The sequence below is a fragment of the Pontibacter cellulosilyticus genome (assembly GCF_014306105.1).
Taxonomy (GTDB): domain Bacteria; phylum Bacteroidota; class Bacteroidia; order Cytophagales; family Hymenobacteraceae; genus Pontibacter; species Pontibacter cellulosilyticus.
Genome location: NZ_JACRVF010000006.1, coordinates 57,672 through 173,014 on the forward strand (window position 1 = coordinate 57,672; position 115,343 = coordinate 173,014).

100 protein-coding genes (2 of these 100 cut by a window edge) are annotated in these 115,343 nt (G+C 45.3%); 38 read left to right on the forward strand and 62 right to left on the reverse strand.

The genetic code is table 11. From position 1 onward, the window contains the following. Both gldE and gldD read left to right on the forward strand, forming a co-directional pair. Positions 1 to 1,338: the 3' portion of a gliding motility-associated protein GldE gene (gldE, locus tag H8S84_RS17895; RefSeq protein WP_230407251.1), read on the forward strand. It extends 33 nt beyond the left edge of the window; only the last 1,338 of its 1,371 coding nucleotides appear in the window; its start codon lies beyond the left edge, outside the window; the stop codon is at positions 1,336 to 1,338. Between the two features lie 37 nt (positions 1,339 to 1,375). Next, complete coding sequence (gene gldD / locus H8S84_RS17900; RefSeq protein ID WP_230407255.1) at positions 1,376 to 1,918, forward strand: gliding motility lipoprotein GldD; 543 nt, start codon at positions 1,376 to 1,378, stop codon at positions 1,916 to 1,918. A gap of 208 nt (positions 1,919 to 2,126) precedes the next feature. On the opposite strand, the gene H8S84_RS17905 is transcribed toward gldD, so the two are convergent. Then, positions 2,127 to 2,780, reverse strand: a complete 654-nt coding sequence (locus H8S84_RS17905; RefSeq protein WP_187068756.1) for a hypothetical protein — start codon at positions 2,778 to 2,780, stop codon at positions 2,127 to 2,129. Between the two features lie 162 nt (positions 2,781 to 2,942). Here H8S84_RS17905 and recG point away from each other — a divergent pair, with 162 nt between their 5' ends. Then, entirely contained in the window at positions 2,943 to 5,042 is a 2,100-nt protein-coding gene (gene recG, locus H8S84_RS17910; protein ID WP_187068757.1) for an ATP-dependent DNA helicase RecG, read from the forward strand. 191 nt (positions 5,043 to 5,233) lie between these two features. Here recG and H8S84_RS17915 read toward each other — a convergent pair whose 3' ends face one another. After that, positions 5,234 to 5,437, reverse strand: coding sequence for a hypothetical protein (locus H8S84_RS17915; RefSeq protein WP_187068758.1), 204 nt, complete (start codon positions 5,435 to 5,437; stop codon positions 5,234 to 5,236). 273 nt (positions 5,438 to 5,710) lie between these two features. Here H8S84_RS17915 and H8S84_RS17920 point away from each other — a divergent pair, with 273 nt between their 5' ends. Beyond that, positions 5,711 to 7,165 (forward strand): hypothetical protein, encoded by a 1,455-nt coding sequence (locus H8S84_RS17920; RefSeq protein ID WP_187068759.1) that lies wholly within the window; start codon positions 5,711 to 5,713, stop codon positions 7,163 to 7,165. A 1-nt stretch (position 7,166) separates the two neighbouring features. Here the strand turns inward: H8S84_RS17920 and H8S84_RS17925 are convergent, their stop codons facing one another. From H8S84_RS17925 to H8S84_RS17950, 6 genes are all read right to left on the reverse strand, one after another. Further along, a complete protein-coding gene (locus H8S84_RS17925) occupies positions 7,167 to 7,883 on the reverse strand; it encodes a glycosyltransferase family 2 protein (RefSeq protein WP_187068760.1) in 717 nt (238 codons plus the stop codon). Positions 7,884 to 8,065: 182 nt separating this feature from the next. After that, on the reverse strand, positions 8,066 to 9,856 hold the full coding sequence (locus H8S84_RS17930; protein WP_187068761.1) for an acyl-CoA dehydrogenase family protein: 1,791 nt from the start codon (positions 9,854 to 9,856) through the stop codon (positions 8,066 to 8,068). Between the two features lie 43 nt (positions 9,857 to 9,899). Then, the gene (locus H8S84_RS17935) at positions 9,900 to 11,078 is read right to left on the reverse strand and encodes a thiolase family protein (protein ID WP_187068762.1); all 1,179 of its coding nucleotides are present in this window, start codon (positions 11,076 to 11,078) and stop codon (positions 9,900 to 9,902) included. Positions 11,079 to 11,108: 30 nt separating this feature from the next. Further along, positions 11,109 to 13,511, reverse strand: a complete 2,403-nt coding sequence (locus tag H8S84_RS17940) for a 3-hydroxyacyl-CoA dehydrogenase/enoyl-CoA hydratase family protein (RefSeq protein WP_187068763.1) — start codon at positions 13,509 to 13,511, stop codon at positions 11,109 to 11,111. A gap of 24 nt (positions 13,512 to 13,535) precedes the next feature. Then, positions 13,536 to 13,970, reverse strand: a complete 435-nt coding sequence (locus tag H8S84_RS17945) for a MarR family winged helix-turn-helix transcriptional regulator (protein WP_187068764.1) — start codon at positions 13,968 to 13,970, stop codon at positions 13,536 to 13,538. Positions 13,971 to 14,251: 281 nt separating this feature from the next. Beyond that, positions 14,252 to 16,012 carry an AMP-dependent synthetase/ligase gene (locus H8S84_RS17950; protein WP_187068765.1) on the reverse strand — a complete coding sequence of 587 codons (1,761 nt, stop codon included), beginning with the start codon at positions 16,010 to 16,012 and terminating at the stop codon, positions 14,252 to 14,254. A gap of 225 nt (positions 16,013 to 16,237) precedes the next feature. Between H8S84_RS17950 and H8S84_RS17955 the strand changes: the two genes are divergently transcribed. Genes H8S84_RS17955 through murQ form a run of 4 tightly spaced genes read left to right on the forward strand, consistent with a single transcriptional unit; the run spans position 16,238 to position 19,458 of the window. After that, positions 16,238 to 17,404 (forward strand): formimidoylglutamase, encoded by a 1,167-nt coding sequence (locus H8S84_RS17955; protein WP_187068766.1) that lies wholly within the window; start codon positions 16,238 to 16,240, stop codon positions 17,402 to 17,404. 4 nt (positions 17,405 to 17,408) lie between these two features. Continuing rightward, a complete protein-coding gene (locus H8S84_RS17960; protein ID WP_187068767.1) occupies positions 17,409 to 17,669 on the forward strand; it encodes a cytochrome b5 domain-containing protein in 261 nt (86 codons plus the stop codon). A 47-nt stretch (positions 17,670 to 17,716) separates the two neighbouring features. Beyond that, positions 17,717 to 18,592, forward strand: coding sequence for a hypothetical protein (locus H8S84_RS17965; protein WP_187068768.1), 876 nt, complete (start codon positions 17,717 to 17,719; stop codon positions 18,590 to 18,592). Between the two features lie 41 nt (positions 18,593 to 18,633). Further along, the gene (gene murQ, locus H8S84_RS17970; RefSeq protein ID WP_187068769.1) at positions 18,634 to 19,458 is read left to right on the forward strand and encodes an N-acetylmuramic acid 6-phosphate etherase; all 825 of its coding nucleotides are present in this window, start codon (positions 18,634 to 18,636) and stop codon (positions 19,456 to 19,458) included. Positions 19,459 to 19,514: 56 nt separating this feature from the next. On the opposite strand, the gene H8S84_RS17975 is transcribed toward murQ, so the two are convergent. Further along, positions 19,515 to 20,579: a hypothetical protein gene (locus tag H8S84_RS17975; RefSeq protein ID WP_187068770.1), complete on the reverse strand. Its 1,065-nt coding sequence runs from the start codon at positions 20,577 to 20,579 to the stop codon at positions 19,515 to 19,517. Between the two features lie 200 nt (positions 20,580 to 20,779). Between H8S84_RS17975 and H8S84_RS17980 the strand changes: the two genes are divergently transcribed. Continuing rightward, entirely contained in the window at positions 20,780 to 21,349 is a 570-nt protein-coding gene (locus H8S84_RS17980; protein ID WP_187068771.1) for a hypothetical protein, read from the forward strand. A 191-nt stretch (positions 21,350 to 21,540) separates the two neighbouring features. Here H8S84_RS17980 and H8S84_RS17985 read toward each other — a convergent pair whose 3' ends face one another. The 5 genes from H8S84_RS17985 to era form a co-directional block, all read right to left on the reverse strand. Beyond that, complete coding sequence (locus tag H8S84_RS17985) at positions 21,541 to 21,777, reverse strand: hypothetical protein (RefSeq protein ID WP_187068772.1); 237 nt, start codon at positions 21,775 to 21,777, stop codon at positions 21,541 to 21,543. A 197-nt stretch (positions 21,778 to 21,974) separates the two neighbouring features. After that, positions 21,975 to 22,154, reverse strand: a complete 180-nt coding sequence (locus H8S84_RS17990; RefSeq protein ID WP_187068773.1) for a hypothetical protein — start codon at positions 22,152 to 22,154, stop codon at positions 21,975 to 21,977. Between the two features lie 185 nt (positions 22,155 to 22,339). Next, positions 22,340 to 22,519 (reverse strand): hypothetical protein, encoded by a 180-nt coding sequence (locus H8S84_RS17995; RefSeq protein WP_187068774.1) that lies wholly within the window; start codon positions 22,517 to 22,519, stop codon positions 22,340 to 22,342. Between the two features lie 68 nt (positions 22,520 to 22,587). After that, complete coding sequence (der, locus tag H8S84_RS18000; protein WP_187068775.1) at positions 22,588 to 23,901, reverse strand: ribosome biogenesis GTPase Der; 1,314 nt, start codon at positions 23,899 to 23,901, stop codon at positions 22,588 to 22,590. 62 nt (positions 23,902 to 23,963) lie between these two features. Beyond that, entirely contained in the window at positions 23,964 to 24,851 is an 888-nt protein-coding gene (era, locus tag H8S84_RS18005; protein WP_187068776.1) for a GTPase Era, read from the reverse strand. A 445-nt stretch (positions 24,852 to 25,296) separates the two neighbouring features. Here era and hemH point away from each other — a divergent pair, with 445 nt between their 5' ends. Beyond that, positions 25,297 to 26,325 carry a ferrochelatase gene (gene hemH / locus H8S84_RS18010; protein WP_187068777.1) on the forward strand — a complete coding sequence of 343 codons (1,029 nt, stop codon included), beginning with the start codon at positions 25,297 to 25,299 and terminating at the stop codon, positions 26,323 to 26,325. Positions 26,326 to 26,397: 72 nt separating this feature from the next. On the opposite strand, the gene H8S84_RS18015 is transcribed toward hemH, so the two are convergent. The 4 genes from H8S84_RS18015 to glmM all read right to left on the reverse strand — a co-directional run bounded on the left by H8S84_RS18015 (position 26,398) and on the right by glmM (position 30,266). Further along, positions 26,398 to 26,904, reverse strand: a complete 507-nt coding sequence (locus tag H8S84_RS18015; protein WP_187068778.1) for a hypothetical protein — start codon at positions 26,902 to 26,904, stop codon at positions 26,398 to 26,400. Between the two features lie 18 nt (positions 26,905 to 26,922). After that, positions 26,923 to 27,504, reverse strand: coding sequence for an LOG family protein (locus tag H8S84_RS18020; RefSeq protein ID WP_187068779.1), 582 nt, complete (start codon positions 27,502 to 27,504; stop codon positions 26,923 to 26,925). 92 nt (positions 27,505 to 27,596) lie between these two features. Continuing rightward, positions 27,597 to 28,739 (reverse strand): cysteine desulfurase family protein, encoded by a 1,143-nt coding sequence (locus tag H8S84_RS18025; RefSeq protein WP_187068780.1) that lies wholly within the window; start codon positions 28,737 to 28,739, stop codon positions 27,597 to 27,599. A gap of 135 nt (positions 28,740 to 28,874) precedes the next feature. Next, the gene (glmM, locus tag H8S84_RS18030) at positions 28,875 to 30,266 is read right to left on the reverse strand and encodes a phosphoglucosamine mutase (RefSeq protein WP_187068781.1); all 1,392 of its coding nucleotides are present in this window, start codon (positions 30,264 to 30,266) and stop codon (positions 28,875 to 28,877) included. 313 nt (positions 30,267 to 30,579) lie between these two features. Here glmM and mazG point away from each other — a divergent pair, with 313 nt between their 5' ends. From mazG to H8S84_RS18075, 9 genes are all read left to right on the forward strand, one after another. Next, positions 30,580 to 31,392, forward strand: coding sequence for a nucleoside triphosphate pyrophosphohydrolase (gene mazG, locus H8S84_RS18035; RefSeq protein WP_187068782.1), 813 nt, complete (start codon positions 30,580 to 30,582; stop codon positions 31,390 to 31,392). Positions 31,393 to 31,901: 509 nt separating this feature from the next. Beyond that, the gene (locus H8S84_RS18040) at positions 31,902 to 32,774 is read left to right on the forward strand and encodes a MotA/TolQ/ExbB proton channel family protein (RefSeq protein ID WP_187068783.1); all 873 of its coding nucleotides are present in this window, start codon (positions 31,902 to 31,904) and stop codon (positions 32,772 to 32,774) included. A gap of 20 nt (positions 32,775 to 32,794) precedes the next feature. Beyond that, a complete protein-coding gene (locus tag H8S84_RS18045) occupies positions 32,795 to 33,406 on the forward strand; it encodes an ExbD/TolR family protein (protein ID WP_187068784.1) in 612 nt (203 codons plus the stop codon). Between the two features lie 16 nt (positions 33,407 to 33,422). After that, a complete protein-coding gene (locus H8S84_RS18050; protein WP_187068785.1) occupies positions 33,423 to 33,950 on the forward strand; it encodes an ExbD/TolR family protein in 528 nt (175 codons plus the stop codon). Between the two features lie 3 nt (positions 33,951 to 33,953). Then, positions 33,954 to 34,775 carry an energy transducer TonB gene (locus H8S84_RS18055; protein ID WP_187068786.1) on the forward strand — a complete coding sequence of 274 codons (822 nt, stop codon included), beginning with the start codon at positions 33,954 to 33,956 and terminating at the stop codon, positions 34,773 to 34,775. A 294-nt stretch (positions 34,776 to 35,069) separates the two neighbouring features. Beyond that, on the forward strand, positions 35,070 to 35,897 hold the full coding sequence (locus tag H8S84_RS18060; protein ID WP_187068787.1) for an energy transducer TonB: 828 nt from the start codon (positions 35,070 to 35,072) through the stop codon (positions 35,895 to 35,897). A 192-nt stretch (positions 35,898 to 36,089) separates the two neighbouring features. Beyond that, the gene (locus H8S84_RS18065; protein ID WP_230407252.1) at positions 36,090 to 36,275 is read left to right on the forward strand and encodes a hypothetical protein; all 186 of its coding nucleotides are present in this window, start codon (positions 36,090 to 36,092) and stop codon (positions 36,273 to 36,275) included. Continuing rightward, the gene (locus H8S84_RS18070; protein ID WP_187068789.1) at positions 36,265 to 37,212 is read left to right on the forward strand and encodes a PstS family phosphate ABC transporter substrate-binding protein; all 948 of its coding nucleotides are present in this window, start codon (positions 36,265 to 36,267) and stop codon (positions 37,210 to 37,212) included. Before H8S84_RS18065 ends, H8S84_RS18070 begins: the two co-directional genes overlap by 11 nt. Before the next feature lie 47 nt (positions 37,213 to 37,259). After that, the gene (locus H8S84_RS18075) at positions 37,260 to 38,858 is read left to right on the forward strand and encodes a tetratricopeptide repeat protein (RefSeq protein WP_187068790.1); all 1,599 of its coding nucleotides are present in this window, start codon (positions 37,260 to 37,262) and stop codon (positions 38,856 to 38,858) included. 92 nt (positions 38,859 to 38,950) lie between these two features. Here the strand turns inward: H8S84_RS18075 and H8S84_RS18080 are convergent, their stop codons facing one another. The 15 genes from H8S84_RS18080 to H8S84_RS18150 form a co-directional block, all read right to left on the reverse strand. Next, entirely contained in the window at positions 38,951 to 39,982 is a 1,032-nt protein-coding gene (locus H8S84_RS18080) for an RluA family pseudouridine synthase (RefSeq protein ID WP_187068791.1), read from the reverse strand. Positions 39,983 to 40,075: 93 nt separating this feature from the next. Then, a complete protein-coding gene (locus H8S84_RS18085) occupies positions 40,076 to 40,690 on the reverse strand; it encodes an OmpH family outer membrane protein (RefSeq protein WP_187068792.1) in 615 nt (204 codons plus the stop codon). Between the two features lie 30 nt (positions 40,691 to 40,720). Continuing rightward, on the reverse strand, positions 40,721 to 41,374 hold the full coding sequence (locus H8S84_RS18090; RefSeq protein ID WP_187068793.1) for an OmpH family outer membrane protein: 654 nt from the start codon (positions 41,372 to 41,374) through the stop codon (positions 40,721 to 40,723). A 13-nt stretch (positions 41,375 to 41,387) separates the two neighbouring features. Beyond that, positions 41,388 to 43,865, reverse strand: coding sequence for an outer membrane protein assembly factor BamA (gene bamA, locus H8S84_RS18095; protein WP_187068794.1), 2,478 nt, complete (start codon positions 43,863 to 43,865; stop codon positions 41,388 to 41,390). 8 nt (positions 43,866 to 43,873) lie between these two features. Further along, positions 43,874 to 44,617 carry an isoprenyl transferase gene (locus H8S84_RS18100; RefSeq protein ID WP_187068795.1) on the reverse strand — a complete coding sequence of 248 codons (744 nt, stop codon included), beginning with the start codon at positions 44,615 to 44,617 and terminating at the stop codon, positions 43,874 to 43,876. A 60-nt stretch (positions 44,618 to 44,677) separates the two neighbouring features. After that, positions 44,678 to 45,448 carry a type IX secretion system protein PorG gene (gene porG / locus H8S84_RS18105; protein ID WP_187068796.1) on the reverse strand — a complete coding sequence of 257 codons (771 nt, stop codon included), beginning with the start codon at positions 45,446 to 45,448 and terminating at the stop codon, positions 44,678 to 44,680. Positions 45,449 to 45,496: 48 nt separating this feature from the next. Next, entirely contained in the window at positions 45,497 to 46,501 is a 1,005-nt protein-coding gene (locus tag H8S84_RS18110; protein ID WP_187068797.1) for a DUF6089 family protein, read from the reverse strand. A gap of 124 nt (positions 46,502 to 46,625) precedes the next feature. Then, positions 46,626 to 47,513, reverse strand: a complete 888-nt coding sequence (locus tag H8S84_RS18115; RefSeq protein ID WP_187068798.1) for an NAD kinase — start codon at positions 47,511 to 47,513, stop codon at positions 46,626 to 46,628. 10 nt (positions 47,514 to 47,523) lie between these two features. Next, the gene (locus H8S84_RS18120) at positions 47,524 to 48,915 is read right to left on the reverse strand and encodes a BamA/TamA family outer membrane protein (RefSeq protein ID WP_187068799.1); all 1,392 of its coding nucleotides are present in this window, start codon (positions 48,913 to 48,915) and stop codon (positions 47,524 to 47,526) included. An 11-nt stretch (positions 48,916 to 48,926) separates the two neighbouring features. Beyond that, on the reverse strand, positions 48,927 to 49,592 hold the full coding sequence (locus H8S84_RS18125; RefSeq protein WP_187068800.1) for a CBS domain-containing protein: 666 nt from the start codon (positions 49,590 to 49,592) through the stop codon (positions 48,927 to 48,929). Further along, on the reverse strand, positions 49,589 to 50,365 hold the full coding sequence (locus H8S84_RS18130; RefSeq protein ID WP_187068801.1) for an alpha/beta fold hydrolase: 777 nt from the start codon (positions 50,363 to 50,365) through the stop codon (positions 49,589 to 49,591). The genes H8S84_RS18125 and H8S84_RS18130 overlap by 4 nt, the downstream gene beginning before the upstream one ends. Before the next feature lie 49 nt (positions 50,366 to 50,414). Next, the gene (locus H8S84_RS18135) at positions 50,415 to 50,984 is read right to left on the reverse strand and encodes an anthranilate synthase component II (protein WP_187068802.1); all 570 of its coding nucleotides are present in this window, start codon (positions 50,982 to 50,984) and stop codon (positions 50,415 to 50,417) included. Between the two features lie 178 nt (positions 50,985 to 51,162). Further along, on the reverse strand, positions 51,163 to 51,681 hold the full coding sequence (locus H8S84_RS18140) for a CvpA family protein (RefSeq protein ID WP_187068803.1): 519 nt from the start codon (positions 51,679 to 51,681) through the stop codon (positions 51,163 to 51,165). A gap of 102 nt (positions 51,682 to 51,783) precedes the next feature. Further along, the gene (locus tag H8S84_RS18145) at positions 51,784 to 52,296 is read right to left on the reverse strand and encodes a nuclear transport factor 2 family protein (RefSeq protein WP_187068804.1); all 513 of its coding nucleotides are present in this window, start codon (positions 52,294 to 52,296) and stop codon (positions 51,784 to 51,786) included. A gap of 99 nt (positions 52,297 to 52,395) precedes the next feature. Next, positions 52,396 to 52,857, reverse strand: coding sequence for a GatB/YqeY domain-containing protein (locus H8S84_RS18150; RefSeq protein ID WP_187068805.1), 462 nt, complete (start codon positions 52,855 to 52,857; stop codon positions 52,396 to 52,398). Positions 52,858 to 53,034: 177 nt separating this feature from the next. On the opposite strand from H8S84_RS18150, the gene H8S84_RS18155 reads away from it, so the two are divergent. The 5 genes from H8S84_RS18155 to H8S84_RS18175 all read left to right on the forward strand — a co-directional run bounded on the left by H8S84_RS18155 (position 53,035) and on the right by H8S84_RS18175 (position 57,542). After that, a complete protein-coding gene (locus tag H8S84_RS18155; protein ID WP_187068806.1) occupies positions 53,035 to 53,748 on the forward strand; it encodes a pyridoxine 5'-phosphate synthase in 714 nt (237 codons plus the stop codon). A 2-nt stretch (positions 53,749 to 53,750) separates the two neighbouring features. Continuing rightward, positions 53,751 to 54,776 (forward strand): tRNA 2-selenouridine(34) synthase MnmH, encoded by a 1,026-nt coding sequence (gene mnmH, locus H8S84_RS18160; RefSeq protein WP_317175456.1) that lies wholly within the window; start codon positions 53,751 to 53,753, stop codon positions 54,774 to 54,776. Positions 54,777 to 54,780: 4 nt separating this feature from the next. Beyond that, positions 54,781 to 55,833 (forward strand): selenide, water dikinase SelD, encoded by a 1,053-nt coding sequence (gene selD / locus H8S84_RS18165; RefSeq protein ID WP_187068808.1) that lies wholly within the window; start codon positions 54,781 to 54,783, stop codon positions 55,831 to 55,833. A 22-nt stretch (positions 55,834 to 55,855) separates the two neighbouring features. Then, positions 55,856 to 56,626 (forward strand): alpha/beta fold hydrolase, encoded by a 771-nt coding sequence (locus H8S84_RS18170; protein WP_187068809.1) that lies wholly within the window; start codon positions 55,856 to 55,858, stop codon positions 56,624 to 56,626. Between the two features lie 199 nt (positions 56,627 to 56,825). Continuing rightward, positions 56,826 to 57,542, forward strand: coding sequence for an SAM-dependent methyltransferase (locus tag H8S84_RS18175; RefSeq protein ID WP_187068810.1), 717 nt, complete (start codon positions 56,826 to 56,828; stop codon positions 57,540 to 57,542). A gap of 7 nt (positions 57,543 to 57,549) precedes the next feature. On the opposite strand, the gene H8S84_RS18180 is transcribed toward H8S84_RS18175, so the two are convergent. The 11 genes from H8S84_RS18180 to H8S84_RS18230 form a co-directional block, all read right to left on the reverse strand. After that, positions 57,550 to 58,584, reverse strand: coding sequence for a DUF4249 domain-containing protein (locus tag H8S84_RS18180; RefSeq protein ID WP_187068811.1), 1,035 nt, complete (start codon positions 58,582 to 58,584; stop codon positions 57,550 to 57,552). Positions 58,585 to 58,590: 6 nt separating this feature from the next. Next, a complete protein-coding gene (locus tag H8S84_RS18185) occupies positions 58,591 to 60,948 on the reverse strand; it encodes a TonB-dependent receptor (protein ID WP_187068812.1) in 2,358 nt (785 codons plus the stop codon). A 243-nt stretch (positions 60,949 to 61,191) separates the two neighbouring features. Then, positions 61,192 to 62,643 (reverse strand): SusD/RagB family nutrient-binding outer membrane lipoprotein, encoded by a 1,452-nt coding sequence (locus H8S84_RS18190; RefSeq protein WP_187068813.1) that lies wholly within the window; start codon positions 62,641 to 62,643, stop codon positions 61,192 to 61,194. Positions 62,644 to 62,663: 20 nt separating this feature from the next. After that, entirely contained in the window at positions 62,664 to 65,933 is a 3,270-nt protein-coding gene (locus H8S84_RS18195) for a SusC/RagA family TonB-linked outer membrane protein (protein ID WP_187068814.1), read from the reverse strand. 698 nt (positions 65,934 to 66,631) lie between these two features. Then, entirely contained in the window at positions 66,632 to 68,098 is a 1,467-nt protein-coding gene (locus H8S84_RS18200) for a SusD/RagB family nutrient-binding outer membrane lipoprotein (RefSeq protein WP_187068815.1), read from the reverse strand. A 20-nt stretch (positions 68,099 to 68,118) separates the two neighbouring features. Then, a complete protein-coding gene (locus H8S84_RS18205) occupies positions 68,119 to 71,310 on the reverse strand; it encodes a SusC/RagA family TonB-linked outer membrane protein (RefSeq protein WP_187068816.1) in 3,192 nt (1,063 codons plus the stop codon). A 784-nt stretch (positions 71,311 to 72,094) separates the two neighbouring features. Next, entirely contained in the window at positions 72,095 to 73,618 is a 1,524-nt protein-coding gene (locus H8S84_RS18210; RefSeq protein WP_187068817.1) for a SusD/RagB family nutrient-binding outer membrane lipoprotein, read from the reverse strand. A gap of 28 nt (positions 73,619 to 73,646) precedes the next feature. Further along, on the reverse strand, positions 73,647 to 76,868 hold the full coding sequence (locus H8S84_RS18215) for a SusC/RagA family TonB-linked outer membrane protein (protein ID WP_187068818.1): 3,222 nt from the start codon (positions 76,866 to 76,868) through the stop codon (positions 73,647 to 73,649). 1,280 nt (positions 76,869 to 78,148) lie between these two features. After that, complete coding sequence (gene feoB / locus H8S84_RS18220) at positions 78,149 to 80,302, reverse strand: ferrous iron transport protein B (protein WP_187068819.1); 2,154 nt, start codon at positions 80,300 to 80,302, stop codon at positions 78,149 to 78,151. 8 nt (positions 80,303 to 80,310) lie between these two features. Continuing rightward, on the reverse strand, positions 80,311 to 80,565 hold the full coding sequence (locus H8S84_RS18225; RefSeq protein ID WP_187068820.1) for a FeoA family protein: 255 nt from the start codon (positions 80,563 to 80,565) through the stop codon (positions 80,311 to 80,313). A 187-nt stretch (positions 80,566 to 80,752) separates the two neighbouring features. Next, entirely contained in the window at positions 80,753 to 83,212 is a 2,460-nt protein-coding gene (locus H8S84_RS18230) for a bifunctional UDP-N-acetylmuramoyl-tripeptide:D-alanyl-D-alanine ligase/alanine racemase (protein ID WP_187068821.1), read from the reverse strand. 170 nt (positions 83,213 to 83,382) lie between these two features. Between H8S84_RS18230 and H8S84_RS18235 the strand changes: the two genes are divergently transcribed. Next, entirely contained in the window at positions 83,383 to 84,339 is a 957-nt protein-coding gene (locus H8S84_RS18235) for an EamA family transporter (protein WP_230407253.1), read from the forward strand. Between the two features lie 90 nt (positions 84,340 to 84,429). Here H8S84_RS18235 and H8S84_RS18240 read toward each other — a convergent pair whose 3' ends face one another. The 3 genes from H8S84_RS18240 to H8S84_RS18250 all read right to left on the reverse strand — a co-directional run bounded on the left by H8S84_RS18240 (position 84,430) and on the right by H8S84_RS18250 (position 88,524). Then, positions 84,430 to 84,732, reverse strand: a complete 303-nt coding sequence (locus H8S84_RS18240; protein WP_187068822.1) for a hypothetical protein — start codon at positions 84,730 to 84,732, stop codon at positions 84,430 to 84,432. A gap of 95 nt (positions 84,733 to 84,827) precedes the next feature. Beyond that, positions 84,828 to 87,428, reverse strand: coding sequence for a DUF5686 and carboxypeptidase regulatory-like domain-containing protein (locus H8S84_RS18245; protein WP_187068823.1), 2,601 nt, complete (start codon positions 87,426 to 87,428; stop codon positions 84,828 to 84,830). A 217-nt stretch (positions 87,429 to 87,645) separates the two neighbouring features. After that, positions 87,646 to 88,524 carry a DMT family transporter gene (locus H8S84_RS18250; protein WP_187068824.1) on the reverse strand — a complete coding sequence of 293 codons (879 nt, stop codon included), beginning with the start codon at positions 88,522 to 88,524 and terminating at the stop codon, positions 87,646 to 87,648. Between the two features lie 137 nt (positions 88,525 to 88,661). Here H8S84_RS18250 and H8S84_RS18255 point away from each other — a divergent pair, with 137 nt between their 5' ends. From H8S84_RS18255 to H8S84_RS18265, 3 genes are all read left to right on the forward strand, one after another. Beyond that, entirely contained in the window at positions 88,662 to 89,144 is a 483-nt protein-coding gene (locus H8S84_RS18255) for a regulatory protein RecX (RefSeq protein ID WP_187068825.1), read from the forward strand. Between the two features lie 85 nt (positions 89,145 to 89,229). Beyond that, positions 89,230 to 89,472 (forward strand): PLDc N-terminal domain-containing protein, encoded by a 243-nt coding sequence (locus H8S84_RS18260; protein WP_187068826.1) that lies wholly within the window; start codon positions 89,230 to 89,232, stop codon positions 89,470 to 89,472. A gap of 88 nt (positions 89,473 to 89,560) precedes the next feature. Next, complete coding sequence (locus H8S84_RS18265) at positions 89,561 to 90,106, forward strand: hypothetical protein (RefSeq protein WP_187068827.1); 546 nt, start codon at positions 89,561 to 89,563, stop codon at positions 90,104 to 90,106. 36 nt (positions 90,107 to 90,142) lie between these two features. On the opposite strand, the gene H8S84_RS18270 is transcribed toward H8S84_RS18265, so the two are convergent. Further along, positions 90,143 to 90,778 (reverse strand): DUF4230 domain-containing protein, encoded by a 636-nt coding sequence (locus H8S84_RS18270; RefSeq protein ID WP_187068828.1) that lies wholly within the window; start codon positions 90,776 to 90,778, stop codon positions 90,143 to 90,145. A 102-nt stretch (positions 90,779 to 90,880) separates the two neighbouring features. Here H8S84_RS18270 and H8S84_RS18275 point away from each other — a divergent pair, with 102 nt between their 5' ends. Genes H8S84_RS18275 through H8S84_RS18285 form a run of 3 tightly spaced genes read left to right on the forward strand, consistent with a single transcriptional unit; the run spans position 90,881 to position 94,366 of the window. Further along, entirely contained in the window at positions 90,881 to 92,026 is a 1,146-nt protein-coding gene (locus H8S84_RS18275; RefSeq protein ID WP_187068829.1) for a hypothetical protein, read from the forward strand. Then, positions 92,016 to 93,179, forward strand: a complete 1,164-nt coding sequence (locus tag H8S84_RS18280; RefSeq protein WP_187068830.1) for a glycosyltransferase family 39 protein — start codon at positions 92,016 to 92,018, stop codon at positions 93,177 to 93,179. The genes H8S84_RS18275 and H8S84_RS18280 overlap by 11 nt, the downstream gene beginning before the upstream one ends. Positions 93,180 to 93,187: 8 nt before the next feature. Next, positions 93,188 to 94,366 (forward strand): hypothetical protein, encoded by a 1,179-nt coding sequence (locus tag H8S84_RS18285; RefSeq protein ID WP_222621703.1) that lies wholly within the window; start codon positions 93,188 to 93,190, stop codon positions 94,364 to 94,366. Here the strand turns inward: H8S84_RS18285 and H8S84_RS18290 are convergent. From H8S84_RS18290 to carB, 5 genes are all read right to left on the reverse strand, one after another. Beyond that, positions 94,338 to 95,237 carry a 1-aminocyclopropane-1-carboxylate deaminase/D-cysteine desulfhydrase gene (locus H8S84_RS18290; protein WP_187068832.1) on the reverse strand — a complete coding sequence of 300 codons (900 nt, stop codon included), beginning with the start codon at positions 95,235 to 95,237 and terminating at the stop codon, positions 94,338 to 94,340. The genes H8S84_RS18285 and H8S84_RS18290 overlap by 29 nt on opposite strands. A gap of 121 nt (positions 95,238 to 95,358) precedes the next feature. Further along, positions 95,359 to 97,803 (reverse strand): YfhO family protein, encoded by a 2,445-nt coding sequence (locus H8S84_RS18295; protein ID WP_187068833.1) that lies wholly within the window; start codon positions 97,801 to 97,803, stop codon positions 95,359 to 95,361. 41 nt (positions 97,804 to 97,844) lie between these two features. Beyond that, positions 97,845 to 98,135 (reverse strand): DUF4834 family protein, encoded by a 291-nt coding sequence (locus H8S84_RS18300; protein ID WP_187068834.1) that lies wholly within the window; start codon positions 98,133 to 98,135, stop codon positions 97,845 to 97,847. A 784-nt stretch (positions 98,136 to 98,919) separates the two neighbouring features. Beyond that, positions 98,920 to 99,840, reverse strand: coding sequence for a hypothetical protein (locus H8S84_RS18305; RefSeq protein ID WP_187068835.1), 921 nt, complete (start codon positions 99,838 to 99,840; stop codon positions 98,920 to 98,922). A 280-nt stretch (positions 99,841 to 100,120) separates the two neighbouring features. Then, positions 100,121 to 102,934, reverse strand: coding sequence for a carbamoyl-phosphate synthase large subunit (carB, locus tag H8S84_RS18310; protein WP_187068836.1), 2,814 nt, complete (start codon positions 102,932 to 102,934; stop codon positions 100,121 to 100,123). 280 nt (positions 102,935 to 103,214) lie between these two features. Between carB and H8S84_RS18315 the strand changes: the two genes are divergently transcribed. The 5 genes from H8S84_RS18315 (at position 103,215) to H8S84_RS18335 (ending at position 106,260) form a co-directional block, all read left to right on the forward strand. Then, entirely contained in the window at positions 103,215 to 103,451 is a 237-nt protein-coding gene (locus H8S84_RS18315) for a hypothetical protein (protein ID WP_187068837.1), read from the forward strand. Between the two features lie 237 nt (positions 103,452 to 103,688). After that, positions 103,689 to 104,090 carry a hypothetical protein gene (locus tag H8S84_RS18320; protein ID WP_187068838.1) on the forward strand — a complete coding sequence of 134 codons (402 nt, stop codon included), beginning with the start codon at positions 103,689 to 103,691 and terminating at the stop codon, positions 104,088 to 104,090. Between the two features lie 197 nt (positions 104,091 to 104,287). Beyond that, positions 104,288 to 104,608: a zinc-binding metallopeptidase family protein gene (locus H8S84_RS18325; RefSeq protein WP_187068839.1), complete on the forward strand. Its 321-nt coding sequence runs from the start codon at positions 104,288 to 104,290 to the stop codon at positions 104,606 to 104,608. A 5-nt stretch (positions 104,609 to 104,613) separates the two neighbouring features. Then, entirely contained in the window at positions 104,614 to 105,975 is a 1,362-nt protein-coding gene (locus H8S84_RS18330) for a lysophospholipid acyltransferase family protein (protein WP_187068840.1), read from the forward strand. A gap of 54 nt (positions 105,976 to 106,029) precedes the next feature. Then, positions 106,030 to 106,260 carry a hypothetical protein gene (locus H8S84_RS18335; RefSeq protein ID WP_187068841.1) on the forward strand — a complete coding sequence of 77 codons (231 nt, stop codon included), beginning with the start codon at positions 106,030 to 106,032 and terminating at the stop codon, positions 106,258 to 106,260. Positions 106,261 to 106,315: 55 nt separating this feature from the next. Here the strand turns inward: H8S84_RS18335 and H8S84_RS18340 are convergent, their stop codons facing one another. The 5 genes from H8S84_RS18340 to H8S84_RS18360 all read right to left on the reverse strand — a co-directional run bounded on the left by H8S84_RS18340 (position 106,316) and on the right by H8S84_RS18360 (position 110,868). Next, complete coding sequence (locus tag H8S84_RS18340; RefSeq protein ID WP_187068842.1) at positions 106,316 to 106,765, reverse strand: hypothetical protein; 450 nt, start codon at positions 106,763 to 106,765, stop codon at positions 106,316 to 106,318. A 76-nt stretch (positions 106,766 to 106,841) separates the two neighbouring features. Further along, complete coding sequence (locus H8S84_RS18345) at positions 106,842 to 107,927, reverse strand: DUF3616 domain-containing protein (RefSeq protein WP_187068843.1); 1,086 nt, start codon at positions 107,925 to 107,927, stop codon at positions 106,842 to 106,844. Positions 107,928 to 108,066: 139 nt separating this feature from the next. After that, positions 108,067 to 108,540, reverse strand: a complete 474-nt coding sequence (locus tag H8S84_RS18350) for a hypothetical protein (protein ID WP_187068844.1) — start codon at positions 108,538 to 108,540, stop codon at positions 108,067 to 108,069. 233 nt (positions 108,541 to 108,773) lie between these two features. Next, on the reverse strand, positions 108,774 to 110,033 hold the full coding sequence (locus tag H8S84_RS18355; protein WP_187068845.1) for a zinc dependent phospholipase C family protein: 1,260 nt from the start codon (positions 110,031 to 110,033) through the stop codon (positions 108,774 to 108,776). A gap of 40 nt (positions 110,034 to 110,073) precedes the next feature. Next, entirely contained in the window at positions 110,074 to 110,868 is a 795-nt protein-coding gene (locus tag H8S84_RS18360; protein ID WP_187068846.1) for a phosphatase PAP2 family protein, read from the reverse strand. Positions 110,869 to 111,013: 145 nt separating this feature from the next. Between H8S84_RS18360 and H8S84_RS18365 the strand changes: the two genes are divergently transcribed. Then, positions 111,014 to 111,574: a DUF4864 domain-containing protein gene (locus H8S84_RS18365; RefSeq protein ID WP_187068847.1), complete on the forward strand. Its 561-nt coding sequence runs from the start codon at positions 111,014 to 111,016 to the stop codon at positions 111,572 to 111,574. 13 nt (positions 111,575 to 111,587) lie between these two features. Here the strand turns inward: H8S84_RS18365 and H8S84_RS18370 are convergent, their stop codons facing one another. Further along, positions 111,588 to 112,070: a GNAT family N-acetyltransferase gene (locus H8S84_RS18370; protein ID WP_187068848.1), complete on the reverse strand. Its 483-nt coding sequence runs from the start codon at positions 112,068 to 112,070 to the stop codon at positions 111,588 to 111,590. Between the two features lie 105 nt (positions 112,071 to 112,175). Here H8S84_RS18370 and H8S84_RS18375 point away from each other — a divergent pair, with 105 nt between their 5' ends. Then, positions 112,176 to 112,766: a membrane-associated protein gene (locus H8S84_RS18375; protein WP_187068849.1), complete on the forward strand. Its 591-nt coding sequence runs from the start codon at positions 112,176 to 112,178 to the stop codon at positions 112,764 to 112,766. 63 nt (positions 112,767 to 112,829) lie between these two features. Here H8S84_RS18375 and H8S84_RS18380 read toward each other — a convergent pair whose 3' ends face one another. The 3 genes from H8S84_RS18380 to H8S84_RS18390 form a co-directional block, all read right to left on the reverse strand. Continuing rightward, positions 112,830 to 113,924, reverse strand: coding sequence for an efflux RND transporter periplasmic adaptor subunit (locus H8S84_RS18380; RefSeq protein ID WP_187068850.1), 1,095 nt, complete (start codon positions 113,922 to 113,924; stop codon positions 112,830 to 112,832). Between the two features lie 40 nt (positions 113,925 to 113,964). Continuing rightward, positions 113,965 to 115,212, reverse strand: a complete 1,248-nt coding sequence (locus H8S84_RS18385; protein ID WP_187068851.1) for an ABC transporter permease — start codon at positions 115,210 to 115,212, stop codon at positions 113,965 to 113,967. Between the two features lie 120 nt (positions 115,213 to 115,332). Then, positions 115,333 to 115,343 carry the final stretch of an ABC transporter permease gene (locus tag H8S84_RS18390; protein WP_187068852.1) on the reverse strand. The gene runs 1,234 nt beyond the window's last position, so 11 of the gene's 1,245 nt are visible here — the last part of the coding sequence; its start codon lies off the right edge, out of view; it ends in the stop codon at positions 115,333 to 115,335.

Below are 115,343 nucleotides of genomic sequence, written 5' to 3' on the forward strand. Positions count from 1 at the left end.
TATAGCTTACTTCAGTTATTCCAGACTTCGTTTGACCAACTCAGATTTGAATACATAGCAGCAGTTTTTGCTGCTTTCATTCTTTTGCTGCTTTCTGCCCTTGTTTCAGGGGCAGAAGCAGCTTTTTTTTCTCTATCAGATCAGGAACTTGAAAAGTGCAGAACTAGCCCGGTTCAGTCCGAACGCACCATTCACCGCCTGCTGCAAAACCCCAGAAAGCTTCTTAACACCCTGCTAGTTTTCAATAACGGCATCAACGTAAGTATCATTACAATCTTTGCGTATGTTGCCTGGCAACTGTTTGGCACCAGGGCTCTACCTACAGTAACGCTGCTGGCCTCTCTGCTGTTTGCTACCTTCTTTATCGTATTTTTTGGAGAGTTGCTGCCTAAAGTATATGTTCAGACGCGCCAGTTGGCTATAGCCCGCCGCACAGTTCCGCTTATTGGCTACATGCAGGTGGTGGCAAAGCCTTTGTCCTGGGTGATGACCGGCATCAGCAATTACATTGATAAGAATTACATGATCCGTGGCTACAACCACACGATTGAAGAATTGCACCACAGCCTAGACGTAGCTCTGACAAATGAAGACACCTCACCGGAGGAGCGCAAGATTTTGCGTGGTGTAGTAAACTTCGGTTCTATTACTGTAAAGCAGATTATGCGGCCCCGCGTAGATGTTGTTGCTTTTAACTCCACCACTAAATTCACAGAATTACTGCCCCAGATCATTAAGTGGGGATATTCGCGGGTGCCTGTTTATACTCAAAGCACCGATAAGATAGAAGGTATACTTTACGTTAAAGACCTGCTGCCATACTTAGATCAAAGTGATGATTTCAACTGGCTGAAATTGATCAGGCCTCCATTTTTTGTACCTGAAAACACACGTATTGCCGACCTGTATCAAGAGTTTAAAGAAAAGCATGTGCACATGGCCATTGTGGTAAATGAGTATGGCGTAACTTCCGGCTTGCTAACCCTGGAGGATATAGTTGAAGAGATTGTAGGTGAGATCAATGATGAGTTCGATGACGACGATGATATTATCTACTCTCAATTAGATGAAAATACCTTTATCTTTGACGGTAAAACATCGCTGCACGATTTCTGTAAGATAGCAGAATTGCCTTTCGATGCATTTAACGAAGTGAAAGGCGAAAACGAAACAGTTGCCGGCCTGATGCTGGCGCTTTTCACAAGAATACCGCGTGTAGGCGAAGAAGCAGCATACGGGCGTTTCCATTTTACAGTGGAGTCGGCTGATGCCAAGCGTGTAAAACGAGTAAAGATCAATGTCAGAAACAAAAGAGAACACTACCATAAAGCTAGCTAAACTAAAAGTATTTTTATGGATAGGCTTAACAGCAAGTATGGTAGCCTGTGGTGTGGAGTATACTCCCAAGCCAAAAGGGTATAACCGCATCGACCTGCCAGCGCAAACATATCAGCAGCTACAGGAGGAGCACCCCTATACTTTCGAATACTCACAGCATGCTAAAATACGCCCCGACTCATCCAGCATTGCACAACCACACTGGATTAATGTGCTATACCCACGGTTAGGAGCTAACGTGCAGCTTACTTACAAAGACATCAACAACAACGACAAAATGTTGAACGACCTGATAGAAGATGCGCGTAAGCTAACTGGCAAACACCAAATTAAAGCATACTCTATTGAAGAAACAGAAGTAAGAACACCGTCTGGGGCTGTGGCCTCTATTTTTGAGCTCGAAGGTGAAGTACCCAGCCAGTTTCAGTTCTACGTTACCGACTCTACCCAGCATTTTCTGAGAGGTGCTTTATACTTCAGAACCGCAACCCAAAACGACTCACTGGCTCCTGTTATCGAGTTCGTGAAAAAGGACATCATCCATATGCTGAACACACTGAAGTGGACGGGAAAGAAGTAGTTAACGGTTGTTAGATACTTGAGAAGCAAGTATAAAAAGACTTCGCAGCGCACGCAGCTCCTGCGAGTATCTTGTTTCTTAGCAGAAAATAGCCGTTGTTGGTGTGTTCACCAACAACTTTAAATGTACCAAGTATAAAGCCCCGGCAGCATTTACACCTGTCGGGGCTTTTGTTTTATAAACCTCAAACCACTAATCTCTAATTCTACTAATCACTCCTTTTCCCATAGCATTTATACTCAAACTCCGTCACCAAAGAATCACCTGTATAAACTGAAACATAAGTAGGATAATGATTCAAAACAACCTCACTCCCATCTGCCGGTCTTGGGTAGTTATCATCAATAGCAATATATGAAAGTTCTCCATTGTCGTTGATGAAGATTGTAAAGGGAGTATTTGCCAACGAACCAAATTCAGCTAAGCTTTCTTTATTCGACCCTAACAGATAACATCGATAGTTCCTATAATCGCCCCATTTACCGGTTGCGCCAACGGCTTGACCTATCATTATCAAATAACTATTGCCTTTATACTCTAAGACATAGGCTTCTGTCTCTGTAGTATAATCGTAGAACTCTTCTACCTCAGGCCCTACTTTATACTTGCCTTGCGTTAACTGCGACCGCTCAACTTTTCTATAATGCGTTTCTTTGCTGGGCTTTAAAAGGTCTATATTCATCAAGCTGTCTAAAACCTCACCAAAACAATAGTTGTTGTCTCCAAAATTATAACCCTCATCTCTCTGTAAAGCCACATCTTTGATATTTTGTTTAGCTCTATTGCTTTGACATCCTGAGGAAAATCCTACAATAAGAACAAAGGTTAGGAGAATATGGATTTTGATTTTGAAATATACCATCTGCCTTTTTGATTTCTGGAGTTAAGATAATTGTATTTCCCACTTTTGTCGTTATTTCATTGAAGGCCCAAAGCAAAACCCTCTAACATTTACACCTCTCCAAGCTTTTGCTTATTTTTGTATTTATACTTACACTCGTAACAGCCAAGTATAGCCAAAGCGTTGAGCAACTTTTTCCATACAAAAATTGAGTTCCTGAAAGGCGTGGGGCCGATGCGGGCGGAGCTGCTGCAGAAAGAGCTGCAGATCTTCACCTACGGCGACCTCATTCAGCACTACCCTTTCCGCTACCTCGACCGCACCCAGTTTTACAAGGTGGCAGAGCTGGACGAAAGTATGCCTTATGTGCAGGTCCGCGGCCGTGTGCGTGGCAAAGAAGTAATTGGCGAAGGCCGAAAACAGCGCCTGGCAGCAACGTTGGTAGACGAGAACGGAGACCAACTGGAACTGGTGTGGTTTAAGGGTGTGAAGTGGATGCAGAAATCGCTGAAGAACCACACCGACTATATTGTATTTGGCAAGCCAACTGAGTTCAATGGCAAGTTTAGCATGGCTCACCCGGAATTGGAAGAGCTAGGTGAGGAGAAACAAACCAATGCCTTTCTGCAGCCGGTTTACAACACCACCGAAAAACTAAAGGCTCACCGCATCGACAGCAAAGTCATCAGTAAAATGATGGAGCATTTGCTAAAGTTAGCGGTACCCAACATACAGGAAACACTCTCTCCTGAATTGATTGACCATTATCGCCTTACCGATAAACGCACTGCGCTAATTAACATCCACTTTCCGCAGTCTACAGAGAAGTATAACGCGGCAAAGTTCAGGCTAAAATTTGAGGAGCTCTTTTATGTGCAGTTGCGACTGCTCCGGCAGAAGGTAGTTCGCAAAGCCGATTTAAAAGGCCAGATATTTAAGAACACCTCCACCCTTACCGATTTCTACAAAAACCACATGACCTTTGACCTGACCAATGCGCAGAAGCGGGTGGTGAAGGAGATTTACGGAGACTTAACGGCAGGCAAACAGATGAACCGCCTACTGCAGGGTGATGTGGGTTCGGGTAAAACTATTGTGGCTTTTATTACCATGCTGATCGCCGCTGATAATGGTGCACAGTCGGTATTAATGGCACCAACCGAAATCTTGGCAGACCAACATTACGTGGGGCTAAAAGCCTTTGCTGACAGACTAGGCATAAACTTGGGTAAGCTAACTGGCTCTACCAAAACAAAAGACCGAAGAATACTGCACGAGCAGCTGCGCTCCGGCGATATGAAGATGATTGTGGGCACACATGCTTTGCTCGAGGATGTAGTACAGTTTCAGAACCTGGGCCTGTGCATTGTAGACGAGCAACACCGTTTTGGCGTAGAGCAACGCTCTAAACTGTGGCGCAAGAACCCGCGCGTGATTCCACATGTGCTTGTTATGACAGCCACACCTATTCCCCGCACCCTAGCCATGACTTTGTATGGTGACTTGGATGTATCGGTGATTGATGAGTTACCTGCCGGCCGTAAAGAGATCGTTACCGTGCATCGCTTCGACTCGCACCGCCTGCGGGTGTTCCAGTTTGTGCGCGATCAGATAAAACTTGGCCGACAAGTATACATCGTGTATCCGCTTATAGAAGAGTCGGAGCAGATGGAGAATTACAAAGATCTGATGGATGGTTTTGAAAGCGTGCAGCGGGCATTTCCGGAGTATAAAGTAAGTATGGTGCACGGCAAAATGAAGCCGCAGGACAAGGACTACGAAATGCAGCGCTTTGTGCAGAACGAGACGCAGATCATGGTAGCCACCACAGTAATTGAGGTTGGAGTAAACGTACCGAATGCATCGGTAATGATCATTGAAAGTGCGGAGCGGTTTGGCTTATCGCAGCTACACCAGTTGCGCGGGCGTGTGGGCCGTGGCGCCGAACAGAGTTACTGTATACTTATGACAGGCTACAAACTGAGCAAAGACAGCAAAACCAGACTGGAAACAATGGTGCGCACTAACAACGGCTTCGAGATAGCTGACATAGACCTGAAGTTGCGCGGCCCCGGCGACCTGATGGGCACACAGCAAAGCGGCGTGCTGGACCTGTTAATCTCAGACCTAGCTAAGGATGCGCCTATACTTCAGGAGGCACGAGCCGCAGCACAACGCATATTAGAGCAAGACCCGCAGTTGGAGCAGTCGCAAAATGCCAATCTGCGCCGGCACATACAGTCGCTAAGCGCAAACACAGTTAACTGGAGCAGAATCAGCTAACACCTTCTTGATACAAGAACAGATGATACCTGCTCCTGCGATCTCCTTGCAGAAGATCGGTTTTTAAATAAGAAAACTTTTATAGCTTCAGATACAACCAGGCGCTATTGTGTACTACGCCCTGATGAAAACTTCCCCCCTTGTTGATTGGTCAAATGTAAAATTCTAATCTTCCCTACGTTCCTCCTTCTTTAGTAAACTACATCGGCGGCAGCCTCTATTTCTTTTTCCTTTTGCTCATCAAGCACATTGGCCTGCTGCTTAAGATTAATAAAAGAACTCTCCACTTTGCCGGTTTTCGTTGTTGCACTTGCTGTCGCTATCTCATTTTCTTTTGTGTACTTGCTCACGAGGATTATCCCCATAAACAAAAAGAGCTTGAGTATAGATTTCATAGTTTGTTTTGTATGTTATGGTGTACTGGCATAAACTAAGGTAAGTTGTATTAACATCAGTATATTGGGTGAACACCTTTATTTTTCCGCTATTCACCTGTAATTTGCTTGCCATCACACTACATTCACAGCTATATCTTTATATGTAGACAATACCATATCATCGGATAAATCTGTAAGTTCCACGCGAAACAATAGATAAAAAACTATACTTGCCCGGCTGCTGCATCGTTTATACTTTTACATAATAACTCAGGCTTAAATTATATACTTGTGAGAAAATTCGCTTTTTGTATACTCCTCCTGTTCTGCCTTATTTCGGCGGCACCTTTAGCGTTGGCACAGTCCAGAACAAAGGCATCTGCAGCATTTACATATTTTCCGGAAAAAGGCGAAGACCAGTATAACCAGCGGATCACAAATAAAACGATTCCTTTATCAGCTGATGAGTTTGTTATCCTGAGCCGACAGGCAATTGATAGCTACACTGTAGAGAAGTATAACACGGATCTGAAAAAAGCCTGGCAGGCAACCATACCTCTGAAAGAGACTGAAACCGTAGAGGCATTTTTTAAATCAGATGCTGCAGCCACTGTTATTACCCGACGAACAAACGAGACAACACAACAACTTTATGGCTATCACATCAATTTGCAGTCCGGGCAAATGCAGGAGGCTACGCTATTGTTAGATGCTCCATTAAAAGGACGCCGGGCAAGTATAGCCACCTCTGCAGACGGCTCTAAGTTGCTTGCCTATCGCTACCACACCGACAACGATCAACAAATTAAGGATATAAGCGGCACCTTGTACAATGGCAGTTTAAAGAAAGTAGCAGAAACAAAGTATAACCTGAGCGATGTGTTTGGCATACTTACCGCTGAAGTGAAAGTAAGCAACAGCGGAGAACAATATATCTGCCTGATTTCAGATAACATGAACCGCCTTACGGTGCGCCAATATTCCCCTGGCGTTAAATCTGCTAAAGTAATGAGCGTATTGGTGGGTGGTGTGTTTGATGGAATTAAAGTGTACATCACGGACTCTAAATTTGAACTGATGCCCAATAACACACTTTATGGTGCAGTACTTACAGCAGAGGAGGAATCCGGTAAATATTATAGTTTGAAGGCTGTAAGGTTCGATTTTGAAGCTGAAGACATGGTATTTGCAGAAGAATTCAGGTTTACACCGGCTTATGTGGAGAAGGTAACGGCACTTGACAAAAATGCTTCATCTAAACGCCTGGAAGATATTTACCTGTCGGATCTCCTGTTGACTGCAGATGGCAAACTGACGGTAATCGCAGAGAAGAAGTATACTTCAGGTGGCGAAAACGCACCATATTTCGCCGAAGAGTTGCACCTGTTTACTTACGACGAGTACATGGGTAGCGCATGGAGCTCTGTGCTACTAAAACAACAGCAAGCTCCGGCCGATGAAGCTTTCTCTGGAATCTCGTACCGGGCCAACGTAAGCAATAACACTATACACCTGTTAACCTTGGAAGACCTGAACGGCAAGTATGATTTATACTTACGCCAGATAGATACAAAAACCGGCAGAACCACAGTTCCCAAAGCAGTAGGCCTAAACGTGGCTAGCGATAAAAATGTAGCTTATGTAAAGGATTTTACTGCTTGGCTAACCGATAAGAACGTAATTACGGTGGTGCGGCCGAGCAAGAAAGCAGCCGGTTTAAGGTTAAGCCATATTCAATTAAAGTAGTTTATAAGTACAGCTGCTCCTGCCTTGCCCGCTTATAAGAGCTATAGTGCAGCTTTTTGGTGAAGGAGGCCAGCTGCAGACACATATGCGAAAACCCTACATAGTTTACGATGTCTACGTACATCATAAACTCTTTCATAGAGCCGTCTAAAACGCCTAGTTTATCTACTTTGTAGGTGTTCATAGCTGACCAAGGCATCCAACGCACTACTCTTTTATGGCGAAGCATATAACGGTTAATAGCAACCTCCAATTGATAACACTTTAGCTCCTCTTCCACAACGTGCTTTAGATCGGCTGTACGAAGTATGCGTTCGCCAGACAAGAGCACATCGCTGCGGTACCACTTTACAAACCATGGCGAATTGATGCGTCGCATGATAATCATGTCCAAATCAGAGTGTTCCTGGTAAGCATCCAGCGCTGTTTCTAATTCATCTCTCCTCAAACCCTGCAGATCGGCATCCATCATAAGCAGCGTATCGTGCTGCACATACTTTAGCCCATACTTTATGGCTGCTGTTTTTCCTATGTTACGTGGCAGGCGCAGCACTTCCACACCTGTCCATTCAGCCTCTATATAATCAGCAGTACCATCAGTAGAGCCATCGTCTACACAAATAACCTGACTAATATATCTAGTGCTAACAATTACGTTTAATACCTGGCCGATTCTATCACGCTCATTATGGCATGGTATAATACAGGTTACTTTCATAGTTTTTAGTTAGTACAATTTCGGATGCTTCTCTCAATACGTAAAACCCAATAATGTTTCTGCAATTATAAGTTACAAAATCCATTTATATAGCTGAAGGCGCCACATAAATGGATTTTACACTAAATAAAAAAGGCTTCCTCCTGAAGAGAAAGCCTTTCCAAATTATAAATGGTCAGAAATTAATAAACGTATTCGTTTGAATCTATTAGGGCGGCTGCTATGCGACGGCGAGCTTCTTTTGTGTTGTAAAGCTCTTTCTTCGTGAAGCGCTTGAGGCCCATAAACAGCAGACGCTGCTCGTCACCCTCTGCCATAGACGCGATCGCATCCTTTCCAGAGATGAAAGCGGCATCCACAGCATCATTCACCACCACGCGTACAATATCAATCTGGTTAGCCAGGGCTTCTTCGCCACGCTGTCCTACAAGCTTCTCTACGCGTAGCAGTGTTGATTCTGCCACATACGTTTTGATAGCCATGTCGGCAATGTTCATCAGGATTTCCTGCTCTTTTGCCAGCGAGTTCATGTACTTCTGAACGGCTGTGCCAGCCACCATAAGTATAGCTTTCTTCAGGTTACGGATGGCTTTGTGCTCTTTAGAGAACAGGTTCTCTTCTTCGCTGCTGAAATCAGGTATAGCCATCAACTCGTTCTGTACTGCCTGCGCGGGGCCCATTAGATCCAACTCACCGTTCATAGCCTTTTTTAGGATCATGTCCACGGTAAGCATGCGGTTGATCTCGTTAGTACCTTCAAAGATGCGGTTGATGCGGGAGTCGCGGTAAGCACGATCCATTGGGTAGTCTGCAGAGAAGCCATAGCCACCGTAGATCTGCACACCTTCGTCTACCACGAAATCCAGTACTTCAGAGCCCTCTACTTTTAGTATGGCACATTCAACGGCAAACTCACGGGCAGCACCAAGCAACGCCTCGTTCTCATCTTTACCAGCAGCCATCAGCTCCTGCTCTTTGCGGTAAATATCCATACCGGCACGGTACTGCGCCGACTCTACAGCGTAGATTCTAATTGCCTGCTCAGCCAGTTTATGACGGATGGCACCGAATTTAGAAATAGGCAGTTTAAATTGATGACGCTCATTGGCATACTTAATAGATAGATCGGCTACCTTTTTAGAGGCACCCAGCGTAGCCGCGCAAAGTTTAATACGGCCAATGTTCAGGATGTTGAAGGCGATCAGGTGGCCTTTGCCAATTTCACCCAACACGTTCTCTTTTGGCACTTCGCAATCAGAGAAGAATACCTGGCGTGTAGATGAACCTTTGATACCCATCTTATGCTCTTCGTTACCCAGACTCAGACCAGGATAATCCTTCTCCACGATAAAGCCTGTGAACTTATCACCATCTACCTGTGCGAACACAATGAACACATCGGCAAAGCCAGCGTTTGTGATCCACATTTTCTGGCCGTTCAGGATGTAGTGCGTACCCGCTTCGTTCAGTACTGCTTTTGTTTTAGCGGCAAGTGCATCCGAACCTGATCCTGGCTCAGTTAAGCAATATGCTGCAGTCCACTCACCTGTAGTTAGGTTAGGTAGATACTTCTGCTTCTGCTCTTCAGTACCGAAGTATAAAATTGGCAGCATGCCTATACCTGTGTGTGCCGCAAAAGCCACCGGGAACGAGTGGCCGCCACCTACCGACTCCGTTACCAGCAGCGACGTGTTAAAGTCCATGTTCAGGCCGCCGTACTGCTCTGGCATCGAAACAGCAAACAGACCTAGTTCACCCGCTTTTTTCATCAGGCTTTCCATCAGGCCTTCTTCGTGGTTATCTAGTCTGTCCAGCAACGGCGTTACTTCCTCGCGCACAAAGTCAAGGCAGGTTTGCGCCATCATGCGCTGCTCCTCACTAAATTCTTCTGGCGTGAAGACGTCCTGCGGATCAGTTTCCTTTATCAGGAACTCCCCTCCTTTTATAGCTGCGGTTTTATTTTGAGTTTCCATTGGAATTATGTTTTAAGATGTTGTAGATACAGTTTTAGGTTAGTTACTTCAGTAGTTCATAAATACCAGCCACACCTTGGCCACCGCCCACGCAGGCAGTTACCAAGCCATACTTTTTGCCTAAGCGGCGAAGTTCGTGGAACTGCTGGATACTTAGCTTAGCACCAGAGCAGCCCAGTGGGTGACCAAGCGCGATAGCTCCACCATTTATGTTCAGCTTATCCGGATCCATGTCCAGGTGGCGCATAACAGCAATAGATTGCGCGGCAAAGGCTTCGTTCATTTCAATCAGGTCGATATCGTTGAGTGTCATGCCGGCCATCTTCAATGCTTTTGGCACAGCAGCGATCGGTCCCATGCCCATAATGCGCGGGTCTACACCTCCTGTGGCATAGCTTACCAGACGCGCAATCGGCTCCAAGTTCAGTTCCTTTACCATCTTTTCGCTCATCACAATTACAAAGGCAGCACCATCTGATGTTTGAGAAGAGTTACCAGCCGTTACCGAGCCCCCTGCTGCAAACACTGGCTTCAGCTTTGCAAGTCTTTCCAAAGATGTATCAGCGCGTGGGCCTTCATCGGTGTCAACTACATAAGTTTTGGTCTTCTTTTTGCCATTCTCATCAAGGTAAGTCTCCTCTATTGTTATCGGCACAATTTGATCTTTGAAGTAACCTTTGTCTATGGCATTAAGCGCCTTCTGGTGCGACTTATAAGCAAACTCATCCTGGTCTTCGCGTGAAACATTGTAATCGTTGGCTACAGCCTCAGCCGTTAAGCCCATGCTCAGGTACCAGTCCGGGTTGTTTTTGGCAATTTTATAGTTCGGAACGGTTTTCCATCCAGCTGTCGGTACCAGCGACATAGACTCTGTACCACCTGCAATAATGCAGTCAGCCATACCTGCCTGAATGCGGTTAGCCGCAATGGCGATGGTTTCCAGGCCAGATCCGCAGTAGCGGTTCACCGTCATACCACTCACCGACATTGGCAAGGCCAGCAACGACACCATACGACCAATCTGAAGGCCTTGCTCCGCCTCCGGCACAGCGTTACCCACGATCAGGTCATCAACGCGCTCCGGGTCTAAGGCAGGCACAGATTGCATTAAATGTTTGATGACATCGGCAGCTAAGTCATCGGGTCTCATGAAACGGAAAACGCCACGGGGTGCCTTACCTACTGCGCTGCGAAATCCGGCTACGATATATGCATTGTTCATTTTGATGCTCTTTTAGATTATACTATAGACTTAGTTTCTCAGCGGCTTACCCGTTGTCAGGATGCTCTGGATACGCTCCAGCGTTTTGCGCTCGCCAGTCAATGATAAGAATGCCTCGCGCTCCAGGTCCAGCAGGTACTGCTCGCTTACCTCAGTTGGGGCAGATAAGTCGCCACCACACATTACATAAGCCAGTTTCTCTGAAATTTTCTTGTCGTGCTCTGAAATATAGCGGCCTGTATACATGGCATTGGCACCTGTCAGGAACATACCTAATGCGCCTTTACCCTGTACTTTCACGTTGGTGCGTTGTACCGGCTTTGTATAACCCGCTTCGGCCATAAGTATGGCCTGTGCCTTGGCGTCGGCTATCTGGCGGTTGCTGTTAATAGTGATGCTATCTGATTTACGCATGTACCCTAAGTCAATAGCTTCTTTCGCAGAAGTAGATACTTTAGCCATACCGATTGTCAAGAACACGTTCTTCAGATCGTTGTACTCAATGTCGCCATCAGCATACATATCGGCAGCGCGAAGCGTCATCTCTTTCGTACCGCCACCGCCTGGTATCAAACCAACACCAAACTCCACTAAGCCCATGTAAGTCTCAGCGGCGGCCTGCACGTGGTCGCAATGCAGGTTAAGCTCACAGCCACCGCCAAGCGTCAGGCCGTGTGGTGCACCCACAACAGGTATAGCCGAATAGCGCATGCGCATCATGGCATCCTGGAACTGCTTGATCATGAAATTGATCTCGTCATACTCCTGCTCCAGCGCATACATGTATACCAGGCCAAGGTTAGCTCCAGCAGAGAAGTTAGCTCCCTGATTACCAACCACCATGCCTCTGAAGTCTTTCTCTGCCAACTCCACACCTTTCATCAGGCCCTGAATTACATCTCCGCCCAGCGTGTTCATCTTCGAGTGGAACTCCACGTTCAGAATGCCATCGCCTAAGTCAAGTACTGTTGCGCCGCTGTTTTTCCAGATCACGTTGCTGCTGCGCAGGTTATCCAGTATGATAAAGTTCTCAGCGCCAGGTATGGCTTTGTATTCGTTGCTCTGGATGTCGTAGTAACGGCGGGTGCCATTCTGCACAATGTAGAAAGACTCTTTCTGATGCTCCAGCATTTGAACTACCCACGGCGCTGGCTCATACCCTGCCTCAATCATTCGCTGCACGCCTTCGCGGGCACCAATGGCATCCCAGTACTCGAACGGACCAAGCTCCCAGCCAAATCCGGCACGCATGGCGTCATCTATTCTGTATAGCTCATCAGAGATTTCCGGGATACGGTTGCTTACGTACTGGAACAGGCCGAATAATGACTCGTTGAAAAACTGTGCGGCTTTATCGTCCTGCTTCGAGAAAGTTTTGATGCGCTTTTTAAGGTCTTCGATTGGCTTTAGCACCTCCAGGCTCTGGAACTTAGGCCGCTGCTTTGGCCCGTACTCCATCGTGTTTAGGTCCAGCGTCAGGATCTCTGTTTTACCTTTAGCGTCTTTCGTCTTTTTGTAGAAGCCCTGACCGGTCTTATCGCCCAGCCACTTGTTTTCTACCATCTTTTGCAGGTAGTCCGGCAGCTTAAACAGCTCCCGCGACTCATCCTTTTCGCCAGTCTGGTAAAGGCCGTTAGCCACGTTAGCTAAAGTATCCAAACCAACCACATCCAATGTGCGGAAAGTAGCTGACTTCGGACGGCCGATGATTGGACCAGAGATTCTGTCTACTTCATCCACGTTTAGCCCAAGCTTGTTCATCACCTGCAGGCCTTGCATAATGGCATAGATACCTACACGGTTTGCGATAAAGGCAGGTGTGTCTTTGGCTAACACCGTGGTCTTTCCCAAGTATAAATCACCGTAATGCATCAGGAAATCAATTACACTCTGGTCTGTTTCCGGAGTAGGAATAATTTCGAGAAGCTTCAGGTAGCGCGGCGGGTTAAAGAAGTGCGTGCCGCAGAAGTGTTTTTTAAAATCGTCGGAGCGGCCATCCAGCATCATGTGGATCGGGATGCCCGATGTGTTGGATGAAATAAGTGTACCCGGCTTGCGGTGCTGCTCCACCTGGTCATACACCACTTTTTTAATTTTCAGGTTCTCCACTACCACTTCTATAGTCCAGTCGGCAGTGGCGATGTCCTTCATGTTATCTTCAAAGTTGCCGGTCTGGATCAGACTGGCATCAGACTTACGATACAGCGGCGACGGATTAGAAGCAATGGCTGACTGTAGTGAATTATTCACTATCCTGTTGCGAACTGCCTTATTTTCCAGCGTCAGGCCTTTTTTCTCTTCTTCCGGCGTCAGCTCCTTTGGAACGATGTCAAGCAGCAGCACCTGCACCCCGATATTGGCAAAGTGGCAGGCAATACGCGAGCCCATCACACCGGAGCCTAGTACGGCTACTTTTTTGATTATTCTCTTCATAGAATAGCTATAGTTGTCTATGGTTTAAAAGATATCTTTATTCTCGATCATGCCGAGTATGCGATTACACACTTCAAAAAACTTATCAAGGTCTTTTTGTGGTATCTCTTCCCGCACTTTATTATTGAAATGCTTCACAGTTTGCCGGGCCACCTCTTTCTTCTCCAGCCCTTTATCGGTAAGGAAAATGCGGACAAGGCGTTTATCTGTTGGGTCAGACACTTTGTAGATTAGCTGCTTCTCCTCCATACTTTTAAGGATGCGTGTAAGGCTGCGGGCTTCCAAACCTAACAAAGGGGCTATTTTAGTGGCAGGAGTGCCAGCTTCTTGGTCTATGTTTAACAGCACAAACCCTATAGATGTTGTGATGTCATTTTGGGCGGCCTCTGTGTTGTACATGCGCGAAATAGCATGCCAGCATACTTTAAAGTTGTAATCTACTGTTTCTTCTGGCTTCATAGGCAAACAATGGTATATACCAAATATATAAAAAAATGTTATGCTTGCATACTATTTTTAAGATTTTTAGAAAGATCGTCGTTAAGGTTTTAACGTTACGCCACAACTGTTATGTGTGCATACTACTTACGGGAATGATATAAAAAAAGCCCTCCCGAATAGGGTGGGCTTTAAACTTTTTTTGAAAAGCTTGCACAATTACCTTAAGTATTACATCTCAAACTGTTTCTTTAAAACCAGAGAGCCTTCTCATACTTAGGAAGGCTCTCTGGTTTTGTAGTTTAGAACATGCTATCAATAACATTTTTGTAGTTACCGTAAATTACCTTGCGCTTGATGCTTAGCTTCGCGGTAAGCTCTCCGGTTTCAATCGTCCACATCTGTGGCAGCAACCTGAATTTCTTAATTGTTTCGTACTGAGCAAGCGTTTCGTTCGCCTTTTCGATTTCACGCTGAAACTTATCGATTATTTCAGGCTTAGTGATCATTTCCTCGTCGGAAGTATACTTGATGCCTTTGTGCTGGCACCAGTCCTGCAGGCCGGCAAACGATGGCACTATCAGTGCCGCAGCATACTTCTGCCCTTCGCCTACTACCATGGCCTGTTCGATAACCACAGACTCTTTTAGTTTATTCTCGATTGCCTGCGGCGCCACATACTTACCACCTGATGTTTTGAACATCTCTTTTTTGCGGTCTGTAATTTTCAGGTATTTACCGTCTATCAATGTGCCGATATCGCCTGTATGGAACCAGCCGTCTTTATCGATTACCTCTGCCGTAAGGTCTGGCCGCTTATAGTAGCCTTTCATTACATGTGACCCACGGGTTAAGATCTCACCATCTTCCTCAGCGATTTTTACCTCTACTCCATCTATGGCCATACCTACTGTGCCTATCACGTTGTTTTCTGGCTCAAAGCGGTTTACAGAAATTACCGGGGATGTCTCTGTTAGGCCATAGCCTTCCATTACCCGAATATTAGCCGACCAGAAAACGCGCGCCAAGCGAGGCTGCAATGCCGCACCACCTGATACTATCACTTTCACATTACCACCTAAAGCCTCGCGCCACTTGCTAAATATAAGCTTGTTGGCCAGTTCCAGTTGTTTATTATACCACCAGCCTTGATTAGCTTGCGTGTCATACTTCAAACCTAGTTCAAGGGCCCAGAAGAACAGCTTACGCTTCGCACCAGTGAGCTCCATACCTTTGGCTACAATTTTATCATATACTTTTTCGAGCAGGCGCGGCACTGTGGTAAATACATGCGGCTGCACTTCCTTCAGGTTATCGGCTACCTTCTCTATACTTTCTGCATAGTAAATAGACACCCCGATGCGCATGTATAAGTATAGCAGCATGCGCTCAAAAATGTGGCAAAGTGGCAAAAAGCTTAATGCTCTGTGCTCCTTGCCAACCGGCACGTAAGGCATAGTGCCTTTCACGTTGCTGATAATGTTGTTATGCGTCAGCATTACACCTTTCGGACTACCGGTAGTGCCCGAAGTATAAATCAGCGTCAGGATGTCGTCTGGTTTTACAGCGGCCTTTAGCGGCTCCAGTTGTTGTACATCCTCACCTTCAGCCATGTTCAGCACTTCGCTCCAATGCTTGGCGCCTTCTATCTTGTCAAAAGTATAAATCTCCTTAACACTGTCTAAGCCTGCGGTTGCGGCACTCACTTTATTATACAGCGAGGCATCTGCCACAAACACCACCTTTACTTCTGCATCTTTAAAAATGTAGCTGTAGTCCTCAACTGTAATGGTTGGGTACATCGGTACGCTGATTGCACCGATCTGCTGGATACCAAAATCAGCAAATACCCACTCCGGGCGGTTAAAAGAAACAATAGCCACTTTATCCTCTTTCCCGATACCCAGTTTAAGCAAGCCAAGACTTACTTTATTGGCATAGTCTTGCACATCCTGAGTGCTATACTTTACCCAGTTGCCATTTTCTTTTGCAGCCAGACAGTCAGGCTGCGGATAATTAGCCAGCTGATAAGACAGCAAATCAATTGTACGGGTTATCTCCATGGTGTTTTAGGTTAGAGTCGGTTAAGAAGTTTAGTTCTAATGTAATAAATATAGCAAATATGGCTATGTACTACGCATTTTAGGTATTTTTTTTCAAATCTGCCACGCCGGCAAGTATAAATATTTGATAAAACTTATATTTTTAGGGTATAAAACCGACTTTTGATCTAAAGCAGCAGAAACGCTGCTTTTTTTATTATTTTTGGATTCTCCAGATGTCATCACATGAATCTATCTATCTTTTTTGAGCCGCTAAACGAAGATGTCTTTGTAAAGCTAAGCAAGCCAAGAACATTAGGCGCCTACATAAACCGCTTTGTAAGCAAGTTCCCTGACTGGCGCGGGGCCGATATTGCCATACTTGGCGTTCATGAAACGCGTGGCCTTACCGGAGAAGAAACTATGGCTACCAAGCCGTCGGCCTCGCCGGCCAGGGCTGTGCGTAAAAAGCTTTATAGCCTTCTAAAGGGCAACGGCCGCTGCCAAATAGTGGACTTGGGCAACCTAAGGCCCGGCATTACACTGGATGATACGTACCTGCGCCTGAAAGAGATAGTAGAAGTGCTTATTTCGCATAATACTATTCCTGTAATTATAGGCGGTACACACGACCTGGAATATGGGCAGTACCTTGGCTACGAACACTTGGACCGCGTGGTGAACATGGTAACCGTAGACAGCAGCGTGGACATGACCGAAGATGCAGAGGCTACGGCCAATAAAAAGCAACTGCGCCAGATCTTAATGCATGAACCCAATTATCTATTTAGTCTGGGACAAATAGGCTATCAGTCTTATTTAGTAGAGCCCGAAGTAATGGCAACGCTGGAGAAGCTGCATTTTGAATCTTACCGTGTTGGAGAAGTGCACCGAAGTGTACAAGAAATGGAGCCGGTAGTACGCGTGGCTGATTTGCTTACTTTTGATATATCAGCTATTCGGCACCAGGACGCTCCAGGTTATGAGCCGGCAAACCCATTTGGCCTGACAGCCGAAGAAGCCTGCCAAATCTGCTGGTATGCCGGCTTGAATGATCAGCTTACCTCGCTGGGAATTTATGAATACAACCCAGAGCTTGATAAGCGCGAACTAACCGCCATGACAGTTGCTACCATGATCTGGTACTTTATTGAAGGCTTCTACCATCGTAAAAATGAAATAGATTTTAACAGCAAGCAGTTTACGAAGTATGCCGTAGCTTTTTCTGAAGACAACCCGGACCGAATGATCTTTTACAAAAGCAAGCACAGCGAAAAATGGTGGCTGGAGGTGGAGGCACTGAGCAGCGACAAGGGCAACCGGATTGTGCCGTGCAGCTACGAAGATTATTTGCAGGCTATAAAAGGCGAGATACCTAACCGCTGGATACTTACACAAGCCAGAATCGGGTAGCAGGATGGATTTACCGGAGTATACTTTACAACAGCTGGCATCACGCAATGGCCAGGACCGCGACGAAGTGTGGATAGCCTACAAGGGTGTTATTTACGACGTCAGGAAATCTCGGCTTTGGCGCGAGGGTAACCATTATGAGCACTGGGCCGGGCAGGATTTGACAGAAGAGTTGAAAGATGCTCCGCATACTGAATATGTTTTTGATAAATTTGAGGCAATCGGGCTGGTAAAGAACTCCGTTTACCGTAAGGGAACAGCGTAGGCTTTGCCACACCATTATGATTGTTAGGGATACTTTTACTTTAAACCATGATTTTAATTGCAGATAGCGGCTCCACTAAAACCGACTGGCGTTTAGTTACAGCTACAGAAACTTTCGGGCAGGTACAAACCATCGGATTTAACCCGATGTACCAGGAATCACATGAAATTTACCAGGCCCTGCACGATTCACTGTTGCCACAACTACAGCAAAAGACCCCAAACGCCATATACTTTTACGGTGCCGGCTGCAGCTCTCCTGAGCGCAACAAACGTGTAGAAGATGCCCTTAAGATGCTCTTCCCAGCCTCTGAAGTACATGTAGACCACGACCTAATGGGAGCAGCGCGTTCTTTGTGCGGACATAAACCAGGTATTGCCTGTATACTTGGCACAGGTTCTAACTCCTGCCTCTACGACGGCAAAGACATCATAGACAATGTACCTTCGCTTGGCTTTTTGCTAGGCGACGAAGGCAGCGGGGCTTATATGGGCAAACTGCTGATCAGGGCATTCCTGTACCGTGAGTTGCCAGACGAGCTGGCTCAGTCGCTAAAGAATCGTTTTAACCTGACCAAGAACGGTATACTTGATGAGCTGTACGGAAGCGCAGTACCAAGCCGTTATATGGCGTCTTTTGCAAAGTTTATGCACGAAAAGCGCCAGAACCCTGTAATCAAAGCCATGGTTTACGAGAGCTTTTCAGAGTTCTTCGAGCACCACATTACCAAGTATGACAACTTTGCCACACTACCGGTGCACTTTGTAGGTTCCATTGCTTTCCACTTCTCCGATACCCTGAAGCAGGTGGCAAAAAAGTATGGCATAACCTTGGGCCAGATTTTAGGTACTCCAAGCGAAGGCATGATTCTTTACCACCAGGAGCTGCTCCAGGCTTTCGGCACGCCAAACAAAACAGAATAGCAGCATTACAACCCATTTTTATACTTTAGTTTAGCATATCCATGTCTACTACCGAGTCGGCTTCTAACTACGATAGCCTGGAGCAAATGAGCATCCGGGACCTATTGGTTAACATTAACCGCGAGGACAAAACAGTACCTTTAGCCACGGAAGCCGCTATTCCCCAGATCGAAAGGCTGGTAGAAGCTACTGTAGAAAGACTAAGCCTGGGTGGCAGACTGTTTTACATTGGTGCAGGTACAAGCGGGAGACTGGGTATAGTGGATGCCTCCGAATGCCCTCCTACTTATGGTGTGCCGCATGGTATGGTTATCGGAATAATTGCCGGCGGTGACTCAGCCATAAGAAAAGCTGTTGAGTTTGCAGAAGACGATGAAGCACAGGCATGGAAAGATCTGCTGCAACATGATATCACAGACAAAGACATTGTGGTGGGTATAGCCGCCTCTGGTCGCACTCCTTATGTGATTGGGGGGTTGGAGCAGTGCCGTGCACAAGGTATAGCCACCGGCTGTATTGTGTGCAACACAGGCAGTGCTGTAGCGGCCGCATCCGACTTTCCTGTTGAGGTAATTACAGGCCCTGAGTTTGTAACCGGCAGCACCCGCATGAAAGCTGGCACAGCACAGAAACTGGCACTGAACATGCTTACCACCTCAACCATGATAAAACTGGGCAGAGTGAAAGGCAACAAAATGGTGGACATGCAGCTGTCTAATGTGAAGCTGGTTGACCGCGGCACCCGCATGCTAATGGATGAACTTAAACTAAACAGGCCCGAGGCTGCTGCACTCCTGAAAAAGTTTGGCAGTGTACGCGCCGCCATGGAGGCTTATAAAAACGGGAGCAACAGCATAGGCTCATAAAAAAGCGGAAGTAGAGAATGTCTACTTCCGCTTTTTCATAGATTTATACTTCCTGTTTACTTAGTATCTGCAACAACGAAATTATCCATCATCACTTTAGCAGCCTCCTTGCTCGGCACCTGGTAATTTACCACCGACCAGGCATAGCCTAGTTTAAAGCGCCTGTCTTCTGTGTTGTACAGCACCTTCTTTTTATAGTCGTTAAATGGCTCCAGTCCCAACAGTTTTCGGTTAGCATCTATCGTTAGCAGTTCTTTTTCCGATCTTTTCTCTTCCAAGTAGCTATTCATACCATCCAGCGAGTTCTTTCCCTCACACGTACTGCAGCTAATTTTCACATACGCTTTAGAGCCATACTTGCTTCGGCCAACTTGCTGCTCTATCAGGTAAGCCGCTGCCTGTGGACTTAGCCGCCCCTGTTTTACTGCCTCAGCCAAAACTTTAGAAAAGTCGTGGCCATTGCGGGCCTTCGTCTGTCTTTGAATGATAATGCTAAAGCGAGGCAGTTGTTCCAGTGTATCGGCTACACCGATTAAAGACTCTCCCGGATATCCATACTGTTCTACCCACTGCAGAAACTGCTTTGTATTGGCTACTTCTATTTTGCGCAACGTATCGCCGTACACGCGCAGGCCACCTTCTGCCTGCCTGAAATATTGATCACGGGCATGTAACTCTTCAAGGTCGGCGCGCAGATCTAGGTTAACCTGCTTCTCGTACTGTTGCCTGTACTTAGGATATTTACGCTTAAATTTTCGCCACTGCTTTGTAGTTTGCAGCGAATCAAAAACAGGTTGCTTTGCCAGGTAATCTATACTTATACCCTTTGCGGCCAGCTTCTCCAGACAATCAAGCGACTCATTTTTCTCCTTTAAAAGCATTGCACAGACAGCCGCATTGTAATAGTCGCGGGCAAAAGGCGTGGGCACTGCTTTAAAAGCCTGCTGATAATGAGAAAGTGCTGCGGCATAATCCTTCTCAAGTATACTTATCTCTGCTTTATTGATAAGTGGGTGGTACGCTTTAGTATAATCGATATCGCCAGCCCTGGCGCTAGTTGCCAACAGCACAAAAAGCAATAGGACAAAAGAACGGGCAGCAGTTAAAAATTTGTTTCTCATGGTAAAATAAAGGGTTTAGAGAAGCATCTTGCTTAATTAAGGCATAGGTATAACGTCACTTATACGTCTTTGCTTATATTTTAAGGCAGTTTAAGTAAGATAAGTTTCATACTACAAATTTAGAGTTAAAGCTTCAACTTTGCCTGAGCCTTTATAGTACATTAACCAAATACCGGCCGCCCTTAGGTTACAAAGACATTATGCACGATATAGAACCATTTTACAACTGGATAGAAAAGTACGTGGCTTCTGAGGATCCTCGCTCTCCCTTGTTTGGCGCAGAAAACAGCCTTACTTACTATACCAACACTATCTACGGATATTATATCCATCCGCAATGGGACGACATTGAGTCTGAAACACTCTTCCTGAAAATACTATATGCAGACTACGACCTGGGCTTTACTGTTATAGAGTTCATTGGTGAATGGAACGATGCCCTGAACAATGACATCATGAGCTTGAAGCGCAATATTGTTGATCCTTTGGTATCTGAAGGTATAAAGTACTTTATACTTATCGGTGAAAATGTATTTAACTTTCACGGGTCCGATGACTCATATTACGAAGAGTGGTTTGAGGATATAGAAGAAGGATGGATAGCAGCTCTTGGCTTCCGAGACTTTGTATTAAGCGAAATGCGCAACTATAACCTTGACTCCTACATCAACTCTGGAGGCAACTTAGAAGATATTTACTGGCGCACTTTTACACCGAAACGCTTGTTTGCTTTGGTTAACAGCTTAATTCAAAAAAGGCTTGGGCAATAGCAAAATCTAAAACTGGCAGAGTGATTATAATTTGTAGCCGCCCTGCCAGCTTCACTGGTTTATTTGTTATCTATTTCTCAGTCAATCTCCTCTTCTGTTTACTCTGCGGTCTCCCCCCTCTTCTGCTCCTTCTGTTATTGATAGACTTGCAGCCATCAGAGTTTTCATGTTGTAATTTCATACTCTGGATCTTACTCTATTATTCTTGTAGTATCTAATTCTTCGGCCACTTCCTCGTTGTATTCTTGTACTTCCTCACCTAACTCTTCCCGTTCTTCTGCTATATCCTCTACATCTCCTTCTGCTCTCTCGTCGGCTAAGTCTTCAGCCTCTTCTACCACGTCTTCTCGCTCTTCGGATGGGGAGTCACAAGAGGTAGTAAAAGTAAATGCTGCGAGGGCAAAAAACATTAAAAACAACTTTTTCATGGTTTTATAGATTTAAGTTTCAAGATATATTGTCTTTATCCAAGGTAGTCTTATACAGCCTTCTGTATTAACGCACTTTAGCATAGATATGTTAAAGTGGACCGCAAGAGCATAAGCAATTTAGCCATCAGCTTATAAAAAGCAACAGCGGGCTAAACCAATGTCTAACCCGCTGCTGATTCAGAAAAATAATAGTACTACTCGATCACAGTAGTATCTTCTTCTATTTCTTCCATATCATCGGTCATATCTTCAGCCTCATCTTCCATTTCTTCTACGGCTTCTTCTCTTTCTTCTGCTCTTTCTTCGGCTGGTGAGTCGCAGGAGGCAAACGCGAACAGTGAGCAAAGAGCGAAAACATACATTCCCTTTTTCATACTTATATGTGTTTTAGTTATTGGTTTCAGGTGAGGCACATTAATCTCTGCCACCTATTTCCCTTTTTTAGGAAACACTACAAGTACGCTACCTATACAATATAGTTGTATGAAGATATAAAAGTAAAGGCCACCCTGTTTGGGTGGCCTTTACTGCCTGGCCATGCGCCAGGAGGGTTTGTTGATTACAGAGCAGCCTCAGTAGTGTCAACAGGAACTACAGTAGTGTCTTCCTCCATAACTGGAGCCTCTTCTACTACAGTCTCTTCAGTAGTTTCTACTTCAGCAGCAGTCTCTTCTGCGTTGTTGCAAGATGCGAAAGCGAAAAGACCAGCAACAAATAGTAAACCGAATACTTTTTTCATGATGTTTTGTTGTTTTATGAAATGAAGAGACAAATATACTACTATATTTCAATCCCCTAATATATTCTCTACTTTTTCCTGAAGATTAACTTTATCGGAACCCCCTCAAAACCAAAGTGCTCACGCATTCTGTTCTCCAGGTAGCGCATGTATGGCTCCTTAATATACTGCGGCAAATTACAAAAGAACGCAAACGTTGGATTGTGCGTCGGCAGCTGCGTTACATACTTAATCTTTACAAACTTACCTTTGATTGCCGGTGGCGGATAACGCTCAATATCTGGCAACAGCAGGTCGTTTAGTTTAGAGGTAGGTATCTTCTGCGTTTTATTGTCATATACTTCCATCGCTTTCTCCACAGCCTTGTGTATACGCTGCTTGGTAAGCACCGAAGTAAAGACAACAGGCACATACTTTATAGGTGCAATACGGCTTAAGATTTCTTCTTCAAACTCTTTAGTAGTATTAGTTTCCTTTTCTACCAGGTCCCACTTATTCACAAGTATAACGATGCCTTTGCGGTTCTTCTCGGCCAGTGTAATGATGTTTACGTCCTGCGCCTCGATACCACGGGTGGCATCCAGCATTACAATACAAACATCGGCATCTTCCAGGGCGCGAATGGCGCGCATCACTGAATAGAACTCAATGTCTTCGCTTACTTTGCTTTTGCGGCGAAGACCAGCTGTATCCACAATAATAAACTCTTTGCCAAAGGCATTGTAGCGGGAATGGATCGCATCGCGTGTTGTGCCGGCAATATCGGTTACAATGTTTCTTTCCTCACCTAAAAGCAGGTTTACAAAAGAAGACTTACCAGCATTCGGACGGCCTAATACAGCAATTTTTGGAATACCGGCATCCGGGTCTTCAATTCCTTCGTCTTTAAAGTGCTTCACTACCTCGTCTAGCAACTCACCTGTTCCAGAGCCGCTCTGAGATGAGATCGGGTAGATTTCTTCGCCTACACCCATGGCATAGAACTCACCCATCTGGTGCATGCGGGCATTGTTATCGGCTTTGTTGGCTACAACATAAACCGGCTTTTTGGTACGGCGAAGCACGTTAGCAAACTCTTCGTCAAGGCCGGTTAAGCCAGCGTCTACGTCCACCATAAAAAGGATAACGTCGGCCTCGTTCATGGCCAACTCTACCTGGCGGTTAATTTCAGATTCAAAAATATCGTCGGAGCCATGTACATAGCCACCGGTGTCGATTACTGTAAAAAACTTTCCGCACCACTCGCCGTGGCCATAGCTTCTGTCGCGGGTTACGCCGCTCACGTTGTCCATGATGGCTTTGCGCTGGCCAATTAAGCGGTTAAATAGCGTGGACTTACCCACGTTTGGGCGACCTACGATCGCAATGATGTTTGATGACATCGTTCTAAAATAAAATAGTTAAAGTGCCCTCGGAGCACCTTGCCCCGAAGCTTTATGGTGCGCTACTCGCTGTAGCCAAAACGGCGAAGCAGCTTCTGGTCGGTTCGCCAGTTCTCGTTCACGCGCACGTATAAATCAAGAAATACTTTTTTCTGGAAGAAATCCTCCATGTCCACCCGGGCCTGTGTGCCTACTTTTTTAAGCGCCTCACCTTTATTGCCAATCACAATACCTTTCTGGCTTCTGCGCTCCACACTAATTTCAGCACGGATGCGGATAAGATTTTCTTCTTCTTTAAACTCCTCTACCACAACTTCGCAGCTGTAAGGAATTTCTTTTTTATAGTTCAGCAGGATCTTCTCCCGGATGATCTCCGACACAAAGAAACGCTCCGGCTTATCAGTCAGTTCATCTTTGGGATAAAAGGCTGGATGCACCGGCAGATAATGGAGCAGGCGCTGAAACAGATGGTCCAGGCCAAAGTTATGCAAAGCAGATATCGGCAAAATCTCAGTCGGTTTCATTACTTCCTGCCAGTAAGCTACTTTTTCGTTTACCTCCTCCTCAGTGGCCTGGTCAATTTTATTGATAAGCAGCAGAATAGGCACCTCGGCATGTTGCAGGCGTTTGATCACGTCATCCTCGTCGTGCTTCTCGTAAATGTCCGTCACGAAAAGTATAACATCGGCGTCTTCCAGCGAGGTGCGCACAAAGCCCATCATCGATTCGTGCAGGGCGTACTGCGGCTTTATGATGCCAGGTGTATCAGAATACACGATCTGGAAATCATCGCCGTTCAGGATACCCATTATGCGGTGCCGCGTAGTCTGCGCTTTTGAGGTGATAATAGAGAGCTTCTCCCCTACCAGCGCGTTCATCAGCGTAGATTTGCCTACATTTGGCTTGCCCACTATACTTACAAATCCGGCTTTATGCGGTGTTTCGGCCATACTCTTAAATTTAAGGATGCAAAATTACTTCTTTTTTACGAGACTAAGGCGGGATGTATGATTTAATGTGAATTAAGGGAAAGAGTTTGGTGTTGAGGCACTTGTGTTTCTGCCTTTCTTTATAGCTGCTGCTATTCCTCAGTCTTACTTGCTGTATCGTTTCATCTTTTGCTTTGGTGCGTTCAAGGTCGCGACCTGTCCGAGGAACAGCTAGGGATATAAAACCTGTACAGCAGCTACAGTTATAGCACCAAGTTTACCTCATAAAGGGAGCGCAGGGCTATGATTACTCTTGCGAAACTCTCTTTGCGAGTGTAATTTTCTAAACATTTTGCCATACTTTCTGCTTTACCACACGCTCTCTATCAAGACATAGAAACTATCAATTAATAACAAACGAGTTATACTTCGTATCTTTGTAAAGCAAAAGCACTTTAAAGTATAAATGAGCAAGAAAAAAGCTGGTAAGATTGGCGTATTGTTGGTGAATCTCGGCACACCAGATAGCCCCAACACGCCTGACGTAAGAAAATACCTACGCGAGTTCCTCCTGGACCCTCGCGTGATCGATATAAATCCTGTTGGCCGTTATGCACTGGTAAATGGCATAATCGCTCCATTCCGGGCTCCAAAGTCAGCTATTGTATACAAACAACTCTGGACCGAGCGCGGCTCTCCGCTGCTGTACCATGGCCTTGACCTGAAGGTAAAGCTTCAAACTGCTTTGGGTGATGACTATCATGTTGCCTTTGGCATGCGTTACCAAAGCCCAAGTATAAAAAGTGCACTGGAAGAACTACGCGACAAGAGTGTGGACCGTATTATTGTACTCCCGCTTTTCCCGCAATATGCCGCCGCCTCTACTGGCTCGGTTCAGGATAAGGTAATGGAAATTGTGCGTGAATGGTGGGTTATACCTAGCATCAACTTTATCTCCTCTTTCTGCGACGATCCTGGTTTTATCAACGCCTTTGCGGAACTGGGCAAGCAGCACATGGAGCAGGACAATTATGACCATGTAATCTTCAGTTACCACGGCTTACCAGAACGCCAGGTGCTGAAAGGCAGCGACAAGGGTTACTGCCAATTAGGAGCCTGCTGCAATACCTATAATAAGCGTAATAAGTACTGCTACCGGGCCGCCTGCTTCGCCACCTCCAGGTTGTTGGCCGAGAAGCTGGGCCTGCGCGAAGACCAGTATACGGTTACCTTCCAGTCGAGGCTTCTGAAAGACCCATGGCTACAGCCTTATACAGACGAAGTATTGAAGACGCTTCCTGCCAAAGGAATTAAAAAAGTACTGGCCTATAGCCCTGCCTTTGTTGCCGACTGCCTGGAAACCACTATTGAGGTAGGAGAAGAATTTAAAGAGATGTTTGAGCACGCCGGTGGAGAGAAATGGCAGCTGGTGGAAAGCCTCAACTCAAACGATACATGGGTAGAAGCCCTTAGAGAAATGATTCTTAAGCACTAGGTGTGTTCCAAGTATAAAAAAAGCCGCTGATACTAATTACCAGCGGCTTTTTTTTATACTTATACTCTAAGCTTAATCCCAGTCCCAATCCCAGTCATCGTCATCGCCGTTCTCACTTTCAGAACCGACAGTAATAGGCGCCTTAATATAAAAGCCTAATGCCCTTTGCTTTTCACCGCCACCGTACCTTACCCTGTAGTTTAAACCGGCAAAATAGTTTATCCAGTAGTCTGTCTGTACACCCAGCACTGGCGAATTTTCTTTCCTGAACTCCAGATAAGGCCCAGCGGAGATACCTGCAATACCTATTCCGGTCTGCGCCTGAGAGTAAAGCACCGTACTACCTTTTCGCCTGTCAAAACCGATATTGGCACTAATGGGAAACTGGTCTTGATACCACCATAAGGCGGCCTCGACACCCCAGCTAACTTTCGGTTTTTTATCGCCGAAGTTAAAATGCAGGGCTGGCCCAACAGAGAAAACATCCTGAGCACGCGCTTCTGTTAACAGCAACACGAAGAGCAGCGATAGCATAAGCAGCTTTGTGCCTCTGCTGAAACGAGTAAATTTTAGCGCCATGTTATATAAAAAATTAGATTAGATTCTCTTGAAGTCGATCCAATAGTCAGAAGTGGCATCGGCATAGCTTCTGATCTTCTGCAGCAGCACTTCGGGAACACTTTCTACAATCAGGTTTTCGCGTTGGTCATACTTCACAAAACCCTCTGCTACAGTATGGTCCACCATATCCAGGAACTTATCCCAAAAGCCGTTTACATTATAAAAGGCTACAGGCTTTCTAATAATGCCTAATTGGTTCCAGGTGATAATCTCACAGATCTCGTCGAATGTGCCGAAGCCACCAGGCATCGCAATAAAAGCATCTGATCTGGCAGCCATCATAGCTTTACGCTCATGCATCGTTTGTACTACATGTAGTTCGGTTAAGCCTTTGTGCGCTACTTCCCGGTCTACTAAACTCTGAGGTATGACCCCCACAGCCCTGCCCTTCTCTGCCAATACTGCATCGGCTATAGTACCCATCAGCCCTACATTGCCGGCGCCATATACCAGCAAAATATTCTGCTGCGCCATTAGCCGCCCTAATTCTGCTGCTGCCTCCTGGTAAACCGGGTTTGTTCCGTGGTTAGCTCCACAGAAAATACCTATACTTCTCATATGTATACTTAAAACAAAAGTCAAACATACAAATAAAGGCTTCAACATTGCTGCTGAAGCCTTTAAATATTTTTGAAGCTTTTATACTTAGCTTACGCCAGTTCTTTTTTATACATTTTAGCCAATGTTTCGGCCGCAAAATCTATCTCTGCCTCGGTGTTATACTTGCTGAACGAGAAGCGTACAGAACCGCGGTCAGGATCTGCATTAAGGGCACGTAATACATGGGAACCGGCATTGGCCCCACTGCTGCAAGCACTACCGCCAGACGCTGAAATCTTATGTATATCCAGGTTAAATAGCAGCATTTCATTGATATCAGAAGCAGGCAGGCTTACGTTCAGTACAGTATATAAGCTCTTGTCACTAAATTCAGACATGCCGTTAAAGCTTACATCCTCCATTTGCTCACGCAGCTTATAGATCATCCTGTCTTTCAGCCCTTGAATATGCTTGGCATGCTCATCCATGTCGCGGTATGCGATTTCGAGTGCCTTTGCCAGACCGATGATGCCATACACATTTTCGGTGCCGCCACGCATGTTGCGCTCCTGGGATCCACCTTGGATAAGCGGCTGTATTTTGATGTTGGCATCACAGTACAAAAAGCCCACACCTTTTGGCCCATGAAACTTATGAGCCGACCCTACTATAAAGTTTGCGCCTAACGCCTGCACATCGTGCTTGTAGTGCGCCATTGTCTGCACCGTGTCCGAATGGAAAACAGCATCATACTCCCTGCAGATCTCACCAATCGCTTCAATATCGTTCAAGGTACCTACTTCGTTGTTCGCGTGCATGATAGAAACCATCGTGCGAGGCTGGTTTGCCAGCAGTTCCTCCAGGTGCTCCAGATCCAGGTTACCGCGTTCGTCGTGGCGTAGGTAAGTTATTTGCACCCCCTCTTCTTTCGCCAGTAGCTCCATAGTATGCAAAACTGCATGGTGTTCCAGTTTAGAAGTTATCGCGTGTTTTATACCATAAGCGCGGCAAGTGCAGCGAATGGCGGCATTATCAGCCTCAGTACCACCAGAGGTAAAAAATATTTCGGCTGGTGACGTGTTAAGTAACGTTGCTACCGTTCTGCGGGCTTTTTCTATGGCTGAGCGCACTTCACGTCCATGCGAATGTATAGACGACGGGTTGCCAAAGTGCTCGAGCATAAAAGGCGCCATGGCATCAAAAACCTCCTTATCCAGAGGGGTAGTAGCAGCATTATCTAAATAAACACGCATGATATTTTGGGATGAATTCACTATAAACGAACCACTAAAGTATAAAAAAAAGTTGCGCCAAGAGAGAAAAAGACTTTGTTTCTCCTCTGGCGCAACTGTTAAGTGCTGGTTATACTATGCTACAGCAACAACACATTATGCTTTAACAGAAATGATTTCTTTGATGTCAGCAATGATTTTGTTAGCCAAGTGATCTGCCGTAGCGTTGCTATCAGACTCTGCATAAATACGGATAATCGGCTCTGTGTTTGACTTGCGCAGGTGCACCCACTCTTTTCCAAACTCGATTTTTACACCGTCGATGGTATTGATCGGCTGCTTAGCATAACGCTCCTGCATCTGCACCAACACCTCATCTACATTTACTTCAGGGGTAAGCTCGATCTTGTTCTTAGAAATAAAGTAGCCAGGATAAGTGGCGCGCAGGCGCGTCATACTTAAACCGGACTTTGCCAGGTGCGTTAGGAATAAAGCTATGCCAACCAGGGCATCACGGCCATAGTGCAGCTCAGGGTAAATGATACCGCCGTTGCCTTCGCCACCGATGACTGCATTCCGAGCCTTCATCATATTTACTACATTTACCTCGCCAACGGCAGCGGCATAATAGTCTCCGCCAGCTTTCTCGGTTACATCGCGCAATGCTCTTGTAGACGATAGGTTGGAAACAGTATTGCCTTTCTGGTTTTGCAGGATATAATCTGCCACAGCCACCAAAGTATACTCTTCGCCGAACATGCTGCCATCCTCGTTTATCAGGGCTAGCCTGTCAACGTCCGGATCAACTACGATACCCAGGTCAAACTTGCCTTTTTCGATTACTTTAGAGATTTCGCGCAGGTTCTCTGGAAGCGGCTCCGGGTTGTGCGGGAAGTTTCCGTCTGGCTCGCAGAATAGTTTTTCAACTGTCTTAACACCTAGCGCCTCCAGCAGCATCGGCACTGCAATACCGCCTGTAGAGTTAACACAGTCTATGGCAATGCTAAAGTTCTTCTCTTGGATGGCTTTAACATCAACCAGCGGCAAAGCAAGTATAGCCTGAATATGTTTCTCTAGGGTTGTGTTATCATTTTTGTAACTGCCCAGCTCTGTTACCTGCGCAAACTCGAACGCTTCTTTCTCGGCAATCTCCAGCACCAGCTTTCCTTCCTCATCTGAAATAAACTCACCCTTCTCGTTCAACAGCTTCAATGCGTTCCACTGTTTCGGGTTATGGCTGGCTGTAAGTATAATGCCACCACCTGCTTTCATGTCAGGCACAGCCATCTCTACAGTTGGTGTAGTAGACAAGCCTACATCAATGATATTGATGCCTAAACCTTGCAGGGTAGCACATACTAGTTTGTTTACCATTTCGCCGGAAATACGTGCATCACGCCCAACTACTATGGTGTTGTTACCTGTTGTTTTCAGCACCCATGTGCCAAAAGCAGCAGCAAATTTCACAACATCTACTGGAGTAAGAGCTTCTCCTGCCCGTCCTCCGATAGTACCGCGAATACCGGAAATTGATTTTATTAAAGCCACTTGTTGTAATTAATTAATGCCGCAAAAGTAGTGAATTTTATAAGACTTTAAGAAAAGTAAGACCCTGTACTTAGGCAAAAACTGCTGCACACCCCTGTGTGCCCATGCAAAGGCTATTTAACCTACAAAATAATTAACAACGGGCTTGACCCCTCAAATAACTCAGCGTTTCTAGTGCCATATTGTTCTGCAAAAAGTACTAATCTTTAACGCAGGCAAACCAGAGCAAAGTATAGAGGTAAGGCATAAAGTATACTCCGAGGCAAAACAGCAAACCACCCTTTTTTGCCTCTGTTTTGTTATCTTTGCTTTTATGACAGCTCCTATAAATTTTGACGACAGCCCTAGAGGAAAACAACTGCAGGCATTTAACCGCCTGCTGGACGTAATGGAAGAACTACGCGAGAAGTGCCCCTGGGACCGCAAGCAAACTATAGAAAGTCTCCGGCACCTAACCATCGAGGAGACATACGAACTCTCTGATGCCATACTTAAAAATGATTTGCCAGAGATTAAAAAAGAGCTTGGTGATATCATGTTGCACCTAGTGTTCTATGCCAAAATCGCCTCAGAGCAAAACGCCTTTAATATAGCCGATGTACTGAACAGCCAATGCGATAAATTGATCTTCCGACACCCGCACATATATGGCGACGCAAAAGCCGAAACTGAGGAGCAAGTGAAGCAAAACTGGGAAAAACTAAAGCTTAAAGAAGGTAATAAATCAGTGTTGGGCGGTGTACCCTCCTCGCTGCCTGCATTGGTAAAAGCTATGCGTATTCAGGAAAAAGCTAGGGGCGCAGGATTTGACTGGGATGATAAGGCACAAGTATGGGAAAAGGTAAAAGAGGAACTAAAAGAGTTTGAAATAGAGTTTAATGTGCAGAGCGTCAGCACAATAAACAAAGAAAGCGCTACAGCAGAGTTCGGAGACCTGCTTTTTTCACTGATAAACTTTGCTCGATTTATAGATATCAATCCTGAGGAAGCGCTGGAGAAAACAAATCTCAAGTTCATTAGTCGCTTTCAGTTTTTAGAAACAGAGGCGGCTAAAGACGGCAAACAATTACAGGACATGAGCTTGGAAGAAATGGATTATTATTGGAATAAGGCTAAAAAATTGTAGGCAAGCATACAACTCTGCTATACATTAGCTATATTTAAAGCACTTTTCCCTAATTTTAAAGAACAACTGCTTATACGAACATACTTTTAATTAACTTAGCATCAGCACTACCATACCATGTGGTTACAGCACAGGTAACAGCTTCAAGTAAAATATCTCCTTTATCTAAATCATACTTTGTGTTATCCCGGCACTCTAAAGTAAATAGTGGAGAAGTATAAATAAGCATACAACTCGCAGGTATACTTTGCATAAGTTGATAAAATATTTAGTTTTGTAGAAGGGCTATACTGCGAAATGGCGTATAATGCTTAATCTTGGTTACAAACTCGCATAAGTAACATTACTGTAACCTACTTTGTAAAATTTTATACTATATAGTATTTGATAATTGGAGAAAAAGCAGAAATTGCAATTTGAATAAAGAACTAAAACCGAAACAATTACATTTTATATTAACACTAACAATTTATTACAACACAAACAGCTAAACTTTAAACTTTAAAAAAATGGAAAAAAAGACTGCAGTAGTAAGCAAAAATGCTAATGTAGAAACTAAGGCCAGCACTGGTGGCTCGTTATTTGCTTCTATCGTTATTCCTTTGGCAATCTTAGTTTGCGTTCTGATCTATATGTTCGTACTTGGTAACCCAGCAAACTTCGAAGGCGGAAGCAATGAAAATCACCCACTTCCAGGTAACTACCTAGGAATTGTTTACAAAGGTGGATGGGTTGTACCTGTTCTGATGGCTCTTGTACTGATGGTATTTATCTTCGCTATCGAGCGTATGCTAACTATCAACAAAGCAAAAGGTACTAAAAACGTTTCTGGCTTCGTACGCACTATCTCTGCTAAACTTAACCAGCGCGACATCAACGGTGCTATTGCTGCTTGCGATGCTCAAAAAGGATCTGTAGGCAACGTAGTAAAAGCAGGTTTGCTTAAGTATAAAGAAATGCAGAACGAGCCTGAGCTTTTGAAAGCTGAGAAAATTGCTGCTATCCAGAAGGAGATCGAGGAGTCTACTTCACTTGAGTTACCAATGCTTGAGAAAAACTTGGTAGTTATCTCTACTATCGCTTCGATCTCTACACTTGTGGGTCTGATCGGTACGGTACTTGGTATGATTAAAGCGTTCTCGGCTCTTGCTGCTGCAGGTACTCCAGACGCAACTGCTCTTTCAAACGGTATCTCTGAGGCCTTGATCAACACTGCCCTTGGTATTACAGGTTCTGCTCTTGCAATCGTTGCTTACAACTATTTCACTAGCAAAATCGACGAGTTGACTTATAGCATTGATGAGGCTGGTTTCAGCATTATCTCTACTTTCGCTGCTCAGCACGAAACAACTGGAGCTCCAGTAAGACCACAAACTGTTTAATTGACTCTTAACACAAGAAAATGCCTAAAGTAAAAGTAAAAAGGACCAAACCAACGTTGGACATGACACCAATGGTGGACCTTGCCTTCTTGCTGGTTACTTTCTTTATGCTAACAACGCAGTTTTCTCCTGAAGAGGCCGTAGTGGTAGACACTCCATCCTCAGTTTCAGAGATCAAACTACCGGAATCTAACGTAATAGTAATAACGGTTGACAAAAACGACCGTGTATTTTTCGGAGTTGACAGCAAGCAAACAAAGGAAGCGCTGCTAAACAAGATGGCGGGCAAATATGGTGTTGGGTTCACTCCGACAGAAATTGAAACCTTCTCACTCTTAACCAACTTCGGTGTTCCGATGAACAGGCTTAAGTCATACTTAGCCATGGAAAGCGATGCACGTAAGAAGTTTGATAAGAACGCTCCTGGTATACCAGTAGATTCTACTAACAATGAGTTAGCTGACTGGGTACACCAGACACGTCTTACAAACCCTAAGGTGGTAATCGCCATCAAAGGTGACCAGGACGTGAATTACAAAACAGTTCAGAAGGTTATCAACACACTGCAAGACAGAAAGGTAAACAGATTCAACCTGATTACCGACATGGAAAATAAACCGACTAACCTTTAATTCAAGGAGATAAGAAATGGCAGAAATACAAGAAAAAGCCGACTCCGGTAAAGGCGGGAAGAAAAGATCCAAAAAAATGTCTGTACACCTGGACATGACTCCTATGGTGGACCTTGCATTTCTTCTGTTAACGTTCTTCATGCTTACTACAACTTTCAGTAAGCCACAGACCATGGAAATTAACATGCCTGTGAAGCCTGAGAACGAAGAAGAGCAGATTCCTCTGAAAGCAAGTAACGCTATGACGATTGTACTTGGAGACAATGACAAAGTATACTATTACTTTGGTTTAGGAGATCCTGCCGAAAACCCTGAGGTGTTAGAGACAGATTACTCTGCAAGTGGAATCAGAAAAGTGCTTTTATCGCCACGCGTTAAGTCTAATGAGAAAATGACCGTGATGATTAAGCCTATGGAAGAGTCTCGCTACAAGAACGTAGTAGACATTTTAGATGAGTTAAAAATCACTGATACTAGAAAGTTCGCCCTTGTTGATATTACCGACAACGACAAACAACTAGTTCAGCAAAAAACAGGACAATAAGATATGGACGCAAGTCAGTTCGCAAAAGCATCGCTTGATGATATCGTCTTTGAAGGACGTAATAAAGCGTATGGTGCATACTTACTTCGCAGACTGTATAACAAGCATATCACAAGAGCCTCGATCATTGCTACAATTTTATTCTTTCTGTTTATCAGCATCCCGCTAATTAACAGATTGCTAGCATCTGAAGAAGAGGAAGAAGTGGTAGAGCGAATTATCACAGAAGTAGATTTAGCACCGCCACCACCATTAGAAGAGAATACGCCGCCGCCGCCGCCGCCGCCAGATCTTCCGCCGCCACCGCCGCCAGTACGTGCACAGGTGAAGTACACACCACCAATTGTGAAGCGTGACGAAGAGGTGCAGCAGGAAGAAGAAATTCCGGATGTTGCAGAACTGAAGGATGTTGACGTTGGTACTAAAACAGTAGAAGGCGTTAAAGGTGCTCCTCTGGATCTTGGGGACATTGACGGTACAAGCGAAGTTGTAGCCGAAGTAGTAGAAGAAAAGCCATATACGTACGTTGAGCAGATGCCTACTTTCCCTGGAGGAGAAACAGAAATGCTTAAGTACCTGGCTAAAAACATCCGCTACCCAGCAGCAGCACAGCGTGCCGGAGTTGAAGGTCTGGTAGTACTTTCTTTCGTAGTAAGTAAAACAGGTGAAATCTCTGAAATCCAGGTTGTGAAAAACCTTGGTGCCGGTACCGATGAAGAAGCGATGCGCGTTGTGAAAACAATGCCTAAGTGGACTCCGGGTAAGCAGAACGGTAGAGCAGTACCTGTGCGCTACACACTTCCAGTACGATTTACTATTAAATAATAACTGCAAAAGCAGTGACTATAAAAAGCCAGTCGGTTACCCGGCTGGCTTTTTTGTTTATAGCTAAAGATTAGCCCAAGAGATGAAGTGGTGCAAAAGGATAAATAATCCGTTGATGCCACTAATAATACCTCTTAAATCCGGTTTTGAGTGCTCTCACATCATGATATGAGAAGGAAAGGCAGTCGCAAGGTCGTAAAGTTGCCTAAAGGTTAACCGCAGCAAAGTATAGGCTGAGGTTAAAACAACAGAAAGCAAAAACTAAAATCTTACAACACTTAAACAATCAGAGCCATGGAAAAGAGCTATTATTTAAGCGCAACCTTTAACGAGGTGATCTTTAAAGACAGAAACAAGGGATATGGTGCCTATCAGCTACGCCACGTATACGACCGCAACATTAAGTTTGCTGTAGTATGCGCTACCATAGTATTTGCAGGGGCCATATTTACTCCTCTAATTAAATCAAAGTTTTTCCCTCCTCAGGAAGTTAAAGATACCCTGAGTACAGAAGGCTACAAGGTGATAGAATTAACGAATGTAATTCCGGAAATAGAAAAGCCGAAAGTAGAGGAACAAGTTGCAGTAGCACCAAAGGAAAAAGTGAAGACAGCAATCTACACAGAGCCTAAGATTGTACCTAACAATGCTAACGTAGAAGAGAAAATACTTGCCAACCAAGATGAACTAAAAGGAGCCGCATTTAGCAACGAGAAAATCGACGGAATAGAGTTAAAAACCCCGGATGCAGTAATCGTTAACGAAGCACCAAGTGGACTAGACAGTGGTAAAAGCGAGGAGGCTCCAAGTGTATTTGTTCATGTAGAGGAAATGCCGGAATTTAAAGGTGGTGAAAAGGCCATGATGAACTACATTGGCAAAAAGATTAATTACCCAAGCGCTGCACAAAGAGAAAACATTCAGGGCTTAGTTGTCGTTACTTTTGTGGTTGCCCCCAACGGAGAGATTCGTGACGCGGAGGTATTGAAAGGTTTGGGTTATGGTACCGACGAAGAAGCACTGCGTGTGGTGCGTGGAATGCCGAACTGGAAGCCCGGCAAACAGAATGGAAGACCTGTGGCTGTAAGGTATACTTTACCAATAAGATTTAGTATGAGATAAGATAAAAGAGATAATTGGAGCAGGAGTATATAAGCTGAATTATATGCTTCTGCTTTCTTTTTTAATATACAAACGTTATTTTTAAGGGTTAAACAATAAACCTGTTAGCAATACTACAAAATGCTAAGGCCTCAAAGAGAACGATCAGCAGCTAGTACAGCACAAAAACTTGTAAGGTTATTTAGCCTGCTCATGACTTTACTGTATGTTGGATTAGGCATATTTTTAATTGCCGTAGACCAACAGCAGTTAAACCTAAACTTATCAAACGAGGTGCGCTATGTATTAGGAGGCATACTTATACTTTACGGAGCAGCGCGCTTTATACGTGTATACCAACTCAACAAGAAATCAAGGAGAAACAGGAATGAAGAGTAAATTCAGCAGTATCCTTTTAGGAGTAGCACTTGCAGCAACCCTCTTTTCCTGTGGCGGAAGTGATCCTAAAAAAGAGTTGGACACACCTACTACAGGAAGTATAAACATCAGCATTGATGAGTCTTTCCAGCCTATTATGGAAACGCAGGTAAGTACGTTTGAAGGTATATACAAATATGCTGACATTACAGCAGCCTACAAACCTGAGGGGCAGGTTGTACAAGACCTGATAAACGATAGTGTAAGAGTTGCAGTTTTATCCAGAATCCTGAATGCTGAGGAAAAGGCAATTTTCGAAAACCGCAAGCTAGTGCCGCGAGAAACTAAAATCGCTATAGATGCAGTAGCACTTATTGTAAACCGTAACAATAAAGACACACTTCTGACAGTTGATGAGATAAAAGACATCTTTTCTGGAAAGGTAAAAACCTGGAAGGAACTAGACGAAGAATCAAAGCTAGGAGACATTACTATCGTTTTCGACAATAACAACTCAAGCACGGCCCGCTACGTGCGCGACTCTTTAATTGCAGGCAAACCTCTACCTCCAAACACTTTTGCGTCTAATTCACACAAAGCGTTGATCGATTATGTGAACCAGAACGAAAACGCTATTGGCGTGATAGGCGTGAACTGGATTAGCGATTTTGACGATTCTACCGTGATCGGCTTTATGAATCAAATTAAGGTTGTTGGCGTTAGCCGAGACCCTGCGCCTTTTACCACAGGCAGCTATTACCAACCCTACCAAGCATACATAGCACAAGGAGAATATCCACTGCGCCGTTACTTGTATATTATTAGTACTGAAGGCCGTACCGGTCTTGGCACAGGATTTGCATCCTATGTAGCAGGGGATAAAGGACAGCGCATTATGCTTAAATCCGGACTTGTGCCTGCCACAATGCCAGTTCGGGTTGTTGGACTAAGAAATTAACTGCCCTATTTTAAACAAACAAAAGAAACAACTAAACTTAAATTACAATGACTAAAAACTGGAAGTATATCGCCCTAATGGCGGCAGCCTTTCCTGCAACAGCAGCGTTCGCACAATCAGGAAGTGCAGGACAAAGAGCCGTTGATTTAGAGCGCTATGAAGAAGCTAAATCATTTTATAAGTCTCAGCTTGGTTCTAAAGATGCCGATAAAGCATACTTTGCCATGGGAGATATCTATCTTAAAACTGAGAAACCTGATTCAGCAGCCTACTATTTTAACCAGGCACTGGCTCAGAATAAAAAGTCTTCGTTAGCACATGTTGGCTTGGGCAAAATCGAAATTCAGAAAGGCAACATGTCTGCCGCTGAAAACCATTTCGAGGATGCAATGAAGAGAGGTAAGAAAGACTCTAACGTACTTACTGAGATTGGTGAGGCTTATGTAACAGCGCCTAATGCATCTGAGGCAACGATCAATAAAGGAGTTGATTATTTGAAGAGAGCTATAGAGCGTGACAAAAACAACGCTGAGGCTAACATTATACTAGGTGATGCTTACTTGGCGCTTAAAAAAGGTGGCGAAGCCATGACAGCTTATGACAGAGCTATTCAGCTTGATGACCGCAGCGCAAAAGCTTACCTGAAGAGAGGTCAGCTTTATACTAGCTCGCGTAATTACAACGAGGCAGAAGAAGCCTTTAAAAAAGCAATAGAGATTGATCCGAACTATGCTCCGGCATATCGTGACCTTGGTGAACTCTACTATTTCGCAGGTCAGTACGACAGAGCTTTGTCTACTTTCCAGAAGTATGTGGACATGGCAGAGAAGACTCCGGAAACACGTGCAAAGTATGCGTCGTTCCTGTTCTTAACTAAGAACTATGACCAGACACTTAAAGAGGTAGAGCAGGTACTGCAGAAAGACCCTACTAATACGGTAATGAACCGTTTGAGAGCTTATTCATACTTAGAACTAGGCCAGCCAGAAAAAGCTTTAGAGGCGATGAATACTTACCTGCAGAAGGTTGACAAGTCTAAGCTGATTGCTAGTGACTATGAGTATTATGGCAAGATTCTAGGTAAGAACAACCAGAACAAGCAGGCCATCGAAAACCTGAATAAGGCTATCTCAATGGACTCTAGCAAGGTTGATCTTTATTATGACCTGGCTAACCTTTATGCTAAGGACAAGCAGTTTAACAAAGCGATTGAAACTTATCAGTTAAAGCAGGATAAGCATGGCGTGTCTAACACAGACTACTTCCATATGGGTAATGCTTACATGATGTCTGAAGACTTTAAGAAAGCTGATGAGACGTATGCTAAGATTACTGAGAGCAACCCTACTTATGCTTATGCTTATATCTGGAGAGCTCGTGCCCTTGCAAACCAAGACCCTGAGACAGAGCAAGGCTTAGCTAAGCCTATGTACGAGGAGTTCGTAAAGCAGGCAGGTAACGAAACCGAGAAGTATAAGAAAGAGCTTATCGAGGCCAACACTTACCTTGGTTACTATTATTACCTGAAAGGTGAGCGTGACAATGCCGTTAAACACTATACAGTTGTTAAGCAGCTAGACCCTACTAACGCACAGGCAGAAGCTGCTCTTAACGAGATAAACAAAACTGCTAAGAAGAAGAGATAATTAGCAGCATTATCATAAAACAGAAAGGCCAGCTCATATGAGCTGGCCTTTCTGTTTTATGATAATATAGTTTATACTTTAGGCATTGCCCACTACTCTGCATAAAGCTCCCATTTGCTTAGTACTTGCTGGAAATCCTCTGGCAACTCCGTGTCAAATTGCATGAACTCCTTTGTTACTGGATGCACAAAACCTAACGACTTTGCATGGAGGGCCTGACGAGGCATTACTTTAAAAGCGTTTTCTACAAATGATTTATAAGTACCATTAGGAGTGCCAGCTAAAATTTTATCTCCACCATAGGTTGCATCTGAGAATAAAGGATGCCCAATATACTTCATGTGTGCTCTAATCTGGTGTGTACGTCCCGTCTCTAAGTTACATTTAACCAGCGTTACGTACTTATACCGCTGCAACACCTTATAATGCGTTACAGCATGTTTACCATACTCTCCTTCCGGATATACCGTCATCACTTTTCTATCCTTGGCACTGCGGCCTACATGGCCTACAATGGTACCAGCATCTTCCTTCAATGATCCCCAGACCAAAGCGTAGTATGTTCTCTCTATGGAGTGATCGTAGAACTGCTTGGCAAGGTATGCCATACTATAGTCTGTTTTAGCGATTACTAACAATCCGGAGGTATCCTTGTCAATTCTATGCACCAGGCCAGGCCTACCTTCGCCATTCTGTGTGGTTGGCAGATTCTGTAAGTGGTACACCAATGCATTTACCAGCGTTCCATTCCAGTTGTTGTACGCTGGATGCACCACCATACCTGCCGGCTTATTAACTAATAGCAGCTCACTGTCTTCATAAAGGATGTTCAGTGGTATATTCTCCGGAGCAATGTCTGTGTCGCGTGGTGGCTCGGCTAAGGTAACCGTAATAACATCGCTGGGCTTTACCTTATAGCTTACCTTTACAGGCTTTTGGTTTACCTGCACAGCTTCTGATTTGATAGCACCTTGCAACTTGTTTCGGGTCACATTTGGCAGCCGATCCATCAAAAACTTATCAATACGCAGCAGGCTCTGCTTTTTGTCAACTACAATCCGATGGTGCTCATACAACTCATCAGAGTCCTCGGCTGTTTCTTCCTGATCTAAATAATCAACCACGGTACTATTATGATATGGCAATAACAAAAAGAAAGCCGAGGTAAATACTTCGGCTTTCTTAACTATAGAAAATTATTTTAAGACTATGCTATACTAGTTCTTCTTCTTAACAGGAGACTTAGTAGCAGATTTAGCTGGGGTTGTAGCAGCTGGCTTAGCAGCAGCTGGCTCTGGCGTCTGCTGCACTTTAGATGGGTCAACACCTAATTTCTTTAATACAAGCGGAGAGATGTCGCCATTCTCAGGGCCCGCAAGCAGTGCCTGGTTGCTGATAACATAAGTATAGCCATTCTCTTTAGCTACATCTTTGATAGCCTTGTCAATTTTAGCAATCACAGGGTCTACCAAAGACTTCTCTTTCTGCTGTAAAGACATCTGAGCGTTACGCTGGAATTCCTGGATAGAATTATTCAGGTTCATTAACTCCTTCTCTTTGTCTTCACGGATCGTTTTATCCATTGTAGCGGCACCTTTCTCATATGCCTGTAGCTTCGTCTCATACTCGTTATACTTGCCTTTTAACTGGTTTTCTAGCTGAGTGCTGTGTGTCTTAAGCTGAGACTCGATCTCTTTGCTCTCAGGTAGTTGCAAAAGGATGTATTCTACGTTAGTATAACCAATCTTTAGAGGCTGGTCATTGCTTTGTGCAAAAGACGCAAAGCTGATCAGTAAGAACGCTACTACTAAGGTTTTGATTTTGTTCATCATTGGTTGGTTAATTAAAATAATATTCAGTTTCTAGTTTTTAGACTTCTTTTTCGGTGTCTGCTTAGTATTGTTGTTTTGCTGCTGGCTTTCCTGCTCACCTGTTTCCGGTAAGTCACCAGAATCATCGGCTGTTGTGTTTACGGGTTTTTTACCAGGAGCATTTTGTCTTTCAGATGCTAATCCCAGCTCCTCAAGAACATATTCTGTATAGTCATGCACAGGATTAGTGTATATCATCACTAGGTCGCCGGACTTGTCAAACATAATCTGCAGTCCTTTGGCTTTCGACACCTTCTCTACAGCTGTAAAAACCTCGTCCTGTATAGGTCGCATCAGCTCTTGGCGGCGCTTAAACATCATGCCTTCGTAGCCAAATACTTTGCGCTGATAGTAGCGTACCTCATTCTCCTTCTTCGCAATTTCAGCCTGGCGTTTTTTCTTCATCTCTTCTGTCAGAAGAACTTCCTCGGCTTTGTAATCCTGTTTTTGCTTATCAACCTGCTGTTGTAAGTTTTCAATTTCTTTCTGCCAGGTCTCAGCATATTTGTCCATCTCCTGCTGCACTTTATTGTAAGCAGGCATCTTGCTCAAAATAAAATTTGAGTCAATATAACCAAACTTCTGAGCTTGCGAAACATGCGCCAGCAAAAAGCCTGTTAAAAAGATGAACAAAAACTTTTTCATACTAATTCCTTCTTTAGCGTATCTGCTGGCCTATGATAAAGTGGAACATACCACGTTTATCATTCTCGCCTCCAGGTAAAGTATCCAGTCTCCAACCGTAATCAAAGCCCAGCATACCAAAGGCTGCCATAAATATTCTGGCACCTACACCCGTAGAGCGGTACAGCTTAAACGGATTAAATCTTTCATAAGAACCAAAGTTGTTACCTGCCTCCAAAAATGCCAGACCATAAATGGTAGCGGCTGGGTTTGGAGATATCAGGTAGCGAGCCTCTATTACAAACTTATCAAAGGCAACACCACCTGCCGAACGCAGTAATACATCATCGTTGTTTACTACACGCTCATCGTCGTAACCTCTCAAGCCGATGTACTCTGTACCCACAAAGATGTTACCACCGCCTAAGCCTGAGCCACCAAGTTTGAAACGTTCAAAAGGACCTATTTCCTCATTAGGGCTATATGTTCCTAAGAAGCCAAAGTGTGCTCTTGTGTTCAACACCAAATTCCCTGCCAGATTTATAAAGTATGAGGCATCAAACATAAACTTATTAAACTCGATGAACTCAAACTGGTCTTTTCTATCAGACAACAGTGAGTACGGAGGAGTTAAGTTTATACTTAACGATACCGATGATCCGCTGCGCGGGAACGTTGGGTTATCTATGCTGCTGCGACCAATCGTGTTTACAAAAGAGATACTGTTAGATGTACCATTGTCGAACCCCTGGAACAGCGCATAGTTATTTAGGTTATAACGATTGTAAGACAGGGAGTGGTTCATGTAGAAGAAGTCGTCCGGCCAGTTTAAGCGGCGACCAAGGCTAATGGCACCACCATCTACATTCAAGCGCTGATCTGCTTCGCCTGGGAATCTTCTTACTGTTTTAAATAAGCTAACGGAGAAAGAATTTCGCTTACGGCCACCTAACCAAGGCTCTGTGAACGATAATGAGTAAGACTGGAAGTATTTACCGTTTGCCTGCACGTTAAGCGACAGACGCTGCCCATCACCACTTGGGATTGGCCTCCATTCTGATAAATTAAATAGCTTGCGTGTAGAGAAGTTATTCAGTGTAAGTCCTACAGTACCTACAGCACCAATAGGTCCGCCCCAACCACCAGACAAGCTGATCTGATCATTTGGCCTTTCTACCACACTGTAGCTTATATCTACTGTACCGTCAGCCTGGTTTGGAATTGGCACCATACCAATCTGCTCTGGATCGAAGTAACCAAGGCCCGCCAACTCATTTCGCGAACGGATAAGGGCATCGCGGCTATACTTTTGGCCAGGCAGCGTGCGTAGCTCACGCAAAATTACATGGTCGCTTGTTTTATCGTTACCGGATACGGTTATTTTGTTTATAGTAGCTTGTGGTCCTTCGAACACACGCATTTCAAGGTCTATAGAATCGCCAACTATGGCTACTTCTACAGGCTCGATGCTTGAGAACAGGTATCCGTCATTCTGATACAAACCTGAAACATCCACACCTGCTGTAGGATTATAGTTGATTCGCTTCTCCAACTCTTCCTGGTTATATACATCGCCCTTTTCAATACCTAGCACACGTGAAAGGTAGGTGTCATCATACAGGTAGTTACCTTTCCAGGTAATATTGCGGAAGTAGTAACGGCTTCCTTCGTCTACAACAATCTTAATACCTAATCTGTCGTCGCTTAATCTATATATAGAGTCAGATACAATGGCAGCATCTCGATAGCCTTCTTTGTTATAAAAGCTGATCAAAAGATCTTTATCATTCTCATACTCTGATTTCTGGTACTTAGAAGAGGTAAATATTTTGTAGAACTTTTTCTCTTTAGTTTTCTTCAGTTGGCGCTTTAGCTTTCCTTCAGCAAAAGCCTCGTTTCCAACGATGTCGATTTCACCAATCTTTACTTTCTCCCCTTTATCAACAGCAATGTTTAGCTCTACGCTATTAGGCAATGTGGTAGAAGGGCGCTGCACTATGTTTACTTTGGCGTTTAGGTAGCTTTTCTCGTTGTAGTACTTGCGTATTACATTCCGGGTGCTGTTAAGTACGGCATCCGTTACTATTTTACCTTTCTGCAGCGGCACTTTTCCTTTCAGGGCATCAGACTGTGTTTTGTTTATACCTGTAAAAGAAAAGTCTGCCAGGCGCGGCCGCTCGGTAAGGCTAAAGTTAAGCCAGATGCGGTTACCCTCGATCTTGGTGATAAATACCTCTACATCGCCAAGTATACCCTGCTCCCAAAGCTTTTGGATGGCACGGCTGATATCCTCTCCAGGCACTGTGATCTCGTCGCCTACTTTTAAGCCCGTTATGGAAACCAGCGCGGAAGGCACTAAAAAGTTTGCCCCACTCACTGTGATATCAGCAATAACATACTGGCGAGGTTGCGCGTAGTCTACTGGAGTTGTTTGCGAAGGGTTGTTTTGAACTTGGGCCGAAGCTGTGCCTGCCATTAACAGGACCACAAGTACCCAGATGCATCTTGCCATTAATATTTTCACTTGGTTAGTTGTTCACTTGTTTTTCCGAACCTGCGCTCGCGGCGCTGATACGAAACGATTGCCTCATATAAGTGCTCTTTCCTGAAGTCAGGCCAGAGCAGCTCTGTTATGTATAATTCTGTATAAGCCATCTGCCACAGTAAAAAGTTACTGATGCGCTGCTCACCGCTTGTTCGGATCAGCAGTTCAGGATCCGGTATACCTGCAGTAGAGAGATAATTTGAAACCGCAGCCTCGTTAATGTCTTCAGGCCTGATATTACCCTGACCCACCTCACTTGCCAAACGTTGCACGGCCTGCGTAATGTCCCAACGGCCGCTGTAGCTCAGCGCAAGCACCAGTGTCATCCTGGAGTTTTGCTTAGTGAGTTCCATTGCCTCCATCAGTTCACGCTGGCACGAGGCCGGTAAGCTGTCGGTATTGCCTATTGTCTGTAACCGGATATTGTTTTTGTTTAGGGTTGCGGTCTCTTTTCGGATAGTAGAAACCAGCAGCTGCATTAAAGCGCTCACTTCTGTAGCAGGCCTTTTCCAGTTCTCGGTAGAGAAAGCATAAAGTGTGAGATACTCCACTCCTAACTCCGCTGCTGCTTCCACAGTTTCGCGCACTGCCGTAATGGCACTTTGGTGCCCGAATATGCGTAATCCTCCCCGCTTCTTTGCCCAGCGCCCGTTACCGTCCATAATAACGGCAATGTGCTTGGGTAAATTGTTCAAGTCAACTTTCTCTTTAAGATTCATTAAAGCACAATTTCCTTGCAAGTTACAAAATGCAAGGCAAATTTGTGAAAGATTAACTTTCTAATCTAATATTCCGGGCTTGTTTTTATAAGGAGGCGGGCAATTTACGCGATAGATGGTATAAGAAAGGCTTATTCCGTTATAGTAGTACCAATCATTATCGTATGGGTTGGCTACACGCTTGCCGTCTATTTCGAAAACATTTTCGAGGCGGTCCATGATAAGCTTACGCGCACCAAACTCTAACCCAAGGTTCCAGTGCTTGCTTAGCGCATACTTAACACCTACCCCAAATGGAATAGAAACTGCTACGTTCGTTTCGTATGGTTTATCGAGGGTAGGTTCCAGGTCAGGATTATCTGTATTTACTTTGATATTATAAATCAAGCCTGCCACACCACCAAAAAAGTACGGCGATATGCGAATCTTCTGACTAAGGTCATAGTAATCCAGAAAATTATATTCGCCAACTAAAGAAAGTTCTGCCAAACTGATTCTTGCTTCTGTCTGGCGCCAGTTGTGCAGGGGTAAGTCATAAGCCTCGTCGCTAAAGGTATTATCATCCACAATGCGGTGGCTCAGCATGATTCCGCCTTTGGCTGTAATCGGGCTTGATATATCCCTACGGTAGAAAAGGGTGATGGCAGGTTGGTTGTTCAGGAAACGGTAATTAGGCGAGAGTTCTCCTTTGTAGTTTGCGCCGCCTATTCCAAACCCTAGTTCACTAGTCGTAACCCGAGACTGACCTGCTGCTGACGGAGTAAAAAAAAGACTCCCTATCTGCAGTATGGCACAAATAAGGAGTCCTTGTGTGAATATTCTTAATGTCATGAAAATCTATTACGGAGTTTAGAGAAGAACGATCATATGTTCTTTCTATTATCTAAACTTCGGACTTCTAACTCTCGGAGCAAGTATATAGCTAATTGTCAAGCTACTATTTATATACCAATCGTCATCGGCATCGTTACCTCTTCTATTGTTAGTGCTTATACCATAACCTGGCACAATAGCATAAGGTGTACCACTCGGATCTGGTACTGTATTAAACCCACTTGCCGCACTTCTGTCAGAAAGCAAAGCTGCTGCTTTAGGGTTACTACCGCCACCAGCCAAGATATCTGCCTTGTCTGCGAAGCTGCCACTCGAGTCATCCAAATAATCTGTAAACGTTTTTCTCCAGCCCAATTCAAGGTTCAAGTCCCAGTTTCTATCTAGTTTGTAGCGCACACCTAAACCGAAAGGAATAGCAATACCTACACGCTTATATGGCTCCGGATAGTCTCCGTCGGCATACTGGCCGGCTGTACCAAGCGGCTGCAGTTCATACCATCCTGTTGGAATATCATCAGCAGGATTTAAGCTTCCCTGGCCTTCGGCAAAGTATGTACCTCTCTCGTAATATGCTTTTGGATTATGATGGAAAACTGCAATACCAACAAAGCCATAAGGCACGAAGTCCGGACGGCGGCGGTATGTCTGGCGGTTTTCGAAAAGGTCTACAATAACTACTCCGCTAAGTTCTTTGATATCGTTGCGGAAAGAAAGGTTTCTTTTAAAACGGCCAATGTTCTCTGCTTCGTTCTCAGAGGCGCTCAGCATGTCATCGCCCATAATACGTCCCCAGTGCAAAGCTCCTCTCACCGAAATTCTTGGGAAATACCTATACGTATAGCTGATGCCTACATTCGGGCGCGTAGACTTAAAGCGCAAACTTGTAAAGTCAGGCTCTGGCACTATATCGCCGAAGTAGTTCATGGCACCTAAACTTAAGCCGATTGAGCCGTACCTCTTTCTTTGTGTAAAACGCTGCGCCTCAGCCTCGGTAGCCACCAAGGTAATTGTAAAGATAAGCAGCAGGACAAGGGTACAAATTTTTCTCATAATTAAGTATTTCTTAAGGATGGAGATTCTCTGGACTAAACAATTACCCCATTTTAATCTAGCAAAGACAAAAATAACTATTTAAGCTTATTAAAGAAATCATATTTGATATATTTAATATAATTTACTTTATAAGTGTATTTCGTTTGTCAAGGCCCCAGTTTAGTTTACTACGTAGCGTAGACAAAAAGTTAACATGGTTTAATTTAACGAGCCGGGCAACAAAACTCTCCCTCCTTACCGCCAGCTGCACCGACATGTCTACCGGGGTAGACCTTGAATCCAAAGAGGCCAGATAACCACTGCTTCTCCCTTCTACCTCAAAAGAGATAACACTGCGGTCTGAAACGATCATTGGGCGCACGTTAAGATTATGGGGACATACGGGCGAAATCACAAAATTGTTAGTCTGCGGAAGCACTAATGGCCCGCCACAACTTAACGAATAACCGGTTGACCCAGTAGGGGTAGCTACTACAAGTCCGTCGGCCCAGTAGGAATTCAAATATTCACCATCTATATACGTATGAACAACTATCATAGCCGACGTATCGCGTTTTAATACGCTAAACTCATTTAATCCGAAGTTAATGCCATCAAAAACTTCCTGATCAGAATCTACGCGAATCAGGGCACGATCATCAAGGGTATAGTGTCCTTTGTAAAGCGCGTCCAGGGCAATGTTTATACTATCGTAGGGTATAGTTGCCAGAAAGCCAAGCCTACCGGTATTAATCCCTAGAATTGGAATCTCCTGAGCTCCTACATAGGTTACAGAATCGAGCAGGGTGCCGTCTCCTCCAATGCTTAGCACCACATCTACGCCAACCAGTTTATCGCCGCGGCTAAACGTTTGTATACCTGTTGGCAGATTAAGTGTGTTTTTAAGATACAGATGAAAATGTTCTACAAGGAATAACTCTGCTTTGCGCCTGCTCAGTTCATCGAAAAGCATTTGTATAAAAGGCGCAATGTTGTCGCTAAACGGTTTTCCAAGTATCGCTATTCTCATAAGTATAAGTTTAAAAAGGTATGCGGGTGCTAAAGTATAAACCTCTATTTCCTTCGCGGTTTACAGTGTACTCCAGACGCAGCACCATGTCGTAAAAGGTAACAACATGCAGCCCAAGTCCACCTCCCGCCATAAAGTAGTTAGTAAGCGGATTGCCTTCCTCAAACACATCATCCACCACGTATCCGGCATCTGTAAAAGCGTTCAGAAACACCGACAAAGGTATATTATTAAACTTCGGGTTATCTATAAATTTAAGCTTTATACTTTTAATATCTAACACCTGCCGTGTTAGCCCCTGCTTAAACAAACCATAATGCTGCCCCCCTACAATGTACAGTTCATAGCCTCTTACATAAGATCTGTACCCGAGTGCAATGTTGTCGGCAAAAGCATGCTTTCCGGCCAACCTTAACTGGCCCTCTGCCCCCACCATGTAAAACAGCTTATCAGAGAGCTTGGCGTACTGTGCGTACTTTGCCCTTGCCGTGGTAAACGGATCGCCTGAGTCCTGCATAAAAAAGGTCTGCGCGACTCCTGCCTCAAAATAGCTGCCTGTGGTAGGATATACAAAGTTGTTTCGCAGATTTACTACCTTATAAAGTTCTAAGCGCATGTACTGCCGTTCCTGCAAAGCCCTGCGGTAGTAATCTGGGTTAAGCCGCGACACAGAATCTGAAATCTGTTCGTTGTGATACGACAATCTTATCCCCTGCTGCCGCTGCACGCTTTGCCGGTGTATGATACCCGCCGCCGCAGACGTTCTTTGGATGGGTAGTTCGTCCTGCTGCTCTATAAACCGTTGTCTATTATTTAGGTTAGTATAACTGGTGGTGCGGCTTCTGTAATCTGCAACGGCGAACTCGGCACCCAGATTATACTTGCGGATAATGTATGGCACGCGGTAAGACAGCTCCAAACGTTTATTAAACCCCCGTTGCACACGCAGGCGCACATCCTCGTTACGGCCCCGGAAGTTACGGCGTACTAAACTTAGTCCATAGTCTATCCGGCTCCAGTCTTTTCTTTCCAGCCAGGCATTAAAGTTACGCTCAGCAAAATCAAGTATAGGAATAGGGTACAGGTAAAAACGCTCCTGCACATCATAAGTCACCTGTACTTTTCCATCGGCACAAGTATAAGATGTGTTCACGTAGTGGAAAAGGCGCAGGTTAAAAAGCCTTCTGCGGTTTTCTTCGAGTACACTTTCCAGTTCAGCAGTGGCGATGGTATCGCCGGGAGCAAATGATAGCTCCATGAGCATTACTTGGTCTTTAGTTGTCTCGTTACCAGATAAGTTTATACATTGTACAACTAAAACGGGAGTATCGCAGGGCATGGCTGCAGCCGCAGTAGCAGAAAAGTACAGGCAAAGTATAAGGATTAACGCACGCAGCCTCATCTACGCGCAGCTTATATATCCAGGTACTTAAACAGCATGTCTAACCTATCACGGCCCAGGTCATTATCAGAGGTATCATTAAACTGGGCAGTTATGCGGTACTCGAAACGCTCCAGCGTGGCGATGATTCGTGTTAGGTCGGTGGTATTTAGCTTGAGCGTGAGCTTTATTTTGTAGGGGTCCATCTCATCCGGCGACACATAGGCGCTCAGGATCTTGGTGTTCTCCTCTTCTATCAGGCGGCTGATCTGGCTTAGGGAATAGTCACGTTCCGGCATCGACAGCACCAGTATACTGCCCTGCCCCTGCAGCGCCGACATTTGCCCGAAAGCCGCCAAGGTATCGTTAATGGTGATGATGCCCATGTAGTCGTGGTCTTCGTCTAGCACAGGCACTACCTGGATTTTATTTTTGATGGCCGCTTCCATTACATCGTAAAAGTGCTGGTTGTGCATCACGAACACATCCTGATACTCCAGTCCCAACTCTTTTAACTGCTTGCTACGCTCAGGAAGCTCTACAAGCGTGAGCTCGGTTGCCAGCCCTTTATACTTGCGGTTGCTTACCACCGGCAACTCATTTACACGGAACTCATCCATCCATCGCAAAGCCTTCTCCACAGAGTCGTAAAGCTTTAGCGGCGGAATCATTTGGTTGATGAGTTCTTCTGCGATCATGTAGTGGTGGCGGTTAAGGGTGTTTTGGCTAAGAATTTATCTAAGATACTGTTAAACTTCTCTGGATGTTCCATCATGGGAGCATGACCGCACTTATCGATAAAGTATAACTCTGAGTTAGGTATTAATCTGTTAAACTCATGTGCTACCATTGGCGGGGTAATCGTATCGTTCAGTCCCCATATTAACAACGTTGGCACCTTTATGTTTGTGATATCCTTGGCCATATTATGTCGCTGGGCAGACTTGGCAATGGCGATAATGCGCAAACATTTGGCGTTGCTGTTGGTGATATCAAATACCTCGTCCACCAGCTCTTTCGTAGCTGTTTCCGGGCTGTAGAAAGTATACTCTACACGCTCTTTCACATAGTCGTAATTGCCGCGTTTCGGGAACGAACCGCCCATAGAGTCTTCAAACAAGCCCGAGCTGCCAGTTAATACCAGGCGCTTTACTTTGTTGGGGTTGTTCAAAGTATAAACCAACGCTACATGCCCACCTAAGGAGTTACCCAGTATGGTCATGTTGTTCAGGTTCATGTGCTTTACAAAATCCTCTACAAACGACACCAGCCCCGGCACACCTGCCTTGTGCAACGACATCTCGTATATAGGCATCAGCGGAATAACCACACGGTACTGCTTAGAGAAATGATCTACTACACCGTGCCAGTTGCTAAGCGCACCAAACAAGCCGTGCAGCAACACCATTACTTCTCCACTTCCTTCGTCGATATACTTAAATCCGGCTTCTTGTTTAATCTGTAAATTCATGTAATCTATACTTTGTACCAGAAACGTAATTCTATGCCAGTACGGTTATTTAATCTGCAATATTAACAATACTAACCCAATTTTTGAGCATCTGCAAACCATAAGTCGTTAAGGCAGCCTCCGGGTGAAACTGCAAGGCGTAAAGGGGCAGCGTTTTATGTTTAAATGCCATCAGTTCGCCTTCGGCAGTATGGGCCAGCGGATGTATACTTTCCGGGGTGTGGCGCAGCACCAGCGAGTGGTACCTAACTATCTCTGTTGTTGTGGGTATCCCTGCAAAAAGAGGATCGCTTTCACAGATAATTTCAGACACCTTGCCATGCATGGGTTTGATACCTTTCTCCAGCTTTGCCCCGAAAAACTCACCCAGCGCCTGGTGCCCTAGGCAAATGCCCAGCATTGGCACCTTTTCATGGTAATGATGGATCACATCCATTAAGCTACCCGCCTGCTTTGGCGTACCCGGCCCCGGCGACAGCACTACCGCTGTTACTGGCAGCTGTTTTATCTCCTCCAGCGGCACATCGTTCCGCACTACCTTCGCCTCTACTCCTGCCTGCCCAAAATAATCTACCAGGTTATAAGTAAAAGAGTCAAAATTATCGAGCAGCAAAAGCATTTGAGTTTGAGAGTTTAAGAGTTAGAAAGTTTAGGAGTTATACTTTGAAGGTCTTTTTATGAAAATCTAGAGTTTATATCATTAGTGAGAATGGGGGCTTCTGTTCAGAAGCTTACTCCTGCACTTAATTTATAACTTATTAACTCTCTATCTCCCAAACCCTCTAACTTTCTAACTTTTAAAAGTGCTGCTTTAGCGAAGTAATCAGTGCCTTTACAAATGGCAGTACATAGCTCAGAATATCCAAAGCATAAGGCGTGGTTTTTAACACTACGGGGTAAACCATAGAGGCATCGGCAGTGTCTTTTGAGATGCTAATGCCGGCCATATCAGAAACATAAAGGAGCAGGCTTAGCGCCACGCACCACTTAAGCGCACCAAGTATACTTCCGAGCACATTATCGAACAGACCGAAAGGAGTGAAATCGATCACTTTTTTAAGCAGGATGCCACCCAGGTGTATAAGCAGGATGATTCCTACAAACACTACCAGAAAAGTTACATAGGGCAATAAACCATGGGCATCGCCGATAACACCTTCCATTACAGGCAGGGCCGTATCCAATAATTTTAAGCCGCCAAGTATAGCCAGCACCAATGCTACCAGCGACACTAGTTCTAACAACAGTCCTTTCCGGAAACCCTGAAACGCCCCCCAAAGTATGGGCAGCGCCAGAAAAAAATCAAACGTACTCAAGGGTGTAAAGTATAAAGTTAAATGCCGCAGCCCTGCAATTTACACTTGCAGCACTGCGGCATCTAATTTAGATAATTAGCAGCAAAAGCCGTAAAAATTATTTCACTTTAAGTTGTCTGGTACTGGCGTAACCTGGGCAAGGTAGCCAGAATAAGAAACGAAGAATATTTTCCATTTGCCGTCTACCTTTATCAATTCCCAAGATTCCTTTCCCCAGTTTTGAGGCTTGTCGTCTACCCACAAACTGTAGTCAAAGGTTACAGAGGCGATGAGCGGATCGTTTACCACTTCCACATGATAGAACTTCTCCTCTACTTTGCTTTTAGTAGAGGTAAAAAACTTCATAAAGTCTTTGTAAGATGATGGGTCCAGGGCCTTTTTATCGGGGTAATACTTCTTTACAAATGCCATCGACTTATCGTCTGTGATGCCGATCCAGGGGATGGAGTCATAGAGAAATAGTTGACGAAAGCTTTCGCCATCTTTGTTGATGATGCTTTTGCGGAAGGTTTCTACAACCGCCTGAATCTGTTGCTTATCCTGGTCGGCTTGGATTTGAGCGATGGCTGGCACTGTAAGCAGGGCAAGCAGCACCCACAGTAAAATCTTTTTCATAGGTATCAGTAGTGTTAAGTGTTTGACAGATTAAGGTAAGCATAATCGCAAACATTTAACACTACTGACAGCTATAAATCAATAGATTATACTTTTAGATTAAAAATCGGTGTTGTTAAGCAGATCACCTACCGCAGTAGATATAGCACGGCCATCGGCTTGGCCTGCCAACTCTCTAGAGGCAACACCCATTACTTTGCCCAAATCTGATGGGCCTGTAGCGCCCACTCGCTGGATAATTTCTAACAAGCGAATGCGGAGGTCACCTTCATCTAGTTGCTTCGGCAGATACTCTTCTATTACGTGTAGCTCTGTTAGCTCAATTTCCTCAAGGTCGGTTCTGCCTTGCTTGGCATACAATTCTGCCGACTCGCGGCGTTGCTTGGCAGCTTTGGTCAACAGCTTCATTTCGGTGTCCTGGCTAATGCCCTCGGTGCCGCCTTTCTCTGTTTCGGCAAGCAAAATAAGTGACTTTATACTTCTAAGTGCCTGCAGGCGGGCTTTATCTTTAGCTAACATAGCTTCTTTTATGTCGGCGTTAACTCGATCTTTTAATGACATAGTTTATGTGTGTTTATACTTATACTGTTGAGAATCTGCTATAAAAATGCTGGTGTGTTGCTTATACGGGAATCGGGTAAAGAGTATAGGCTAACATCTTAACCAAATTTCCATTAATTTAGTCATTCCATACTTGTAAGACGAGAAAGAACCGGATAAGGCTGCAAAACTTGTATCATGACCAAACTGAGTGTAAATATAAACAAAATAGCTACCCTTCGTAACGCGCGCGGCGGCGACCGGCCAAACGTAGTGCAGGCAGCAAAAGACTGCGAGCGCTTCGGAGCCCAGGGCATAACGGTACACCCGCGCCCCGATGAACGCCATATCCGTTATCAGGATGTGTACGATTTGAAGGAGGTGGTTACAACAGAATTTAACATTGAAGGCAACCCTACGCCCGACTTCCTGAAACTGGTAAAAGAAGTGCGTCCTGAGCAAGCTACTCTAGTACCTGATGCTCCAGATGCTATTACCTCCAACGCCGGCTGGGACACACAAAAACACGAAGGCTTTCTGACAGATGTGATTGGAGAGTTGAAGGAACTGGGTATCCGCACCTCCATCTTTGTTGACCCTAACGAACGCATGATAGAAGGCGCCAAACTAGTGGGAACAGACAGGGTAGAACTTTACACCGAAGCCTACGCCAAACATTACCACGATAACCGGGAGCAGGCCATTGCGCCATACCTTGCTGCTGCCAAAAGAGCGCAGGAGTTTGGCATTGGCCTGAACGCCGGCCACGACTTGGATCTGGATAACTTGAAGTACCTGCACGACACCCTGCCGGGCTTGCTGGAGGTTAGCATTGGTCACGCCCTTATTTGCGACGCTTTATACTTTGGCCTGGAGAATACCATCCAGCAGTACCTTCGCCAGCTTAAGTAGTGGTGCAAAGTATAACTATAGAAGAATTTCTGAAGCTATCTGATAAGCTTCCTGTGCTGGATGCCCGTGCGCCCAAAGAATATGCAGTAGGACGCATACCAGTGGCGCAGAGTTTTCCTATTTTTTCGGATGAGGAACGCGCTACGGTTGGTACTGCCTACAAGCAACAAGGTCACGATCCGGCAGTGCTGATCGGGCTGGACCTCTTCGGCCCGAAGATGTCTGAGTTTGTAAAGCAGGCTAATAAACTGGCACCGGAAAAAGAAGTACTCGTGCATTGCTGGCGCGGTGGTATGCGCAGCGGTGCCATGGCCTGGCTACTCGATTTTTCCGGGTTTAAAGTATACCTGTTGCAGGGCGGCTACAAAGCGTACAGGCAGTACATCCATCAACAGTTCGAAAGGCCCTACAAGCTACTTATACTTAGTGGCTTTACCGGCAGCGGCAAAACGGACCTGCTGCCCTACTTACCAGAACAGCACCAGCAGGTAATAGACCTCGAAGGCCTCGCCAGCCACAAAGGCTCAGCCTTCGGAAGTATAGGCATGGCAGCGCAACCAAGTACAGAGCATTTCGAAAACCTACTGGGCACCGAGCTCCTTAAACTTGACAGCACCAAACCCATCTGGCTGGAAGACGAAAGTATAAGTATAGGACGGGCCCAGATGCCAAAGCCGCTTTTTGACCAGATGCAGCAGTCGCCTGTAATTGTACTGCAGGTGCCGCAAAAGCTGCGCGTGCAAAAACTGGCTGAAGAATATTGCCGCACCGATAAAGCTATACTTACTACAGCCATACTTAAAATAAAGAAACGCTTGGGCGGACTGGCAACCAAAGAGGCACTGGAAGCCATCGAGACCGGCGATATGGAGAAGATGGTAGAAATTGCCCTCTCCTATTACGACAAAGCCTATACATTTGAGCTGGCCAAAAAGCAGCACGTGCTGCAGCTGGAGCTACAAAGTATAAACCCCGAAGAGAACGCAGCCAAAGTGCTGGCCTTTGCTAAACAACATCAACTGATTTAATGCTATGGAAGAGACATCCACACAACCTATAAAACTTACCCAGTACAGCCACGGCGCTGGCTGCGGCTGCAAAATATCTCCCAAAGTGCTCGATGCAATCCTGCACTCCGATATAGTTTACCCCGAAGAAAAGCGCCTGCTGGTAGGCAACAGCTCCCGCGACGATGCTGCTGTGTACGACATCGGAAACAACCGCGCCGTGATCAGCACCACCGACTTCTTTATGCCTATCGTGGATGACGCTTACGACTTTGGCAGGATAGCCTCGGCTAACGCTATTTCGGATGTATACGCTATGGGAGGCACACCCATGATGGCTATTGCCGTGTTGGGCTGGCCTGTAGACAAACTTGCACCAGAAGTAGCCAAGCTGGTAATTGAAGGTAGCCGTAGCATTTGTCACGAAGCAGGCATACCACTGGCAGGTGGCCACAGCATCGACAGCCCCGAGCCTATTTTCGGACTAGCTGTAACTGGTATGCTCGACACCCCCAACCTGAAACGCAATGATACCGCCACCGCCGGTTGTGAATTATACTTAACCAAACCACTAGGTGTTGGCATACTTACCACCGCCCAGAAAAAAGCCATACTTAAACCAGAGCACGCCCAACTGGCACCAAACCAGATGATGCAGCTGAACAAGATTGGCGCAGAACTAGGCCAACTGCCGCAGGTGAAAGCCATGACCGATGTAACCGGCTTTGGTTTACTAGGCCACCTTTCGGAGATGTGCGAGGGCAGTAACCTAAGTGCGGAAGTATACTTTGATAAAGTACCTGTGCTGCCGGAGGCCCTGGAATACCTGGCACAAAAAGCCATACCCGGCGGCACACACCGTAACTTCGATAGCTATGGCCACAAAATAGCAGACCTCTCTCCAGACCAGAAACACCTGCTCTGCGACCCGCAAACCAGTGGCGGTTTGTTAGTAGCCGTTGATCCTTCTGGCCGTGAGGAGGTGCTGCAATTATTCCAAAAGTATAATCTGCAACTGGCGCCACTTGGAGTGTTGAAGGAACGTAGCAACTCAACATCCTTAATTGAGGTACTATAACCATTGATCATTCAAAGTATACATGAAACTACACTATAAAGAAGTGGGCCACGGCCAGCCGCTGCTTATCCTGCACGGTTTGTTTGGCACATTAGATAACTGGGCAACCTTGGCCAAGCGATTAGCAGAGCATTACAACGTGTTTCTGGTAGATCTGCGCAACCACGGCCGCTCACCGCACAACGAAGAGCATAACTACGACGCCATGGCCGACGATGTGCTGCGATTGGTAGACGAACTGCAGATTGCAACACCTGCCATTATGGGCCACTCCATGGGTGGAAAAGTAGCCATGAAATATGCGCTAAAGTATCCAACGCGCCTCACCAAATTGATTGTAGTTGATATTGCTCCTAAAGCTTATCCACCGCACCACGACGAGATAATTGATGCGCTGCAGTCGGTGGATCTTAGCCAGGCAACCAGCCGTGGCGAGATAGACCAGCAGCTAGCCAAAAGTATAAATCAGGAAGATGTACGCTTGTTTTTAATGAAGAACCTGTACCGCAAAGAAGACAACACCTTTGGCTGGCGCATGAACCTGGATGCCCTTGAGAAAAACTACGAGCATATAGCAGCAGCCATTACCGCAGACGTGCCTTTTAAAAAGCACGCGCTGTTCATAAAAGGCGGCAGGTCTGGCTATATCAAGCAGGAAGATATCTATGGTAGCATAGAGCACCTGTTTACCATGGTAGAGGTAGAAACCATACCAAATGCCGGCCACTGGGTACACGCCGAAGCTCCCGACGAAGTATACGACTTGGTTACAAGATTCTTAGATACTGACTAAGACTGGTGACTAAAGAGATTAATTAGGATTACCTTAGAAAGTATAGAGTTATAGGTTATAACTGCTCATATTTCTTAATCTTGTAAATCCTGATTCTGACAAAGTATAAACTGCCACCGCCACCATAGCCGTGGCAGTTTTCTTTTACTCATATATTAACAATTCAGCAAGCCAACAATTAAATCCTACCTTTGCCACTATGAAAAAGACCGGCACTTTATACTTAATACCAACCATACTGGCTGAGAATACTCAAGACCAGGTTATTTCGCCGCAGGTAAAAGACACGGTGCAGCATCTGACCTACTTTATTGTGGAAAATCTACGCACTGCCCGCCGCTATGTAAAAAGTATTTGCCCAGAACTGGTAATAGAGCAGCTACACTTTGTGCAGGTTGATAAAGATGCCACACCCGCACAAGTACAAGCCTCTCTTAAACCTTTGCTGGAAAAAGGAATGAATGCCGGAATTATTTCAGAAGCAGGCTGCCCGGGCATAGCAGACCCAGGTGCAGAAGTGGTAAAGTATGCCCACCAGAAAAGTATAAAAGTAGTGCCCTTTGCCGGCCCCTCAGCTATTCTTCTTAGCTTAATGGCCAGTGGCTTTAACGGGCAGCAGTTTGCTTTTCACGGTTATTTACCCATAGAAAAAGGGCCACGGTTACAAGCACTGCGCCAGCTGGAGAAGGAAATGCAGCAGCGTAACCAAACACAGATTTTCATGGAAACGCCTTACCGCAATAACAAACTTCTAGAGGATCTGCTCAGCACCCTTCACCCGGAAACCAAACTCTGCATTGCTGCCAACATCACATCTCCTGAGCACGAGTTTATCCAGACCAAAACGATACAGCAATGGAAAGGTAAGCTGCCGGATATTCATAAGCAGCCTGCTGTTTTTCTGATTTACAGATAGTGCTACCTTACCAATCCTCAGGAATTCTGCTGGTTGCATTTGGCAACACCCGGCAATCGTCCGGGTACTTGTAAGGCAGAAACCTATGATCAATGTCATTGCGCAGTATCGTAACCTGCTTGGTTACAACCGACGCAACATCAAAGAAGCCGATTACCTGCTCATCTTTGTTGTTAATGTTAGACACATTTCCGGTAACTCTTGCCGGAGGTGGATCAAAAACGGTCCCGGTAGCCTCCTTCTGCTGCTCCATAATCCGGTAAAACTCATAGACCTCCTCTGTAACAGAATACTGGAACACCTTCAGCTTGTTCTTTACTCCAAGGTAGCGGTGAAAAGGCATAAACAGCACTTCCTGATTTATGATATACTTGCCATTTGTTAGGCGGTCATCTATTACTTTAAACCTGTCAAGCTTCTCGGTTAAAAGACATTTTGCACAGCAGTTCTTTGGTCTTGCAACGCCTCTTTCATCTACATAATCCCATGGTTGTGTGGCCACCTCAAACTCTGTAAAAAAAGACCACCTCAGAAAGTTCTGCTCCTCTGCCGGGTCCTGATAGTCTACCAGCACACGATAGCCAGTATACTGTTCTTTTTGCCGATCTCCCTTAAAGGCAAATAATTGCTCATCAATTTCAAAATGTACTGTATCTATTGGCACAGGCTGCTTCATGGTTATCCATCCCGATTGATACACATTTTCACCAACTTGAATTCTAAGTATATACTTATGTCCCGGTGTACCAAATGCAGCAGCACCTGCTATCGGGTAGTAATTGTTTGTAGCAGCATCATAGGCAAACGCATAAACCTCTCCTTTATCGCTATGCACCGATACACCTGCTTCTTTTTCATACTTTCTGTACTTCTCAGTGTAAGGCAGCGAGTATGTTAGGCGAACGTAGTTATGCTCAGGGTCATTTGTAAAAGTACTCTCTACCACCAGATGGCTTTTCTGCTCATCGTTCTTCAAATTAATAGGGTCTATGCACCCTATCATCAGAAGCAAAAGCGCCATCAGAAATATTTGTCTCAGCATGTTGGGTTAAAATTTAACATTAACGTTTACAGATGGGATCGGCACGCCTATAATGGATAATTTAAATGCGCCTGGAGGCGCTCCATAATAGTGCTGGTATAAAGTGGAGTAGGCATTCTTTCGGCTATAAAGATTATAGACGGAGATTCCCCACTCATACACCGCATTCTTTTTAATAATGGGTTCATGATTGAACGCCACATCAAGCCTGTGGTAGTCTGGCATGCGTTGCTGGTTACGGCCTACATAGTTTGCAAAAACCTGGTCGTGATATCTGTACCAAGAGTCAGCTGCCGTTATCGGCCTGCCTGTAGTGTAAGTAAAGTTTGCCGAAACTGTCCACTTAGGCCAGGCCTGGTAGTTAGCAAAAATGTTCAGGTTTACAGGTTTATCATAGTTAGAAGGGTAAGGCTTTCCTTCATTAATTGTTTCTTCCTCAGTTTCCCCTTCTATCTTCCTTAGCGATCGTGAGTACGTTGCACTTAACCAGCCAGTAAGCCTGCCCTGGTTCTTTTTGAGAAGCCACTCAGAACCGTATGCATAGCCATCGCCAAACAGCAGGTCTGCATCCAACGCAGGATTCAGCAACAGTACAGCGCCATCTTTATAGTCTATCTGGTTGTAGAGTCTCTTATAGTATACTTCCCAGCTTAGCTCATACACGTTGTCAGGTTGCAGGTAAAAATAGCCTACAGACACTTGGTCCGACACTTGTGGTTTTATGTACCTGTCAGACAATTTCCAGATGTCCACCGGAGTGATGGCGGCCGTGTTGGAGATGAGCTGAATAAACTGCCGTGTTCTGCTAAGTCCGGCTTTTAGTGAGGCGTTATTACTTAAAGAGTACTTAAAGGAAGCACGTGGCTCCAAGCCCTGATATGTCTGCACCACGTTGCCTGCGCCAACATGCAGGGTATCCGTTATACTTCTATCGTCTCTGGGTTTACCCTCTGCGTAAATATAGATGTCCGACGGACCTATTTTGGAGAATCTGGCATACCTTACCCCTAATGAAAAAGAGAGCTTTTCGTTAAGCTTTACCTCGTCGTTTAAGTAAAGGGCGCTTTCATACCCTTTGTCGTGCATCAGCGTGCGCGGATTTAGATTAGATGTTCCGGAGGGCACCAGCTCACCGGGCTGTATTTCATAGTATGATACTTCGCCTCCAAAATCAACCGAATGGTTTTTCAAACCAAAAAAGCCGAAATGAATTTTAGCCTGCGAAAGGTCTATGCCAGAGTTGAGCTTGAATTCCTCGCCGATGGCAAGGCCTGCTACAGTATTTTTATAGATGCTTTTCACAAGAGTAGCTGAACCAACAAAACTGTCGCTGAAGAGGTGATTCCACCTCAAAGAGCCAAGCGTATTGGTCCAGTGGTAGGTTGTATCATAAGGAAACTTAAAACCGTCGGCACTGCGATAACCCGAGAAGCTGACATTATCCTTTTCACTTAGCTTATACTTTAGCTTCAGGTTACCATCATAAAAAAAGCCTGAGCTATTTTTGATATTCTCACTTGGGAAGAGGTTTAGCAGATAGTCGGGGTATGCTCCTCTGAGAGCTACTAGCACTGTAGCCTTATCAGAGATCGGCCCGTCCATACTTAGCTTAGCTGTGACAGGTGTTAAGCCCACCTCATACTTCATTTTCTCCGTGTTACCATCCTGCATTTTCACGTCCAGTATAGATGATATCCTTCCGCCATATGTTGCAGATATGCCGCTTCGGTGCAAATCGAAGCTTTTTAGTACATCCGAATTATAAACAGAAAAGAAACCAAACAGGTGGGTGGCGTTAAACAAAGGGGCTCCGTCCATCAGCACCAGGTTCTGATCTGCACTACCGCCGCGAACAAAAAAACCTGATGTACCCCCGCCGGCATTTACTACACCCGGCAGCGCCGAAACAGCCTTCAGCACATCTGCCTCTCCCATCAGCTTGGGCATACGTGTCAGCAGCTTCTGATCCATGTGGCTGCTGCCCATGCGCACAGAGTTTAAATCAATGATTGAGTTTGTCGTGATCTCGACCTGTCTGAGGCTTACGTTTTGCTGCCCCAGCGTAAGGACGACTTCTTTATTATTGTCTAGTATAACAGTTTCTCTCAGAGGTGCCATTCCTATGTACTGGCAAACTACCTCATAAGTGCCTTTTTCCAGCTTTACACTAAATCTGCCCTGTTTATTGGTCAACACTCCAACTTCTCCCGGCGATATAAAAACAAACGCCTCACTCAGCCTCTCGCCAGTTGCATCTGTTATTACACCCGACAGTTTATAAAGCTTTTTCTCAGGTTGCTGAGCCACAACATTCTGAAATAGTAATAACAACAGAAGTATGGCTTTACAAACTTTTTGTAGCATTTAGGTATAGTTTATATATGAATTTAAAACTATTAAATAATGTCTAAACTCCAATTTATACACCCGCTGTTATTCAAACGTGCCTATAATTCGCACCTTCTGATCGTCTCATAGCAGTACTGAAAAAAAGAAAAGCCACCGGAAACCGGTGGCTTTTGCCCAATGAAGAAGACTACTACCTAGTATTCTTATCTATCTACTTTATTAATCAATTTTTCACTTTATCAGAGCGGAGATTACTACCTATTTATTAACCGCAGTTGCCTCGAACAAACCCGGAAGTGGATTCGGCACATTTGGGTTAGCATTAACTTCACTTTGAGGGTAAAGGAAGCGCTGTGGCAGTTCACTCGCTGTGCCTTTGATCGGAATTCCTATACGGTTGTCCGTTCTTCTGGCATCGTTAAAGGCTTCGATGTTACCGATAAATGTCACGTAACGCTCCTCCAGTATCTCATTTAAAAGAGCATCTTTCACAGATAAGCCAGCAGTGTTCTCAACTCCTCCAACTGCAAAATCAGTAAGCAATAGTTCCTTGTACGGTACGTATTCAGGCACTTCAGGAACCTCAGGGGTGGTTGGAGTTGCAGGAACGGCTGGTATCGCATCTCTTCCGTATATTTCATTCAACGCATCTCTGCGTTCGTTTAACGCCCCAAGAGCACCTGTAAGATTATCCTGCCTTGCACGAGCCTCAGCCAATATCAGCTGTGTTTCTGCATAAGTTACAAGCGGAAAATCTTCATCGTAACCGAATGCGCCAGAATAGTTCAAGTCGTAAGTACCCAAATTACCTTTGTAGTGATACTTGAAACGACCAACCTCATCTGTTTTAGCGTTATTTCGGTTTTTCGCAAAAACATTTGCCTGAGCAGGGTCAAGAATACGTGGTGCAAAAGCTCCCTCTGCTGTCATATAGCCTTCACGCTCAAGCTGCCCAAACGAGTAATACACGTTTACATTATAATAAGCATCATCGTGAGGTGTAATCATGTTTCCTGCTGGAGATGGTATTCCAAGCATGGCAGCAGTTTCTGCTTTAGCATAGTCGCCTACGTGCATGTAGTACCGAGCCTTTAAGGTATAGGCTACATTAATCCAGTTCAGAGCCTTACCACTAAAATAAATATCCTTCTCGGCTTTAAGTATACCCTTTCCAAGTTTCAGATTTGCGATGGCATCATCTAATAATTTCTGCACATTAGCATAAACCTCTAACTGCGGGTCGAATTTAGGGCTTTCTACTTTAGTTACCTCAGAGAAAGGAACATCCCCAAAAAGTGACGCAGCAGTACCAGCAGCATGTGCCTCCAGTATTTGTGCTACGCCTAATACTTTAGGATTCAATTCATTTTCAGCCTTCTCCTGTGCCAGGCGGGCCTGTGTGATAGACGCATAGTAAATTGTTGACCATGGGCTGTCGAAGTCACCGGCAGTTACCAGGTATTGATCAAGGTTGATATATTGCCTGTCAACACCAGAGAACTGATCAGTCCACATACCTGCAAGTCGAGCCATTTCACCCTCATGCAAAAGCGCATTACCCAACATCACTCCCTGAATCATGTTGTTTACGTCAACAGACTCACCGCTTGGGTTATTCGGATCCTCTTCAAAACCCTCTATAAAACCTTCGCATCCCATTACAGACACAGCCAGCGAGAAGATGGTTATATATCTAAATATCTTTTTCATATACAGTCAAGTTAGTGGGATTAGAAATTAAATCTGATAGAAGCCAAGTATGAGCGGGTACCAGGGTTGTTGAAGTACTCCAGACCACGGCCGTTACCTGTACCAGTAAGATTGGTTTCAGGGTCTACGCCTTTGAATTCTTTAGACCAAATAGCAAGGTTTCTACCTGTCAGAGACAGCTCAACTGAACGAAGTTTGGTAGCGTTCTTAAACCAGTCGCTGTTTAGCGTGTAAGATAAAGTCATCTCTCTGATTCGAGTCCAGCTAGCATCCTGAATGAACTGCTCACCGTTAGGACCAAAGCCACCACCTAGTGAAGTGTACCATGACTGGTCAAGGGCCACGTTGTTGCCACCGAAGTTGTCAACTCTTCCACGGAAAGTATAAGAACCATCTGCGTTTGGAGTATAAGCCTCTGCTACAGTTTTGCCACTGTAAAGGAAAGTGTTAGCAGCCTCCTGTGCAGAAAGTGTAGTTTCAACAGCTGTATACTCCGACGTGCCAAAGTAGCGTAACACACCTTCTGTACCAGCCCATATATCGCCGCCACTAGAGAATTCGAATAATGTATATAAGCTTAGTCCTTTATAGGCAAGCCTTGTATTCAAGCCGCCTCTCCAGTCTGGATTAGGATCTCCGATCACACCTTCTGTCTGTGCGTTCATCGGGAAGCCAAAGTCATCTAAAGCCAGGCTGCCATCTTCTTTGCGCTCCCATCTGCCGCCCCAAAGTACACCTACAGGCTGGCCTTCAACCGCTCTTGAAGATACACCTGTGAAACCTGCCAGGAACAAAGACTCCACACCTTGCAAATCGGTTACTTTATTTCTGTTTCTGGTCCAGTTACCGCCGATGTTCCAGCTAAAGTCGTTGTTGCGAATAATAGCTCCATCAAACTCCAGTTCTATACCTTTGTTTTCAAGTGTTGCTGCGTTAGCAGTTTTAAAGGTAAAGCCAGACGATGCTGGTACTGGCAAGTTAAAGATTGCGTCAACTGTTTCATTAGTATAGTATGTCGCGTTCAATGACAGGCGATTATCAAAGAAACGTAAGTCTGTACCAACCTCAAATTCTTTTTTTCGCTCTGGCTTAAGGCCTGCATTACCTTGTATGTTATCCCTAACAAATGCACCTGTATAGGCACCGGCATCTAAACCAGGACCCCAGCTTTCACTAAAGAATGCAGGCACCCAGTCGTTTGTTGTTACATATGGGCCAGGCTGCACACCTACTTCACCGTAACCTGCACGAAGCTTACCAAAGCTCAGTATGTTGCTGCTAGCAAAAGGAGCTAAATCACTGAACTGGAACGCAATATCAGCTGATGGATAGAAGAACACGCTTTGCGCCTCAGAACCAAATGTAGATGCATTTTCTAATCTACCTGAAGCATTAAGGTAAAGCAGGTCTTTAAATCCGAAAGTAGCTGTAGCATACCCCGCAGAAGTGCGAATAGTTGATTCAGAATCGAACGGCTCAGTATCTGAGTTTGTAGCGTTTGCAAAATCACTGATTCGCTGATTTAGAATAAAGTTGCGGTACGTAGCACCAATGCTATTAAAAGTACGCTGATTTAGGTTTAAGCCTACCAGAAAAGAGCCTGTAAATTGCTCACCAAATGACTTATTTGCACGGGCAATAAAGTCTCCATTCAACTGTGTTTCACCGATTGTCTGCTCTGTACCTGATCCGTTTCCGCCATTCTCAGCAGAGTTAACCGGGAAGAATGTTAAGCGCTGATCGGTATAGTTATCTACACCACCACGTGCTATAAAATTTAACCATGTTAGCGGTTCATAGCTAAGCTCAAATGAACCAATAAAACGATTCACATCAGAGGTATTGCGCTGGTCATTAACCGTCCAAAGTGGGTTATTATAGATTGGGCTGGCTGTGTTGCCTAAATATCTTCTGTAAGAGCGTTGTCTTCCTAAAAAGGCATCTCCCGCGCTATTAAAATATGTACCCTTATAATCTCTGATATCAAAATCAGGGGCATTACGCAAAAAGCCAAGGTATAAACCTGATGTGTTAGAACCCTGCTGGATACGATTAGAACCTATTTTGGAATAAGTGATATTTGCTTTAGCACTTACAGTACTAGCAAGCCTTTTCTCCGCATTCAAGCGAGCCGTTGTTCTGTTGTAGTCACTGTTGTTTCTGATGATACCTTCCTGGTCTAAGTTAGATAAGCTCAGGAAAAAGTTTCCATCTGCATCACCACCGCTAAAGCTTAGGTTATTCTCCAGAAAATGTCCGTTCTGAAAAATAGCGTCGAAGTTTGAGTCGTTAAATGTCTCGCGGTTGTTCTTTGTTACAATCGGATAGTATTCAGTGCCGTCCTGTGCTACAAACTTCTGGCCCGAAGTATTTACCTCATCTGCGCCTCCTGCTCTTTCAGATATCTTATCTCCGTATGAGAAGGCTGAAGTTGGGCTATACTTTCCTCCAAATCCTTGCCCATAGATTTCCTGCAAATCGTGTGTGTAGCTGATCTGGTCTAATGAGTAAGTTAAACCATAGCTGATGTTGATTTTACCGTTGGCAGACGAACCACTTTTAGTGGTTATCACCATCACACCGTTAGCAGCACGGGAGCCCCATAGTGCCGCAGCAGACGCACCTTTAAGAATTTGTACAGAAGCTATATCATTTGGGTTGATATCATTTAAACGCGACTGCTGAACTACGCCTCCAACACCAGAACCGATGTTGCTGTTACTTACAGGTATACCATCAATAATGATTAGTGGCTGCACAGAACTCGTGATTGTACTTTGACCACGAATCTGAATATAAGCACCTGCACCAGGGTCACCGGAAGAACGGGTAATCTGTACACCAGAAGCCTTACCAGAAAGACCAGTTACAGCACTTGTTTCACCAGACTGCGCAATCTTAGAACCAGAAACTTGGCTAGTGGCAGCACCTTGCTTATCCTTGTCTTCTTTAAAGCCCAAGGCAGTTACCACAACCTCATCTAACTGCTGCTGGTCAAGCGGCAACTGCACATTTACAGTAGAGGCTGTGCCAAGTGCTCTTTCAATTGTTTTATAGCCTACAAACCTAAATATAAGCGTGTTGCTCTCGCTCGGTACACTTATAGTATAAGTACCATCAGCGCTTGTAGCTGTACCCACTGAAGTACCCTTTGCCAATACTGTTACGCCTGGCAATGGTTGATTTGATGTTGCATCCGTCACCTTACCGGTGATTGTTCTTACCTGCGCAACCACCTGATTTACCATAGCAGTGAGCAGCAAGAAACTCAACAATAATATTCTCCTCATTTTGTTTTTTGTTAAATGTGATTTTAACTATAGAAAAAGAGATTCCACCCCTTGCGCCAGACAAGGCGCAAGGATGTTGTTTTACTTCTGTCTACAGCTTGATCAGCCAGGCTATTCAGGTACTTTTATGGCAAAACAATACCTGTAGTGTACATGTACGCACACTATCAAATGCTTGGGGACAGGCAATAGAAAGCATTGGCACCTTAAAGTCTAAACTTTAAAAAGCCTTGCTAATCAAGCAGTAACATAGAAATTAATGTGGCGACAATATAGGTTCTACCGGCATGCCGCGGCAGGATTACTAGAGGAATTCTGCGGAAGGATTGAGTAAGGTTTTTTGCATATTTGTTTGTTTAAAGTGAGATAATCTCTCAATATAAAAAAATTCAATGTTATAACAAATAAAAATATGCCATTCTATTATTTTTGTACTTTTATATCTTAATGCTTCGGCAGCTAACAAGGTCGTAGTTCATGAGGAAGGCAATAAAACAGTTATGATTCTATGCTGGTGTAGCCAGTATTTTTTAGATGTTGCCTCTCTAAAACCCACTTAATAAACCCATGCCAAAGTATAGCTGGGGCTTTTTTATGAGCAAAAAGAAAAGCCACCGGAAACCGGTGGCTTTTGCACAATGAAGAAGACTACTACCTAGTATTCTTATCTATCTACTTTATTAATCAATTTATACTTGCTACTGCACATCCCACCACATTCTAGTGTAGTTGTGGTCTGCACCCTGGCGCTTAACAACCTCGTCATAACCGGCTTGGTTTAGTGCTCTGGCGTTAGATGGATAACCCATTCTGCGTGGTATACCTCTGGCATCTACTGCATCCGGAGCTGCCGTTAATACAGGATACCCGGTTCTTCTCCAGTCGGTCCAGGCCTCAAAACCGTTCTGATACTGGTGCACCCATTTCTGCGTGATGATCTTTTGCAAACCGTTTGTGGCAGTGTAAGCAATTTCTGGCTGTGCAATAAACTCATTAAACTTAGCCTCATTGTACACACCCCAGAACTGCCACGAAGCTTTGATGCCATCAGTATACAGAGTTGCTGCTGTACCACTACCCGGAACAGAGAAACCTCTGTTTAGTGCCTCAGCTTTGGCGAATAGCACCTGCGCATAAGTAAAGATTGGGGCAGACGCACCCGCATCCTGCAGCGCCGAACCGATACGGCTATAGATACCCGGTATATTTTTGGCTGCCGAGCTACCGTATGGCAGTGGCTTAACCTCACCGTTTAGAACCTCGCCATATACAAAAACACGAGGGTCTTTCGTATCTATCATATAATTACCTAATCTTTCACTTATGGCGTAGTCGTTACGGTTGTCATTAGAATAGTTCTCATACCAAGGATTCCAGTTATGCGGATCGCTGCCTATAAAGTCAAAGGTTACGTTCTGAGCATTGCTTTCAATAACACCAGCGTTAAGAGCAGCGGCCATTTCTGTCTGTGCTTTGGCTGGATTAACCTTCATTATACGCAGCGCCATGAACAGGCGCGCAGTGTTGGCAAAGCGCTTCCAAGCTGCCATGTCACCATTCATCAGAATGTCACCTGTAACACCTGCTTCGCCTTCATTAATCATGGCTACAGCTTCCGTAAGTTCTTTAAACAAGTCATTGTAAATATCTTGCTGTTTGTCATACTTGGGCTGCAATACCTCATTCCCTTTAAGTGCATCAAAGTATGGGATATCACCATAGTTATCCGTCAGAAACCAGAAGTAATAGGCTTTTAAGATACGCGCTACCGCTACCTGATTATTTTTAGAGCCATTACCTGCCTGGTCAGCCAGTTTATTGTCCTCTTTGTTCAGGTTAATGATCGTCTGTAGGTTGTACAGCGGCCCCGTATACCAAGACGTCCAGGACAGGTTTCTAACGTTGTATAGCGACGCTGCCGGGTATGGACCTTCAGACAGGTACTGCGAGTAGAAGTTCAAGTGAACCGTTGAATAGCCAGCAACATTCCTGATTGGTGTGTTCCAGACAGTGAAAGGAAGCTGCTGCAGCGAGAATGTCAGTAAGGTACGCGTTGGTGCCTCAGTTACCCTTCTCGGGTCTACGTTTGTGTCCTCAAAGTCGCTTGGGTCGCATGCTACAATAGCAAAAACCAGCGCAATGAAAAGTATGAATTTATTTTTCATGGTATTAAGTCTTTTGATAATTATAATCTAACTCTAAGGTTAACACCCATTGTGCGGGTAGATGGCAATTGGCCACCTTCGTACCAGGTATTCTCAAGTTCTGATGGGTCTATACCGAACTCTTTTCCAGGCGCAGAAATCAGCCAGGCATTGCTCACCATCAGGCCAAGGTTAGCACTTTTAATCATGCTGCCCAGAACTGACTTAGGTAGTTCATAGCCTAAGCGCACTTCACGTAACTTCAGGTAGGAGGCATCAATTACGTTAGCATTGATATTATCGCGCTGCAAAGCTGTGTAGAAGTATGTTCTTGCCGGAATGTATGTAGTATTCGGCTTTCCGTCTGCATAAACACCAGGAATCAAGATACCACCACCGTTCGAAGGGAAGTCTCTCCAATCGTTTCCTTTGTCGTTTACCCCAACTGTGTTCTCATGCAAGCCGGTACCATAACCATACAGTTTCGTAAGTGAGTGGAAAAGGCCACCCTGCTGGAAATCGATGGAGAAGGCAAGGCTAACACCTTTGTAGCTAAAGCTGTTAAACAAACCACCTGTAAAGTCTGGCTGAATAGTGCCACGCTCTTTGTTAATGTCGTAAAGTGGAATACCGTTAGAACCTACAATTACACGGCCTTGATCATCGCGCTGCCACATACGGCCAACCAGCATACCCCACTCCTGGCCTACTCTGTGCTCCAAGCGTGTATCGTTACGCTGTGTAGAGGCAAGGTAGTTTTCCAAACCATCGGCAAGCTCTACAATTTTAGAACGGTTTCTACCGAAGTTAACCGCTACATCCCAGGTAAAGTCGCCTCTGAATGGAGTTGCATTTACACTTGCCTCAATACCTGTACGCTGAATTTTACCAGCGTTAATCTGGTACTGGCTAAAACCTGTTGCCGGGTCAATATTAAGGCTAAGGATCTGGTCTTTGTTGTCGTCTTGGTAGTAAGTTAATTCAACTCCAACTACATTAAAGAAACGTAAGTCAGCACCTATTTCTTTCGAAGTAGTCAGGGCAGGCTTAATGTTGCCTGTTCTATACTCATTGCCGATTTGTGCAGATGGCGTTGATCCGTAAGGTTTCTCACTGTCTATCGCAGTAAATACTTCGTAAGGATCTAAGTCAGCGCCAACTTGTGCCCATGATGCTCTTAATTTACCGCTTGTCAGCACATTCTTAAAGGCATCGCTGTTAATAACCTCGGTAAATACAAAGCTACCGCCAACAGATGGATAAAAGAACTGGTTGTTTTTAACCGGTAGTACAGAAGACCAATCGGTTCTGCCGGTAACATCCACAAACAGGAAGCTCTTATAGCCAAAAGATGATCTTCCGTACACACTGCGAACTTCTTTTCTACTGTATCCTCTGGTTATAAGCGGACGAGCGATAGAGTATTCTATATCGAATGTATTAGGGAAGCTTAAGCCACCCTGAGTCTCTTCTTCCAGTTGGTTATAGTAGTTTTTGCGTAAGTTACCGCCAACCATGGCATCTACGGAGAAGTCTCCGAACACACGCTTGTAAAGCAGGTTTGACTCATAGTTCATCTCACGAACAGAATTCTGGTAAATAGAATACCCGTCTGTGTTCAAACCACCCGAAGCAATCCTAAAGTCTCCTTCAGAATTTCGCTGGCTCATACGTGCGAACGACTGCCAGGTAAAATGGTCGTTTATCTTATAGCTAAGACCTAAGTTACCTACAATTCTGTTTGAGTTTGATGTGCCGTAGTTCTCGTTAATCACAAAGTATGGAGAATCCCAGTACTGCGGAGCGAGGTACAGTGACGGATCACCAGTTCCGTTCGGGTCGCCAATGTTCCAGGACTGTAGCGAACCGTCTGGGTTACGATAGTTCTTTAGCCTTTCAAAATCAAGCTGGCGCTGGAACCACTGGTTAAAGTTCTGCGTCACGTTCAAACCATCTAAACGGTATCCTTCCTGTGGTCTGCCGTCCTGTCTGTTTGATGTAAATGATAGATCAGCAGATGCTGTTAGTTTTTTTGTGATATCAAGAGATGTATTTAAACCAACCTGGTGCTGATTGCGCTCTGCATTTGGAATAATAAGCGTGCGGGTTTGGTTAGCATAAGTTAATCTATACAGGAAGTTATCAGCACCACCGCTGAAAGCGATACTGTTGTTAAAGTTTTTACCTGTTTCGTAGAAGTTTTTTATGTTGTCTGGCTGCGCTACGAGTGGCACAAGCTTACCAAAGTCGGCACCAGGGTACCACGACCAATAAGGTCTGTACAGTTGGCCATTCATTTTAGGCCCCCAGCTTTCGTCAGCACCGTAGTCTATAATGCGCTGCCCGTCAAAAGATGCCCAGCTTTCCGGGTGAGTTCCTGGCTTATACTTAAAGATATAGTATCCTTCGCTATCATAAGTTGAGCCAGGAGACTTTGCGTTTGATGAGTAACCACCTGCATACTGGTCCTGGTAAGGCATCATAACAGATGGGTTTTCGAAAGCAGCAGAAAGATTAAGCTCCACTGTAGGTGTGCCACGCGTACCTTTTTTACTGGTAATCATTACCACACCGTTAGCAGCACGCTGTCCGTAAAGAGCGGTTGCAGCAGCACCTTTTAGTACAGAGATACTCTCTACGTTATCCATGATCACAGCATTTTGATCAGTGATCGTACCATCAACAACATATATTGGCGGCTGGCTGGTGTTCAGGCTGTTTGCTCCCCTGATCACGATATTACCATTATCGAAGTTAGAGCTTGGCGAACCTTGTATCTGCACACCAGCCACTTTACCTACCAGTGCTGTACTTACGTCATTCGATTTAGCGTACGTCAGGTTTTCGCTGCTTACGGCACCAACTGCGTAAGGCAATGTCTCCTTTTCACGCTGATAACCAAGAGCTGTTACAACCACTTCGTCTAGTTGCTTTGTATCCAATGGCAGGCTCACACTTACCGTTGATGAGTTTCCTATGGTCCGTTCAATTGTCTGGTAGCCTATAAATCTGAATACAAGAGTATTTCCACCCTCTGGTATATTCAAGGAATAGGTACCGTCTACAGCAGTAGCAGTACCCACTGTAGTGCCTTTCACCAGTACTGCCACACCTGGCAGCGGCTGGTTTGTAGTAGCATCAGTTACTTTACCAGTAACTGCTCGCACCTGAGCCATCGCCTGTTGCAGCAGGGCCGATATCAGGATGAAGCATAATAGTAAGGTTTTTTTCATTGTGCTTAATGTTTAAGGTTAAGTAATTGGAATAGTAAGTTTTGTAATTATAAGCGCATAGCCTCAGCTTAACTGAAGGGTATGAATGGTGTAGTCAATAATACAGCTCGTCTAACTTACTATACAAATAAGCCAACAATACAACAGTATAATTATACTTATGTATAATAGTGTGAGTGTATGCTCGTGTTTAGTTATTTAACACGCACAAATAGGACGAACTTTATACTAACCCAGGCAGCATATTTTGAATTTTTAAAATATGAAACTGCACTAAAGCTTAAGAAATATAAAAGGACAATATTAAACAGATGCCTGTGGAGACACTTAGCTTAATAGGGTTTTGATTTAGGAAAGAGAATAGGGGGTTGCGGGTAACAGCGGCTAACAGGCTAATTTATAACTAGCTTATTCCGGATCAAGATGAAAGGTACCTTGTAAATTTATTTTCCATAGTAGCTTGTTTAAGTTGAGACGTAACGAATATTGCAATTCCTGCATTAAAACGCAAATGATTTTTAATCTTTTTTTAATGTAAAATTAATATCCTTTTAATTTGGTGTGTTATGTGGCTACATGTCTCACAAACAGCATTTCACATTTTAGATAACGTGTCTTACACTCTACTATATAACGTTTAATTACACAACTACTTCATTTGCGGCATGGACGCAAGTATAAAAAGAAAAGCCACCGGAGACCGGTGGCTTTTACCTAATGAAGAAGACTACTACCTAGTATTCTTATCTATCTACTTTATTAACTTATTAATCAATGGCAGAAACTATTTAACATCCCACCAAGCTTTAGCTCCTTTGCTGTTTGTTCCAAAGATGCTTACTGCTTTCTTGTAGTTCTCAGCATTTAATGAGCCCTCAACAACTGGATAAGACATTCTGAAAGGAACTGTATCTACTTCCGGGTCAAGAGATCCATCAGCAGGAAGAGCAAAGATCTCCTCGTTTGTGTATGGATCTTCGAAGTCTAATCTCAGTCTTTCCAACCATCCCTGTATACCCTGGCCATACATAGCGATCCACTTCTGAGAACCGATTGCATCCAGCGCTGTTTCAAGGTTAGTTGCTACATAAGGCACATTAGCAAGGTAAGCTGTATACTCTGCATTACTTAAGCCAGCAAAATCAAATGACGCTTTAATACCTTTAGCATAGTGCTCTGCAGCTGTTCCTGCAAGACCTACAGATAGGTTTCTGGCAGCGATTTCAGCTAGCATGAACTCTACTTCAGAATAGTCAAGGAAAATAGTTGGAGCTGTAGCACCAATAGTATAATCACTTGGTAAGCTTACAATCTTAGAGTCACCGTTAGATGTGCCGCTGCTGCCATCAAGGCCATACACTTCACCTACATACTGCTTGTTACCCTGAGCATCCAGGATAGCCGTACCTTTATTGTTCAAAGGATCAGCGTAAACAGCAAGTCTTGGATCATCATACTTCTGCAAGTACTCTACAAAAGGCTCAGAAACTGCAAAATCAACACGCGTTTTGTATGCTTCGTTTAGCGGGTTGTTGTTTGGAGGGCTTGACACCCAACGGAACATAGCGCTTTCAGAGTTGCTCGAGATGATACCACCGTTAGCTGGATCAAGAGACTTCCTGATAGCCGTAATAGCATCTGCCTGGTTTACATCGATCATGCGAAGTGCAATTCTCATACGAAGAGAGTTGGCAAACTTCTTCCACATGGTCACATTTCCGCCATAAACAACATCACCTTTAGCAAAGCTTGGCTTAGAAGGATCAAGTTTAGCAATCTGCTCCTCAAGTGTGCTAAGTAAACCAGCGTATACTTCTGGGCCTGTATTGTAAACAGGAGTTGCTATTTCGTCGTTGATAGCCTCTTTGTAAGGGATTGGACCACCATAGATGTCAGAGATATAGTGGTACGTCATCACCTTCATGATTTCGGCGATGGCGATTCTGTTCTCATAACCTACAACTTGCGCCTCCATCTCAATCTTCTGCGCTTCTACAAGCTCTCTTAGCACGTTAGCATAGAACTCGTTCCACATCGTGTTGTTAGATCCTTCACGAATCTGGTAACGGCTCTCATCAGCGTAATAAGTAGATGCCCAGTACTGAGAATAGTACATGCCCATACGGCCATTATTCCAGGCATCGCCAATGTTGGTTGCAAAGTTATACTGTGCTGTTGTCAGCAGCTGCGCCGATGAGGCTGTAGATGGTTGGTTCGGGTTAACGTTCATCTCCTCGAAGCCTTCTGTACAAGAAGCTGTGAGCGAAACAAAAGCTGCACCTAGCAATATTTTCTTATATAATTTCATATTAGTAATTCTAATTAAGTATGTGAGACTACAGACCTAGTGATAGCGTGAAACCATAAGAACGAACTGATGGAAGCGCACCACCCTCTATACCCTGAATGTTAGTGATAGAGTTTGTAATGTTAGAAGGGTCGATGTGCTCAGAGTTCGAGCTGATCAGCCACAGGTTTCTGCCTACAAACGAAAGCTTAACATTGCTGAATGGAGTCTTTTTAACCAATGTTCCTGGCAGTGAGTAACCAAGAGACATCTCACGCAGGTAGATATAGCTAGCGTCTACGATATCAGCAGCACCAATTCTGTAACCAGCGTTGTAGAAGAAGTAGTTACCAGCAGAAACAACTTTTGTGTTCTCGCTACCATCAGCCAATACACCTGGCGTAACCATACCGTTCTCTCTAATGTCGCCGGCAGCAGTTTCCTCAAGGATACCTGAGTATTTACCCCACATCTGCGTAGTAGAGAAGAAGTCACCACCTTTCTGGAAGTCAACAAGGGCAGATAGAGAAACGCCTTTATAACGGAATGTGTTTGTAACACCACCAGTAAAGTCAGGAAGAACTGAACCAATCACTTTCTGCTCGCTTGATCTCAGGTAGTAACCGTTAGCACCAACAACTTTGTTGCCGTTGTCATCATACACATAGTCATAACCTACGATAGAACCGAAAGACTCACCTTCACGTGCCTCAAGACGAACTGCAAATGGTGCGTTTACAAGAACGATAGTTTTCTGATCATCTGTCAGCTCAACAATTTTGTTTTCGTTTTTAGCCCAGTTAACATTTACATCCCAAGAGAAGTCGTTTGTTCTGATTGGAGTACCGTACACATTTAACTCAACACCTTTGTTCTCGATAAGACCTGCGTTAATCCACTTTCTTGTATGACCTGTTGCTGCAGAACGGCTGATAGCAAGAATCTGGTTCTCAGTTTGTCTGTTGTAGTAAGAGAAGTTTAGGCCTAATCTGTCGTCGAATGCTCTTAGCTCAGTACCTACTTCATATTCTGTAGTAATCTCTGGCTTAAGTTCGTTGTTTGGCAGCGTGTTTGGCACAGAAACCCTTGAATAGCTATCAAATGGCTGGTTCAGGTTGTAAGAAAGAAGCGTGTTGTAAGGGTCTGTATCGTTACCTACTTTCGCAATACCAGCACGTAACTTAGCCATGTTCAGCCAAGAAGCACCGATCAGGTCTGTGAAGATATAAGATGCAGAAACCGCTGGGTAGAAGTATGAGTTTGCATCAGCTGGCAATGTAGACGACCAGTCGTTACGAGCAGTTACGTCTAAGAACAGGATATCTTTGAAGCCGAATGATGCACTACCGAACACAGAGTTGATTTGCTTCTCAAATTTTTCTTCGATTATACGAGGGTTACCTACTGATGCACTCAGGTTATAAACTGAAGAGCTCAAACCGTCAACAGTTGTACCAAACATCGTAGCACGGTTCTGCTTCATTCTGTTAGCACCAACGAAAGCGTTTAATGAGAATGACTCGCTCAGGTCTTTATTAAAGTTAATTACACCCTGCAAGTTGTTCTCCATGAAGTTGATCTTGTTCAGGCTGTAAGAAGGAATAGACTGAGACCCGATCGCGATACGCTCTTCCTGCGTCTCAGAGTAAGTATCCGTAGAGCTTCTTACATCAATAGTGATGTTGTCTGTCAGCTTATAGTTTGCTGAAACGTTACCGAAAATACGATTTCTTCCGTCGTTCTGGAAGCTCATGTAACGGATCCAGTATGGGTTGTCAGTGTACTTTGGCTTAGGGTTATCCCATGCAGTACGGTTCCAAGTTAACTGTGTACCATCTGGCAGCATATAGTTTTTAGCACGGTCGATGTCTAGCTGGCGCTGACCCCACTGTGTAAACTGCAGCATTAGGTTGTTGCCATCGTAACCTGTACCCGGACGGCCAACAGCCTCGTGTGTTACGTAGTTGATGTTAGTAGAAACTGAAAGCTTCTCAGACAGGTTTAATGAACCTGTGAAACCAAGGTTGTGACGCTCCAGCTCAGAGTTTGGCAGGATAAAGTCCTGGTTCAGGTTTGAGTAAGATAAACGGAATGCACCTTTATCATTCGCACCATCAAAAGCGACTGTGTTAGTAAGTGTTGTACCAGTCTCAAAGAAACCTCTGATGTTGTCTGGCTGAGCTTCCCACTTAGCAAGTGCACCAAAGTCAGGGTTGCCGCTGTCTTTGTCCCAGCTCCAGTAAGGACGGTAAAGCTGTCCTTCGTACTTAGGACCCCAAGACTCATCCACGTTATAATTTGGCACCAGATCATAGCTTCCTTTACCGTCGTTGTCATTGTATGTACCTTGCCTTCCGTCTGGAAAGGCTTTAGCTCTTTCCTCTGGAGTCAAAGCATCATAGTAAAGCTTAGTAAAGCCAAAACCACCGCCGTACTTATCCTGGTAGTCAGGCAATTTGTAAACGCGGTCCATTGTGTAACCTAATGTATAGTTTACACCAATGCCATCTTTCTTAGAACCTTTTTTAGTAGTAATAACGATTACACCGTTAGCACCACGGCTACCGTAAAGAGCTGTTGCAGCAGCACCTTTCAGTACAGTTACCTCAGCAACATCGTTCGGGTTGATGTCCTGGATGGCACTACCGTAGTCGTAACCACCACCACCACGCTGCTGGTTAACTGAGTTGGTGTTTGAGTTTGCGATCGGAACACCGTCTACTACGAACAGAGCGTTGTTGTCACCGTTGATAGAGCTTACACCACGCATGGTAACTTTAGCAGAACCACCCATTGCACCAGAGTTGTTACCAACCTGCACACCGGCTACTCTACCAGAAAGTGAGTTAACTACGTTTGTCTCACGTACCTGGCTTAGCTCGTCGCCGCTTACTTTCTGTGCAGCATAACCAATAGACTTTTCTTCACGCTGGATACCAAGGGCAGTTACAACTACCTCGCTAAGCTGCTGCGTGTTAATTGGAAGAGCCACGTTAACAGTGTTATTAGCACCGATGGCACGCTCTATTGTTTGATAGCCGATAAAGCTAAATACAAGGGTATTGTTACCTTGTGGAGCATTAAGTGTGTAAGTACCATCTGCAGAAGTTGCAGTACCCACAGTAGTTCCTTTTACTAATACTGTTACACCAGGCAGTGGCTGTCCTGATGTTGCGTCTGTCACCTTACCGGTGATTGCCCTACTTTGTGCCATTGTTTCTGGCACAAGAGCAGAAAGCAGAAATAGACATAGAAGTACTATCTTTTTCATTACTCTGTTTGGTTTAAGGTTAATTGATTAATAAGTAATATTTAGTGTAAAACCAGGGCCTATTGCCCTAGCCTAAGGGAAGCCTAAATGTTATAGCGCCGGGCTTAATCAGATTTTCCTGCTACACCAGCACGGCACTAAGAAACATTCGTCAGAAGCAAATCTGCATGCTACACTCTGTTAGCGTTAGCTAGCGCAGTTCACTGGAAGTTGGTCTAGTCAACGACTTAACCAAGCTCTTTAAAATGTGTGTGGTAATTGTGGAATTAATTGTTTCTCTGCTTAAGTAGCATTTGCACAGCAGGCAGAGAGATGGTTTTAAGAAAATTTCAAGGTTAGTAGATGTTAATCATTCAGCTGCTTTTAGTGTTCAACATTAAACTCTTACTATATAAACGCTCTTTAGCTAAAAAGCCAGAGCTACTATAGGGCACTGTATATCTCAACAAACTGATGTATAATTACTTAGGAGACTTACTGCTACTGTAGTGCTTTATATGGTTAGCAAGCACATTTTAAATTGATGTTTAGACTCTAATATATCCGGTATTGATCTGCATATAATAACCAGTTTAAAGGCGGCTATTCGGGATAATTAGAGAAGGAGCAGAACCTATTCAGAGCAGCAAACGGTACTTTTAAAATAAAGATGCGAGGGAGTCAAAATCTCTGATTCGGATAAAAACGTATTTCCGACATCTAACTTTAATTAAGTAAGCCCGCTGCACAGCGGAATAGGAATAACCTATCGCATAAGTGAAAAAATATCACTTAAAGACCTGCTCAAAAAGATTTATGGGAATAAAGAAAAGGCGAAGGAGCTAGCGCTATAACAATGAATTGAATTGACAGACAAAGTAAGTCTTTCCATTTTAATGTTTGTTTAAGGTGAGATTTATGTCAAGTTTAAACATTAAAATTATAGATTACAAATAGCGCCTAAAGTTTTTGAGCGGAGACATAACCTCAATTTTTGCAAACCAAACACTCAAATCTTGTAAAACATTAATATACAAGACACTATATACACATACAGTTACCAGACTAACTTCTGTTTTTAAATTTGTGGGAGGTATACTTTTTTTCATCTGCTGCAGCTCTATGGAGCCTCAGATAAAGTAATGTTAAACATATACTGGAGAGCAGACGAGAAGATCATCGGGTAAGTATAAACACTTTATCAGTTAAACCTGCTGCACGAAGTCAGTAAAAACAGAAGAGCCTGGTGTTTAAGCCAAGCTCTTGATTAAAGAAGAAGGATATCGAATTCGAAGCTATTGCTAGCTAAATATATTGTAAGTTATATACGCCATAACATAAGCTAAACCACTCATGTACAGCAACTGCGCCAGCGGCCACATCCAGCTTTTTGTTTCGCGGCGAACAATAGCCAAGGTACTTACACACTGCATGGCGAAGAGGTAAAAGATCATAAGCGAGAAGCCACGGGCAGGTGTGAAGAATGGGTCTCCGTTCTCATCTTTCTCAGCCATAAGCTTATCTTTGATAGTAGAGACATTTTCTTCTTCGCCTATACTATAAATGGTAGACATAGTACCGACAAATACCTCACGGGCAGCAAAAGACGTAAGAAGCGCAATGCCTATTTTCCAGTCGTAGCCAAGCGGCCTGATAACCGGCTCCATAGTGCGACCAATGATACCCGCATACGACGACTCCAATTGATGAGAGGCGATAAGGTTTTCTGTTTGAGTTTCGTTCAGGTTTGCCTGCCTGGCCTCTGCTACAGCACGTTGCTCTGCTATTTCGAAGCTGTTGCCCGGGCCATAAGAAGCCAGTACCCAAAGTATGATCGAGATAGCTACAATTACCTTTCCGGCCTCCAAAACAAATGTCTTTGACTTCTCAACTATTGTCAGGCCTACGTTTTTCCAGCGCGGCATTTTGTACACCGGAAACTCCATAATGAAGTAGCTCCGCTCTCTCGCCTTAAGTATAACTTTCAGCAACAACGCAGAGAATATAGCTGCCAGGAAACCTATCAGGTACAATCCCATCAGCACCAGTCCCTGCAGGTTCAGGAAGCCCAGGTAATATTTCTCCGGCACTACCAATGCAATCAGCACCGTGTAGACAGGAATACGCGCAGAGCAACTCATCAGCGGCGTTACAAAGATGGTAATCATGCGGTCTTTCCAGTTCTCTATTGTTCTGGCCGACATAACAGCCGGTACCGCACAAGCCACTCCCGAAATAAGCGGCACCACACTTTTACCGTTAAGGCCAAACTTACGCATGATCTTATCCATCATAAACGTAACACGAGCCATGTAACCCGTTTCTTCGAGTATAGCTATAAAGGCAAAAAGTATAGCGATCTGGGGCACAAAAACTAATACCCCACCCAATCCAGCTATTACACCCTCCGTCAGCAGGTTTACCAGAGGCCCCGAAAAGTTACTTTGAATCAATCCATTCAGGCCGGCTATACCTTCGTCTATTAAGTCCATGGGATAGCTGGCCCAGGCAAAAATTGCCTGGAAGATCAGAAACAGGATGGTAAAGAAAATGAGGTAGCCGAAAACTCTGTGTGTAAGCACTTGGTCCAGCCTGTTGCTGAACTTTTCGTCTTTGGTGGCTTTCTCTACCCGTACTACATCCAGTAGTAGCTCATTGATGCGCGTATAGCGCTCAATGGTTTCGTTGGCCTGCAGGGTGTTTGACTTAAAGCCGTTTTCTTCTGTTGCTTTTTCAAGCCAAGCCACGTCACTTTCAGACAGAAAGCGCAGGTTTTTATACTGGTGTGCGTAGTGCAGCGCCAGATAATCGTTGTTAAGCGAGAAACGCTCTTTTATACTTTGCAGCAGCGGAATCAGCTCCAGCGGAATCTCAAAGAAGGATGATGCGGATGCCTCCAGCTGTTGTGTCATCACGATTTTAAGAGCTGCCACGCCTATGCCTTTGCGGGCATTCATGGGAATAACAGGAACTCCAAGCTCACGCTGCAATGCCGGTATGTCAATCTTCACCCCCTCCTGCTCGGCCACGTCCACCATGTTCAAGGCTAGCACGGCCGGTATTTTAAGGTCTGAAAGCTGCGTAAAAAGAAGCAGGTTACGCTTTAGGTTTGATGCGTCGGCGGTAACGATTACAAGGTCAGGGTAATAGTTAGATGCCGGATCGTAAAGCAGGTCTGTGATTACGCGCTCATCCAGAGACTTTGGGTAAAGGCTATAAGTACCTGGCAGGTCTATTATTTCGGCTCTGAGATTTGGGGTAAGCTGGCTATAGCCGGTTTTTTTATCAACCGTAACACCCGGAAAATTACCTACCTTTTGGTTGAGCCCGGTAAGCTGATTAAATAAAGACGTTTTACCTGAGTTAGGATTGCCTACCAAAGCTATTTTAGCCACTGACTGGCTTACAGCAGCTTTTTCTGCTTTCGTTACTTCAGGTTGGGTAGTTACAGTCATGTAATAAGTTACTGCTTAAGCAAAATTGTTTCAGCCTCATCTAACCGCAGCGAAAGTGTATAATCATTCACGATAATGGTTACAGGATCGCCGAAAGGTGCACGGCTATTCATTTTAACCTCGGTACCAGGTATACAACCCATTTCCAACAGCTTTAATCCCATTTCCGGGTCCTGAAGGCAACAAATCACCCCGCTCTCCCCTATCTTCAGGTCTCGCACACTTTTGCGTCCTTCTGTATCTTCTACCGTTTTTCGTACCACTCTAGCAGTTTTTATTTAGACTGTTTACAAACAAACGCAAGTTACTAGGTGTTCAACTTTAAAGCAAAAGTTTTGGCTTATTGTATCAAATCAAACAGGGTGATATACTTCATTGTTTGTGAAGCCAGCTCTATCTTCTCATTTAGCTCTCTTATAAACAACCTAAAATTTGCATTTCAGGAACAGCCTACTCCGCATAAAACACCCGTTTCACACGTGTGCTCACATTCGTCAGGAGCTCATACGGAATAGTGCCGATGCGCTGTGCCAGTTCTGTCAGTGTTAGCTGCGGCCCGAAAACAACAACTTCGTCTCCGGCTTGCACATCTGCGCCGGTTACATCTACCATGCACATATCCATACACACGTTACCAATAATGGGGCAACGCTGTCCTTTGATGATTACCTCCCCCACACCATTACTGAAGCGGCGATCATAGCCGTCGGCGTAGCCAATGGCGATGGTGGCGATGGTTTTATCGGTGTCTGCCCTGCCTTTGCGGCTGTAGCCAACGGTATCGCCTGCTGCAATCTCTTTAACCTGCGACACAGTAGTTTTAAGTATACTTACCGGCCGCAAAGCTTCCTGCTCAGCGCCGGTTGCCTCTACCCCATACAAACCAATCCCCAGCCTGGCCATATCCAGTTGATGCGTTGGAAAGCGCACAATACCTGCAGAGTTAAGAATATGCTTGATCACTTTATACCCGATCCTCTCCTCTAGCTCGGCGGCCATACTTCTGAAACGGGCAATCTGCAGATTAGAAAAATCGTTATATATGGCTTCGTCGGCACCGGCCAGGTGGCTAAAGGCACTTACCACCTGCACGTGCGGATAATGGTGCAACAAGGTGAAAAGTGTATCGAAGTCTGCTTCTACAAAGCCGAGGCGGTGCATGCCTGTGTCCAGCTTAAGGTGAATTTTGTAATTTATACTTTCCTCCGTCGAATCCAGAAATGCTTTCAGCAGCTCCAGGGAATAAATCTCAGGCTCCAGGTTATACTGCTTTATTTTGGCAAAACTGTCCGGAGACGGGTTCATGACCATGATCGGTAATACAATTCCATGCTCCCGCAGCATCACCCCTTCGTCTGCATATGCCACTGCCAGGTAGTCTACTCTGTGGAACTGCAGCAGGTTAGCTACCTCAAAGCTACCGCTGCCATATGCAAAAGCCTTTACCATTACCATCAGTTTGGTATCCGGGTTTAGCTTGGAGCGGTAAAAATTCAGGTTGTGCACAAGGGCATCTAAGTTTACCTCCAGCACCGTTCCATGTACCTTCTGCTGGAATGCGTGCACAATTTTCTCAAACTCGAACACGCGCGCGCCCTTCACTAGGATCACCTCGTTTTTATACTTATCCGAAGAAAACCGCTGCAGGAAATCTGAGGTTGAAGTATAAAATTCGGCAGGCAGCCCAAACAGGTTTTTATACTTGCTGATGACAGGACCTATGGCAATTAGGCGTTCTACATTATGCGCCTGTAGCAACTCCGCTACCTTACTGTACAGTTTCTCTTCCTCCAGGCCCGACTCCAGCAAATCGGAAAGTATAACGATGCGTTTTCCACGCTGCGGCTGGCTGGCCAGCAAATCCAACGCAATAGCCAAACCTGCCAAATCATTGTTATAGGTATCGTCTATCAGGTAGCAGCCGTTAATAGCCTCTTTCATCTCGAGGCGCATGGCCACGGGGTGCAGTTTATCCAGGCGATCTTGAATCTCGGCCAATGGCAGGCCTCGGTACAGCAGAAAGGCAAGGCAGTGAAGCGCGTTCTCTACAGAAGCATCGTCGGCAAAAGGAATGGATAGCCTTTGCTTCTGTCCCTTGTATGTATAAACCACAATGGTTTTATGGCCTGCCGGGGTAGCTGCATTAATAAACAGGGTGGCATCCGGGTACTGCCGGCTCCAGGTAAAAGATGTAATATGCTGGCTTTGAACAGCCTCGTGTATCTCCTGGTAATCAGAGCAATAAAACAGTAACTCTACACCTGAGAACAGCTTTAGCTTCTCCTCCACCTTTTGCTGCAAAGAGTTAAAGCCCTCGTTGTGGGCACTGCCAATGTTGGTGAAAATACCTATAGTGGGTTGGATGATCTGCTGCAGCCGCTGCATCTCGTTTACCTGTGAAATGCCTGCCTCAAAAATGGCTAAAGTATGGTTTGCTTCCAGTTGCCATACACTCAGCGGCACACCCAGCTGCGAGTTATAGCTGCGCGGACTCTTCACAACCAGCTCATCAGGGCTTAGCAGCTGCGCCAGCCACTCTTTCACAATCGTTTTGCCGTTGCTGCCGGTAATGCCCACTACAGGTAGGCTAAACTGCTCCCGGTGCCATGCAGCTAGCTTTTGCAATGCCTCTAGCCCATTGCGCACCAGCAATATGTTTGCCTCCGGGTATAGCTGTTTCAGCTCGTTTGGCTCACCGTGCTCTAACACAAACTGCCTTACACCCTTGCTGTACAGCTGCTGCAGGTACTGGTGCCCGTCGTTATACTTGCCTTTGATGGCAAAGAAAAGCGTGCCGGCCGGCTGGGAAAGCTTACGGCTGTCGGTAAGCAGATGCACCAGAGACATGGGCTGCACGAGCTGCACAACTTCTCCTTGTATTACTTTAGCAAGCTGTTCTAATGTAAGCATGGCACATGGTTTATACTTGTATCAAAGATAGGAGGAGGAGTTAAGAGTTAAAACGTAATATAAAGTAAATATGCAGCTGCCATCGCTCGTTCAAACATTTTTTAAACCAGAAATGTTGGCTACAATCACTGATCAGGCTACGGATTACGTACCTTTGCGCAGTTTATTTTTTGACGTTGGATACTATCAATAAAAAACCATATTACGCTGCTGGCCTGGGGGCTTTTATCATCTGGGGATTTATACCTTTCCCGCTAAAAGCACTGGCAGAATATCCCAGCGGGCAGATTCTATACTTTAGGGTAGCACTGTCGGTAGCGCTGCTGCTGGCCATTTGTTTGCTTTTCAGAAAGAAGCAGGTAAAAGGCACGTTGCAGCTTGTAAAAAACAGCCAGCCAAAGGACAGGAAGAAATTTATGCTTTATACTTTCCTGGGTGGGGCGCTGCTAACGGTTAACTGGCTGTTATTTATTTATGTGATCAACCACATCAACATTCAAACCGGCTCTTTTTCTTATCTGCTCTGCCCGATTATCACGGCGGTGCTTGGGTTTATACTTTTGAAGGAAGAGCTGCGCCTGAACCAGTGGATAGCCATTGCCCTTAGTGCAGTAAGTTGTGCGCTGGTGGGCTCCGGAGAGATCACTAGCCTGTTGTTTAGCTTGTTTATTGCCCTGAGCTACGCCTTTTATCTGATCACGCAGCGCATTCTGAAAGCGTATGATAAGATTGTGCTGCTAACGCTGCAGCTATTGCTTTCCTTTACCTTTATCGGGCCATTTTACAGTTATTTCAGCGAGGGTGCCGCCGTTGTGCTGGGTACTGACTTTTACCTGAATGTTGTGGTACTGAGCGCGGTGTTTACTGTATTGCCGCTTTTCTTTAACCTGTACGCGCTAAAAGAACTTACTTCAGGCACTATTGGCATTTTGATGTACATCAATCCCATCCTGAACTTTGTTATGGCCTTTTTATACTTCGGCGAGCAAACCACACCGCTAAAAGTAGCAGCATATGTTACTATCTTTATTTCGGTGATCATCTACAATTTGAACCTGAAAGGGCGCAAAAAAAGAGGTGACGGTTTGGTGATACCACCTGTAGGCACTACTGCTGTAGGGAAATAACACAAGTATAAGATAAACTCTAACGGAAGTATAAAAGCACAGCCCCGGTAGTAAACTAACTACCGGGGCTGTGCTTTTATACTTTATAAGTTACTGGTTTTTTTCTCGCTGTCTTTTGATCTTGTCAAGCCTCTCCATGGCCCGTGCCGCAGAATCCTGGTTTGGACTCATCTCACCAAAGCGATCTGCCTGCTCTGCTGTAACAGAGGTGTCTCCTATCGGTGCAGGGCGTGGTTCATTTAGATTAGCAGCTGATGGATCGCTTTCAACTATAGCTTCGGCTGTGCCAGTATCGTCATCGATGTCGGTATCCTGATGGCCGCAGCCAAACCCAATGACTGCAGCAAAAGCTACAGCTATCCCTGTTTTAAATATATTTGCTAATGTTTTCATGTGCGTATTTAAATTACCTATTTGGTTATTTTTAACGGCCGCAGCGCTAATTAGTTATCTTAAGCCGCTTTACTAAACACACAGAAACACCTGCTCTAGAAGCCTACGCCTATCAGAAAGCCAGCCCTAGCCTTATTACCCTCCTGGAAAGACGTTACAAAATCAACCCGAACTATTTTAAAGATGTGCTCTATTCCCACACCAAGCTCCAGGTAGTTCCTGGATTCTTTGGTGTTCAGGTAGTTCAGGCTTACCACCTCCTGCCATTTCAGCTTACGGAACAGGGGCACCTTGTTAAACAGAAAACCATTGAAATGATGCTCGTAATGCGCCTCCAGATACTTGTTGTTAGTGCTGTAGCGGTAGTAATCCAGTAGCTGAAAACCGCTGTAAGTGCCCGCAAAGAAAGTACGGTTGCCGTTAAAGTGCTTGTAGTCCATCAGGCGCATGTCTTCTTTTCCCCAGAAAGTGCCGGTAGTAAGGCTGTACTCGCTGGCCCCGAACAAGCCAAAACTAACATTATCGCTGATGGTCAGGTTGGCCATGCTGTACTGCACATCGCTGCCCAACGCTTTTATACTTCCGCGGTAGCTCAGGGTAAACCGAGGGTACTTGGAGCCGATGTTAATTTTATCATCGGGACGGGTGATGTACTTCATGCCGGGCTTAAAGCTTAGCCCTGCTGTTAGGGTAAGGGCTTCGTGGGTTGTAAACGAGGCATCCTCCAACTCGCTGTTTATGGGCACATTGGATGTAAACCTACTCTCCTCCTCACCGTCTCTGTTTCTGAAGGTAAAATCGGTGCTGTTTTGTAGCGGCATGCGGTGCGCATAGTTCAGGTTGGCATTCAGGTTCAGGCCATTCAGCAGCTCCGTACGCCACGATACCTGCGCAAAGTCGCGCTGGTACAGCTTCATGTAGTTTTTCTCGAATGCCAGCGAGTAAACCGTGTTCACAAATGGCGAGATGGGATTCAGGTTGTTGATCTGGTAAATGTAGCGGCCACCCTCTACCTGTATGTTGCTGTTCTTAAACGGGTCGTAGCTGTAACTCAGCCGCAGCTTGGCATTCAGCTTCTCGTTGGCAAAGCCATACCTAATTGTTGGCTCTATAGCATAGGCACGCCGGTCTTCGAAGCTTTTAATGTAGGTCATCCGTACATCAGCCGCCACGCCCTCTACAGTGTTGTACTGCAGTATACTTGGCCCGCCAGTTAGCCCCAGAATAGGATCAAATTCAAGTCGTTTACGCTCATAGCTATTCGTATAAGTATAGCCTCCGAGCAGGAAGTTGCCGATAGAGGGTTTGTTGCGAATAACATCAACAGAATCTTTGTAGGCTCTTGAGTTTTTGATCACCTCCATGCTATCCTTCTTGGAGTAGTCTTTTACCTCCTCCTGCGTTAGCGGCACCGGCCTTACTGATGCCCAATAGGCCGAATCGCGGGTATTGGCCTCCTTCTCTATCGCCAGCACTTCTTTTTTCGAAAGCAGTTTTTCATCTACCACAGGTTGCTGATCCTCGGGTGCTATTTCTTTCGGTTTGATCACCTTGAATTTAGCCTTTCGAGGAGATTTTGCCTGTGCAAGCGCTTCCTTCTCCGTTTCCGGCTCTATTTCCTCTACCACAGGAGGCTTGCTGTAAGCTGGCTGTACTTTATACCTGGAGTACACACCCATAGCATAGCCGCCGCCCTTAAAGCCTAACCCGGCAGCCTCAAAACTAAACCGCTGCGATACCGGCATCCATACCTGAGCAGCCACAGGCGCATAAACCTGCCGCACCCGAATCCAGTCTACAAACTCGATACCGGCATCTTTTGTAAGCTTTAAATCGGTGCTGTGGATGCGCCAGCTGCCGTCTACAATGTAAATGTTGCCCGAGAAAACGGGGTCGTTCTTACGGCGGGGGATAACTTTTATTTTGTTGATAGTGCGGCCGTTTTCTTCGAAAGTGCCCAGGTACTCGTAGCGGTAAAAGAACAAGGCGTTATTGGCCAGCGGCGACACAAAACCGCGCTCACTTAGCCCCTGCACTTTTAGCAGGTTATCGTAAAAGCTGATGTTCATTTCGGATGCCTGGTTAAAGCTGAAGCCTTTTTTCTGGCCACTTACTTTACTCGAGATCATCCGTTCGTGAATCTTGTTCGGCTTCTTAAAGTTGAGCACCGACACCGACTCCGACAAGTATACAATACCTGTGTCCACGTCCACCACTTTTATGCCCAGCACCTTTGGCGGCACTTTATCCAGGCGGTAAACTCCTTTCATGTATACTTGAGCCTGCCATGCGTTTACCTCGTTCTGGTGGTACTTGCGCAACCGGATGGCGTTGCGCATAATGGCAAAGGCAGGATCTTCGTTGGCAGCATGCACCACTACCTCTTTCAGGTTTAGCACCTCCGGCATCAGTTGCACATTCAGTTCTTTGGTGCCGTCGGTAATGGTTACTTTTTCGTTGCGGGCACGGTAGCCTACATACTTAAATTCTAATGAATAAGTACCAGGCTCGAGTTGCAGTTGATAGTAGCCCTGGTCGTTAGTAGCGGTGCCGCTGGCTGTCTCGTTGATGTAAATGCTGGCAAAGGGTAAGCCCTGGCCGTTTTCGTCTGTAACACGACCTTTAAGTATACCTGCCTGGGCAAGCATGGGTACAAACATCAGAAGCAGTAGTAACGACAGGTAAAAAGGGCGCATGCATGAAGCGTTTAGAGTCCGGATGATTAGGTAAAGCAGCCACATTAATGTATACTTGCTTTACCACTGCACTACGAAAGAGATGTTATAAACGGCTAGCTGGTTGCCTGGTTTACCAGAAAAAGCCACACCTCTTCCTGCTGATAGTGCAATTTATACTTATAACGCTAAACGCAGCAGGTTGTGTTTATATTTTATCTACCAAAAAGTATAAGCGTTATACTTGTTTGGAGTCTGCAGCTGCAAGGGCCTCTTTTTTAGCCAGCCTGTTTTTGTAGCCTATATTAAGTATAACGCCCACCAACACCAGTGCCATACCTGCATAAGACCAAACATTAAACGTTTCGCCGAAGAAGATGTACCCCAGGAACAATGCGTAAATAATGCCGATGTAATTTAGTGTAGCCACTTTAGAGAGTTCTTCCGACTGATAGGCCATGGTCATGTAGTACTGTGCCAGTTGGGTTAGCACCCCCACTAGTATAAGTATGGGCCAGTCCCAGCCAACAGGCTGCACCCAGTTAAAAAGAGAGTACAGGCCGGTAATAGGCAGTGCCACTAACGGAAAATAAAATACGATTACCAGCGGGTGCTCCCGGGTGTTCAGCCTCCGGATCATGTTGTAGGCGATGCCAGCAAACAAGGCACTTGCTATACCCAAACTTAAGAATAAAGGCGAGATACGCACATCCACCCCCTCAATAACCAATATGCCTGAAAAGGAAATCAGGAAGAACACCCACTGCCACGGCTTTACCTTCTCTTTCACAATAAAGACTCCTAGTATGGTGGTAAAGATGGGAGAAAGGTACTGTATGGTGACGGCTGTAGCCAGCGGTATATTCTGGAGCGTGATAAAGAACAGGATAAGTGCTGCTGCTCCGGCCACTCCCCGTGCAATCAGCAGGCCGTGATGGGTCCCCAATACCGGCACATTCTGACGCTTGAGCATGGCCCAACTCATAACCAGCGAAATGCCGGAGCGGAAAAGTATGATCTCCACCGCCGGTATATGCGATACCTCCTTCACGCACACGTTCATCAGAGAAAAGAAGAACGTAGACAGCAACATGTGCTGTACTCCTTTTGATAACATACCCGATATTGTTTTCAGTACAAATGTCTGGGTTTATACTTTGCGAAAGAAGCTTTTTTAACAGAACTATAAAGTGTAAAAACCAGAACTCTGCTTTACGGCAACTTGTTTATATTTGAGTAACCAACCACACTGTTTTGGATCGCCAGAAAAAACAAAAGACTTATACCCCCAAAGAGGCTTTGATTAAAGCCGCCGCCTACTGCGCCTACCAGGACCGCACCCAACAAGAAGTGCGCGACAAGCTCTACACTTATGGTTTAGAACCCGACGATGTGGAGGAACTTATCGTGCGCCTGAGCCAGGAAAAACTAATTGACGAGGAACGCTATGCCCAAAGCTACGTGCGCGGCAAGTATAGCCTGAAAAAGTGGGGTCGCCGCAAAATTATGCAGGGGCTTAAAAGCAAGGGCATCTCCGACTACTGCATCAAGCAAGGCATGAAGGAAATTGACCCCGAAGTATACGAGCAAAACCTGCTGCAGCTGCTGGAAAAGAAAAACGCCAACGAAAAAGAAAAGAACCCCTTTGCCCGCCGCCAGAAACTGGCCTACTACCTGATGAGCAAAGGCTATGAAGGTGACCTGGTGCAGGATGCGATTAAAGGACTGGAATCTTGAGCACTGAGCTGCTTGGTTTATCCGCACTAATTCATATATTAGATAAAACTAATCTTTAGCTGCGGCTAGTAAACAAACTTATATCATGATACACTCACTCCTCTTCATCGGTGGTATTGGGCTACTGGAGCTTTTCATCCTTCTTATCTTCTTGGCACTTCCGGCTTTGCTGTGGCTATGGGCAATTATAGACTTACTAACAAGCCGCTTCAAAGACAGCACTAATAAACTCATCTGGGCAATCATTATCATTTTCCTGCCGGTTCTAGGCTGTATACTTTACTTGCTGATTGGAAGAGGGCAGAAAGTTAAGCCGGATTACCAGTAGACGCTTTTAAGCTTGATAAACTTATACCACATATAGTGCAGATAAACGGAATAGACTTCTGTTTATACCATAGTTGAGCTTAATAGGAATGATAAAAGAGAATGTGAGAATAAAATCTGGCGAGCATAGTAGACTTGTAGTAACGCTTAAAAGAGAAGCGAACTACTTGGTTCTATTTCTTACTGGGGCTTGGTTGCTGGTTTGGGCTGGTATCACATTGACGATATTTTATGGCTTAGCTACCAATCCAGAAAAAATAGACGGTGAGCTAATTATTTTCACAACTCTAATTACACTGGCAGGAGTGCTCGTACTCAAATACTTCCTGTGGCACCTAAATGGAAGAGAGAGAGTTGAGTTAAATGCTCAGGAGCTAACAGTCCAAAAGCTTGGCACAATCTTGACCTCTAAAAGAAAGTATGAATTAAGCCAAATAGACAATTTCAGAGTGGTGACAAAACAAACGTCCCCTTTAATATTCAGAATGTATGGGATTACTGGCGGTCAAATACAGTTTGGGTACTATGGAAATAACAAAGTTTTTGGTCAGACTCTAAGTAAAAAGGAAGCAGAGAACTTAGTCAATGTTCTGAATGAAAAACTACTTAGCTTAACAAGAGCTAAAAAGAACTAAGGCTCATTTTAGCCAAGACATTAAATTAAATATAAACTACCGCTTCGGCGGCAGCTCTGGGTTCTGAATTCTGCGCTGCTGCACCAGCACCACACGGCGACCTGTAATTTCCTCCAGCATCGGCTTCAGCACCTTTTCTGCATTCTCCTGCGTCTGTCGAAGTATACCAGAGTTAAGGGCAGCCTTCTTCACGTTCTGCTCGGCATACTTGTAGCTTTCCTCTACCAGTGCGGCATCCTGAAAGTAGGTGTTCTCTTTGCTGAAGACTTTGGATTTACTGTGGTCTACTTTGTAGTAGCAAATCTCGGGCTCCGGCACACCGATCTGCACCAATGAGTCACCTTCGAAAACAATGTCTGCCGAGGTTATCTTCGTAAAGTCTACGCAGCCTACCGCCTCACCGGAAACGATCAGCACTACCTTGGAATTGGGCACAAACCGCGACACATTTTTCTCATATTCCACTACGTCCTTGAAGTTGTAGCGCACCAGCTCCATCTTGCCCAGGTCTTCCACAGAAGTAAGTATGGTGTTGTAGTTTACTACCACCTTAGGCGCTTTATCTCCAGCGTCTTCGCCGAAAACATCCTTCACAAAACGCCAGAAAAAGAACCCGGCCACAAGTACAATGATCCAGGGTATGAGCTTTATTACAAGTCGGAGTAAGGGCATATTTGCTAAGCTTATCTTGCTTTTACAATGAAATCTAATTAGTTAACAACTTCCGCTGTTATGCAGCAACTGTTATATTTGTATAAGCAGTAACAATAATTCATGTCTTTCATCCCCAAAACGCATTCATTTTTTTCGCTGTCAGAAGAAAGACTGACCTACTGCCTGGTACCTGCCTGGCTGCTAATGCAGGTTATACTTTACTATTGGTACGGGATACGCATCGTTTATGATAGCCACCGGTACTTTGCCTACGCCGATGCGTTGGCCAGCAACACAGCTGACTGGTATCTGGATAGCGCAAAGTTTTATACTTCATACACGTTGCTGCTGGCATTCTTCCTGCACGTTGCAAAACTTCCTGTAGTTAGTGTGCTGCTTTTCCAAACGCTTGTATCCGGGGCGGCAGCTGTTTTCCTGTTTAAGAGCACCATTTTTATTTCCGGAAGCAGAAAGGCTGCCATATTTGCCACGCTGTTTTTTATACTATGGCCCGATCTGCAGTTCTGGAACCTGTACGTGCACACAGAGTCGCTTTACATTAGCCTGTCGGTTTTTATTTTATACTTTGTGCTGGTGGCAAGGCAAAGGCAACAGTATTTAACCCTTGCAGTGCTGTTGGCCATTATCTGCTTTCTGCGCCCTAACGGCTTCTTTGTGGCTCTTGCCGTGGCTGCTGCACTTGTGTTCAGAAGGGGCCTGGGTTTATACTTCAGGAGCAGGTATAGTAGGGCAGTTGCAGCTACGGTTCTTCTCTTTGTGCTTATAGCAGTGGCCGCCTTTTTCCTGGAAATATTCTCTCCGATCGGGTATTACACAGCCGGCCGGTTTATACAAGGCTACAGCGGCTATACTTCACCGGTTGTAGCACCTGCTCCAGCAGGTGAGGCTTGGGTAATACAGCGCCTCTTTACGCTGATGTTGGAGCAGCCAGTGACATTCATAAAATTGTTGGCCGGCAGGTTCCTTCTGTTTTGGGCACAGATACGACCGTACTATTCTGTGGTGCACAACGTGGTGATACTGCTATTCTTCCTGCCGCTTTATTATTTCGCAGGCGTTTACCTATACAGGGCGAAGGCAACGCTGTTTACGGTTTTCTTCTTGATATTAGCCGCATTGCATACGTTAATGGTTACCGTTATTGCTGTAGACTGGGACAACCGGTTTATAGTACCGCTGCTACCATTCGTTTTTATACTTGCTGCTACAGGCATGGTAACTAAACTAGCCAATCATGAAGGATAAGCTGTTAAAGTTCATCAGCCTGTTGTCCGGGTACCTCGGGAAGTTTGGCGTGGGGCTGCTTGTAGTGCTGTGGTTATTAGTACAGTTGCGGCTTTACCAGCAGTATAGTGTTAAGCTTGTTCCGGATAGCACCTTCCGTTACATACCTTACGCCACAGAGGTGGCAGCAAACGGAATTACAGCTGGTGCACATGATAACCGCTACCTTGGCTACATCTTTTTCCTAGGCTTCTTTTTGAAAACCGGACTTAGCTTACCGGCTGCTATACTGGCACAGGTAGCTTTCTCGGGCTTCGCGGCCATTTGCCTTTACAAAATAGCTAAAGCACTAACACATAGCAGTAGCATTGCAGCCTTTGCCGCAACACTATTATTTATACTTTGGAAGGACGTGCAGTATCTCAACTACTACATCCTGACTGAATCGCTTTTCACCAGCTTTATACTTATCACGCTATACTTCACCATCCGGGCCACCAGCTTTATGTCTCTGTTACCGGCCTTGCTGGCAGCTGGCTTTACTACAGTATTACGGCCAAACGGCTTCATTGTACTCGTTGGTGTGCTGCTGTACTTTTTGTATACCCAGCGCGACCTGTTACGGAAGTATAAGCTTACCAGCGCAGTAGCACTGGCAGGTGCCCTGTTACTGGCTTTTCTTGCGCTGGACAAGTACCTGCTTGTTACATTTAAGGTAGTGGAAACCTATGCCTCTGGCAGTGTGATTTATGCCTCCAACATGTTCGCCTTAAATCCGCAGGAGTACCAGGTAACTACACCGCCTGTAAACCAGCCTCCTGTACTCAGGATCACAACCTTTATCGGTGAGCACCCCATGTATTTCCTAAAGCTGCTCCTGCTAAAGCTGGGCTTGTTTGTAGCTTATGCAAAACCATACTATTCGCTATTCCACCAGTTGCTGATTATTTTGGTAATTTATCCTTTGTACTTATTCTCTGTTCCGTTCTTCAGGAGTAAAGGCTGGGGTGATACCAAAGCTTTTATACTTACAGTTATCCTTTTGCAAACAGCCATTGTCGCTTTTACCGTGGAGGATTGGGATAGCCGTTTTGTAATTCCGCTAATACCTCTAGTGATGATCACTGGTGTAGCCGGAGCAAGAATAGTTGTTAAAAATATACTCAATAGATGATGCGCACCATGCCTATTCCCTTACCAAAAGAACGACACCTGCAATACGGTCTGGCTATACTTTGGCTGGCGCTGCAGTCGTTTTTTATCTTCCGGTATGGCGTGCGTGTTATGGGCGATTCGGAGGCCTATGTAACCTATGGCCGCAACATTGCCGAGCATTTTTACTTTGCGGACAACTACCAGTTAAAGTATGTGGGCTACCCTATCTTTCTGGCTGTGATCTTTAAGCTTGGCTTCGGTTTGAAGGGAGTCATAATTTGCCAGACATTAATTTCGGGCTTGGCTGCGGTTGCCCTTTACAAAACCACCCACAGGTTGGCAGGTAATTACATAGCACCGGTGCTGGCTACCCTGCTGTTTATTGGCTGGTACGACCTGCAGTTCTACAACGGTTTTATACTTACCGAAAGCCTGTATATCAGTTCGCTGATCTTCGCTTTTCACCTCCTTGCTAAGTCTCGAAGTATAAGGCAGTCGGTGTGGGTGGTGCCGGTGCTGTTTTATATTGCCCTCATACGGCCCAATGGCTTTATTGCCTTCGTAGCTTACTTTGCTTACCTGTTCACGATAGCTTTTACCTCTATCCGGAGTACTAAGTATAAAACTGTACTTGCACTGCTTGTAACCCTAATACCATTGGCCGCCATACTTGTTGTAGACAGATACCTGCTGCAGCAATTTACGATTGTGGAAACGTACCAAAAAGGGCAGCTTATTTTCTGGTACGATGGCCTGCTAGTGCACTCAGACAAACCCATTGTAATGCCTCCTGCAGATGCTTCTCCGCTAGCAAAGATGTTGCTGTTTATCAAAGAGAATACTTCCTATTTCCTGCGTATGTCGCTGTATCGCTTCCTGTTGTTCTGGGGCAATGTGAAGCCATTTTACTCTGTGCTGCACAATGCGGTTATCGTGCTGGTGCTCTACCCGCTGTACTTCTTCTCAGTTAAAGCCATGGTGGCTACAAAGAGAATGCCTCTACCGCTCAGTATGTTTGTAGCGTTCCTATTGCTGCAGCAGTGCTTTATTACCACCGTAACCAGCGAAGACTGGAACGGCAGATTTCTGATGAGCCTGATTGCTTTCGTGTTTATGTATGGCAGTATTGGGATCAGTTGGCAACTGGAGAAGTGGTGGCCTAAGTATAAACCTTCTGCTAAAGCTGCAGTCCCAGCCGCTCCTTAAACCCAGCGTTGCCTTGCAGGCCACCGGTATGCACTGCTACAATGGTAGCTCCTCTTTTCAAGTAGCCTTTCTTTATCAGGTCAAACAAGCCGTATATCATTTTGCCGGTATAGATTGGCTCCAGCGGTATCTGGTGCTGCTCCTGGAAAGCTTTAATAAAATTTACCAGTTCCGGCTTTACCTTCGCATAGCCTCCGAAATGGTAGTCGGTGATAAGTTGCCAGTTGCTATACTTTTGTCCGCTGTAGTTGTGTACCAGTTCCTCAATTTCCTGGTGCAGAAACTCTCCTCCTTTTAGCGCCGGAAAACCCAGCACCTGCTTCTCCCCTGCCGAGCCTGCAATAATGCCAGCTATAGTGCCACCAGTACCTGCAGCGCAACAGATGTAATCGTAATTTATGTTGATGTCCTGCACGATTTCGGTGCAGCCTTTCACGGCAAAATTATTCGTGCCACCTTCGGGTATTAGGAAAGGATTGTTGAACTGCGCTGCCAGCTCCAGCAAAAAAGATTCTTCGTGTTTGAGTTTATACTTTTCACGGGAGATATAGTGTAGCTCCATGCCACATGAGGCGGCAAAGCTAAGGGTTGGATTCAGAGGCAGATGCTCTTCTCCCCTGATGATGCCTATAGTTTTGAAGCCGTACTCTTTACCAGCTGCTGCCGTGGCGGCTATATGGTTGGAGTAGGCGCCACCAAAAGTAAGTAAAGTGGTTTTCTGCTGCTCCTTCGCTGCCTGCAGATTATACTTTAGCTTACGCCACTTATTGCCAGATATGTGCGGATGCAGCAGGTCTTCTCGCTTTATCCACAGCGTAATGCCATGCGCCTTCAGCAGCGGGTCCTGTAGCTGTTGCAGTGGTGCTTCCATGCTCAAAGGTAATCAAACTCTGCTGTCATTTCTCACTGGTTAGAAATGACAATTACCGCTCAAACAAATAAAAAACCCCAGCGTTGGCTGGGGTTCTATTTATACTTTATACTTATGATTCTTAGCCTTTAACCTGCTCCACTTCCTTTACGCGCTGTTTTTTCTTCACACCATAGGCAATGGCACCTAGCACTACCATGATAAGTAGGATAGAAGAAACAAGTGAGATGGTGTTACCTAGGAAGTATGACTTTGGAGCAAACTTAAATTCGATAGTATGTTTACCAGCAGGCACCTGCATGGCACGCAGAATATAGTTGGCTCTGATATGGTCTACAGGCTCACCATCTAAGTATGCCTGCCAGCCATCCGCATAGTATACTTCCGAGAACACAACCAAACCGTCCTGCGCTGCCTGGTACTCATACTTCAGGTTATTCGGATTATACTCTACCAGCTCAATGTTTGCGTTGTTGGCAGTGTAGTTCTGCTTTTGTATCGGGAATTTACTTACATCTACTACGGCCGTTTTAGAAGCATCAAAATCGCTCAGCGCTTCCAGTTCCGCATCCGGAGTTTGCACCAACTTTACACTCTCCACAAACCAGGCATTGCCCAATGCGCCCGGCACACGCTGCACCGGCTGCTGCTGATCGCCTGTAATGGCATAACGCGTGTTCAGCATGCGGTATACTTCCAGGTTATTCTGAGAAATGTGACGATCAATCACGTCCTGATAACGGCGCAGCTTGGCACCATGGTAACCACCAATCGACTTATGGTAGTATGAGGTGCGGGCATCGTTAAACGGATTTGGCAAGTAGATCACACGATAGCTCAGGTCTTTGTCCTGCAAGATCATTTGGTCAGCCTGCGTTGGCTGGAAATAATTGGCTACTACCTGGCGCTGGAAATCGTCGTTGTTCAGGTAGCGCTTGTCCACTGCCCAAAGATCAACAAGTACAAGTAAACCTACTCCGGCAATGGCTATCGTTGCAGACAGTTTGTTCTTAACATAGAAGTATAAAATGCCTGCTGCCAGAAGTATAAATACCAGCGAACGCAAGGCATCGGAACGCATCATGCCTTCACGGTCGGCACGGATAGCATCTATCGGGAATTGCGCCTGTATCAGCTGCTGGTCTACTGGAGAAGTAAAGCTGGCGGTGCCGGCAAAAAGCCAAACCAGCAAACAAATGCCTCCGGTTATACCTCCTGATAGCAACAGCTTTTTATCCAGATCTTTTATCTGGCCGTAGTCTCTGAACAACCTCCATAGGGCAAGCATACCCAAAAACGGAATAGTGATCTGGGCAATAACCAGTGCCGATGAAACCGCTCTAAACTTGTTGTACAGCGGGAAGTAATCGAACATGAAGTAGTTAAATGCCTCGAAGTTCTTACCCCAAGCCAGCACGATAGAAAGTATGGTTCCGGCTACCAGCCAGCTGGTCCAGCGACGATCTACGATGAACAGGCCCAACACGAACAGGAACACCATAATGGCACCCACATAAACTGGTCCGCTTGTCATGGGCTGTGGCCCCCAGTACATTGGCAAGCCCTGCTTTACGATTTGCTCGGCTTGTGCCGGTGGGGCTCCTAAATTCAAAAGAGCATTGTATGTTTCAGAGTCAGTTTCTAAAGAAGAACTGCTGCTGCCACCGTAGAAGTCTGGTATCAGCAATGTCATGGTTTCGCTTACGCCATAGCTCCAGTTAAAGGCATACTCCCTGTCTAAGCCACTGCCAACATTCTCACCGCTGTTTGGCTGCGTTAGCTCAGACTTGCCCCTGATGCTGTGCTCGGTATACTCTGCCGTAGTATAAAGCCTGCCAAAGTTTACACCCACTGCAAGTATGGCAGCCACAAGCAATACAGCGCCACGTTTTAGAAGCTCTGCAATCGTGCCGTTTTTCACAGCGAACACAACCTCCGCAATACCAAAAACGATTACAAGCAGGAGCATGTAGTACGTCATCTGCAGGTGATTGAAGTGCAGGTTCAGGGTTAGGCCCAGCGCAAACAGGGCAGCACCCAGCAACAGGTTACGGCGCAGCGCCACAATCAAACCAGCCAAAACCATCGGGATATAAGCAATGGTAAGTGATTTAGTATTGTGCCCTGCCTCTAGGATAATGATGTTATAAGAGGTAAAGGAAACGGCGATAGCCCCTATGATAGCGAGCCACGAGCTCATGCCCATGGCTACAAACAGAATGTAGGCGCACAGCAGCGTGATGAAAATATTACCCGCCAGGGCAGGCATATCAAAAGTAAGTATAGAATGGATTACGCCAGACCAGTCGCCGGGATAGCGGGTGTTGATGAGGTAAGATGGCATACCGCTGAACATGGAATTAGTCCAGAGGGCTTCTTCGCCGGTGGCCTCCCGATAGTCTTGTATCTCTTTGGCGCCGCCTTTAAACTGCAGGATGTCGTGCTGCGAAAGGCCTTTGTCTTCGAACAGTACCGGTGCAAAATACACCGCTGTTAATAGTAGAAAAACTGCTACAGCAATAACGTGCGGGAGCACGTCACGCTTGAAGTTGAAGGGTGTTGTCATATCTTTCAAAATCCTAAAACAGGAGTTGAAAGATACTAGTTTTATTTTACTTCTTCATAATCCACATACTCGCCGCCGTCGAAATCCTTGCGGCCTTTCTGCTCTGGCATGTAGTCTATTTTAACGCCTCCCTTAGTCTTACCATTGTTCTCGCTGTTGTTTCTATGGAAGTCCTGATAAGCCTGTTGCTGCTGCTTCATGTTGCTGTAAAAGAACGTGCCATTGCGAAGGCTCTTTTTCAAAAACAACCCGATCAGGAACCTGAATAGAAATGGCGCTACCAAACGGATGAAGAAGATAATGAGTAGGGTAACAAATATGAATTTGATCATGCTAATGCTTTGTTGCTTAACGGTTATACTGCAAATACAGTACCTATCCTGTTATACAAATCTTTTGCCAACGATTTTGTTTATGCCGTTTTGGCTGGATGTTGCAAAGATAAGAAGTATAGTTGGTTAATGCTTGGGAGTTTGGGTTAGTTCCGCTGCTGTTTGTAAGGTTGATTTAGACTTTGATTCTGCCATTTTATCTAGCAGCCTGTATTCCTCAGTCTTATTTGCTGCCTTGTTTCACCTCTAGCTTTGGTGCCCTCAAGGCCGGGAGGCCTCGTCCTTGGCCATGGCGCTGTCTATTGAAGCTGCTCCTCGCTCCGCTGCGGGCTGCCCTGGCGGGCACCGTAACAATAGAAGACGCTCAACCCAAGAACTGGAAAGGACACTTCTTAGCTAGCGTCTGTTGCGATATGCATATAAGTATAGAACCTCCTAGCTAAAAAGCAACAACCTTAGCCAGGTGCACTAAATGACGGTCCACTTTTTGAGCGGTCAGCGAGTTTGGAGCGTCTTGACTTTTTTGCCTACTTTTTGTGTCAAGACAAAAAGTAGGGCCTAGCCGGCGAGGCGAAAAGCCAAATAAATGTAGACACGTTTAAATCAAGAAAGATTTCCTTTCATAGCCATTGCTTAACCTCCCTTTTACCAAGATCCTTATAGGATGACAGTAAAAAAAGAAAACCATACTTCCACGCAAGATGAAAGCTTACCCCATCCTTAATCACAAGATGGAATCTTACGGCATAAGATATCTACTTTTTTAGGAGAGGGTTAAGCTACCTTATCTCCCCCTGCCAAAGCTTGCCTGCAAACCGATAGACGGAATAAAAGTAAGCCCTGAGAAACTGTAAGCAGCATTATTCAGCAATTTATAGTTGCCGTAGTCTTGGTAATAAATAGTGATAGCCGGCACAAGATATACATACTTAAAGCCAATCCTGGCATTTGCAAAGAGGCCATAAGAACCGAAGCTATTCTCCTCCATGAGAGGGTTTACCCTATCTACTTCACCTCCAACTTTTTTGAATAACTCACCTGGCTCAAAACCATACTCGATAAAGGTGTGGTTATACACTGCGCCAAAGGCTATACTTCCTTTTTCCTCCTCTGGGCCAAAAGACTTACTAAATATTAAAGGCACTGTGATGTCTTTACGCTTGGCTGTGAACTGCAGTACCGGCTGTAACTTGTCTAGGAACAGCTTATCTACCCATTCGGAGCTTTGGCCAGCGTACTGCAACCCAATGCTTCCGTACCAATCGCCTACACCCGGGTTCTCAGGTGTGCCTGTCGGGCCTAAAAACTGGTACTGCGTATCGAACACGTGCACGCCAGAGGCATATTTGTATCCTGCATCTACGCGAGGTGCTAAGCCGTAGCGCACGTAAAAATCAAAGGTAGGCCCTACCGGATCCAGTGAGTATGCCAAGAGTGCCTTGGTGGCAGTCTCTATTTCATCGTCGTAGTAAACAGAGTCTTTTTTCGCGATGGCATCTACCGTTGCTTTAGCAATATCATCTAGCTGGCCGATTGGCTCAGTGGCGATGTTTCCGCCAAAATTAACACCAACCTTAAATTTACCAGGTGCTGTTACCTTACCTGAGTTTATTACGGCACGCGGTGCTGTACAACCGGCTGCAAAAATCAACAAGAGCAAAAAAGCCGAAGCAGCTTTAGCCTTTAAAAGTATACTTTCTTTCATTTTTAAATTTTGATCATCAACATAAACTAACACTACGGGCAAAGCTCTAACTAAGCTTTGTATTAACGCTCAATTATCCGGCCATCTTTTCTGTATTTGCCCTTGCCGCTCCATTTTATTTTCCAGGCTTTGAAATCAGGCGTAATACCCTACGCTTCTGGAGGTGAAGTTAAGCAGTAATTTATCTCCGTAGTATGGTAAAGATCAACTCATACTTTATTAAAGCAGAAGCCCTCTCTTGAAATCAGGAGAGGGCTTCTGCTTTAATATCAGCCAATAATTATTTACTCAAGTATAAATTTCTTTCGGAGTATACTTTTGTAAAGTAATCATCCTGCAGATCGTCGATAAAATAAATGGCCTCGCCTGTAGACTTCATCTCAGGACCAAGCTCCTTGTTCACTTCCGGGAATTTATTGTAAGAGAACACTGGCACTTTGATGGCATATCCTTCTTTGTGCGGGTTAAACTTAAAGTCCTTCACTTTTGCCTCGCCCAGCATAATCTTGGTCGCGTAGTTGATGTACGGCTCACGGTATGCTTTGGCAATGAACGGGAACGTGCGCGACGCTCTAGGGTTAGCCTCAATAATATAAACCACCTCATTTTTAATGGCAAACTGGATATTGATCACACCCACCGTATTCAGGGCTACTGCAATCTTCTTTGTATGCTCTTCTATCTGGCGCATCACGTTTTCGCTCAGGTCGAATGGAGGAAGTACAGCGTAAGAGTCTCCGGAGTGGATACCAGCCGGCTCAATGTGCTCCATAATACCGCAGATATAAACATCCTCCCCATCGCAGATGGCATCGGCCTCCGCTTCAATGGCGTTGTCCAGGAAGTGGTCTAGCAGTACTTTGTTGCCCGGGTGATCCTTTAGCAGGTCGATTACGTGAGCTTCCAGTTCTTTATCGTTGATCACGATCTTCATGTTCTGGCCACCTAATACGTAGCTTGGGCGCACCAGCAACGGAAACTTCAGCTCTTTGCTTAGTTCCAGCGCCTCTTCAGCGGTTTCGATCACAGCAAACGGCGGATAAGGAATACCTAAGTCGCGTAGCAGCGAAGAGAACGAACCACGATCTTCGGCAAGGTCGAGGGCTTGATAGCTTGTTCCCATTACTTTGATGCCGTAGCGATCCAGCTTCTCAGCAAGCTTCAGGGCAGTTTGTCCGCCTAGCTGCACAATTACACCCTCCGGCTTCTCGTGAAGTATAATTTCGTAGATATGCTCCCAGAACACCGGCTCAAAGTATAGCTTGTCCGAGATATCGAAGTCTGTACTTACCGTTTCAGGGTTACAGTTGATCATGATAGTCTCGTAACCGCACTCTTTGGCTGCCAATACGCCGTGCACACAGCTGTAGTCGAACTCAATACCCTGCCCGATACGGTTAGGACCAGAGCCCAGCACTACAACTTTTTTCTTATCCGTAACGATACTTTCGTCTTCGCCCTCAAAGGTGCTGTAAAAGTATGGTGTTTTGGCTTCGAACTCAGCAGCGCAGGTATCTACCATTTTATATACGCGACGGATACCAAGCTCCTGACGCACGTTAAATACCTCGCTCTCTTTGCAACGAAGCAGGTGCGCAATCTGGCGGTCGGCGTAGCCTTTTACCTTTGCCTCGCGCAGCAGTTCTGCCGGCAAAGTAGCCAGATTATACTTCTCTATTTCTTTCTCCATCATATCCAGCTCTTCTATTTGAGCCAGGAACCATGGATCTATTTTGGTAAGATTATGAATAGTGTTGGTAGGTATACCGATGCGCATGGCATCTTTTATACTGAACAGTCTGTTCCAGCTAGGATTCTTGAGGCTATCGATTAAGTAATTGTAGTCTGTTTTTTCCTTGCCGTCGGCACCGATACCATTGCGTTTTATCTCTAAGCTCTGGCAGGCTTTCTGAAGCGCCTCCTGGAAGGTACGACCAATGCCCATTACCTCTCCCACCGACTTCATCTGCAGGCCAAGCGTACGGTTCACACCCGGGAATTTATCGAAGTTCCAGCGCGGGATCTTTACGATAACATAGTCCAGGGCAGGCTCAAAATAGGCAGACGTTGTTTTAGTGATGGCGTTCTTTAGTTCGTCCAGGTTATAGCCTATGGCCAGTTTAGCTGCGATTTTGGCGATTGGATAACCAGTTGCTTTAGAGGCTAACGCCGATGAACGGGATACACGCGGGTTAATCTCAATGGCGATGATAGTGTCATCCTCAGGGCTAACAGAAAACTGCACGTTACAGCCGCCGGCAAATTGCCCAATACCATTCATCATTTTGATGGCCAGGTCGCGCATTTGCTGATACACCGTGTCTGGCAATGTCATGGCTGGAGCTACTGTGATGGAGTCGCCGGTGTGCACACCCATCGGGTCAAAGTTCTCGATGGAACAGATGATGATCACGTTGCCGATATTGTCGCGCAGCAACTCCAGCTCGTACTCTTTCCAGCCAAGTATACTTTGCTCGATAAGCACTTCGTGCACCGGGCTTGCGTGCAGACCTCGGGTAAGAGCAGCATCAAACTCTTCGGGAGTATTTACAAAGCCACCGCCGTAGCCACCGAGTGTAAACGAAGGGCGAATTACGAGCGGGAAACCAATTTCCTGCGCAATTTCCTTGCCTTCCAGAAATGAAGTGGCTGTCTCGCCTTTACAAACATTTACGCCAAGCTCCAGCATTTTCAGGCGGAACTCTTCACGGTCTTCCGTAGTCTCGATTGCCTTTATGTCCACACCTATGATGCGAACGCCGTACTTCTTCCAAATACCTGCTTTATCGCAGTCAATGGCCAGGTTCAGGGCTGTCTGCCCACCCATGGTTGGCAGTACGGCATCAATTTTATGCTTCTCTAAGATCTCTATAATATACTTCTTCTCCAGCGGCTTCAGGTACACATGGTCTGCCGTTACCGGGTCGGTCATGATAGTAGCCGGGTTGGAGTTGATAAGTATAACCTCTATCCCCTCTTCGCGAAGCGAACGGGCAGCTTGGGAGCCAGAGTAATCGAATTCACAGGCTTGACCGATGACGATCGGACCGGAGCCTATGATCAGAACAGATTTAATGGAGGTGTCTTTAGGCATGGTGTGGTATGTATAAATTGCCCAAAGTTAAGGCAAAATGTTGGGGGGTACAAAAGAAAAATGCGCTTATTCTGATTTCCCCCCTTTTCAGCACTACCCCACCAGTCAATTTCCTGCTGCTTTTTTTGTTGTGAGGGCTGTCAAAAAGGACTCTAGCCCCATTGTGCAATGAAACAGAATACAATCGGCTTTGCTTCTCTTATTTATACTTGGCTGCTGCGGCACAAACAAATAGGCAATAATGCGTAAAGTATAAGTATAAACCTTACAACGTATAAAAATGGAAAACCCTAAAGAAGACGATATCATCACGAATGCTGATGAAGGCAAACGTTTACCAGACGAAAATCCGGAGCCACTCAAAGGTGTAAAGAAAGACGAAGTGGAAACCAAGCCGGTAGATATCATGGACAATGAACATGAAGGCAAGGAAGAGGGTGGAAATGTAGCTGCCAAAAATGAAGAGGATACCCGAAAATTAGACGGAAGCAACGCCAATAACCTTCGCACTAAGTAAGAAAATTTAAGTATACACAAGCCACTCCTAATCCTTAAAAAGGGATTAGAGTGGCTTGTTTTTTTGGCCAATAAATCGCGCTATTCCTTGTTTCGCAGATGCCTTTAAGCACCCCAAATAAGCCTCTGCCAAGCACGTCTTTTGTTATATGACATTTTATAGTTAAATCTTTGATTTTTAGAGATAAATGATTAACATTACTATATATGTAGATCCACCCTAAACCCCTTGCTCAAAATGGTATGTTTCGACTCAGAATATCTGCACGTAGAGCTTTATGAGGGACCAAACGTTTTGGTGTCGCAATGGTACGGCAGATGCACTAGCCAACAGTACCGGGAAGCTCTTGTGAAGTTCAACTCATATGTAAGGCTTTATAACGTGCCTTACGCCATTGCCGACAGGCGCCTGCTTCCTGCGCTATCTCCCGAAGACGCTGAATGGACCCTGAACGATTTCCTAGAGCTCTTCTCTAAGCTACCTTTAAAGCGATTCGCCATACTCAATTCCTTCGATGAGGATGCCGTAGTCGACTTCACACGCTTATCAAGCAATAAACGCTTTCCTGTGCCTTTTGAAATACAGGAATTCGAAGACCTTACCTCTGCTTACGACTGGCTGGTTTCTGTAGAGGCTTAGCTAGACGCTAGCACAATACTGCTGCCGCTTTTACCTGCTTTTGCACTACCAGCGTTACCTGCTGGCCAATCTCCGCTCCAACACCTTATCTCACCTAATCTTCTTAACTTGACTACCTGTAGTTAAGCCGGTATTGTTTTTTGCAAAGATTTCTGTTAAAAGAGTATATTAGGCTGCTGTTTATATCACTTTGGCACATGAAAATACTCTTTGCCCTGTTATCCTACCTGCTATTGCCTTGGCACATGCTCTTAGCAGCTGACACGCTACAGCTACGGCAGCATGTACAGGTAACCGACAGGGCAAAAGCCAGAAACCACCACAACCTGCACGAGCTAAACCAAACGGCTGATTACATCAAAGCTGATTTCTCGGAACTGCAGGGGCAGGCAACGGAGCAGGTATACCGTGTAAACGGAAACTACTACTGCAATATCATTCTTTCTACGGGGCCAGCAGATGCACCACGCTTGGTAGTAGGCGCCGTGTACAAAGCTATACTTACCCTGCGATCTTAAACCCTATGCTTTATACTTTACTCAAGCTTATTTACCAGGCTGGCCTGTGGGTGTTCTTTAAGAAGTTTGAGGTGCGCAACCGTCACCTGATCCCAGGCAAAGGGCCGTTGCTGGTGGTGTCTAACCACCCCAACACCTTTATGGACCCAATCGTAACAGCCTCGCTGCTGGAGCAGCCGGTGTACTTTATCGCCAAGAGCACGGTGTTTGGAGGCAAGTTTCAGAATTGGATGCTGCGCCAGATGCACCTGATCCCGATAAACCGACGCGAAGACAACCCGGAGCAGCCCATTAGTAACGAAGAGGCCTTCGCAGCCAGTTACCAGGCACTTAAGAAAGGAAAAACCATACTTATTTTCCCGGAGGGCAACAGCTTTAACCAGCGCCGCCTCCGCAAAATAAAAACCGGTACTGCGCGCATTGCCCTTGGCGTGGAGGCAGAGAACCAAAACATGCTCGGATTAAGAATTTTGCCTGTCGGCTTAAACTACTCTGCCCCTACCCGCTTCCGAAGCAATGTATTTGTAAACTTTGGTGAGCCAATCAAAGTAGCCGACTATGCCCGCGACTTTGAAAGAGATCCGCAGGAGGCAGTGCTTGCCCTTACAGATGTAGTTAGAAACCGTATGGAGAAGCTCATCATTCATACACCTACAGACGAGGAAGATGAGCTGGCACAACAGGTAGAGGTGCTGTACAAAAAACAGATTGCTGCAACAGCTCCGGCCTCTGCTCCGCCCCACGAGCACGATTTTATACTTAGCCGCGCCATCGTAAAAAGTATAAACCATTTTAGCCAGACGGCACCTGCACGTGTCGCCGCACTTAAGCAACGCATCAGTAACTATATGCTGCAACTAAAGCGCCTGGAGTTACATGATGCAGTGCTGGGCAAAAGACACCACGACATTATCCGCCGAAGTATAATTGGCTTATTGCTGATGGTGCTGGGAATACCGGTATACTTGTACGGACTAGTGCACAACTACATCCCTTACATTATTCCATCCAAGGTGGCACGTGCGGTTACCAAAGAGGAAGAATGGTATGCTCCTATCATGCTTACCACCGGTATTTTTAGCTTCCCGTTGTTTTATGCGTTGGAAGTATGGCTGGTGGAGTATTTGTTTGATATTGGCCTGCCTTGGCTGTTTTTGTACGCGCTAAGTCTGCCGCTGAGTGGTTTCTTTACCCTTGGTTACTGGAACAGTGCACTGCGCACACAAGAGCACTGGCTGCTGTTGCGCCTGTTCTTTAAGCGCCAACACGTAGTAGATAACCTGCGTGCACAACGTACGGCAATTATTGCCGAGCTGGAGCAGGCAAGGCATGATTACCTGCAGCAACGCGAAGAACCCGCAGCTTAGCCTATCAATTTAAGCCTGTACTCCGTAAAAGCTAAAATACCAAAACACGAAAAAATGAAAAAAACATATGCCTTTATACTTGCCGGCACACTTATGGCTGCTACTGCACTCACAGGTTGCGGCACCGAGAACACAACCGGCGTAGACACGGTTACAACAGAAAATGAAGTGGATGGCCGCCTGAACAACGAAATGGAAGGCGACACGACAAACGAAAATATCAGTCCTCTGGACACCTCAGAAACACAAAACACAACGGTGCCAACTAATAGCAACTCAAATTAATTTAAAGCAGAAAGACATGGGGCCGGTATGTTATACACCGGCCCCATGTCTTTTTTTAGTCTTTATCTTTGTCGCTGAGGGCATAGCCTAGTGCGGCTGCTACCAAGCCTCCTAGTAAGTAATAGCCTACCGTCATGACTTGTGTTTTAGTTGTTTTGTTACTAGGCTCCTCGCCCAGGCCTAAAGGGCCTGGCAACAGTACGGCTCCAACACCCGCAGCGGCACCCAAGGCAGCACCACGCCACCAAGCGCTCTTGCCTGTGCCAGCCAAGCTATAGTATAACGAGTTCGATAAGACGTCGCCGGCAAGTGCCCAGGTATGCAGTTCATCTTTGTCCTGCGGCGGCTCCGCATCAGCTTTTGTCATTAGTTTTTCGATGGAGCGCATTCCCAGCACATCCATGCGTGGCGCATTGGGCACGAATCTTCGCAGCGACTCGTGTACCATCGTCAGCACCACGGCTCCTGCCAGGCCGCTTGCCATGGCTTTTAATGCATCGTTCATAGTTTATATTTTGTATTTTGTTCTGCTTATATTTTTTAACTGATGCCACTGTTAAAGGTTATAATTTACCCAGAGGCTAGTCAACTACCTTTATCACAAGCGCCTCAACACTATCCTCTCCAATTTTTCTTTCATCGGTAGGGCTGTCAAACACAACCAGCACGTGCTTTTCGTCAAACACGGCCAGTCCTTCGGCTTTGTCTTTGCCGGAGTTGGCCCCGGTGCCGTGCGGAACTTCGTACAGGCGTTCCAGTTCGTTGTGGTGCACCATATGCTCCGATCTGCCCACCAATGCTCCGGGCCAACGGTAGATGGCAATCACACCATCCAGATCCATGGTAGGGCCGGCTAATATGTACAGGTCGTCTCCGAAAACGCGCAGTTCCCGAATGCCTTTACCGCGCAGGTTTAGAAAGTGCTTTTTGTAGTAGTGCTCGCTAGTTAGTTTCTTTAAATGAAGGGTGCCTTCCTCATCTTCCTCCACCTCAACTTCAAGTATAACAGCCCAACCTCTTAGCACAGGCCCACGCAGGCCAAGATAAATTTTGCTGCCGTGGGTAGCAAGGCCTTCTATATCGAAGCCGTTGTCTTTGCCCGGTATACTTATAAAAGGCCCCAGGTGCTCATCCTGCTCCAGCACCTCCGTTAACAGACTACTGGTGGTGTCTCCGCGCAACTGAGCTGCCCTTAATGTATGGCCAGGCTTCTTAGGGTCTTCTGCCTCTTTGTGCAGTTCATAATGGCCGTTTTGCTCATTTTTGATGATAGGGATACGAGCCAGCACATAGCGGTTCGGGTCACTGGCTACTTCTGCCAACCGCTGCATCTGCTTTTTTATACTTTGGTGGCGCTTCGGCTTTTTGCGCTTCAGGCTGTGCGAACCTATTATCCAGAGGTAGCTGTTAGCCATACCTATACCTTCTATGTCTATCTCGCTTTTGTCTTTGGCAGGCAGCTCCAGGTACTTAGCCAGCTCGAAAGAAGTATGATCCGCAAACGAACCGTCTTCCTGGAGGGACAGGCGCTCCAAGGTAGTTCGTTCGTCGCAGCTAAGCCACAGGTTGTTTTCGGTGCGCAGGGCAGCGGATAGGCCATCGCGTACGTGCTTGTCGTTTGCAATGCTTAACTCGTTCTTAAAGCGAAGTATAATTTTGTCTGACATAGTTACGGTTGGGGTTAAAAGTATAGTTTACGCTGAAGCAAGGTATAGGTATGCAGCAGATTGTGGCGGTAAAACTAAAGGCAAAAAAGGCGCCGGACAAAACTGCCCGGCGCCTTTCTTATGCTCTTAGATCAGGCTATTATCTAGGACTGATGTTCGGAGACTTGCCTTTGTTGTTGTTCTTCTTGTTGGTTATAGAGCTAACCTTGTTTTTTACATTGGCTTTGCCCTTTGGACCCATTGCCAACCAACCTGCACCCAGTGCCAGCAGAGAACCACCTATCACTTTTTGAGTAGTGCTCAGGCTATTTACTTTTTGCATAGCTGTGTTTCCAAACTGCTGCAATTTATCCTGAACGTTCTTCATACCGCCCTGTCCGGTTGTGCCTTGCTGGTTGCTGCGGCCCTGCATAGAGCTTGAGCTCGACCCTGATGTGCTGCGGCCTGACTGCTGATTTTGCTGCGAAGAACCTGATGGTGATGAACTGCTAGAACTTGTCATGTTGCTTCTGTTTTGTGAAGCGTTAGATGACTGGTTGCTATTTGAAGATCCCTGCATGCTGCTAGGATTTGATGTATTTCTATTGCTAGGATTATTCTGTTTGTTTTCCATGGTCTTATTTAATTTACGTTAACTTCTATTCAATTTTTTGACCCTGGAGCAGCTAGCCGCTTCCAAAGGCCCTAGACTTATTTTATCGCTAAAAACTAACCCAAGGTTACACTTTTTATACATTTACACAAACACAACCAACTAAAACAAATTATATTTATATATAGCTCAAATATCAAAACTACGCGTTTTACAGGTTAACCAACACTAGTTAAGTACAATTTGAATTCCTTTTACAGCTGTAACCCTCTCAGCTTCGACAGAGCCTCTAAGGTCTTCTCCCATTCATCCTGTTTTTCCTGCTGCTTGGGTGCCTTGGCATAAAAGCCGAGCACGTTGCTGCGCAATTTTCCGGTTATATGCTCAAAGTCTTTTTTAGAAAGTCTTTTCAAAAGTTCTGCGTAGGTTTCGTCGGCTAGTTCATAGTCACCGAGTGCAATCTCCTCTCCTGTATCCAGCTGCAGGTTCTGCAGGCTAGGCTGCTGTTTTGTCTGTAGCGGCTTTAATTTCCCGTTATAGGCTTCTACTGTTTTGTTGAAGCTCTCCATAAAAAATTCTTCGGCCTGTGGTGTAGGTGGCACCAATGCCAACGGCCTTAACGGTCCAATTTTAGGTAGCACCCTTATAATCCAGGAGGTAAAGCGGGTAAAGATATTAGGCTTATCGTAGCAGTTGCCCCATTGTTCATGGTAGCGCGCCATTCGCATCCGGTACACAAACTCCTGGCGTGTTGCTCCTGGGTTTTCCGCCTGTATCTCATCTTTTTTGGCGTGCCAGGCAGCCTTTGTAAGTTCCGGAATCAACCCCCTGATGGTATAGCGATAAGACCCGATAGCCAGTGGCAGGCTTACAAACACATCTTTCAGCTCTAGGCTGTATGTTTGCAGGAATGCCCTCTCCAACACTTCAGGTGCTACCTCAAACCCGATAAAGTTTTTGTAGTTCTCAGGGGCATAGTTGCCACGCGCAACCTGCAGCACATCAAAACCGAACTCTGTTTTAATATGAGAAACCGGGTCATCTGCATAGGTTACAGTATCGCCATACTTTGCTCCTACCTTAGGGTATACTATGGGCACAGCTCTGTTTGTACCTATAGGATGCCCATAAATATCGGCGTTGTAATGCGCCAAAGCACCCAGAGAAAAGGCTAACTCGTCCAGCGTTTGGGAGGAGGAGATCAGGTTTTCTACGAAATCGCCGGTACGCACATAGTGCACCAGGTCTGTGAAGAAAGCGTTTCCGAAAGGAAAGTAGCCCATGTCCTGAATAATGGAGCCCCCATAGGCGTAGGCGTGGGCCTTTCGCAGCTCTTCTTCTGTGGCGTTAGGATAGTATTTAAGTAAAACCGGCTGAAGGCTTTTCTCCCAGGCTGCATCTACGATGGCCTGGTGCGTGAGTACACTATAAGCAGATGCGCCGGCAGGCATAAGCAGGCATCCGAGAAGTATAAGGGCGAAGCAGTAAAAACTGCGGTATATTTTAAGTCGCATAACATAGAAAGTACGAGATACGCGACAAAAGGTATATCCGCTACTCAGTGTGGTTATTAAACGGGAGCTTATTTTTACGGTACATCATCACCTCTACCAGGCTTACGCCTACTAGCATCCACAGCAGCCCCAGCAGGAAACCGGCCAGCACATCAGACAGGTAGTGTACACCTAAATATATCCGGCTAAACCCAATAAGCACACTAAGTATAACAGCACTCCAAAGGCACAGCTTCTGATACCTGCTTTTGCTATAGTGCCTATACATAAAATAAGCCAGCATCCCATACAGAGCCAGCGCAGTGGTGGCATGCCCACTCGGGAAGGAATAGTGTACTACTTCATAATAGGCTACATCGGCTGGCCTGGCGCGACTGATAAATGTTTTACCATACCTTACCGAAAGTCCCATTCCACCCATTACCAACCAAAAAGCAATAATAGCTACAAAACGCCTCCGGTACAGAAAGATACCTGTTACGATGGCTCCAACAATAAATACTGCTTCCTGATCTCCGAGCCGGGTTACAAGAAACAGGAATTGGCTTAGCCACGTTGAGCGCATGTCATACAGCAAGGTAGTAAACTCTTTGTCTGCCATTACTATCCACTCGGCATCCATTACGCTCTCTGTAAGCTCTGAGAGCAGACTTACATTTACAAAGGCCAGTACAGTAACTAGCGTTAAAGGCAACCCTAAAAAGCTTTTCGTATGAAAGCGCTCTCCTATAAATGAGGTTAGTTTTGGAAACTTCTCCTGGAAATCCTGTACTAGTGAAAGGTTCAGAATCCAGTGCCTTGCTTTTCTTACTTTATGAGAGAGTAGGTTCTTCATGGGCAATTGCTGACTTGTATCAACTATACGCAACTGAATGGGTTTGTTTTAAAGATGCCGTTATTGCCTTGCATTTAAGCGGGTTACACTCTTAAAAGCAGGCTATAACACAACTATACCCCTCTATATAAAGTACATAATTAATATGAAGGGGATAGATCATGTGTTTGACAAGATAATGCTCGCAACAGGAATTGCCTTGTTGGTTTTATTCTGGTGGCAGTTTCCTGCTATGCCTTCCCCGGATCAACAGCACTACACCTCCTATACTTCACCCACAGAGGGGATCACCTCTACTTCTAAATGGACATATATAAGGCCAGATAAGGCACTTACGCCACGCCAGGTTATTCGCATACAGATGCGCGCACTCCAGGAAAACGACCAACAGGATAGCGGCATTATCACTGTGTTTAATTTCTCGTCGCCTAAAAACAAGATGCACATAGGCCCTATAAATCACTTTAGACTTATTGTCCGTGACCCTGCTTATCGCACCATGTTAAACTTTAAAAGTTACAAAACGGGGCAGCTAGTGGTGGCAGATGATAAAGCATACCAGTTAGTGGTAATTACAGGCCGCGACGGGACAGAAGAGGTGTACATGTTTATACTTGCCAAGCAACGCAAAGGCAACTACAAAGGCTGTTGGATGACAGAAGGCATTGCGCGCATGGAGCCAGGCAGACAAACTAGCCTAACCTAAGTATAAAGTATACTTACAACGCAAGCTCCATTTTAATATCGGCACGCTCATAGATACTGGGCGGCATAGGCACCTCTACGAAGCCGAGGCGCTTATACAGGTTTAGTGCGGTTTCCAGGCGCCTGTTAGAAACCAGGTATAATTTGTGCCCACCAACACGTTTGGCTCTGTCTATAGCAGCCTCTCCCAGCATTTTACCTATTTTCATGCCCTGCATTTTAGGTGCTACAGCCATTTTTGCCAGCTCATACACACCATCACCGTCATTTATAAGGGCGCAGGTGCCAACCGGCTCACCATTAAAAAGCGCAATTAAAATATGCCCGCCCTTGCTGATGATATACCCCTGTGGGTCTGAGAGGGATCTGTTATCAGCATCCTCCATCACAAAATACTTTGATATCCACTCGTGGTTAAGGTCGTAGAAGGCCTTTGCGTAAAACAGGTTAAAGTCTACGATCTGGATAGCGGACGGAGTATTGTAATGCTGTGCCATGGTGTGTCTGGTGCGAAAGCACAAAATTACACGAAGCGCTACTTTACTCAAAATCCAGTTGCTATAAATGAAGTACAACTTTAGAACCAAACGCGTAAAGCAAGTATGAGCGTTACCATTCCTCTTTGGCTGCCTATAGCCTATACTTTATTTCTGCTGATACTCATACCCGTGTACTGGAAACACTACGGCCCGGCCAATTTCCTGTGGTTTTCTGATATTTCACTTTTTGCAGTAGGCATTGTCCTCTGGACCGAAAGCCAGTTACTGATAAGTATGGTAGCCGTTGGTGTGCTGGCGCTGGAGATCTTCTGGAACGTAGATTACTTTGGTAGCCTGATACTGCGCAAACCATTGTTTGGATTAAGCTTTTACATGTTCGACAGCAGTAAAAGCCTGTTTCTGCGCGGGCTATCTTTGTTTCATGTTGCCTTACCTGCCATCGTTATCTGGCTGCTACTGGAGTGGGGCTACGACACAAAGGCAATTTACCTGCAAACTTTACTCACCTGGCTGGTGCTGCCGATAGTTTACCTCTATACCGATCCTGAAGAAAACATTAACTGGGTTTTTGGTCCCGGCAGCAAACCGCAGCACAAGGTTCCGCGCCGTTTATACTTTTGGATGATGATGCTGTTTTACCCGTTGATTGTTTTTCTGCCGTCTCACCTTATACTTAAGTGGCTCTTTAACTAACTATAAAGTATAAAAGCGGGCTACTGTGCCCGCTTTTATACTTTATAATGCTATATAATGTGTTTAGATGCTGGCAATATTAGCATCCGGCACCTTTATTTTTTCCTTCTTGTCAAGCCCCGACACAACCTCGATGTTGATACCATCTGAAAGGCCTGTTTTAATTACCCGCTTTTCGAATACCTGCGGTGCCGTTTCTACTTCTACATAAGGCTGGTCCTTGTCGAATTTCAGCATGCTCTCTTTTATGGCCAGCACCTTGTCGCGCTTATCCAGCACGATGTCTGCGTTGGCACTGTAGCCTGCCCTGATAAAGTCTTTCTCATCCAGCAGCACCTTGGCACGTATCGGAAATTTAATAGACCCTTCTTCCAGTACACCTTTTGGTGCTATGTACTCCAGTTTTGCATCAAACACACGGTTTTCGATGGCTCCGATTGTCAGCAGCAGGTCCATGTTCTCTTTCAGTTTCCCTACTTCCGATTCATCTATCTTGCCCTCAAAAATAAGGCTGCGCATATCAGCAACAGTGGCAATGGTAGTACCCTCGTTAAAGTTGTTGCGCTCTATAATAGACGTACCCACTTTTACCGGCACATCCAGCAGCATACCGTCTATGGTAGAGTAAACCAGGTTAGAAGACTGACCACTTTTACGTGACGCGCCTTCCCGTACTAACAGCAAATTACTTTCAGCAGCCTGCAGAGCCTCGCGCTTTAAATTGTAATCTGCTTTATACTTTTGGTACTCCTGCTCCGGTATTACCTTCTGCTCGTACAGTTGCTCATATCGTGCCAGTTCGCGCTTTGCCTCGTTAAAGTTTAGCTTGGCCGTTTGCAGTTGTGTTTCGGCATTGTTCACGCTTACCATATTAGGAACTATCTTTATTTTGGCTAATAGCTGGCCCTTTTTCACAACCTCACCGGCCTCTGCATACAGTTCCTGCACAATACCTGACACCTGCGATTTTACCTGCACCTCTTTGCGTGGCACAATAGAGCCGGTGGCCACCGTCTTTTTCACAATCTCTGTTTCGAACGGCGCCTCCGTTTTATACACTACCGGGTCGGTATTCGACTTCTTATAGAAGTAGTAGCCCAGCCCCCCCGACAGGCCCAGGAACAGGATAATAAACAAGCCTAACAAAACCTTTTTCATAAGCGAAGTATAGATTAGTCTTTATGTATTTCGTTTTCAATTATTCGTCTCGCAATGCCACTACCGGGCTTACCCTGGCCGCTTTTGTAGCAGGTATAAGGCCCGCCAAGGCACCTGTGAGTACCAGCAGCACCGTTGCCGACACAGCTATGCCCAGATCAACCTCTGGTATCCCAAAGAAACCCGCCTGCACATCAAACTTTCGCATCAGGTACTCTATCAAAGCAATTAAGCCAGTGCCGATGAGTAAGCCAGTATAACCTGCAAGGCCCGTAATCACAATAGATTCCTGAATAATCAGGCTGATAATAGACCATGGTGTTGCGCCCAAAGCCTTTCGGACGCCTATTTCTTTTGTGCGCTCCTTCACCACGATCAGCATGATGTTACTCACCCCTATTATACCTGCCAGAATAGTACCTATACTTACCAGCCAGCTAAAACCAGCTATACCGGCAAACAACCCCTGAATCTCCTGAAACTCCTTTTCTACATTGGCAGACCCAAAGGCTTTCAGATCATCTGGGGATACATTATGGCGCTTCATCAGCAGGCTTTTCACCTTCTCCTCAATAACTGCAGCCGCTACTCCCGGTTTGGGTGTCAGGGCCAGCGAGTTTATCTGATTGGGCTGGTTAAAAGTTTGTTGCAGCGATGTATTCGGCATAGAAATAACCTTGGCATCTTCCACAACATCCTCGCCTTTGCCAATTGGCTCGAAAGTGCCTACAACCAAAAAGTAACTGCCTTTAATGTTGATGTACTTGCCTACCGGATCAATGTCTTTAAATAAAAGCTCCTGCGTTCTTGGCCCTACAACAGCTACTTTACGGCGTTCCTGTATGTCTTTCTGGTTGATGAACCTGCCAGTTAGTATCTTGGTGGGCTGAACCTGCAGCATTTCAGGTGTCTCGCCCCGCACTGTAAAAGCAGCGCTTTTTGTTTCGTAGTTTACAGCAAAGTCGCCGCGGAGCTGGTTGTTAGGCGCAATTACCGCTACCTCCGGCACGCTGGCACGGATAGCCGCCACATCATCGTTTGTCATCTGTATAAACCTACCGGCCTTTAGCCCCATGTAAGGCACGCTGGTGCGCTGTGTCCAGATGAAAACGGCGTTCTTGGCAACGTTAAATTCACTCACTACACCATTCTCCAGGCCCTTTCCTGCACCTAATAGCACAACCAGCATGAAAATGCCCCAGAACACGCCAAAGGCCGTCAACGCTGTACGAAGCTTGTGCTTCTTTACAGTATTGTAGATCTCGGTCCATTTATCGATGTCTATCATGCTTTTTAATTTCGAATGAGTGACTGCGTGATTGAGTGAATATTTATTGTTGATTCTGTCTTCTTTAGCTTTTCAGCACTTCTCCTCTACCTATTCATTCACTCATACACAATTTATACTTTAATCTGCCC

What these genes read in the sequence shown, in the direction of transcription:
- H8S84_RS17985 (WP_187068772.1), bottom strand. Translation starts at nt 21,777, where the DNA reads ATGAAAAAGTTGTTTTTAATGTTTTTTGCCCTCGCAGCATTTACTTTT.
- era (WP_187068776.1), bottom strand. Translation starts at nt 24,851, where the DNA reads ATGGCCGAAACACCGCATAAAGCCGGATTTGTAAGTATAGTGGGCAAG.
- H8S84_RS18110 (WP_187068797.1), bottom strand. Translation starts at nt 46,501, where the DNA reads ATGAGAAAAATTTGTACCCTTGTCCTGCTGCTTATCTTTACAATTACC.
- H8S84_RS18245 (WP_187068823.1), bottom strand. Translation starts at nt 87,428, where the DNA reads ATGCGCCCTTTTTACCTGTCGTTACTACTGCTTCTGATGTTTGTACCC.
- porG (WP_187068796.1), bottom strand. Translation starts at nt 45,448, where the DNA reads ATGACATTAAGAATATTCACACAAGGACTCCTTATTTGTGCCATACTG.
- H8S84_RS18335 (WP_187068841.1), top strand. Translation starts at nt 106,030, where the DNA reads ATGAAAAAAACATATGCCTTTATACTTGCCGGCACACTTATGGCTGCT.
- H8S84_RS18370 (WP_187068848.1), bottom strand. Translation starts at nt 112,070, where the DNA reads ATGGCACAGCATTACAATACTCCGTCCGCTATCCAGATCGTAGACTTT.
- H8S84_RS18045 (WP_187068784.1), top strand. Translation starts at nt 32,795, where the DNA reads ATGCCTAAAGTAAAAGTAAAAAGGACCAAACCAACGTTGGACATGACA.
- H8S84_RS18300 (WP_187068834.1), bottom strand. Translation starts at nt 98,135, where the DNA reads ATGATCAAATTCATATTTGTTACCCTACTCATTATCTTCTTCATCCGT.
- H8S84_RS18265 (WP_187068827.1), top strand. Translation starts at nt 89,561, where the DNA reads ATGATAAAAGAGAATGTGAGAATAAAATCTGGCGAGCATAGTAGACTT.
- H8S84_RS18070 (WP_187068789.1), top strand. Translation starts at nt 36,265, where the DNA reads ATGAAGAGTAAATTCAGCAGTATCCTTTTAGGAGTAGCACTTGCAGCA.
- H8S84_RS18085 (WP_187068792.1), bottom strand. Translation starts at nt 40,690, where the DNA reads ATGATGAACAAAATCAAAACCTTAGTAGTAGCGTTCTTACTGATCAGC.
- H8S84_RS18020 (WP_187068779.1), bottom strand. Translation starts at nt 27,504, where the DNA reads ATGAGAAGTATAGGTATTTTCTGTGGAGCTAACCACGGAACAAACCCG.
- H8S84_RS17930 (WP_187068761.1), bottom strand. Translation starts at nt 9,856, where the DNA reads ATGGAAACTCAAAATAAAACCGCAGCTATAAAAGGAGGGGAGTTCCTG.
- H8S84_RS18355 (WP_187068845.1), bottom strand. Translation starts at nt 110,033, where the DNA reads ATGCGACTTAAAATATACCGCAGTTTTTACTGCTTCGCCCTTATACTT.
- H8S84_RS18195 (WP_187068814.1), bottom strand. Translation starts at nt 65,933, where the DNA reads ATGAGGAGAATATTATTGTTGAGTTTCTTGCTGCTCACTGCTATGGTA.
- bamA (WP_187068794.1), bottom strand. Translation starts at nt 43,865, where the DNA reads ATGGCAAGATGCATCTGGGTACTTGTGGTCCTGTTAATGGCAGGCACA.
- H8S84_RS18290 (WP_187068832.1), bottom strand. Translation starts at nt 95,237, where the DNA reads ATGGAAGCACCACTGCAACAGCTACAGGACCCGCTGCTGAAGGCGCAT.
- H8S84_RS18365 (WP_187068847.1), top strand. Translation starts at nt 111,014, where the DNA reads ATGAAGGGGATAGATCATGTGTTTGACAAGATAATGCTCGCAACAGGA.
- H8S84_RS17960 (WP_187068767.1), top strand. Translation starts at nt 17,409, where the DNA reads ATGGATTTACCGGAGTATACTTTACAACAGCTGGCATCACGCAATGGC.
- murQ (WP_187068769.1), top strand. Translation starts at nt 18,634, where the DNA reads ATGTCTACTACCGAGTCGGCTTCTAACTACGATAGCCTGGAGCAAATG.
- H8S84_RS18180 (WP_187068811.1), bottom strand. Translation starts at nt 58,584, where the DNA reads ATGCTGAGACAAATATTTCTGATGGCGCTTTTGCTTCTGATGATAGGG.
- H8S84_RS18150 (WP_187068805.1), bottom strand. Translation starts at nt 52,857, where the DNA reads ATGTCATTAAAAGATCGAGTTAACGCCGACATAAAAGAAGCTATGTTA.
- H8S84_RS18115 (WP_187068798.1), bottom strand. Translation starts at nt 47,513, where the DNA reads ATGAGAATAGCGATACTTGGAAAACCGTTTAGCGACAACATTGCGCCT.
- H8S84_RS17940 (WP_187068763.1), bottom strand. Translation starts at nt 13,511, where the DNA reads ATGAAGAGAATAATCAAAAAAGTAGCCGTACTAGGCTCCGGTGTGATG.
- H8S84_RS18120 (WP_187068799.1), bottom strand. Translation starts at nt 48,915, where the DNA reads ATGAGGCTGCGTGCGTTAATCCTTATACTTTGCCTGTACTTTTCTGCT.
- H8S84_RS18375 (WP_187068849.1), top strand. Translation starts at nt 112,176, where the DNA reads ATGAGCGTTACCATTCCTCTTTGGCTGCCTATAGCCTATACTTTATTT.
- H8S84_RS17905 (WP_187068756.1), bottom strand. Translation starts at nt 2,780, where the DNA reads ATGGTATATTTCAAAATCAAAATCCATATTCTCCTAACCTTTGTTCTT.
- H8S84_RS18015 (WP_187068778.1), bottom strand. Translation starts at nt 26,904, where the DNA reads ATGGCGCTAAAATTTACTCGTTTCAGCAGAGGCACAAAGCTGCTTATG.
- H8S84_RS18125 (WP_187068800.1), bottom strand. Translation starts at nt 49,592, where the DNA reads ATGATCGCAGAAGAACTCATCAACCAAATGATTCCGCCGCTAAAGCTT.
- H8S84_RS18040 (WP_187068783.1), top strand. Translation starts at nt 31,902, where the DNA reads ATGGAAAAAAAGACTGCAGTAGTAAGCAAAAATGCTAATGTAGAAACT.
- carB (WP_187068836.1), bottom strand. Translation starts at nt 102,934, where the DNA reads ATGCCTAAAGACACCTCCATTAAATCTGTTCTGATCATAGGCTCCGGT.
- H8S84_RS17925 (WP_187068760.1), bottom strand. Translation starts at nt 7,883, where the DNA reads ATGAAAGTAACCTGTATTATACCATGCCATAATGAGCGTGATAGAATC.
- H8S84_RS18360 (WP_187068846.1), bottom strand. Translation starts at nt 110,868, where the DNA reads ATGAAGAACCTACTCTCTCATAAAGTAAGAAAAGCAAGGCACTGGATT.
- H8S84_RS18135 (WP_187068802.1), bottom strand. Translation starts at nt 50,984, where the DNA reads ATGCTTTTGCTGCTCGATAATTTTGACTCTTTTACTTATAACCTGGTA.
- H8S84_RS18305 (WP_187068835.1), bottom strand. Translation starts at nt 99,840, where the DNA reads ATGAAAGAAAGTATACTTTTAAAGGCTAAAGCTGCTTCGGCTTTTTTG.
- mazG (WP_187068782.1), top strand. Translation starts at nt 30,580, where the DNA reads ATGACAGCTCCTATAAATTTTGACGACAGCCCTAGAGGAAAACAACTG.
- feoB (WP_187068819.1), bottom strand. Translation starts at nt 80,302, where the DNA reads ATGACTGTAACTACCCAACCTGAAGTAACGAAAGCAGAAAAAGCTGCT.
- H8S84_RS18350 (WP_187068844.1), bottom strand. Translation starts at nt 108,540, where the DNA reads ATGGAAAACAAACAGAATAATCCTAGCAATAGAAATACATCAAATCCT.
- gldD (WP_230407255.1), top strand. Translation starts at nt 1,376, where the DNA reads ATGGTAGCCTGTGGTGTGGAGTATACTCCCAAGCCAAAAGGGTATAAC.
- H8S84_RS18275 (WP_187068829.1), top strand. Translation starts at nt 90,881, where the DNA reads ATGTCTTTCATCCCCAAAACGCATTCATTTTTTTCGCTGTCAGAAGAA.
- H8S84_RS18025 (WP_187068780.1), bottom strand. Translation starts at nt 28,739, where the DNA reads ATGCGTGTTTATTTAGATAATGCTGCTACTACCCCTCTGGATAAGGAG.
- H8S84_RS18200 (WP_187068815.1), bottom strand. Translation starts at nt 68,098, where the DNA reads ATGAAAAATAAATTCATACTTTTCATTGCGCTGGTTTTTGCTATTGTA.
- H8S84_RS18065 (WP_230407252.1), top strand. Translation starts at nt 36,090, where the DNA reads ATGACTTTACTGTATGTTGGATTAGGCATATTTTTAATTGCCGTAGAC.
- H8S84_RS18190 (WP_187068813.1), bottom strand. Translation starts at nt 62,643, where the DNA reads ATGAAAAAGATATTTAGATATATAACCATCTTCTCGCTGGCTGTGTCT.
- H8S84_RS17950 (WP_187068765.1), bottom strand. Translation starts at nt 16,012, where the DNA reads ATGGAGATAACCCGTACAATTGATTTGCTGTCTTATCAGCTGGCTAAT.
- der (WP_187068775.1), bottom strand. Translation starts at nt 23,901, where the DNA reads ATGTCATCAAACATCATTGCGATCGTAGGTCGCCCAAACGTGGGTAAG.
- H8S84_RS18285 (WP_222621703.1), top strand. Translation starts at nt 93,188, where the DNA reads ATGCCTATTCCCTTACCAAAAGAACGACACCTGCAATACGGTCTGGCT.
- H8S84_RS17990 (WP_187068773.1), bottom strand. Translation starts at nt 22,154, where the DNA reads ATGAAAAAGGGAATGTATGTTTTCGCTCTTTGCTCACTGTTCGCGTTT.
- H8S84_RS18210 (WP_187068817.1), bottom strand. Translation starts at nt 73,618, where the DNA reads ATGAAATTATATAAGAAAATATTGCTAGGTGCAGCTTTTGTTTCGCTC.
- H8S84_RS18075 (WP_187068790.1), top strand. Translation starts at nt 37,260, where the DNA reads ATGACTAAAAACTGGAAGTATATCGCCCTAATGGCGGCAGCCTTTCCT.
- H8S84_RS18060 (WP_187068787.1), top strand. Translation starts at nt 35,070, where the DNA reads ATGGAAAAGAGCTATTATTTAAGCGCAACCTTTAACGAGGTGATCTTT.
- H8S84_RS18260 (WP_187068826.1), top strand. Translation starts at nt 89,230, where the DNA reads ATGATACACTCACTCCTCTTCATCGGTGGTATTGGGCTACTGGAGCTT.
- H8S84_RS18270 (WP_187068828.1), bottom strand. Translation starts at nt 90,778, where the DNA reads ATGCCCTTACTCCGACTTGTAATAAAGCTCATACCCTGGATCATTGTA.
- H8S84_RS18050 (WP_187068785.1), top strand. Translation starts at nt 33,423, where the DNA reads ATGGCAGAAATACAAGAAAAAGCCGACTCCGGTAAAGGCGGGAAGAAA.
- H8S84_RS18345 (WP_187068843.1), bottom strand. Translation starts at nt 107,927, where the DNA reads ATGTCAGACAAAATTATACTTCGCTTTAAGAACGAGTTAAGCATTGCA.
- H8S84_RS17955 (WP_187068766.1), top strand. Translation starts at nt 16,238, where the DNA reads ATGAATCTATCTATCTTTTTTGAGCCGCTAAACGAAGATGTCTTTGTA.
- H8S84_RS17915 (WP_187068758.1), bottom strand. Translation starts at nt 5,437, where the DNA reads ATGAAATCTATACTCAAGCTCTTTTTGTTTATGGGGATAATCCTCGTG.
- H8S84_RS18055 (WP_187068786.1), top strand. Translation starts at nt 33,954, where the DNA reads ATGGACGCAAGTCAGTTCGCAAAAGCATCGCTTGATGATATCGTCTTT.
- H8S84_RS18155 (WP_187068806.1), top strand. Translation starts at nt 53,035, where the DNA reads ATGACCAAACTGAGTGTAAATATAAACAAAATAGCTACCCTTCGTAAC.
- H8S84_RS18175 (WP_187068810.1), top strand. Translation starts at nt 56,826, where the DNA reads ATGAAAAAGACCGGCACTTTATACTTAATACCAACCATACTGGCTGAG.
- H8S84_RS18240 (WP_187068822.1), bottom strand. Translation starts at nt 84,732, where the DNA reads ATGAAAACATTAGCAAATATATTTAAAACAGGGATAGCTGTAGCTTTT.
- H8S84_RS18185 (WP_187068812.1), bottom strand. Translation starts at nt 60,948, where the DNA reads ATGCTACAAAAAGTTTGTAAAGCCATACTTCTGTTGTTATTACTATTT.
- H8S84_RS18340 (WP_187068842.1), bottom strand. Translation starts at nt 106,765, where the DNA reads ATGAACGATGCATTAAAAGCCATGGCAAGCGGCCTGGCAGGAGCCGTG.
- H8S84_RS18325 (WP_187068839.1), top strand. Translation starts at nt 104,288, where the DNA reads ATGAAAATACTCTTTGCCCTGTTATCCTACCTGCTATTGCCTTGGCAC.
- H8S84_RS18205 (WP_187068816.1), bottom strand. Translation starts at nt 71,310, where the DNA reads ATGAAAAAAACCTTACTATTATGCTTCATCCTGATATCGGCCCTGCTG.
- H8S84_RS18230 (WP_187068821.1), bottom strand. Translation starts at nt 83,212, where the DNA reads ATGCTTACATTAGAACAGCTTGCTAAAGTAATACAAGGAGAAGTTGTG.
- H8S84_RS18380 (WP_187068850.1), bottom strand. Translation starts at nt 113,924, where the DNA reads ATGAAAAAGGTTTTGTTAGGCTTGTTTATTATCCTGTTCCTGGGCCTG.
- H8S84_RS18295 (WP_187068833.1), bottom strand. Translation starts at nt 97,803, where the DNA reads ATGACAACACCCTTCAACTTCAAGCGTGACGTGCTCCCGCACGTTATT.
- H8S84_RS17980 (WP_187068771.1), top strand. Translation starts at nt 20,780, where the DNA reads ATGCACGATATAGAACCATTTTACAACTGGATAGAAAAGTACGTGGCT.
- selD (WP_187068808.1), top strand. Translation starts at nt 54,781, where the DNA reads ATGGAAGAGACATCCACACAACCTATAAAACTTACCCAGTACAGCCAC.
- H8S84_RS17995 (WP_187068774.1), bottom strand. Translation starts at nt 22,519, where the DNA reads ATGAAAAAAGTATTCGGTTTACTATTTGTTGCTGGTCTTTTCGCTTTC.
- H8S84_RS18215 (WP_187068818.1), bottom strand. Translation starts at nt 76,868, where the DNA reads ATGAAAAAGATAGTACTTCTATGTCTATTTCTGCTTTCTGCTCTTGTG.
- hemH (WP_187068777.1), top strand. Translation starts at nt 25,297, where the DNA reads ATGAGCAAGAAAAAAGCTGGTAAGATTGGCGTATTGTTGGTGAATCTC.
- H8S84_RS18100 (WP_187068795.1), bottom strand. Translation starts at nt 44,617, where the DNA reads ATGAATCTTAAAGAGAAAGTTGACTTGAACAATTTACCCAAGCACATT.
- H8S84_RS18330 (WP_187068840.1), top strand. Translation starts at nt 104,614, where the DNA reads ATGCTTTATACTTTACTCAAGCTTATTTACCAGGCTGGCCTGTGGGTG.
- H8S84_RS17945 (WP_187068764.1), bottom strand. Translation starts at nt 13,970, where the DNA reads ATGAAGCCAGAAGAAACAGTAGATTACAACTTTAAAGTATGCTGGCAT.
- H8S84_RS17975 (WP_187068770.1), bottom strand. Translation starts at nt 20,579, where the DNA reads ATGAGAAACAAATTTTTAACTGCTGCCCGTTCTTTTGTCCTATTGCTT.
- H8S84_RS18280 (WP_187068830.1), top strand. Translation starts at nt 92,016, where the DNA reads ATGAAGGATAAGCTGTTAAAGTTCATCAGCCTGTTGTCCGGGTACCTC.
- H8S84_RS18130 (WP_187068801.1), bottom strand. Translation starts at nt 50,365, where the DNA reads ATGAATTTACAGATTAAACAAGAAGCCGGATTTAAGTATATCGACGAA.
- H8S84_RS18090 (WP_187068793.1), bottom strand. Translation starts at nt 41,374, where the DNA reads ATGAAAAAGTTTTTGTTCATCTTTTTAACAGGCTTTTTGCTGGCGCAT.
- H8S84_RS18320 (WP_187068838.1), top strand. Translation starts at nt 103,689, where the DNA reads ATGGTATGTTTCGACTCAGAATATCTGCACGTAGAGCTTTATGAGGGA.
- H8S84_RS17965 (WP_187068768.1), top strand. Translation starts at nt 17,717, where the DNA reads ATGATTTTAATTGCAGATAGCGGCTCCACTAAAACCGACTGGCGTTTA.
- H8S84_RS18315 (WP_187068837.1), top strand. Translation starts at nt 103,215, where the DNA reads ATGGAAAACCCTAAAGAAGACGATATCATCACGAATGCTGATGAAGGC.
- H8S84_RS18250 (WP_187068824.1), bottom strand. Translation starts at nt 88,524, where the DNA reads ATGTTATCAAAAGGAGTACAGCACATGTTGCTGTCTACGTTCTTCTTT.
- H8S84_RS17935 (WP_187068762.1), bottom strand. Translation starts at nt 11,078, where the DNA reads ATGAACAATGCATATATCGTAGCCGGATTTCGCAGCGCAGTAGGTAAG.
- H8S84_RS18145 (WP_187068804.1), bottom strand. Translation starts at nt 52,296, where the DNA reads ATGAAAAAGATTTTACTGTGGGTGCTGCTTGCCCTGCTTACAGTGCCA.
- H8S84_RS18170 (WP_187068809.1), top strand. Translation starts at nt 55,856, where the DNA reads ATGAAACTACACTATAAAGAAGTGGGCCACGGCCAGCCGCTGCTTATC.
- H8S84_RS18385 (WP_187068851.1), bottom strand. Translation starts at nt 115,212, where the DNA reads ATGATAGACATCGATAAATGGACCGAGATCTACAATACTGTAAAGAAG.